General features: G+C 71.1%; 108 protein-coding genes and 3 pseudogenes (2 of these 111 running past the window's edge). 51 read left to right on the top strand and 60 right to left on the bottom strand.

Annotation, left to right across the window (positions count from 1 at the left end; all coding sequences use genetic code 11):
• Positions 1-3,729: the 3' portion of an nSTAND1 domain-containing NTPase gene (locus KALB_RS22745; protein WP_052360480.1), read on the top strand. 111 nt of this gene lie to the left of the window's left edge; the window shows 3,729 of its 3,840 coding nt (coding positions 112-3,840); its start codon lies beyond the left edge, outside the window; the stop codon is at positions 3,727-3,729.
• Positions 3,730-3,877: 148 nt separating this feature from the next.
• A complete protein-coding gene (locus KALB_RS22740; RefSeq protein WP_030108908.1) occupies positions 3,878-5,104 on the top strand; it encodes a family 2 encapsulin nanocompartment cargo protein terpene cyclase in 1,227 nt (408 codons plus the stop codon).
• A 59-nt stretch (positions 5,105-5,163) separates the two neighbouring features.
• Here KALB_RS22740 and KALB_RS22735 read toward each other — a convergent pair whose 3' ends face one another.
• The 5 genes from KALB_RS22735 to KALB_RS22715 form a co-directional block, all read right to left on the bottom strand.
• Positions 5,164-6,015: a geranyl diphosphate 2-C-methyltransferase gene (locus tag KALB_RS22735; protein ID WP_025358013.1), complete on the bottom strand. Its 852-nt coding sequence runs from the start codon at positions 6,013-6,015 to the stop codon at positions 5,164-5,166.
• A gap of 28 nt (positions 6,016-6,043) precedes the next feature.
• Positions 6,044-7,429 (bottom strand): family 2B encapsulin nanocompartment shell protein, encoded by a 1,386-nt coding sequence (locus KALB_RS22730; protein ID WP_025358012.1) that lies wholly within the window; start codon positions 7,427-7,429, stop codon positions 6,044-6,046.
• 16 nt (positions 7,430-7,445) lie between these two features.
• Positions 7,446-8,864 carry a family 2B encapsulin nanocompartment shell protein gene (locus KALB_RS22725; RefSeq protein ID WP_025358011.1) on the bottom strand — a complete coding sequence of 473 codons (1,419 nt, stop codon included), beginning with the start codon at positions 8,862-8,864 and terminating at the stop codon, positions 7,446-7,448.
• A 384-nt stretch (positions 8,865-9,248) separates the two neighbouring features.
• Positions 9,249-11,609, bottom strand: coding sequence for a glycoside hydrolase family 65 protein (locus KALB_RS22720; RefSeq protein WP_025358010.1), 2,361 nt, complete (start codon positions 11,607-11,609; stop codon positions 9,249-9,251).
• Positions 11,606-12,313: an HAD family hydrolase gene (locus KALB_RS22715; RefSeq protein ID WP_030109259.1), complete on the bottom strand. Its 708-nt coding sequence runs from the start codon at positions 12,311-12,313 to the stop codon at positions 11,606-11,608. The genes KALB_RS22720 and KALB_RS22715 overlap by 4 nt, the downstream gene beginning before the upstream one ends.
• 72 nt (positions 12,314-12,385) lie before the next feature.
• Here KALB_RS22715 and KALB_RS22710 point away from each other — a divergent pair, with 72 nt between their 5' ends.
• The gene (locus KALB_RS22710; protein ID WP_025358008.1) at positions 12,386-13,831 is read left to right on the top strand and encodes a CYTH and CHAD domain-containing protein; all 1,446 of its coding nucleotides are present in this window, start codon (positions 12,386-12,388) and stop codon (positions 13,829-13,831) included.
• The gene (locus KALB_RS22705; RefSeq protein ID WP_025358007.1) at positions 13,828-14,109 is read left to right on the top strand and encodes a hypothetical protein; all 282 of its coding nucleotides are present in this window, start codon (positions 13,828-13,830) and stop codon (positions 14,107-14,109) included. Before KALB_RS22710 ends, KALB_RS22705 begins: the two co-directional genes overlap by 4 nt.
• Before the next feature lie 3 nt (positions 14,110-14,112).
• On the opposite strand, the gene KALB_RS22700 is transcribed toward KALB_RS22705, so the two are convergent.
• The 3 genes from KALB_RS22700 to KALB_RS22690 all read right to left on the bottom strand — a co-directional run bounded on the left by KALB_RS22700 (position 14,113) and on the right by KALB_RS22690 (position 16,468).
• On the bottom strand, positions 14,113-14,853 hold the full coding sequence (locus KALB_RS22700) for a dienelactone hydrolase family protein (RefSeq protein ID WP_025358006.1): 741 nt from the start codon (positions 14,851-14,853) through the stop codon (positions 14,113-14,115).
• Positions 14,854-15,312: 459 nt separating this feature from the next.
• Positions 15,313-16,122, bottom strand: coding sequence for a pentapeptide repeat-containing protein (locus KALB_RS22695; protein ID WP_025358005.1), 810 nt, complete (start codon positions 16,120-16,122; stop codon positions 15,313-15,315).
• On the bottom strand, positions 16,115-16,468 hold the full coding sequence (locus KALB_RS22690) for a DUF5313 family protein (RefSeq protein ID WP_025358004.1): 354 nt from the start codon (positions 16,466-16,468) through the stop codon (positions 16,115-16,117). The genes KALB_RS22695 and KALB_RS22690 overlap by 8 nt, the downstream gene beginning before the upstream one ends.
• 53 nt (positions 16,469-16,521) lie before the next feature.
• On the opposite strand from KALB_RS22690, the gene KALB_RS22685 reads away from it, so the two are divergent.
• Positions 16,522-16,992, top strand: coding sequence for a MarR family winged helix-turn-helix transcriptional regulator (locus KALB_RS22685; RefSeq protein ID WP_030109894.1), 471 nt, complete (start codon positions 16,522-16,524; stop codon positions 16,990-16,992).
• Between the two features lie 27 nt (positions 16,993-17,019).
• Here the strand turns inward: KALB_RS22685 and KALB_RS22680 are convergent, their stop codons facing one another.
• Positions 17,020-17,901 carry a MerR family transcriptional regulator gene (locus KALB_RS22680; protein ID WP_025358002.1) on the bottom strand — a complete coding sequence of 294 codons (882 nt, stop codon included), beginning with the start codon at positions 17,899-17,901 and terminating at the stop codon, positions 17,020-17,022.
• 138 nt (positions 17,902-18,039) lie between these two features.
• On the opposite strand from KALB_RS22680, the gene KALB_RS22675 reads away from it, so the two are divergent.
• Both KALB_RS22675 and KALB_RS22670 read left to right on the top strand, forming a co-directional pair.
• Positions 18,040-19,224 (top strand): NAD(P)/FAD-dependent oxidoreductase, encoded by a 1,185-nt coding sequence (locus KALB_RS22675; protein WP_042220682.1) that lies wholly within the window; start codon positions 18,040-18,042, stop codon positions 19,222-19,224.
• A gap of 124 nt (positions 19,225-19,348) precedes the next feature.
• A complete protein-coding gene (locus tag KALB_RS22670) occupies positions 19,349-19,705 on the top strand; it encodes a YciI family protein (RefSeq protein ID WP_025358000.1) in 357 nt (118 codons plus the stop codon).
• Positions 19,706-19,823: 118 nt separating this feature from the next.
• Here KALB_RS22670 and KALB_RS22665 read toward each other — a convergent pair whose 3' ends face one another.
• The 4 genes from KALB_RS22665 to KALB_RS22655 all read right to left on the bottom strand — a co-directional run bounded on the left by KALB_RS22665 (position 19,824) and on the right by KALB_RS22655 (position 22,975).
• Positions 19,824-20,393 (bottom strand): alpha/beta hydrolase, encoded by a 570-nt coding sequence (locus KALB_RS22665; protein WP_236650377.1) that lies wholly within the window; start codon positions 20,391-20,393, stop codon positions 19,824-19,826.
• 14 nt (positions 20,394-20,407) lie between these two features.
• Positions 20,408-20,548, bottom strand: a complete 141-nt coding sequence (locus KALB_RS49300) for a hypothetical protein (RefSeq protein ID WP_236650442.1) — start codon at positions 20,546-20,548, stop codon at positions 20,408-20,410.
• A 41-nt stretch (positions 20,549-20,589) separates the two neighbouring features.
• Positions 20,590-21,033, bottom strand: coding sequence for a MarR family winged helix-turn-helix transcriptional regulator (locus tag KALB_RS22660; RefSeq protein ID WP_025357999.1), 444 nt, complete (start codon positions 21,031-21,033; stop codon positions 20,590-20,592).
• A 106-nt stretch (positions 21,034-21,139) separates the two neighbouring features.
• The gene (locus KALB_RS22655; RefSeq protein ID WP_025357998.1) at positions 21,140-22,975 is read right to left on the bottom strand and encodes a transketolase; all 1,836 of its coding nucleotides are present in this window, start codon (positions 22,973-22,975) and stop codon (positions 21,140-21,142) included.
• A gap of 85 nt (positions 22,976-23,060) precedes the next feature.
• On the opposite strand from KALB_RS22655, the gene KALB_RS22650 reads away from it, so the two are divergent.
• Genes KALB_RS22650 through KALB_RS22635 form a run of 4 tightly spaced genes read left to right on the top strand, consistent with a single transcriptional unit; the run spans position 23,061 to position 27,409 of the window.
• Positions 23,061-23,528 carry a ferritin-like domain-containing protein gene (locus KALB_RS22650; protein WP_025357997.1) on the top strand — a complete coding sequence of 156 codons (468 nt, stop codon included), beginning with the start codon at positions 23,061-23,063 and terminating at the stop codon, positions 23,526-23,528.
• Positions 23,525-25,315, top strand: coding sequence for a thiamine pyrophosphate-requiring protein (locus tag KALB_RS22645; protein ID WP_025357996.1), 1,791 nt, complete (start codon positions 23,525-23,527; stop codon positions 25,313-25,315). Before KALB_RS22650 ends, KALB_RS22645 begins: the two co-directional genes overlap by 4 nt.
• The gene (gene ctaD / locus KALB_RS22640; RefSeq protein ID WP_025357995.1) at positions 25,315-26,964 is read left to right on the top strand and encodes an aa3-type cytochrome oxidase subunit I; all 1,650 of its coding nucleotides are present in this window, start codon (positions 25,315-25,317) and stop codon (positions 26,962-26,964) included. Before KALB_RS22645 ends, ctaD begins: the two co-directional genes overlap by 1 nt.
• A complete protein-coding gene (locus KALB_RS22635) occupies positions 26,957-27,409 on the top strand; it encodes a DUF6328 family protein (protein WP_025357994.1) in 453 nt (150 codons plus the stop codon). The genes ctaD and KALB_RS22635 overlap by 8 nt, the downstream gene beginning before the upstream one ends.
• An 84-nt stretch (positions 27,410-27,493) precedes the next feature.
• Here the strand turns inward: KALB_RS22635 and KALB_RS22630 are convergent, their stop codons facing one another.
• On the bottom strand, positions 27,494-27,679 hold the full coding sequence (locus KALB_RS22630; RefSeq protein ID WP_025357993.1) for a CsbD family protein: 186 nt from the start codon (positions 27,677-27,679) through the stop codon (positions 27,494-27,496).
• A gap of 107 nt (positions 27,680-27,786) precedes the next feature.
• On the opposite strand from KALB_RS22630, the gene KALB_RS49295 reads away from it, so the two are divergent.
• The 9 genes from KALB_RS49295 to KALB_RS47670 all read left to right on the top strand — a co-directional run bounded on the left by KALB_RS49295 (position 27,787) and on the right by KALB_RS47670 (position 37,089).
• Positions 27,787-29,949: a PIG-L family deacetylase gene (locus KALB_RS49295; protein ID WP_236649990.1), complete on the top strand. Its 2,163-nt coding sequence runs from the start codon at positions 27,787-27,789 to the stop codon at positions 29,947-29,949.
• The gene (locus KALB_RS22615) at positions 29,946-30,623 is read left to right on the top strand and encodes a glycosyltransferase family 2 protein (RefSeq protein WP_030111316.1); all 678 of its coding nucleotides are present in this window, start codon (positions 29,946-29,948) and stop codon (positions 30,621-30,623) included. The genes KALB_RS49295 and KALB_RS22615 overlap by 4 nt, the downstream gene beginning before the upstream one ends.
• Before the next feature lie 87 nt (positions 30,624-30,710).
• Entirely contained in the window at positions 30,711-31,568 is an 858-nt protein-coding gene (locus KALB_RS22610; protein WP_030111315.1) for an STAS domain-containing protein, read from the top strand.
• The gene (locus KALB_RS22605; protein ID WP_169743531.1) at positions 31,568-31,981 is read left to right on the top strand and encodes an STAS domain-containing protein; all 414 of its coding nucleotides are present in this window, start codon (positions 31,568-31,570) and stop codon (positions 31,979-31,981) included. Before KALB_RS22610 ends, KALB_RS22605 begins: the two co-directional genes overlap by 1 nt.
• Entirely contained in the window at positions 31,978-32,391 is a 414-nt protein-coding gene (locus tag KALB_RS22600; RefSeq protein ID WP_025357991.1) for an ATP-binding protein, read from the top strand. Before KALB_RS22605 ends, KALB_RS22600 begins: the two co-directional genes overlap by 4 nt.
• A 5-nt stretch (positions 32,392-32,396) precedes the next feature.
• Entirely contained in the window at positions 32,397-33,434 is a 1,038-nt protein-coding gene (locus KALB_RS22595) for an ATP-binding SpoIIE family protein phosphatase (protein ID WP_025357990.1), read from the top strand.
• On the top strand, positions 33,431-35,149 hold the full coding sequence (locus tag KALB_RS22590) for an ATP-binding response regulator (protein WP_025357989.1): 1,719 nt from the start codon (positions 33,431-33,433) through the stop codon (positions 35,147-35,149). The genes KALB_RS22595 and KALB_RS22590 overlap by 4 nt, the downstream gene beginning before the upstream one ends.
• Positions 35,146-36,732, top strand: coding sequence for a fused response regulator/phosphatase (locus KALB_RS22585; RefSeq protein ID WP_025357988.1), 1,587 nt, complete (start codon positions 35,146-35,148; stop codon positions 36,730-36,732). The genes KALB_RS22590 and KALB_RS22585 overlap by 4 nt, the downstream gene beginning before the upstream one ends.
• Before the next feature lie 201 nt (positions 36,733-36,933).
• Positions 36,934-37,089 carry a hypothetical protein gene (locus KALB_RS47670; protein ID WP_158510785.1) on the top strand — a complete coding sequence of 52 codons (156 nt, stop codon included), beginning with the start codon at positions 36,934-36,936 and terminating at the stop codon, positions 37,087-37,089.
• 10 nt (positions 37,090-37,099) lie between these two features.
• Here the strand turns inward: KALB_RS47670 and KALB_RS22575 are convergent, their stop codons facing one another.
• Positions 37,100-37,831, bottom strand: coding sequence for a GAF and ANTAR domain-containing protein (locus tag KALB_RS22575; RefSeq protein ID WP_236649989.1), 732 nt, complete (start codon positions 37,829-37,831; stop codon positions 37,100-37,102).
• Positions 37,832-37,879: 48 nt separating this feature from the next.
• Complete coding sequence (locus KALB_RS22570) at positions 37,880-38,401, bottom strand: ANTAR domain-containing protein (protein ID WP_025357985.1); 522 nt, start codon at positions 38,399-38,401, stop codon at positions 37,880-37,882.
• Positions 38,402-39,072: 671 nt separating this feature from the next.
• Between KALB_RS22570 and KALB_RS22565 the strand changes: the two genes are divergently transcribed.
• Both KALB_RS22565 and KALB_RS22560 read left to right on the top strand, forming a co-directional pair.
• Entirely contained in the window at positions 39,073-39,738 is a 666-nt protein-coding gene (locus KALB_RS22565) for an ATP-binding cassette domain-containing protein (protein WP_025357984.1), read from the top strand.
• The gene (locus KALB_RS22560) at positions 39,735-41,678 is read left to right on the top strand and encodes a YhgE/Pip family protein (RefSeq protein WP_025357983.1); all 1,944 of its coding nucleotides are present in this window, start codon (positions 39,735-39,737) and stop codon (positions 41,676-41,678) included. Before KALB_RS22565 ends, KALB_RS22560 begins: the two co-directional genes overlap by 4 nt.
• Before the next feature lie 359 nt (positions 41,679-42,037).
• Here KALB_RS22560 and KALB_RS49890 read toward each other — a convergent pair whose 3' ends face one another.
• The 3 genes and pseudogenes from KALB_RS49890 to KALB_RS22550 all read right to left on the bottom strand — a co-directional run bounded on the left by KALB_RS49890 (position 42,038) and on the right by KALB_RS22550 (position 43,399).
• Positions 42,038-42,388 carry a family 1 encapsulin nanocompartment shell protein gene (locus tag KALB_RS49890; protein ID WP_268872210.1) on the bottom strand — a complete coding sequence of 117 codons (351 nt, stop codon included), beginning with the start codon at positions 42,386-42,388 and terminating at the stop codon, positions 42,038-42,040.
• A gap of 100 nt (positions 42,389-42,488) precedes the next feature.
• Positions 42,489-42,839 (bottom strand): annotated as a pseudogene (locus tag KALB_RS49885) (family 1 encapsulin nanocompartment shell protein); the annotation flags it as partial.
• Complete coding sequence (locus KALB_RS22550) at positions 42,839-43,399, bottom strand: hemerythrin domain-containing protein (RefSeq protein WP_025357982.1); 561 nt, start codon at positions 43,397-43,399, stop codon at positions 42,839-42,841. The gene KALB_RS22550 and the pseudogene KALB_RS49885, both read right to left, overlap by 1 nt.
• A gap of 73 nt (positions 43,400-43,472) precedes the next feature.
• On the opposite strand from KALB_RS22550, the gene KALB_RS22545 reads away from it, so the two are divergent.
• Genes KALB_RS22545 through KALB_RS22535 form a run of 3 tightly spaced genes read left to right on the top strand, consistent with a single transcriptional unit; the run spans position 43,473 to position 45,906 of the window.
• Complete coding sequence (locus KALB_RS22545) at positions 43,473-44,072, top strand: mechanosensitive ion channel family protein (protein ID WP_025357981.1); 600 nt, start codon at positions 43,473-43,475, stop codon at positions 44,070-44,072.
• A 34-nt stretch (positions 44,073-44,106) separates the two neighbouring features.
• Positions 44,107-44,712, top strand: a complete 606-nt coding sequence (locus KALB_RS22540) for a flavodoxin family protein (protein WP_025357980.1) — start codon at positions 44,107-44,109, stop codon at positions 44,710-44,712.
• Between the two features lie 45 nt (positions 44,713-44,757).
• A complete protein-coding gene (locus KALB_RS22535) occupies positions 44,758-45,906 on the top strand; it encodes an alpha/beta hydrolase (protein WP_201771799.1) in 1,149 nt (382 codons plus the stop codon).
• Positions 45,907-45,946: 40 nt separating this feature from the next.
• Here the strand turns inward: KALB_RS22535 and KALB_RS22530 are convergent, their stop codons facing one another.
• The 3 genes from KALB_RS22530 to KALB_RS22520 form a co-directional block, all read right to left on the bottom strand.
• The gene (locus KALB_RS22530) at positions 45,947-46,414 is read right to left on the bottom strand and encodes a hypothetical protein (RefSeq protein WP_025357978.1); all 468 of its coding nucleotides are present in this window, start codon (positions 46,412-46,414) and stop codon (positions 45,947-45,949) included.
• Between the two features lie 329 nt (positions 46,415-46,743).
• Positions 46,744-47,073, bottom strand: coding sequence for a hypothetical protein (locus KALB_RS44105; RefSeq protein ID WP_025357977.1), 330 nt, complete (start codon positions 47,071-47,073; stop codon positions 46,744-46,746).
• Positions 47,070-47,618: a hypothetical protein gene (locus tag KALB_RS22520; protein WP_025357976.1), complete on the bottom strand. Its 549-nt coding sequence runs from the start codon at positions 47,616-47,618 to the stop codon at positions 47,070-47,072. The genes KALB_RS44105 and KALB_RS22520 overlap by 4 nt, the downstream gene beginning before the upstream one ends.
• A gap of 207 nt (positions 47,619-47,825) precedes the next feature.
• Between KALB_RS22520 and KALB_RS22515 the strand changes: the two genes are divergently transcribed.
• From KALB_RS22515 to KALB_RS22505, 3 genes are all read left to right on the top strand, one after another.
• Complete coding sequence (locus tag KALB_RS22515; protein WP_148309578.1) at positions 47,826-48,878, top strand: glycosyltransferase; 1,053 nt, start codon at positions 47,826-47,828, stop codon at positions 48,876-48,878.
• Between the two features lie 73 nt (positions 48,879-48,951).
• Entirely contained in the window at positions 48,952-49,113 is a 162-nt protein-coding gene (locus KALB_RS48265; protein ID WP_035971228.1) for a hypothetical protein, read from the top strand.
• A gap of 21 nt (positions 49,114-49,134) precedes the next feature.
• Entirely contained in the window at positions 49,135-49,797 is a 663-nt protein-coding gene (locus KALB_RS22505; RefSeq protein WP_025357974.1) for an HAD family hydrolase, read from the top strand.
• Positions 49,798-49,802: 5 nt separating this feature from the next.
• On the opposite strand, the gene KALB_RS46700 is transcribed toward KALB_RS22505, so the two are convergent.
• Both KALB_RS46700 and KALB_RS22495 read right to left on the bottom strand, forming a co-directional pair.
• Entirely contained in the window at positions 49,803-51,053 is a 1,251-nt protein-coding gene (locus KALB_RS46700; protein ID WP_025357973.1) for a serine/threonine-protein kinase, read from the bottom strand.
• 67 nt (positions 51,054-51,120) lie between these two features.
• The gene (locus KALB_RS22495) at positions 51,121-52,197 is read right to left on the bottom strand and encodes a glycosyltransferase family 4 protein (RefSeq protein ID WP_236650376.1); all 1,077 of its coding nucleotides are present in this window, start codon (positions 52,195-52,197) and stop codon (positions 51,121-51,123) included.
• Positions 52,198-52,396: 199 nt separating this feature from the next.
• On the opposite strand from KALB_RS22495, the gene KALB_RS44860 reads away from it, so the two are divergent.
• From KALB_RS44860 to KALB_RS22480, 3 genes are read left to right on the top strand one after another with little or no spacing between them, the layout of a single operon-like run.
• Positions 52,397-52,684 (top strand): hypothetical protein, encoded by a 288-nt coding sequence (locus tag KALB_RS44860; protein WP_025357971.1) that lies wholly within the window; start codon positions 52,397-52,399, stop codon positions 52,682-52,684.
• A 38-nt stretch (positions 52,685-52,722) separates the two neighbouring features.
• Positions 52,723-53,145 (top strand): VOC family protein, encoded by a 423-nt coding sequence (locus tag KALB_RS22485; RefSeq protein WP_025357970.1) that lies wholly within the window; start codon positions 52,723-52,725, stop codon positions 53,143-53,145.
• Positions 53,139-53,408 (top strand): DUF3040 domain-containing protein, encoded by a 270-nt coding sequence (locus KALB_RS22480; protein WP_030109344.1) that lies wholly within the window; start codon positions 53,139-53,141, stop codon positions 53,406-53,408. Before KALB_RS22485 ends, KALB_RS22480 begins: the two co-directional genes overlap by 7 nt.
• A gap of 96 nt (positions 53,409-53,504) precedes the next feature.
• On the opposite strand, the gene KALB_RS22475 is transcribed toward KALB_RS22480, so the two are convergent.
• Positions 53,505-53,780 (bottom strand): hypothetical protein, encoded by a 276-nt coding sequence (locus KALB_RS22475; RefSeq protein ID WP_148309576.1) that lies wholly within the window; start codon positions 53,778-53,780, stop codon positions 53,505-53,507.
• Positions 53,781-53,904: 124 nt separating this feature from the next.
• On the opposite strand from KALB_RS22475, the gene KALB_RS22470 reads away from it, so the two are divergent.
• The 3 genes from KALB_RS22470 to KALB_RS22460 are packed head-to-tail and all read left to right on the top strand — an operon-like array spanning position 53,905 to position 55,858.
• Positions 53,905-54,513 (top strand): helix-turn-helix domain-containing protein, encoded by a 609-nt coding sequence (locus tag KALB_RS22470; protein ID WP_025357967.1) that lies wholly within the window; start codon positions 53,905-53,907, stop codon positions 54,511-54,513.
• The gene (locus KALB_RS22465) at positions 54,489-54,896 is read left to right on the top strand and encodes an ImmA/IrrE family metallo-endopeptidase (protein ID WP_148309575.1); all 408 of its coding nucleotides are present in this window, start codon (positions 54,489-54,491) and stop codon (positions 54,894-54,896) included. The genes KALB_RS22470 and KALB_RS22465 overlap by 25 nt, the downstream gene beginning before the upstream one ends.
• 2 nt (positions 54,897-54,898) lie before the next feature.
• The gene (locus KALB_RS22460) at positions 54,899-55,858 is read left to right on the top strand and encodes a DUF6545 domain-containing protein (protein ID WP_148309574.1); all 960 of its coding nucleotides are present in this window, start codon (positions 54,899-54,901) and stop codon (positions 55,856-55,858) included.
• Between the two features lie 4 nt (positions 55,859-55,862).
• Here KALB_RS22460 and KALB_RS22455 read toward each other — a convergent pair whose 3' ends face one another.
• Positions 55,863-57,164, bottom strand: coding sequence for an NAD(P)/FAD-dependent oxidoreductase (locus tag KALB_RS22455; protein WP_025357964.1), 1,302 nt, complete (start codon positions 57,162-57,164; stop codon positions 55,863-55,865).
• Positions 57,165-57,335: 171 nt separating this feature from the next.
• Between KALB_RS22455 and KALB_RS22450 the strand changes: the two genes are divergently transcribed.
• The 3 genes from KALB_RS22450 to KALB_RS22440 all read left to right on the top strand — a co-directional run bounded on the left by KALB_RS22450 (position 57,336) and on the right by KALB_RS22440 (position 61,040).
• A complete protein-coding gene (locus KALB_RS22450; protein WP_025357963.1) occupies positions 57,336-57,785 on the top strand; it encodes an STAS domain-containing protein in 450 nt (149 codons plus the stop codon).
• A gap of 78 nt (positions 57,786-57,863) precedes the next feature.
• Positions 57,864-59,912: a catalase gene (locus KALB_RS22445; protein ID WP_042220671.1), complete on the top strand. Its 2,049-nt coding sequence runs from the start codon at positions 57,864-57,866 to the stop codon at positions 59,910-59,912.
• A gap of 102 nt (positions 59,913-60,014) precedes the next feature.
• Positions 60,015-61,040 carry a tyrosine-protein phosphatase gene (locus KALB_RS22440; RefSeq protein WP_025357961.1) on the top strand — a complete coding sequence of 342 codons (1,026 nt, stop codon included), beginning with the start codon at positions 60,015-60,017 and terminating at the stop codon, positions 61,038-61,040.
• Between the two features lie 110 nt (positions 61,041-61,150).
• Here the strand turns inward: KALB_RS22440 and KALB_RS22435 are convergent.
• Together KALB_RS22435 and KALB_RS22430 are read right to left on the bottom strand one after the other, a co-directional pair.
• Positions 61,151-61,675, bottom strand: a pseudogene (locus KALB_RS22435) (transposase); the annotation flags it as partial.
• Positions 61,676-61,942: 267 nt separating this feature from the next.
• Positions 61,943-63,094: an FAD-dependent monooxygenase gene (locus tag KALB_RS22430; protein WP_025357960.1), complete on the bottom strand. Its 1,152-nt coding sequence runs from the start codon at positions 63,092-63,094 to the stop codon at positions 61,943-61,945.
• Positions 63,095-63,213: 119 nt separating this feature from the next.
• Between KALB_RS22430 and KALB_RS22425 the strand changes: the two genes are divergently transcribed.
• Positions 63,214-63,549: an ArsR/SmtB family transcription factor gene (locus tag KALB_RS22425; protein WP_025357959.1), complete on the top strand. Its 336-nt coding sequence runs from the start codon at positions 63,214-63,216 to the stop codon at positions 63,547-63,549.
• 493 nt (positions 63,550-64,042) lie between these two features.
• Here KALB_RS22425 and KALB_RS22420 read toward each other — a convergent pair whose 3' ends face one another.
• Together KALB_RS22420 and KALB_RS22415 are read right to left on the bottom strand one after the other, a co-directional pair.
• On the bottom strand, positions 64,043-64,762 hold the full coding sequence (locus tag KALB_RS22420; RefSeq protein WP_025357958.1) for a DinB family protein: 720 nt from the start codon (positions 64,760-64,762) through the stop codon (positions 64,043-64,045).
• Positions 64,763-64,836: 74 nt separating this feature from the next.
• Positions 64,837-65,211 (bottom strand): annotated as a pseudogene (locus tag KALB_RS22415) (IS30 family transposase); the annotation flags it as partial.
• Between the two features lie 321 nt (positions 65,212-65,532).
• On the opposite strand from KALB_RS22415, the gene KALB_RS46690 reads away from it, so the two are divergent.
• Entirely contained in the window at positions 65,533-65,715 is a 183-nt protein-coding gene (locus tag KALB_RS46690; protein WP_148309573.1) for a hypothetical protein, read from the top strand.
• 77 nt (positions 65,716-65,792) lie between these two features.
• Here KALB_RS46690 and KALB_RS22410 read toward each other — a convergent pair whose 3' ends face one another.
• Positions 65,793-66,413 (bottom strand): cysteine hydrolase family protein, encoded by a 621-nt coding sequence (locus KALB_RS22410; RefSeq protein ID WP_025357956.1) that lies wholly within the window; start codon positions 66,411-66,413, stop codon positions 65,793-65,795.
• 73 nt (positions 66,414-66,486) lie between these two features.
• Positions 66,487-67,269, bottom strand: a complete 783-nt coding sequence (locus tag KALB_RS22405) for a S1 family peptidase (RefSeq protein WP_025357955.1) — start codon at positions 67,267-67,269, stop codon at positions 66,487-66,489.
• A 168-nt stretch (positions 67,270-67,437) separates the two neighbouring features.
• Here KALB_RS22405 and KALB_RS22400 point away from each other — a divergent pair, with 168 nt between their 5' ends.
• The 4 genes from KALB_RS22400 (at position 67,438) to KALB_RS22385 (ending at position 73,001) form a co-directional block, all read left to right on the top strand.
• A complete protein-coding gene (locus KALB_RS22400) occupies positions 67,438-68,478 on the top strand; it encodes a PfkB family carbohydrate kinase (protein WP_025357954.1) in 1,041 nt (346 codons plus the stop codon).
• A 40-nt stretch (positions 68,479-68,518) separates the two neighbouring features.
• Positions 68,519-69,481 (top strand): VWA domain-containing protein, encoded by a 963-nt coding sequence (locus KALB_RS22395; protein ID WP_025357953.1) that lies wholly within the window; start codon positions 68,519-68,521, stop codon positions 69,479-69,481.
• 95 nt (positions 69,482-69,576) lie between these two features.
• The gene (locus KALB_RS22390; protein WP_063750764.1) at positions 69,577-70,539 is read left to right on the top strand and encodes an LCP family protein; all 963 of its coding nucleotides are present in this window, start codon (positions 69,577-69,579) and stop codon (positions 70,537-70,539) included.
• A gap of 101 nt (positions 70,540-70,640) precedes the next feature.
• Complete coding sequence (locus KALB_RS22385; RefSeq protein WP_025357951.1) at positions 70,641-73,001, top strand: chitinase C-terminal domain-containing protein; 2,361 nt, start codon at positions 70,641-70,643, stop codon at positions 72,999-73,001.
• A 57-nt stretch (positions 73,002-73,058) separates the two neighbouring features.
• Here the strand turns inward: KALB_RS22385 and KALB_RS44100 are convergent, their stop codons facing one another.
• From KALB_RS44100 to KALB_RS22360, 5 genes are all read right to left on the bottom strand, one after another.
• On the bottom strand, positions 73,059-74,156 hold the full coding sequence (locus KALB_RS44100) for a glycoside hydrolase family 16 protein (RefSeq protein ID WP_051913314.1): 1,098 nt from the start codon (positions 74,154-74,156) through the stop codon (positions 73,059-73,061).
• A 25-nt stretch (positions 74,157-74,181) separates the two neighbouring features.
• Positions 74,182-74,982, bottom strand: a complete 801-nt coding sequence (locus KALB_RS22375) for a hypothetical protein (protein ID WP_025357949.1) — start codon at positions 74,980-74,982, stop codon at positions 74,182-74,184.
• 142 nt (positions 74,983-75,124) lie between these two features.
• Positions 75,125-76,903 carry a serine/threonine-protein kinase gene (locus KALB_RS44095; protein WP_025357948.1) on the bottom strand — a complete coding sequence of 593 codons (1,779 nt, stop codon included), beginning with the start codon at positions 76,901-76,903 and terminating at the stop codon, positions 75,125-75,127.
• Positions 76,904-77,156: 253 nt separating this feature from the next.
• A complete protein-coding gene (locus KALB_RS22365; protein WP_148309572.1) occupies positions 77,157-77,549 on the bottom strand; it encodes a hypothetical protein in 393 nt (130 codons plus the stop codon).
• Positions 77,550-78,006: 457 nt separating this feature from the next.
• On the bottom strand, positions 78,007-78,846 hold the full coding sequence (locus KALB_RS22360; protein ID WP_030108707.1) for a class I SAM-dependent methyltransferase: 840 nt from the start codon (positions 78,844-78,846) through the stop codon (positions 78,007-78,009).
• Between the two features lie 89 nt (positions 78,847-78,935).
• Here KALB_RS22360 and KALB_RS22355 point away from each other — a divergent pair, with 89 nt between their 5' ends.
• A complete protein-coding gene (locus tag KALB_RS22355; RefSeq protein WP_025357945.1) occupies positions 78,936-79,376 on the top strand; it encodes a winged helix-turn-helix transcriptional regulator in 441 nt (146 codons plus the stop codon).
• Between the two features lie 147 nt (positions 79,377-79,523).
• Here the strand turns inward: KALB_RS22355 and KALB_RS22350 are convergent, their stop codons facing one another.
• The 4 genes from KALB_RS22350 to KALB_RS22335 all read right to left on the bottom strand — a co-directional run bounded on the left by KALB_RS22350 (position 79,524) and on the right by KALB_RS22335 (position 82,598).
• Positions 79,524-79,973: a peroxiredoxin gene (locus KALB_RS22350; protein ID WP_025357944.1), complete on the bottom strand. Its 450-nt coding sequence runs from the start codon at positions 79,971-79,973 to the stop codon at positions 79,524-79,526.
• Positions 79,970-80,704: a DUF1295 domain-containing protein gene (locus KALB_RS22345; RefSeq protein WP_081789931.1), complete on the bottom strand. Its 735-nt coding sequence runs from the start codon at positions 80,702-80,704 to the stop codon at positions 79,970-79,972. Before KALB_RS22345 ends, KALB_RS22350 begins: the two co-directional genes overlap by 4 nt.
• A gap of 56 nt (positions 80,705-80,760) precedes the next feature.
• Complete coding sequence (locus KALB_RS22340) at positions 80,761-82,059, bottom strand: SAM-dependent methyltransferase (RefSeq protein WP_030108705.1); 1,299 nt, start codon at positions 82,057-82,059, stop codon at positions 80,761-80,763.
• Between the two features lie 74 nt (positions 82,060-82,133).
• A complete protein-coding gene (locus KALB_RS22335; RefSeq protein WP_025357941.1) occupies positions 82,134-82,598 on the bottom strand; it encodes a MarR family winged helix-turn-helix transcriptional regulator in 465 nt (154 codons plus the stop codon).
• 78 nt (positions 82,599-82,676) lie between these two features.
• On the opposite strand from KALB_RS22335, the gene KALB_RS22330 reads away from it, so the two are divergent.
• Positions 82,677-84,035 (top strand): MFS transporter, encoded by a 1,359-nt coding sequence (locus KALB_RS22330; RefSeq protein WP_025357940.1) that lies wholly within the window; start codon positions 82,677-82,679, stop codon positions 84,033-84,035.
• Between the two features lie 55 nt (positions 84,036-84,090).
• On the opposite strand, the gene KALB_RS22325 is transcribed toward KALB_RS22330, so the two are convergent.
• The 13 genes from KALB_RS22325 to KALB_RS22265 form a co-directional block, all read right to left on the bottom strand.
• Complete coding sequence (locus KALB_RS22325) at positions 84,091-86,151, bottom strand: CHAT domain-containing protein (protein WP_025357939.1); 2,061 nt, start codon at positions 86,149-86,151, stop codon at positions 84,091-84,093.
• A 118-nt stretch (positions 86,152-86,269) separates the two neighbouring features.
• The gene (locus KALB_RS22320) at positions 86,270-86,626 is read right to left on the bottom strand and encodes a hypothetical protein (RefSeq protein ID WP_025357938.1); all 357 of its coding nucleotides are present in this window, start codon (positions 86,624-86,626) and stop codon (positions 86,270-86,272) included.
• 75 nt (positions 86,627-86,701) lie between these two features.
• Positions 86,702-87,358 (bottom strand): caspase family protein, encoded by a 657-nt coding sequence (locus KALB_RS22315; RefSeq protein ID WP_025357937.1) that lies wholly within the window; start codon positions 87,356-87,358, stop codon positions 86,702-86,704.
• Entirely contained in the window at positions 87,359-87,709 is a 351-nt protein-coding gene (locus KALB_RS22310) for an effector-associated constant component EACC1 (protein WP_025357936.1), read from the bottom strand.
• Between the two features lie 5 nt (positions 87,710-87,714).
• Entirely contained in the window at positions 87,715-88,830 is a 1,116-nt protein-coding gene (locus KALB_RS22305) for a hypothetical protein (RefSeq protein ID WP_148309571.1), read from the bottom strand.
• Positions 88,827-89,744 carry an adhesin gene (locus KALB_RS22300; protein WP_148309570.1) on the bottom strand — a complete coding sequence of 306 codons (918 nt, stop codon included), beginning with the start codon at positions 89,742-89,744 and terminating at the stop codon, positions 88,827-88,829. The genes KALB_RS22305 and KALB_RS22300 overlap by 4 nt, the downstream gene beginning before the upstream one ends.
• An 81-nt stretch (positions 89,745-89,825) precedes the next feature.
• Positions 89,826-90,860, bottom strand: a complete 1,035-nt coding sequence (locus KALB_RS22295; RefSeq protein WP_025357933.1) for an XdhC family protein — start codon at positions 90,858-90,860, stop codon at positions 89,826-89,828.
• Complete coding sequence (locus tag KALB_RS22290; protein ID WP_025357932.1) at positions 90,844-92,286, bottom strand: NCS2 family permease; 1,443 nt, start codon at positions 92,284-92,286, stop codon at positions 90,844-90,846. Before KALB_RS22290 ends, KALB_RS22295 begins: the two co-directional genes overlap by 17 nt.
• A gap of 106 nt (positions 92,287-92,392) precedes the next feature.
• Positions 92,393-92,875: a nucleoside deaminase gene (locus KALB_RS22285; protein WP_025357931.1), complete on the bottom strand. Its 483-nt coding sequence runs from the start codon at positions 92,873-92,875 to the stop codon at positions 92,393-92,395.
• Positions 92,872-95,127: a xanthine dehydrogenase subunit D gene (gene pucD / locus KALB_RS22280; RefSeq protein ID WP_025357930.1), complete on the bottom strand. Its 2,256-nt coding sequence runs from the start codon at positions 95,125-95,127 to the stop codon at positions 92,872-92,874. Before pucD ends, KALB_RS22285 begins: the two co-directional genes overlap by 4 nt.
• A complete protein-coding gene (locus KALB_RS22275) occupies positions 95,124-96,482 on the bottom strand; it encodes an 8-oxoguanine deaminase (RefSeq protein WP_025357929.1) in 1,359 nt (452 codons plus the stop codon). The genes pucD and KALB_RS22275 overlap by 4 nt, the downstream gene beginning before the upstream one ends.
• Entirely contained in the window at positions 96,479-96,937 is a 459-nt protein-coding gene (locus KALB_RS22270; RefSeq protein ID WP_025357928.1) for a (2Fe-2S)-binding protein, read from the bottom strand. Before KALB_RS22270 ends, KALB_RS22275 begins: the two co-directional genes overlap by 4 nt.
• Positions 96,928-97,815, bottom strand: a complete 888-nt coding sequence (locus KALB_RS22265) for an FAD binding domain-containing protein (protein WP_025357927.1) — start codon at positions 97,813-97,815, stop codon at positions 96,928-96,930. The genes KALB_RS22270 and KALB_RS22265 overlap by 10 nt, the downstream gene beginning before the upstream one ends.
• A 129-nt stretch (positions 97,816-97,944) precedes the next feature.
• Here KALB_RS22265 and KALB_RS22260 point away from each other — a divergent pair, with 129 nt between their 5' ends.
• Entirely contained in the window at positions 97,945-99,432 is a 1,488-nt protein-coding gene (locus KALB_RS22260; protein ID WP_025357926.1) for a PucR family transcriptional regulator, read from the top strand.
• 31 nt (positions 99,433-99,463) lie between these two features.
• Here KALB_RS22260 and KALB_RS22255 read toward each other — a convergent pair whose 3' ends face one another.
• Positions 99,464-100,837 carry a coenzyme F390 synthetase gene (locus KALB_RS22255; protein ID WP_025357925.1) on the bottom strand — a complete coding sequence of 458 codons (1,374 nt, stop codon included), beginning with the start codon at positions 100,835-100,837 and terminating at the stop codon, positions 99,464-99,466.
• Entirely contained in the window at positions 100,834-101,466 is a 633-nt protein-coding gene (locus tag KALB_RS22250) for a TetR/AcrR family transcriptional regulator (protein WP_025357924.1), read from the bottom strand. Before KALB_RS22250 ends, KALB_RS22255 begins: the two co-directional genes overlap by 4 nt.
• A 155-nt stretch (positions 101,467-101,621) precedes the next feature.
• On the opposite strand from KALB_RS22250, the gene KALB_RS22245 reads away from it, so the two are divergent.
• Complete coding sequence (locus KALB_RS22245) at positions 101,622-104,171, top strand: NACHT domain-containing protein (RefSeq protein ID WP_025357923.1); 2,550 nt, start codon at positions 101,622-101,624, stop codon at positions 104,169-104,171.
• 17 nt (positions 104,172-104,188) lie between these two features.
• On the opposite strand, the gene KALB_RS22240 is transcribed toward KALB_RS22245, so the two are convergent.
• Positions 104,189-104,764: a TetR/AcrR family transcriptional regulator gene (locus tag KALB_RS22240; RefSeq protein WP_025357922.1), complete on the bottom strand. Its 576-nt coding sequence runs from the start codon at positions 104,762-104,764 to the stop codon at positions 104,189-104,191.
• A 209-nt stretch (positions 104,765-104,973) separates the two neighbouring features.
• On the opposite strand from KALB_RS22240, the gene KALB_RS22235 reads away from it, so the two are divergent.
• Complete coding sequence (locus tag KALB_RS22235; protein WP_025357921.1) at positions 104,974-106,140, top strand: agmatine deiminase family protein; 1,167 nt, start codon at positions 104,974-104,976, stop codon at positions 106,138-106,140.
• Positions 106,141-106,152: 12 nt separating this feature from the next.
• On the opposite strand, the gene KALB_RS22230 is transcribed toward KALB_RS22235, so the two are convergent.
• Complete coding sequence (locus tag KALB_RS22230; RefSeq protein ID WP_030108056.1) at positions 106,153-108,849, bottom strand: GH92 family glycosyl hydrolase; 2,697 nt, start codon at positions 108,847-108,849, stop codon at positions 106,153-106,155.
• 35 nt (positions 108,850-108,884) lie between these two features.
• Complete coding sequence (locus tag KALB_RS22225; protein WP_025357920.1) at positions 108,885-109,886, bottom strand: GlxA family transcriptional regulator; 1,002 nt, start codon at positions 109,884-109,886, stop codon at positions 108,885-108,887.
• A gap of 218 nt (positions 109,887-110,104) precedes the next feature.
• On the opposite strand from KALB_RS22225, the gene KALB_RS22220 reads away from it, so the two are divergent.
• A complete protein-coding gene (locus KALB_RS22220) occupies positions 110,105-110,425 on the top strand; it encodes an ArsR/SmtB family transcription factor (RefSeq protein ID WP_025357919.1) in 321 nt (106 codons plus the stop codon).
• Complete coding sequence (locus KALB_RS22215; protein WP_025357918.1) at positions 110,425-111,396, top strand: SRPBCC family protein; 972 nt, start codon at positions 110,425-110,427, stop codon at positions 111,394-111,396. The genes KALB_RS22220 and KALB_RS22215 overlap by 1 nt, the downstream gene beginning before the upstream one ends.
• Before the next feature lie 143 nt (positions 111,397-111,539).
• Here the strand turns inward: KALB_RS22215 and KALB_RS22210 are convergent, their stop codons facing one another.
• The gene (locus tag KALB_RS22210) at positions 111,540-112,301 is read right to left on the bottom strand and encodes an IclR family transcriptional regulator (RefSeq protein WP_025357917.1); all 762 of its coding nucleotides are present in this window, start codon (positions 112,299-112,301) and stop codon (positions 111,540-111,542) included.
• A gap of 108 nt (positions 112,302-112,409) precedes the next feature.
• On the opposite strand from KALB_RS22210, the gene aceB reads away from it, so the two are divergent.
• A protein-coding gene (gene aceB / locus KALB_RS22205; protein WP_025357916.1) for a malate synthase A crosses the window boundary here: on the top strand, positions 112,410-113,810 show its 5' portion. 135 nt of this gene lie beyond the right edge of the window; only the first 1,401 of its 1,536 coding nucleotides appear in the window; it begins with the start codon at positions 112,410-112,412; its stop codon lies off the right edge, out of view.

The following is a 113,810-nucleotide window of genomic DNA, read 5'->3' as shown; positions in this document are numbered from 1 at the left end:
GCCAAGCTGGCGCACTACTCCACGGCGGCGCTGTCGGAGGCCGCCGCGGGGCGGCGGCTGCCCACCCTGCCGGTGACCCTGGCCTACGTGCGGGCCTGCGGCGGGGACGAGCAGGAGTGGGAGGCCCGCTGGCGCGAGCTCAGCGGGGACGTGCCCGCGGCCGCGCTCACCGAGACCGCGCCGTACGTGGGGCTCGCGGCGTTCCGCGCGGAGGAGGCCGACCGGTTCTTCGGGCGGGAGCGGGTGGTCGAGTCCCTGCTGGCCAGGGTGGGGGAGCGGCGGTTCCTGGGCTTGTTCGGGGCCTCGGGCTCGGGCAAGACCTCCGTGCTGCGCGCGGGCCTGATCGCGGAGCTGACCGAGCGGGGCGCGCCGGTGCTGGCGTTCACCCCGGGGGCGCGCCCGCTGGAGGAGTGCGCCGTGCGGCTGGCGGCACTGACCGGGCAGTCCTTCGGCGTGCTGGGCGCCGAGCTGGCCGCCGACCCGGGCAACCTGCACCTGGTGGTCCGGCAGTTCCTGCTCGAGCAGCGGCCGGAGATCGACCTGGTGCTGGTGGTGGACCAGTTCGAGGAGGTCTTCACGCTCTGCCAGGACCCGGCCGAGCGCGCGGGCTTCATCGCCGCACTGGTGCGGGCCGCGGGCGAGCCCACCAGCCGGACACGGGTGGTACTGGGCGCGCGGGCGGACTTCTTCGGCCACTGCGGGCAGTACCCGGAGCTGGTCGAGGCGCTCGCCGACGGCCAGGTGCTGCTGGGCGCGCTGGCCCCCGAGGAGCTGCGCCAGGTCATCACCCGCCCCGCGGTGCGGGTGGGATGCACGGTGGAGACCGCGCTGGTGGCGCGGATCATGGCCGACGCGGCGGGCCAGCCCGCGGTGCTGCCGATGGTCTCGCACGCCCTGCTGGAGACCTGGCGCCGCCGCCAGGGCATCACGCTCACCCTCGCCGGCTACGAGGCGACCGGCGGCATCGCGCACGCCATCGCCCGCACCGCCGAGCAGACCTTCGAGCAGCTCTCGCCCGAGCAGCGCGAGGTGGCGCGGGGGATCTTCCTGCGGCTGGTCGCGCCCGGCGAGGGCACGGAGGACACCGCGCGCCGGATCACCCTGGACGAGCTGGACGAGCAGGCCAGACCGGTGCTGGACCGGCTGGCGGTGGCCCGGTTGATCACGCTGGACGAGAACACCGTGCAGGTGGCGCACGAGGCGCTGATCCGCTGCTGGCCCCGGTTGCGCGGCTGGGTCGGGGACAACCGCCAGGGGCTGCGCACCCATCGGCACCTCACCGAGGCCACCGCGGGCTGGGAGTCGTTGCACCGCGATCCCGGCACGCTCTACCGCGGCGCGCGGCTGGCCATTGCCCGGGCCTGGGCTCAGGCCAACCCGCGGCTGCTCACCGGGCGGGAACGCACCTTCCTGGACGCCAGCATCGCGGCCGAGGACGCCGAGCAGGCCTCGGCCCGCTCGCACACCGCGCGGCTGCGCGTGTTCGTGGCCATGCTGTCCTGCCTGCTGCTGGTGGCCTCCACAGCGGTGTTCGTCGCGATCCGCGCCCAGCAGACCACCGCCGAGCAACGCAACCGCGCCATCGCGCAGAAGGTGCTCGGGCAGGCCGCTCAGCTGCGCCCTGGCAACCCGGCGCTGTCGGCGCAACTGGACCTGGCCGCCTACCGGCTCGACCCCACCCCGGACGCGCGCGACGCCGTGCTGAGTGCCTTCACCGCGCCCTACGCGTCCGGGCTCGTCGGCCACACGGGCATGGTGCGCGCCGTGGCGTACAGCCCGGACGGCCACACCCTGGCCAGCGGGGACGACGTGAAGTCGGTGCGGCTGTGGCGGGTCGCCGACCCGGACCACCCCCAGCAGCTGGCCGTGCTGCCCGAGGCCACGGCCGGGATCGCCGCGCTGGCCTGGAGCGCGGACGGCCACCTGCTCGCGGTGGGCGCCAACGACGGGTCGGTGCGGCTGTGGGAGGTCACCGACCCGGCGCACCCCCGTCAGCTGTCGAGGTTCACCACGAAGACAACTTTGTTGTACGCCTTGGCCTTCAGCCCGAACAGCCACCTGCTGGCCACCGGCGGCAGCGGCACCCAGGACGACGCGGCGCAGTTGTGGGACCTCACCGACCCGACGCACCCCGGCCCGCTGGGGGCGCTGTCCGGCCAAGGCGGGGTGGTCAGGTCCCTGGCCTTCAGCACGGACGGCCGCACGCTGGCCACCGGCACGGACCCGGTCAGCCCCCAGGACGTGCACAACGTGTTCCTCTGGGACGTCGGCGATCCGCGTGTTCCCCGGCTGCAATCCCCGTTGGCCGACCAGGGGTGCGACGCGTACGCGGTGGAGTTCAGCCCGGACGGCAAGTACCTGGCCACGGGCGAGCTGGACAACTCCGTGCGGGTGTGGGCCCTGTCCGGCTCGGGCCGCCCGCGGCAGGTCTACGCCTTCCCCGGGCACACCGACGTGGTGCGCGCGCTGGCCTGGACACCGGACAGCCACACGCTGGCCTCCGGCAGTGACGACGGCAAGGTCCGGTTCTGGCACATCCCCTTCGGCGGCGCGGCGGACACCAGCGCCGAGGTGCCCACCGGCAGCGCGGTGAGTTCGCTGGGGTTCAGCGCCGACGGGCGGATCCTGGCCGTCGCCTCGCACGACCGCACGATCAGGCTGGAGCAGGTCGCCGACCAGGTGCACCCGTGGCGGGCCGACACCCCGATGGGCACGGTGCAGTTCAGCCCGGACGGGCAGTTGCTCGTGGGCCTGACCGGGGGTGGCGGGGTGCAGGTGCGCGACCTCGGCAAGCCGGGCAGCGCACCGGTGATGCTCAAGCCGGACACCGGGCAGTGGACCTTTGACGCGCTGGCGGCCCTGGCCTTCCGCGGCCACACCCTGGACTTCCTCACCGACCAGGGCACGGGCGTGGCGATCAGGAGCTGGCCGGACGGCGACCCGGCGCGGGCCGTGCAGGGCGAGCCGGTCACCCTGGGCCGGGCCGAGGGCGTGCAGCTGTCCGCGTTCAGCGCCAACGGGAAACTGCTCGCCGTGACGAACCGGGAAGCAGGCGCGACCGTCACCCTCGTGGACAGCGCCGATCCCGCGCACCCACGCCGGGTCGGCGCGCTCACCGGGTTGACCAGCCGGTCGCTGTCCGCGGCGTTCAGCCACGACGGCACCCTGCTGGCCGTCGGCGGGGACGACAGCACCGTGAGCCTGTGGGACATCTCGCGCCCGGCCACCCCGCGCAGGCTCGCCACCGTGCCCTCGCACACCGTGGGCACGGTCAACGCGGCCGCCTTCGGCCCCGACGAGCACACGCTGGTGACCTCGGGTCCGGACAACACCATGCTGCTGTGGGACCTCACCAACCCGGCCTCGCCGAAGCGGACCGGCACGCTCGCCGGGCACGCCGACACGGTGTACGGCATCGTGTTCAGCCCGGACGGCCACCTGGCGGCCACCTCCAGTGCCGACCGCTCCGTGCGCTTGTGGGACGTGACCGATCCGCGCGCCCCGGTCGAGGCGGGCACGATCTCCGGTCTCACCGGGGCGGTGTACGGGATCGCGTTCAGCCCCAACGGTCACACGGTGGCCACCGGCGGCGCGGACCACACCACGCGGCTGTGGGAGGCTGACGTGCAGCACGCCGCCGCCCGCATCTGCGCGCTGGCCCGCCCCGGCCTGAGCCGCGCCGAGTGGGACACCTACCTGCCCGGTGTGGACTACTCGCCGCCGTGCTGATCTTTGCTGCGCCGCAAGGACTTCCACGATCGGAGCAACCCGGTCGCGGTGGTCGCACGTCCGGGTGACCTTCGGCCTACGGCCGCACCCGTTGTGGCTTACTGGCTGGACAGGACAACGGAGAGGCGGTCAGTGCAGCATGTCCGTGATGTCTCGTCCACTCACCCCGCTCGCAGCCGACGACCTGGCGCAACGGGCTGCCACCCTGGTGGCGGACATGAGAGCTGCTCCCACGGGCGAGTTGTCCGCCCTGCTCGGCGGGGACCCCGGCCTGGCTCCGCAACAGGCGTCCAGCCTGCTGTTCCTGTCCGAGCAACCCACCACCCTGGGCATGTCCGCGGCCAGGCTGCCGCTGCTGCTCGCGGGCAGGCCGGGGGAGCCGCCGCCGCTTGCCGAGCCCGAGCCCGAGGACTCCGAGGAGGTCCCGGAGCTGTTCTGCCCCGGCCCGGTGCGGGACAACCCCGCGCTGGGTGAGGAGGTCAACGAGCGCATGGTGGAGTGGGCCGCGCAGGTGGGCATCTACGACGGGCGGCTGGAGCACCTGCGGTCCTGCGGGTTCGGGCGGCTGATGATGCTCACGCACCCGGGCACCGAGGACCCGGACCGGTTGCTGGCGGCCACCAAGGTGGTCGTGGCGGAGTGGGCCTCCGACGACTACTACCTGGACGAGGCGGAGATGGGCGCCGACCCGGAGATGACGGCCGCCCGCTTCGGCGTGCTCTACGGGGTGGTGGACCCGGTGGCCCTGCCCCAGCGCTACCGGCACGAGCTCGACCGGTTCATCAAGGAGGAACCGATCGCGCTGGCCTTCCGCAGCGGCATGGAACACCTCGCCCGGTACACGACGGTGCCGCAGATGGCCAGGTTCCAGCACCAGATGGCGATCCTGTTCACCGCACTGGACCAGAACGCGAGTTGGCGGCACACCGGCAGGCGCCCCAGGGTGTGGGAGTACCTGATGCACCGCTCGCACAACAGCTACCTGCCGCCGATGATCCTGGTCGACGTGGTGGCCGGGTACGAGCTGCCCGCCCAGGAGTTCTTCCACCCGCAGGTGCGCAGGGCGTACAGCATGGCGGGCACAGCGGCGGTGCTGCTCAACGACCTGCACTCGATGGACAAGGAGGCCGATGACGACATCAGCCTGCCGATCGCGCTCATGGAGGAGGAGGGCTGCTCGCGGCAGCAGGCCGTCAAGCGCACGGTGGAGATCCACAACGAGCTGATGCGCGGCTTCGTCGCCGAGGCCGCGGCGCTGAGCCTGACGGGTTCCCCGATGCTGCACCGCTTCCTGGCCGACACCTGGGCCTGGTGCGGCGGCAGCCGGGAGTGGCACGCCACCAGCAGGCGCTACCACGCCACCACCGCGGCCTGACCGCGGAAACACATCAGGGGCGGTGCGAGTGATCCTCGCACCGCCCCTGGCGTGTGTGGTCAGACCCGGTCCGCGGCGATGAGCAGGTAGTGGAAGCTGCCCTCACGGTAGGCGGTCAGGAACGGGTCCTCGATGCCGGTGGCCACCGAGGACTTGGCGCGCAGCTCCCAGTACGGGATGGTGGCAGCGGTCAGGTCGGTGACGGCGATGGGCACGAGGTTGTTGGCCTGCATGGCCTTGAAGTACTCGCTGCGCGGGTGGATGTTGCAGATGTAGTGCTGGTCGATCTGGCTGACGGCGCGGGAGCGGCCCCCGGTGAGGTCGTTGTAGCAGCCGGTGATCGTCACATAGCGCCCGCCCTGAACGAGTTGGCGGGCGTGTTCGGCGAACAACTCGTGCAGGTCCACGTACATGGTGCTCTCGTTGTTCCAGATGGCCCTGCGGGAAGCCGACTCGAACCCGGTGTCGAGCATGTTGCGGAAGTGGTACCGGACCCGGTCGTCGACCCCGCGCTTGCGGGCCTGCTCGTTGGCGAAGTCCACCTGTTGCTGGGAGATGGACACCCCGTCGACCTCGCAGCCGAAGCGCAGGTTCGCCATGATGCTGGTGCCGCCGCGCCCGCACCCGGCGTCCAGCAGCGCGTCCTCGGGGCCGACCTGGCCCAGGTGGTCCAGCAGCACCTCGGCCTGCGCGGTCTCCAGCCGGTGCATCTCGGCGATGATCCGTTCGTCCCTGGTGCTCTCCGGACCCTCCAGCACCGAGGGGTCGTAGTCACCGAGCCCGTAGTGGTGGTGGTACAGGCCGTCGACATCGCCCAGGCGCAGGTTGACCGGGTCCTTCTCGTTGTTCCAGTAGGACGCGATCGAGCGCTGGTAGGGGGTGCGCAGGACGGGCTGGTCCGTAGTGGTCATGTGCAGGAACTCCTTCAGTCCGGTGTGGTCACCCGAGCTGGACATCGTCGAGCACGCCGAGCGCGCTGGGCACCAGCACGGCGGCGGAGTAGTAGGTGCTGACCAGGTAGGAGATGATCGCCTTCTCGCTGATCCCCATGAACCGCACGGAAAGACCGGGCTCGCGCTCCTCGGCGAGGCCGACCTGCCGCAGGCCGATCACCCCGTCGTCGTCCACGCCGGTGCGCAGTGCCAGCACCGAGGAGGTGTTGTGCCCGGTGATCGGGATCTTGTCGCAGGGCAGGATCGGCACGCCTCGCCAGGACTGCACCTGGTGGCCCTGGTAGTCGACTGTGGGCGGGTACAGCCGCCGGGCCGTGCACTGCCTGCGGATCGCGGCGATCGTCCTGGGGTGGGCCAGGAAGAACCGCGTCTTGCGGCGGCGGGCCAGCAGCTCGTCCATGTCCTCAGGGGTGGGCGGACCCGTGCGCGGGTGCACGCGCTGCTTGGGGTCCACGTTGTGCAGCAGCCCGAAGTCGCGGTTGTTGACGATCTCGTGTTCCTGGCGCTCGCGCAGGGCCTCGATGGTCAGCCGCAACTGCTGCTCGGTCTGGTTCATCGGCTCGTTGTAGAGATCGGCCACCCGGGAGTGCACCCGCAGCACCGTCTGCGCGAGGCTGAGTTCGTACTCCCGCGGGAACTCCTCGTAGTCCACGAACGTGCCCGGCAGGGTCGGTTCGCCGGTGTGGCCCGCCGACAGCTCGATCGCGGCCTCGCCGTGCTTGTTCTGCGCCTGCGCGCCACGTTCGCGGAACCCTCGCAGGTGCGCGCGCAGCGCGGGGGACTGGTCGACCACCGCGTGGAAGTCCTGTATGGACAAGGTCAGCACGGTGCACCGCGTGCTCGCACGAGCGGTGTACGGCCAGGTGCCCGGCTGGTCGGTCAGCACCTGCTCGCCGAGATGGTCCCCGTCGGCGAGCGTGCCCAGCGCGGTCTGGTCCCCGTACTTGCCCGCGCCGGTTTTGTCCACGCGACCGTGCGCGATCAGCACGAGCTGGTCGGCGGCACGTCCCGACTCCACCACGAGATCCCCGGCCGACAGGTCGTGCTGGGTGAACCGGTTCGCCAGGGTGCTGAGCACCTCGCTGTCGTCGAACCCGCGCAGCGCGGCCACCTCGCCCAGCTCGGCGGGGATCACCCGTACCTGGGCGCCGGTACGGACGAACTCGATGCATCCGTCGCCGACGGTGTAGGTGAGTCGGCGGTTGACCCGGTAGGTACCGCCCTGGATGTCCTCCCAGGGCAGGGCGCGCAGTAGCCAGCGCGGGCTGATGCCCTGCATCTGGGGCGCGGTCTTGGTTGTGGTGGCCAGGTTCCGCGCCGCGGCGGTGCCCAGGCTCTGCGCGGACTGCCGGCTGTCGAGGGTCTCGGTCACGACTCGGAACTCCGTCTCAGTCGGTGCGGCCCAGTTCGACGTCCTCCAGGATCGCCAGCGCGTCGGGCACCAGCACGGCGGCCGAGAAGTAGGCGCTGACCAGGTAGGAGATGATCGCCTTCTCGCTGATTCCCATGAACCGCACGGAAAGCCCCGGCTTGTACTCGTCGGGGATCGCGGTGGGCTGCAGGCCGATCACGCCCTGGCCCTCCTGACCGGTCCGCATCAGGATGATCGAGGAGGTGGCCTGCTCGGTGACCGGGATCTTGTTGCACGGCAACAGGGGAATACCGCGCCAGGCGGGGACCTGGTGGCCGTTGAACTCGGCCGTGTCCGGGTAGATGCCCGCCCTGGTGCAGGCGGTGGCGAACGCGACGATGGTCTTGGGGTGGGCGAGGAAGACCGAGGGGTCCTTCCACACCTTGGACAGCAGCTCGTCCATGTCGTCGGGGGTGGGCGGGCCGGACCGGGTGGGGATGCGCTGGCTGAAGTCGGCGTTGTGCAACAGCCCGAAGTCCCGGCTGTTGACCATCTCGTGCTCCTGGCGCTCGCGCAGGGCCTCGATGGTCAGCCGCAACTGCTGCTCGGTCTGGTTCATCGGCTCGTTGTAGAGATCGGCCACCCTCGAGTGCACCCGCAGCACCGTCTGCGCCACCGACAGCTCGTACTCCCGCGGCGCGGAGTCGTAGTCCACGAAGGTGCCCGGCAGGTCCGGCTCACCGGTGTGGCCCGCCGACATCTCGATCGAGGCCTCGCCGTGCTCGTCGGTGCCCAGCGCGGCGTTGGCCTGGAACATCACCAGCTGCTCACGCAGCGCCTCGGAGGAGGTGGACACCTCCTGGAACGCCGCGCGGGACAGGGTCAGCACGGTGGTGCTGGTCGCCGCCTTCGCGGTGAACTCCCACGCCCCCTCGGTCTCCACCAGGTTGCGGTCGCCGAAGTAGTCCCCGTCGGCCAGGGTGCCCAGCACGGTCTCGTCCCCGTACTTGCCCGCACCGACCTTGCTGACCTTGCCGTGCGCGATCAGCACGACCTGGTCGGCGGCCTGCCCGGCCGCCACGATGGTCTCCCCCGCGCTGAACTCGCGCTGGGTGAACCGCCCGGCCAGCGCGGTCAGCACCGCCATGTCCTCGAAGCCGCGCAGGATCGACAGCTCGCCCAGCTCGGCGGGGATCACCCGCACTTCGGCGCCGGTGGCCACGAACTCGATGCGCCCGTCACCCACCGTGTAGCTCAGCCGCCGGTTCACCCGGTACACGCCACCGTTGACCTGCACCCAGGGCAGCACCCGCAGCAGCCAGCGCGAGGTGATCCCCTGCATCTGGGGGACCGACTTGGTGGTGGTCGACAGGTTCCGCGCGGCGGCGGTCCCCAGGCTCAGCTGGGACTGACTCTCGGTGCCGACACCCGGTTCCAAGGTCTCCGTCACGACCAACAGCTCCTCATGAATTGGGCACAGCGGATGACCGCCGCGAAGAAGGCGAGGTGAATTGCGAAATTGCTGCCGAGAAATTCATGTCAACCATTGCCGGGCAACCACGAAGCTAGCATCGGAATTGTTCGACCGACAGTCGCCCGGAGGAGTGAAGGGATTGTGGCTCGCGATTATCGGCGGAATTCGAGCTGCTTCACCCTTGATGGTGACGGGGTGGTACTCGCAGTGCGTGGGGCCAGCTCTGTGCTGCTCCGAGCGGGTGTACCAGTTTCACGGTGGTGTCCGTCCGGCCCGATCGGCTCAACCGTGCCCCCGCAGGAGAAAACGACAGGTCCTCGCGCCTTTTGATCAATTCGCGGAGTTCGCGTAACTGCTGGTCGCTGACTACTCGCCCCCGCGCGCGGAGCGGGGGCGCGGGGCACGGCCGGGCGGCTGCTCGAGGTGTTCCTGTGGCGGGCAGGGCGGGATGGGCAGTTCGACCTTGCCGCCGGGGTCGAGCAGCACACGCCGCCCGTGGTGGGTGATCGCCAGTGACCGCTCGCCCTCGTACAGGTACTCGGCCCGCTGCGGGCGGATCCGGACACTGAGCCGCCCACCGCCCAGCCGCAGGCAGAACGTGATCCGGGTCAGCGCCGGGGGCAGCCGGGGCGCCAGGCGCGGGCAGCTGCCGTCCTGCCGCAGGCCGCCGAACCCAGCCACCAGCGCGGTCCAGGCCCCGGCCAGCGAGGCGATGTGCAGGCCGTCGGAGGTGTTGTGCTCCAGGTCGGCGATGTCCATCAGCGCGGCCTCGGCCAGGTAGTCGTGGGCCAGTTCCAACTGGCCCACCTCGGCGGCGACCACCGCCTGCACGCAGGCCGACAGCGAGGAGTCGCGCACGGTGATGCGCTCGTAGTAGGCGAAGTCCCTGGCCTTCTGCGCCTGCTCGAACTCCTCGGGGCACTGCATGATCGCCAGCACCAGGTCGGCCTGCTTGCAGACCTGCTTGCGGTACAGGTCGAAGTAGGGGTTGTGCAGCATCAGCGGGTAGCCGTGCTCGGGCGTGGCCGCGAAGTCCCACGCCTGGTGCCGGGTGAAGCCCTCCGCCTGCGGGTGCACGCCCAGCACCTCGTCGTAGGGCACCACCACCGCCAGCGCCGCGTCCCGCCAGGCGGCGGCCTCCTCCTCGTCCACCGACAGCTCGCGCGCCCGGTCCGGGAAGCGGCGCACGTACTCGTAGGCGGCCAGCAGGTTCTTCTTGGCCATGAGGTTGGTGTAGACGTTGTTGTCGGCCAAGGCGCTGTACTCGTCGGGACCGGTGACCCCGTCGATGCTGAAGCCGCCCTCGTTGTCGTGGTGGCCCAGGGAGCGCCACAGCCGGGCGGTCTGCACCAGCAGCTCGATGCCCGTGGTCCGCGCGAACTTCTCGTCCCCGCTGGCCCAGACGTAGCGGGTGACCGCGGCGGCGATGCCCGCGTTGATGTGGAACGCGGCCGTGCCCGCTGGCCAGTAACCGGAGCACTCGGCGCCGGTGATGGTCCGCCACGGGAAGGCCGCCCCGGACATGCCCAGCTGCGCGGCGCGGTCCAACGCCAGCGGTAGCGTGTCGTGCCGCCAGCGCAGCGCGTGCGCCACGGCCTCCGGGAAGGTGTAGGTCAGCACCGGCTGCACGAACATCTCGCTGTCCCAGAACGAGTGCCCGTCGTAGCCGGGACCGGTCAGCCCCTTGGCGGGGATGGCCCTGCGCTCGGCCCGCGCCCCGGCCTGCAACACGTGGTACAGCCCGAACCGGACCGCCTGCTGCACCTCCGCGTCGCCCTCCACCTCCACGTCGGCGTCGGACCAGAACCGGTCCAGGAACGCGCGCTGCTCGGCGAGCAGCCCGTCCCAGCCGGTCTGCACGGCGGTGGTCAGCGCGGCGTCGGCCTGGTCGCGCAGGGCGGGCACGGAGCGGCGGCTGGACCAGCCGTAGGCCACGAACTTCACCAGCCGCAGGGTCCTGCCGGGTTGGAGCAGCGTGGCCCAGGTGACCCGCCCCAGGTCCGGCGAACTCTCCGCGTGCGTCTCGAGCCCCGCGGGCGCGAGCACCACGTGGTCCATGGCGGCGGCCACGCCCAGCCCGCTGCGGTCCACCCGGTGCACCAGCCCCACCCGTGCGCCGAAGGCCGCGTGCTCCTGGGCCACCAGCGGGCGGTCGAGCACCGCGGCCGAGCGCGGGTCGGCGGACTGCGAGGGCATCGCCTCGTTGGCGATCAGTTCGGACTGCACCACGACGCGCGCCGGGTCGTCCACGGCCCGCACCTCGTAGCAGATCGCGGCGATGGCCCGCTGGGTGAACGACACCAGCCGGGTGGAGCGCACCCGCACGGTCTGCCCGGCGGGGGAGACCCAGTCCACCTCGCGGCGCAGCACCCCGGCGCGGAAGTCCAGCACCCGCTCGTGCCGCGTGGTGTCGCCGTAGCGCAGGTCCAGCGGCTCGTCGTCCACCAGCAGCCGGATCACCTTGCCGTTGGTGACGTTGATGACCGTCTGCCCCGACTCGGGATAGCCGTAGGCGCTCTCGGCGTGCGGCAGCGGCCGGATCTCGTGCACCCCGTTGAGGTAGCTGCCCGGCAGCGCGTGCGGCTCGCCCTCGTCCAGGTTGCCGCGCCAGCCGATGTGCCCGTTGGACAACGCGAACAGGGACTCCGCCTGCGCGTGGTGCTCCTCGAGCATGGCGTGCTCGCGCAGGCACCACGGGTCCACCGCGAACGCCTCGTGCGGGATCATGACCGGCTCACCAACTCCGCGAGGTCCCGCACGACCACGTCCGCCCCGTGCCTGCGCAACTGCTCGGCCTCACCGGTGCGGTCGACCCCGACCACGTAGCCGAAGTGCCCGGCCCGGCCCGCCTCGACCCCGGCCAGCGCGTCCTCGAACACCACGGCCCGATCCGCGGGCACCCCGAGTTCCTCGGCCGCTGCCAGGAAAGTGTCCGGTGCGGGCTTGCCCTTCAGGTGGCGCTCCTTGAGCGTGTTCCCGTCCACGCGCACGCTGAAGTAGTCCGCGATGCCCGCGGCGTCCAGCACCGCCTGGCAGTTCGCGTTGGAGGACACGACAGCGCAGGGCAGCCCCGCCTCGCGCGCGGCCTCCAGGTACCGTCGCGAACCCTCGTAGGCCCGCACCCCGTCCTGCTCGATCAGCCGCAGCACCAGGTCGTTCTTGCGGTCGCCGATCTCCCGCACCTGCTCCTCGTCCAGGTGGAACCCGCGCGCTTCGAGGAAGGCCCGCACCCCGTCGGCGCGGGGCTTGCCGTCCACGTACTCCTCGTAGTCGTGCACGGGATCGAAGGGTTCGCCGCGGCCGTCGAGGAACTCGTCGAACACCTGTTGCCACGCCTTGGCGTGCACAACAGCCGTTTTGGTCAGCACACCGTCCAGATCGAACAGCAGCGCGGCCGTGTTCGCGGGGACACCCAGCTCGTTGCGTTCCACCACACCTGGCTACCCGTGCCCGCGCCGTGCCAACCGCAGGTTCAGCCGGGCAGGTTCGGGTACCCGAACGACATGGTTTCCCGAACCCTGGAGATCGAACGCAAGTACGAGATGCCGAAGGCCGCGGAGCTGCCGCAGGTCCCGGGCACCGTCCGGCACGGGCCGGACGAGCTGGTGCTGGACGCGATCTACCACGACACCGCCGACCTGCGGCTGGCCAGGGCGGGCATCACCCTGCGCCGCCGCACCGGTGGCGAGGACGCCGGTTGGCACCTCAAGCTCGGCGTGGACACCGAGCACCGCACCGAACTGCGTGAACCGCTGCGTAAGAAGCTGCCCGAGTCGCTGGCCGAGGCCGTGCGCGGCTACACGCGGGGTGCGGCGCTGGCCCCGGTGGCGCACATCCGCACGCACCGGCAGCGCTGGACCCTCAGCGGGAAGTCAGGCCGCGCGCTGGCCGAGGTCGTGGTGGACGACGTGTCCGCGCAGACCCTGGGTGAGTCGGCCACGCTGATGGGCTGGCGCGAGGTCGAGGTGGAACTGCTCGGGGGCGACCCGGGCCTGCTCGACCGGATCGGCTCCGCGCTGGCCGAGGCGGGCATCGAACGTTCGTCCGCACCGGCGAAGTTGACGCGCGTGCTCGGCGACCGGTTGCCGACCCGCGTCATCCGCAAGCCGAAGACCGCGGGCGAGGTCGTGCTGGCCTACCTGCGCGCCCAGGTGGCGACGATCGCCGCGCAGGACGTGCGCGTGCGACTGTCGGAGGAGGACTCGGTCCACCAGATGCGCGTGGCCACCCGGCGTGCTCGCAGTGCGCTGCAAGCCTTCCGCAAGGTCGTGCCGGGGCAGCGCGTGCTGATCGGCGAACTGCGCTGGCTCGGCGCCGTGCTGGGCGAGTCGCGGGACCGCGAGGTGCTGCTGGAGCGGTTCACCGAGCAGGTCTCCGCACTGCCCGACGAGCTGGTGCTCGGCGGGGTGCGCGGGCGGCTCACCGAGCACTTCACCAGCCGCCCGCCGGAGTTGGCGGGCGACCGGTACTTCGCGCTCCGGGACGCCCTGGACCGGTTGGTGGCCGACCCGCCCACCCCACCGCTGGCCGGCCGCCCCGCGGCCAAGGTGCTGATCCCGTTGGTGCGCAAGGCATGGCGGCGCGTCGAACGGGCCCGTCGCGGAGGGGACAAGTCGCTGCACGACGTGCGCAAGGCCGCCAAGCGGTTCCGGTACGCCGCCGAGACAGTCGTGCCCGCGGTTGGCAAGCCCGCGGAGAAGTCCGTGCGCAGGGCCAAGTCCGTGCAGAAGCTGCTCGGTGAGCACCAGGACACCGTTGCGGCGCGCGGAGAACTGCGGACACTGGGTGTGCAGGCGCACCTGGGTGGGGACAACGGCTTCACCTACGGCCTGCTGCACGCCGCCGAGGCTCAGCGCGCCGAGCAGGTCGAGGCCGAGTTCCCGGCCGTGTGGCGCAAGGCCGCCAAGCCGAAGCGCCTGCGGTGGTTGAAGCGAGGAGAACTCTCATGAGTACCAAGCGAAAGCCGACCCGCGCCGAGTACGAGCGGGGTCTCTACGGCTACCACGACCCGACCGCCGAACTGGGTGGGGCCGCGCCTACCGTGAGCGCGCTGACCCCGCGTATCTGGCTTGCCTCGATCGGCATGGTGCTGTGTGTGGCCGCCGCCGTGTTCGCGCTGTGGCTCGGCGTGGTCTGGGCCGGTGTGCTGCTCGTGGTGCTGGCCGCCACGGCGCTGGTGGACCTGTGCTGGGTCGTGCACCGCAAGCGCCGTGGCGAGCCTGGTTGATCCTCAGCTGTGCAGGTTCGCCCCGTAGAGCTCGGTCAACGCGGTCCAGTGGCGCTCGGCGGCGTCGACGTCATACGTTGGGTTGTCCGCCACGGCGAACCCGTGCGCGGCCGGGTAGGTCGCGATGGTGTGCCGCACCCCGGCGCTGACCAGGGCCTGCTCCAGTCGCTCGAACTGCTCGGCCGGGAACGAGCTGTCGTTCTCGGCCGCGGCCACGTGCAGTGCGGCGCGGATCCGGTCGGCCAGCAGGTGTGGGCTGTCCGGATCCTCGGCGGCGGCGAGGTGGCCACCGTGGAACGAGGCGGCGGCCGCGATCCGCTCCGGGTGGTGCCCGGCCGCGGTCAGCGACATGCGGCCACCCATGCAGTACCCGGTGGTGCCGACCTTCGTCCCGGCCACCTCGGGGCGGTCGGCGAGGAAATCGAGGAACGCCGCGGTGTCGCGCACGACCCGCTCCGTGGTCAAGGTCGCCATGAGCTCACCAAGGCGCTTGCGCTCGTCCGGGTCGCCGAACGCCGTGGCGAGGTCGAACGGGGCGTACTCGGTTCGGTAGTACACGTTGGGCAGCAGCACGGCGTAGCCCAGCCCCGCGAGCCGGTCCGCCATCGCTGAGAAGGTCTCCCGCACGCCGCCCGCGTCCGGGTAGAGAATGACTGCTGGCCAGCTGCCGCTGCTCGACGGCGTGTGCAGTGTCGCGGCGCAGGCGCCGTCCTCGGTGTTGATCGTGACCTGGGTGCTGGGCATGGTGCACACGTTATCGATCACGGTTGGGGTGGGCGCCGGGTATCGCTCATGGCGAAACGAGGTCCGAGCGGGACTCGCGCCGCAGGCGGGGGCGCTTCTCAGGCCGGGAGTCGCGTGCGGGTGGCCGGAACTCGCGCTCCGCTGGGCGGGATTCGTGTGTGGGTCGCCGGGACTCGTGCTTCCGAGCCTGGGACTCGTGCTCCTCAGAGCGGGATTCGCGTGCTGGTGGCCGGGAGTCGCGGTCCCGGGCGCGGGATTCGCGCTTCTCAGGCCGGGACTCGCACGCCCCAGAGCGGGAGTCGTGCTCCTCAGGCTGGGACTCGCGCCCCGCTGGCCGGGATTCGCGCTCGCCAGGCCGGGACTCGCGCTCCTCAGAGCGGGACTCGCGTCCCCGAGCCCGGGGCTCGCGCTCGCCAGCGCGGGACTCGCGCCCCCCAGGCCGGGACTCGCTGGGTGGGGTTACCAGTGGGCGGGGCGGGTCAGGGTGGGCGGCAGGCGGGTCGCCGAGTCCCCGCGGGCGGCGTTGACCTGCGACTGGGTGAGGAAGATCGCCGCGGACAGATCGGCCCCGGGTACGGCGGTGTCCCGCAGGTCCGCGCCGATCAGGTCGGCCAGCCGCAGGTCCGCCCCGCTGAGGTCGGCGCCGATCAGGTAGGCCCCGCGCAGGTTGGCGCCCCGCAGGTCGGCGCCGCGCAGCCGGGCGCCGATCAGGTCGGCGCCCCGCCGGTCCTTGCGCTTGCCGCGCACGCCGGAGCGGACGAGTTCGCTGGTGCGCAGCAGCACGGTGTTGACCTGCTGGCGGTGTGCTGCCACGTCGAGGGCCAGCAGCTGCTCAGGGCTTTGCCTGGTGAGGTCCTCGGTGCGGGTCAGCAGGTCGGCCACCTCGCGGTGCACGGGCTTGGCGGCGGGCAGGGTCAGGGCCTCGGCCAGGTACCAGAGCAGTTCGTGCAGCTGGCGCATGACGGGCAGCACGGCGAACATGCTGGCCGCGGTCTCGGGGGCCTGGCGCCAGTCGCGGGCGCCGAAGGTCACCTGCGAGACCTTCTGGCCCGCGCCGAAGCAGTCGTACACCGTGCAGCCCTGGAAGCCCTTGGGCCGCAACTGCTGGTGGATGCCGCAGCGGAAGTCCTGCCGCAGGTTCGGGCAGGGCGTGCCCACGTCCTTGCTGATGGCGAAGTCGGCGGAGGCGGTGAACGCCAGGCCCACGCAGCACAGGGCGAAGCAGTTCGAACAGTCGGAGGTCAGCCCCAGGTCTTTCCTGTCACGCACCCGCGGAGCCTAGCCGCTGTTCGCGGACGTGCTGGGCGTGCCGGGGCGGGTAGCCGTACTTCTGCAGGCGCACGTCACAGGACTCGGTCATGTACGACAGCGAGTAGTAGACGCTGACGATCACGCCGAGGCCGGTGGCCATCAGCACCACCCACAGCGGGCCGCGCAGCAGCGTGAAGAACACGAACAGCGCCAGCAGCGCGGGCAGGATCTGCACCACCGCGCGCAGCAGGTGCCGCAGCGCCCAGGTCCGGCAGGTGACGTCGTGCAGCACCCACTCCCGGCACCGCTGGGGCAACCGGCCGCCGTAGACGTACCAGATCCACTGCACAGGGTTGGGCCGCATGGGTCGATCGTACACCAATCGTTGGTGCACAAATCATTGGTACGATCTGTGACGTGACTGACGTGGACGCCGACCCCCTGGCGCTGGAACGGCAGGTGTGCTTCGCCCTGTCGGTGGCCTCGCGCAGCGTGCTGGCCGTGTACCGGCCGCTGCTGGAACCGATGGGCCTGACCCACCCGCAGTACCTGGTGATGCTGGCGCTGTGGGAGGACTCCCCGCTGTCGGTGCGCGATCTGAGCGGGCTGCTGCAACTGGACCCGGGCACGCTGTCCCCGCTGCTCAAGCGGCTGGAGGCGGCCGGTTACGTGCGCCGCGAGCGGGACCGCCAGGACGAGCGGCTGCTGGCCGTCACCCTGACCGAGTCCGGTCGTGCGCTGCGGGCCCAGGCCGAGCGCATCCCGCCCGCGATCGTGGCGCGGCTCGGTATGGGGCTGGACGAGTTGATGCGCCTGCACGGGGACCTGATGCGGGTCATCAACGCGGCCACCGAGGCCGTGCGGAACGAGCGCGATCAGCCCCGCTGAAGGGTGCCGATGACCTCGCGGGCTGGCTCACCTCCTGCCAGTCAGCTCCAGCAGGACGCGCACGGCCTGGGGCAGCGAGTCGAGGGTCCGTACGGCCTCGGGAACCGCAACGGACTGCCAGCCGGGACCGGCGACCAGCACGAGCATGCCGTACCCGTCGAGCAGGTCCGCCAGCGGCACCTGCTCGGCTTGCTCGGCGCCGTGCGCCCAGACGACGGTCAACTGCGGGCGCAGCTTGTCGACGGCCTGGAGCAGGGCCTGCGCTGGCACGCGGGCCCCGAGGCTGCGCGTGGGACAGCCCCGCTCGGCCAGCGCCGCAGCCAGCACGTCCAGTGGCAGGGTGTGCAGTTCCTCCGGTGCGCAGGCCAGCAGCGCGGGCAGCCTGCCCCGCTCCGGTGGGTCGGGGACCTGCCGCAGCGCGTGCAGCACGCTCGCGCTGGCCATGTGCTCCACCTCGATGCCCGCGCCCGATTCGCCGACCTTGCGGCCCAGTTCGATCAGCACCGGCATGAAGACCTGCTGCCAGGCGGGCACCACGCCGTGCCGCGCGATCAGGTCCGTGGCCAGCACGCGCATGCGCGGCGCGTCCAGTCGTGCCGCTGCCCTGGCGAACCCGCGCGCCTCGGCCGCGTGCGAGCCCACCGCCACGGCCTGGCCGCCACCGCCGTCGCGCGGGCGTTCGGGCACCGGCTGCCCCAGCGCGCTCGCCGCCGCGGCGGCCGGGGTGAGCCCCTGCGCGGTCAGTTCCACCATGCGTCGTAGGCGATCGGCGTCCACATCGGTGTACCGGCGGTGCTTGCCCTGCTCGCGGGTGCTCGGACCGAGCCCGTAGCGGCGGTCCCAGGTGCGCAGGGTGGTCGGCGAGACGCCCAGCATGCGCGCCAGCGCGCCGGGGCTCCACTCCGCCATCCGACTCCGCCTCCCACCTCGGTCCGGACACGATAGCGGGACACCCGGCGCCGGATGATCAGCTCGCGTTGTCCGGTGTGGCGACCCAGCCTAGAATCGATTCGAAATCGGTTCAACTGGCGGATCGGAGCTGTTCTGGTGACCGACACCGAGGTGGTCGTGGTTGGCGCGGGGCTGGCCGGGCTGGCCGCGGCCATCGGCCTGACCGGCGCGGGGCGGTCGGTGCGGCTGGTCGAGGCCGCCGAGGAGGTGGGCGGCCGGGTGCGCACCGACCTGCTCGACGGCTTCCGGCTGGACCGCGGCTTCCAGGTGCTCAACCCGGCCTACCCCGCCGTGCGCGACCTGGTCGATCTGCCCGCACTGCGCCCGGGCCGGTTCCTGCGCGCGCTGCGTGTCCGCGACGGGGACCACGTCCACCTGCTGCGCCTGCGCTCCGCGCTCCAGTTCCCCGTCCGCGACCTCGCCGCGCTGGCGGCCCTGTCCGCCCGCGACCTCCTGCTGCCCGGTCGGTGGATCGCCACCGCCGAGGACCGCGACACCCTGGGTGAGTTGTACTGCGCCGGTCTGTCCCGGGCCACCACGGAGCGGATCCTGCGGCCGTTCCTCAGCGGAGTGCTGCTCGACGCCGACCTGGCCACGTCCTCGCGGGCGTTCCACCTGATCTGGCGCGCCTTCCTGCGGGCCGCCCCGGTGCTGCCCGACACCGGCATGGCCGCGCTGCCGCGCCAACTCGCCGACCGGCTGCCTCGCGGCACGCTGGTCACCGGCACACCCGTGCGGCACGTGCGACCCGACTCGGTGCACCTCGCCGACGGACGCCGCCTGTCCTGCCGGGCTGTCGTGGTGGCCACCGACGGGTCCACCGCCGCGAGCCTGCTGCCCGGTGTGCGGGAACCGGGCTGGCGCAGCGTCACCACCCTGTACTACCGGGCCGACCAACCGCCTCTGCGCCTGCCGGTGATCACCGTGGACGCCGCGCGCGGGCCCGTGGTCAACACCCTGGTGCCCAGCCAGGTCGCACCGGGTTACGCGCCAGCCGGGTCCAGCCTGATCAGCGCCTCTGTGCTGGGCGGCGCCGACGAGCACGCCGTGCGCGCCCACCTCGCCCAGCTCTACGGCACCGACACCAGCCGCTGGGAGCTGCTCGCCGTCTACCCGGTGCCACGCGCCGTGCCCGCCATGACGCCCACCCACCCGGTGCGGCGGCCCGTTCGCGTGCGGCCCGGGCTGTACGTGTGCGGGGACCACCGGGACACCAGCTCCATCCAGGGCGCGCTGGTGTCCGGGCGGCGCACGGCCCGGCAGGTGCTCGCCGATTTGTGAGGTCCCGGCGCGGCCGGAAAAATCCCGGAAGAAATCTTCGGGGGAGATGTCGATCCCGCGCTCGCCCGTTCGACGCAGTGGTGAGAGGCGGGGAGCGACCCCGCCCCGCGACCGAGGAGTCACCATGCCGCGCTTCATGACGCTGATCCGCATCGACGAGAAGAACGTGCCCGAGGGCGGCCCCAGCCCCGAGCTCCACCAGCGCATGGACGCACTGTTCGAGGAGATCACCAAGGCCGGGGTCATGCTGGAGACCAACGGTCTGCGGCCCACCGCCGAGGGGGTTCGGGTCACCTGGTCGGGCGGCCAGCTCAGCCGCACCGACGGGCCCTTCACCGAGAGCAAGGAGGTCATCGGCGGGTACTCGATCGTCCAGGCCGAGAACATGGCCGAGGCGATCAAGTGGGCCGAGCGTTTCCTGGCCGTGCACGAGGACTACTGGACGATCACCGCCGAGGTCAGGCAGCTCGCCGGGGAGTGACCCACCCACCGGGGTCAGGCGCCGTGGCACGACCCGCGCGCCTGCCCCGGGGGCTGCTGGATCCTTGCTGGGCTCGCGGCGTCCCGTCCCTGATCTGGAAGGATCCACGCGACGGACCTCAGGCGGCCTGCTTGGTGGTACACACCTCATCCAGCAGTTCGACGAGCTTGCTGGGCTGGTCGATCATTGCGTCGTGGCCGCTGTGCAGCTCGAAGGAGCGCCAGCCAGCAGACTCGTCGACTCGGGACATGTCGGCCCACGGTCCGTGGTCCTGTCCGGTGACACAGCGGATGTAGACCTGTTCGACACCGTCGTTCCAGCCGTCCGGCAGGTGCAGTGGCGTGGTGACCGTGGCGTACGGGTGCGGGGTCAGCCGACGCTGCACCCAGGCCAGGTCCTCGCCGTGGACACCCATCGCGGCCGCGTCGCCCGGCATGATCACGCCCACGCCGTCGATCACCGTGCGCATCTCGGGGAGGTGGTCGCCGAAGGGGGTCACGGTGATGATGCTGTCGCCGTCGACTGGCACCGGGCTGTCCAGACAGATCAGTCGGCGCACGGCCGGGTGCCGCAGCCGGGCGGTGACGCCGGCCGCGACCATGCCACCGAAGCTGTGCCCGACCAGCGTCACGCCGGTCAGTTCCTCCGACTCGATCATCGCCAGGACGTCGGTGATGTGCGTGTTCAGGTCGACGTCCGGGGTCAGTAGATGCGCTCGCCGAGGCCGGTGAGCGTGACCGCGTGCACGTCGTGGCCCCGGGCCCGCAGCGGTCCGAGCGTCCTGCGCCAGCACCAGCCGCCGTGCTGCGCGCCGGGAATGAGAATCAGGGAGCTGTCATTCATGAGGTGACCTCTGTTGCGCGGCGGGACGTGTCGATCTGGGGCTATGACCGGGTTGGTTTCGGTAGTTCAGCGGTGATCTTCTCGAGCAGGGTGTGCAGGGCGGTCCGTTCGAGGGGGTCCAGCGGGGCGAGGATCGCCTCATCCACGTCAGCCATCGCGCTGTCGATCCCGGCGATCAGCTCCATGCCGACCGGCGTCGCGTAGACGCGCTTACTGCGTTCGTCGCCGCCTTCCATGCGGCGCTCGACAAGACCGCGGCGCTCGAGCCCCTGCAACAAACTCGAGACGCTCGCAGCGCCCCGGCGCGTTTTCTGCGCGATGTCGCGCTGGATCGCCCCGGGTTGCTGGATCACGTATCCGAGCACAAAGCCCTGCTCGAAGCTGAGCTCTCGGCTCCGGAACCAGTCCTCGCCGCCCTTGTGCTTGGCCCATGCGATCCAGCGGATGAGCTCAAGGGTGGCCAACGTGCTGTCCCGACCGTCCATAGTCGCAACGCTAACTGTTCGATCTCATACAATCAAGGACCGGAGAGTCTGTGATCGAACTGATTGCGGTGTCCGGCTGATCGCACTGCTGACGCGCGGGGGCGGTCTACCTGCCCAGCAGCGAACCCACTGCCTTGGCGATCGCCGGGGCGTCGATCTCGGCGGCGGCGAGCAGCTCGGCGGGCGTGCCGGAGGTGGGCATGATCCGCACGGCCAGCTTGTGCACTCTGGGCGGCCGGGCCAGGTCCGAGACGGCGGCCAGCACGGCGTCGCCCAGACCGCCCTCGGGCCAGTGGTCCTCCACGGTGACGAGCAACCCGGTGTCCCGCGCGGCGGCCCGCACGGTGTCCTCGTCCAGCGGCTTGATCGAGTAGCAGTCGATCACCCTCGCGGTGGTGCCCTGACTGGCCAGCAGATCGGCGGCGGCCTCGGCTTCGCCCACGGTGATGCCGCAGGCCAGCAGGGCCACCTCGTCCGCGTCGCTGGAGCGCAGCACCCTGCTCCCTCCAATGTGGACGTCCTCAGTGGACGGAGTGCGCACCACCGTCTTGCCGCGCAGGGTCCGCAGGTACGAGATGCCCTTGCGGTCGGCCATCTGCGCCACGAGCTGGGCCGTCTGGTTGGCGTCCGACGGGTGCAACACGGTACTGCCGTGCACCGCCCGCAGTGCCGCCATGTCCTCCAGGGCCATCTGCGAGGGCCCGTCCTCACCGATGGACACACCGGCGTGCGAGCCGACCAGGCGCAGGTCGGCACGGGAGATCGCGGCCATGCGGACGAAATCGTAGGCGCGGGACAGGAAGGCCGCGAACGTGGAGGCGTAGGGCACCCAGTCGCGCACCTGAAGGCCCACCGCCGCGGCGATCATCTGCTGCTCGGCGATGAACATCTCGAAGTAGCGGTCCGGGAGCTGCTTGGCGAACAGGTCGCTGTGCGTGGAGTTGGACACCTCGCCGTCCAGCGCGACCACCTCCCCGCGCTGCTCGCCCACCGCCAGCAGGGCGTCACCGTACGCCTGGCGGGTGGCCACCTGCTCGCCGAGCGCCCAGGTGGGCAGTTCCGCGCCGGTGACGGCGAACGCGTACGGCTTCGCCCTGACCTCGGGCCTGGTCACCCGCACGGTCAGGTTCCTGACCCCGCCCAGTTCCGCGATCGCGGCCTCCGGGTCGTCCAGCGGCTTGCCGTGCTTGCCAGGCAGGTCCTCCACGGCCTTGACCCCGCGACCCTTGCGCGTCTTGGCCAGCACCACGGTCGGCTTGCCGGTGGTCGCCTCCGCACCCTGGTAGGCCTCCTCGATCGCGTCCACGTCGTGGCCGTCAACCGTGATCGCGTGCCAGCCGAAGGCCCTCGCCCGTTCCGCGTAGCGCTCCAGGTGCCAGCCGGTCATCGTCTCCCTGGTCTGGCCCAGCCGGTTCACGTCCACGATCGCGATGAGGTTGTCCAGTCCGGCGTGCGCCGCGTGCTCGAACGCCTCCCAGATCGAGCCCTCGGCCATCTCCGAGTCCCCGCACAGGACCCACACCCGGTACGGCAGCCGGTCCAGTTTGCTGCCCGCCAGCGCGATGCCCACCCCGATCGGCAGCCCCTGGCCCAGTGAGCCGGTGGCTACGTCGGTCGGCGGGATGCGCGGGGTCGGGTGGCCCTCCAGCCTGCTGTCCAGCCGCCGGAAGGTGAGCAGCTCCTCATCGGTGATCGCGCCCGCCGCCTTGAGCACGCTGTAGTACAGCGGAGAGGCATGCCCCTTCGAGAAGATCAGGTGGTCGTTGCGAGGGTCGTCCGGGGCCTGGTAGTCCAGTCGCAGGTGGCCGTCGAGCAGCACCGCCAGCAGGTCGGCCGCCGACATCGAGGACGTCGGGTGCCCGGACCCGGCCTTGGCACTGCACCGGATGGAGTCCACTCGCAGTTGCTGTGCCAGTTCACGGCGGAAATCGCTGTCGGCCATCTGTCCTCCCAGTCGTGTCGAGCCTCCTTGCTGAGCTACCCGCGAGGTGGTGAGTGAAACCGTTCCGGCTGGGTATCCGGGCCTCATGACCGCCGCCGAGTTCGAGGCCAAGGTGCACGAGCACTGGACTCGTGCGCACGCCGCCGCGATGCAGGGCCAACTCGCCGAGGTGCTCGACACCGTCCTGGCGATCCAGGCTGCCTGCTTCCTGCGCTACAACCGGCAAGCCATGGCCTTGACCGGTATCGGACGGCCGGAGTTCGCCGCGCGACTGCGCGAGCACGCCCGCCGGGAGATCGAGTACGCGCTGCGGGTCGCTCGGCGGCTGAACGACCTCGGCGGGCACAGCGAGTTCGACGCCAACGCGCTGGTGGCCGAGGAGGGCCCGGACGGGGCGGACCGGTTGGACCCGGACCGCGTGGTGGAGGAGAACCGGGTCGCCCGGCGCGTGGTCGTCACGACCTACCAGGACATCCTCGGCTGGATCGGGCAGGGCGACCCGGTGACCCGCCACCTGATCGAGTCGATACTGGACGAGGAGCGGAGCACATGAGCGAGACCGTGGGCGACTACCTGCTGCGACGGCTGCGCGACTGGGGCGTCGAACAGGTCTTCGGCTACCCCGGTGACGGCATCAACGGCATCGTCGCCGCCTTCGGCAAGGCCGGGGACCAGCCCCGGTTCATCCAGGCCAGGCACGAGGAGATGGCGGCGTTCCAGGCGGTGGGCTACGCCAAGTTCAGCGGCGAGGTGGGGGTCTGCATGGCGACCTCCGGGCCGGGGGCCATCCACCTGCTCAACGGCCTGTACGACGCCAAGCTCGACCACGTGCCGGTGGTGGCGATCGTGGGACAGACCGCCCGCAGCGCCATGGGCGGCAGCTACCAGCAGGAAGTGGACCTACAGAGCCTGTTCAAGGACGTGGCCAGCGAGTACCTCGTCGAGGTCAACGTGTCCGAGCAGTTGCCCAACGCACTGGACCGGGCGATCCGCGTCGCACAGGCCGAGCGCGCGCCCACCGCCCTGATCATCCCCAACGACTTGCAGGAGGAGCCCTACAACCCGCCGCGGCACGTGTTCAAGCACGTGCCCTCCAGCCCGCCGAGCACGGTTCACTCGGTGACCACGGCCGACCCCGCCGAGATCGAGCGCGCCGCCGAGGTGCTCAACGCGGGGGAGCGGGTCGCCATCCTGGTCGGGCAGGGCGCCCGGCGGGCAGCCGACCAGGTGGTCCAGGTGGCCGAGCTGACCGGTGCCGGGGTGGCCAAGGCCTTGCTGGGCAAGGACGTGCTGCCCGACGACCTGCCCTTCGTCACCGGCTCCATCGGGCTGCTGGGCAGCCGGCCCAGCTACGAGCTGATGGAGGGCTGCGACACCCTGCTCATCGTGGGCTCCAACTTCCCGTACTCGCAGTTCCTGCCTTCCTTCGGCAAGGCCCGTGGGGTCCAGATCGACATCGACGGCAAGTTCATCGGGATGCGCTACCCGACCGAGGTCAATCTGGTCGGCGACGCAGCGTCCACTTTGGATGCACTGATCCCCTTGCTGGAGAGGAAGTCCGACAGGTCCTGGCGGGAGCGCGTGGAGAGGGGCGTGCGGCGCTGGTGGGAGGTCATGGAACGGGAGGCCATGGTGCCCGCCGATCCGATCAACCCGATGCGCATCACCTGGGAGCTGTCCGCGCGCATCCCGGACAACGCCATCGTCACCGCCGACTCCGGCTCGGCCGCCAACTGGTACGCGCGCACACTCAGGATGCGCGGGAACATGCGAGGATCCCTCTCGGGCACGCTGGCGACGATGGGGCCCGGTGTGCCCTACGCGATCGGCGCCAAGTTCGCCCACCCGGACCGCCCCGCGATCGCGCTGGTTGGCGACGGGGCGATGCAGATGAACGGGCTGGCCGAGCTGATCACGCTCAAGCGGTACTACCCGCGGTTCAGCGATCCGCGGTGCGTGATCTGCGTGCTGCACAACAACGACCTCAACCAGGTCACCTGGGAGCTGCGGGCGATGGGCGGTGCGCCCAAGTTCGAGGAGTCCCAGGTGCTGCCCGACATCTCCTACGCCGACTTCGCCCGCTCGCTCGGGCTCGGCGGCGTCACCGTCACCGATCCCGAGCGGATGGGCGCCGCCTGGGACGAGGCGCTGGCCGCCGACCGGCCGGTGCTGCTGGACGTGCACTGCGACCCGAACATCCCGCCGATCCCACCGCACGCCACCTTCGAGCAGATCAAGTCCGCCGCCGAATCCGTGCTCAAGGGCGATCCCGACGCGTGGAACCTGCTCACCAAGGGCGTACGCACCAAGGTCCAGGAGTTCCTGCCCGGGCGGGGCTGATGGCCACCTCCACCGCGCCGACGGTCCTGGGGTTCGGGCGGCCCCCGCGCGGATCCGCGCTGGGGGAGTACTTCCGCACCACCGACCACAAGCGCATCGGCATGCTGTACCTGGCCACCACGTTCGGGTTCTTCCTCGTCGGTGGGGTGCTGGCCCTGCTGATGCGCACCGAACTGGCCGCACCGGGTCTCCAGTTCCTCTCCCAGGAGCAGTACAACCAGCTGTTCACCATGCACGGCACGATCATGCTGCTGCTCTACGCGACCCCGAACGTGTTCGGCTTCGCCAACCTGGTGCTGCCCATCCAGATCGGCTCGCCCGACGTGGCCTTCCCGCGCCTGAACGCCCTGTCCTACTGGCTGTACCTGCTCGGCGGGCTGATCGTGCTCGCCGGGTTCGCCACACCGGGCGGGGCGGCGGACTTCGGCTGGTTCGCCTACGCCCCGCTCAACGACCTCGCCCACTCGCCGGGGGTGGGCGGGGACCTGTGGGCCGCGGGGCTGATCGTCAGCGGCCTGAGCAGCATTCTCGGCGCGGTCAACATGATCACGACCGTGGTGTGCCTGCGCGCGCCCGGCATGACCATGTTCCGGATGCCGATCTTCACCTGGAACATCCTGTTCACCTCGTTCCTGGTACTGATGGCCTTCCCGATCCTGACCTCCGCGCTGTTCGGTCTGGAGGCCGACCGGCACCTGGGCGCGCACGTGTTCGACCCCGCCAACGGGGGCGCCATCCTGTGGCAGCACCTGTTCTGGTTCTTCGGCCACCCCGAGGTCTACATCGTTGCCCTGCCCTACTTCGGCATCGTGTCGGAGATATTCCCGGTGTTCAGCCGAAAACCGCAGTTCGGCTACCGGGGGCTGGTCTTCGCCACCATCGCCATCGCGTTCCTGTCGGTGACCGTGTGGGCGCACCACATGTTCGCCACGGGGGCGGTGCTGCTGCCGTTCTTCTCCTTGACCAGCTACCTGATCGCCGTGCCCACCGGCATCAAGTTCTTCAACTGGATCGGCACCATGTGGCAGGGGCAGCTGACCTTCGAGTCCCCGATGCTGTGGTCGATCGGCTTCCTGCTGACCTTCCTGTTCGGCGGCCTGTCGGGGGTGCTGCTGGCCTCCCCGGTGCTGAACTTCCACGTGACCGACAGCTACTTCGTCATCGCACACCTGCACTACGTGCTGTTCGGCACCATCGTGTTCTCCACCTTCGCCGGGGTCTACTTCTGGTTCCCGAAGTTCACCGGCCGGATGCTGGACGAGCGGCTAGGCAGGCTGCACTTCTGGCTGACCTTCGTCGGGTTCCACACCACGTTCCTGGTGCAGCACTGGCTCGGCGCCGAGGGCATGCCCCGCCGCTACGGCGACTACCTGCCCACCGACGGCTTCACCACGCTGAACACGATCTCCACGATCGGCTCGTACGTGCTGGGCCTGTCCATGCTGCCGTTCATCTGGAACGTGATGCGCAGCTACCGGTTCGGGGAGCGCGTCACCGTGGACGACCCCTGGGGCTACGGCAATGCCCTGGAGTGGGCGACCAGTTGCCCGCCACCGCGGCACAATTTCCAAGCCCTGCCGCGGATCCGCTCCGAGCGGCCCGCGTTTGATCTGCACTACCCGCACGTGAGGTCCGCCGCACGTGAGTGAACCCGAGGCCTCCGAGCAACGGCGATTGGCCCGCAACCTCAACGAGTTGTTGCAGGAGTTGCGGGTCGCCCAGACCGGAGTGCAGGTGCTGTTCGGTTTCCTGTTGTCGTTGGCTTTCACCGAGCGCTACGCGCACGCCGACGGCTTCCTGCACATCGTGCACATCACCACCGTCATGCTGGCCGCGGTGGCGGTGTGCCTGCTGATCGCCCCGGTCGCCTGGCACCGTGTGCTGTTCCGCCGTGGCCGCCGCGAAGCCGTGGTCAACCGGGGCTCCGTGCTGACCGTTCTCGGCCTGACGGCACTGGCGCTGGCGATGGCCGGTGCCGTGCTGCTGATCGGCTACACTATTTTCGGCGGCCTGGTCGGCGGACTGCTCTCCGCCGCCATCGCGCTGCTCTACCTGTTGCTGTGGTTCGGCGTTCCGCTGTGGGCGCGGCGCTGATCGGCGCGGCCAACCCGCACACGAAAAAAGCCGGTGCGTCCTCCGCCGGAAGCGGAGGACGCACCGGTACCGCGGCGCCGAGCGCTACTTGTTGAACACGTTCTTGACCGCATCCTTGACCTTCTCGCCGGCCTGCTTGAGGCCGCCCGCGGCCTGGTCGGCCTTGCCCTCGGCCTGGAGCTGCTCGTTGCCGGTCGCGTTGCCCGCGGCTTCCTTGGCCTTGCCCTTGAGCTCCTCGGCCTTGTTCTCGAACTTGTCGCCAGTGCTCATGTCCGTGTTTTCCCTTCCCTAGGATCGCGGGACCTACTGGGGAATACCCGGATGAGTGGTGCTCAAACACCACGATTGGAAGTATCTGGCGCGGGTATTTCGAGTCCATGCTGGACTATCCGGAGACCCTCCGCGCGAAGCTCGCCGAGGGAGCGCTCGACCTGCCCCTGCCCGGATCCGGTGCGACCAGGCGCAGGTGGTCGGAACTGGCTCGCCTCGGCAGAACCGACCTGCCCCTGGCGCGGGTGGCCGAGGGGCACTGCGATGCCGTGGCGATCCTGGCCGAGGCCGACCGCAAATCCGTTCCGGGCGCGCTCTACGGGGTGTGGGCCGCGCGCTCCGGCGGTACCGGCGCGGTGCTGCGCGGCGACCGGCTGACCGGCACGGTACGGTTCTGCTCCGGGGCGCACGGCATCGACCGGGCGCTGGTCGTGGCCCTGGATGAGCAGCGGCGCAGCGTGCTGGTCGAGGTGGACCTTCGCGAGGACCGGGTGCGGCCGGTGGAGGGCACCTGGCAGGCGTTGGGCATGGCGGACTCGGACAGCCCCGACGTGGTGCTCGACGAGGTGCCCGTGCACGCCGACCAGATCGTGGGCGAACCGGGTTTCTACCTGGAGCGTCCCGGGTTCTGGCTCGGCGGCGGGGGCGTGGCCGCGGTGTGGCTGGGCGGCGCGGCGGGTGTCGTCGACTCAGTGCTGGCCGGGTTGCGCGCCCCGGACGAGCACCAGTTGGCGCACCTGGGCGCCTTGCACACGGCGTTGCGGTCGACCCAGGCCCTGCTCGACCAGGCCGCCGAGATCGTGGACGACGATCCGCGCGGTGACCACAGAGTCCTGGTGTGGACGTGCCGGGCCGCTGCCGAGCGGGCCGCGTGGGAGGTGCTCGACCGGGTACCGCGCATCACCGGGCCGACACCGTTGTGCCGGGACGCGGGCTTCGCACAGCGGCTGGCGGACCTCCAGGTCTACGTGCGGCAGCACCACGCGGAGCGGGACCTGGCGGCGCTGGGCGGCGCGGTCGTGCGGGGCGAGGACCGCCGTGTCCTGCCGGTGTTCGACCCCACCGGGTACCGGCGCGTGACCGCGGTCGCGGCCCATCCCGATGACGAAACCCTTGGTGCCGGCGGTGTTCTGCGGCAACTGCACGAACTCGGCGCCTCGATCCGGCTGGTGGTCGCCAGCGACGGCGAGGCGGCGTTCCCCGAGCTTGAGGCGGAGGACCGCGCGGAGCTGGGACGTCGGCGACGCCGTGAACTGGCCGAGGCGTTGGCCGAACTGGGGGTGCACGACGCGGAGGTGCACTGGCTCGGGTTGCCGGATTCCGGCCTGGCACACCACGAAGCGGAACTGACCGAACGGCTGCGTGAGCTGCTGGCGGACGCGGACTGCTGCCTGCTGCCCTGGCCGGGTGACCCGCACCCGGACCACCGGGCCGTGGCCGGGGCCGCACTGGCAGCCGCCCCGGTGACGGCACACCGCTGGTCGTACCCGATCTGGATGTGGCACTGGATGTCCACCACCGATCCGGCCATCCCCTGGCAGCGTGCCCATCGTGTGCCGCTCACGGACCCGGTGCGGCAGGGCAAGTCCGCCGCGCTGCGGGCGTTCGACTCCCAGTTGGTGCGCGGCCCCAACGGTGAGCCGCCCATCCTGCCGCCAGAGGTCCTGGCCCACTTCGAGCGGGACGAGGAGGTGCTGTTCCGCGAGCCGCGACGGGAGAGCGCGCCGCTGGCCCGGTTCAGCGCCCTGTACGCCGCCGACCCGGACCCGTGGCGCACGGCGACCAGCCCGTACGAACAGCGCAAGCGGGCACTCGTGCTGGCCGCACTGCCAAGGCAGCACTACGAGTTCGCCGTCGAACCGGCGTGTGGCGCCGGCGCGCTCACCCGCGAGCTGGCGGCCCGCTGCACCCGTGTGGACGCCTTCGACCCCGTTGCCGAGGCGGTGGCCGCGGCACGTCGGCACAGCGGGGTCGCTGTCCGCCAAGCCACCCTGCCCGAGGGGTTCGGCCCCGAGCGGGCGGATCTCGTCGTGCTGAGCGAGATCCTGTACTACCTGTCCGACGATGAGCTGGACCGCACGCTGGACGCGGTGACCGAGGTGCTGGAACCGGGCGGTGATCTGCTCCTCGTGCACTGGCGGCCGTGGGCGCCGGAGGCCGTGCGGGATGGCGCCGCCGCACACGAGCGGGTGGCCGCACGCCCCGGGCTCGTCAAGGTCGTGTCCCATGTGGACGATCAGTTCCTGCTGGACGTGTTGAGGCGCCGGTGATCCGCGGGGTCGCCGTCGTCGTGCCCGCGCGGGACGAACAGGACACGATCGCGGCCTGCCTGGACGCGATCCGGGTCGCACTGCCGGGTGAGGTGCGGTCGGCGGTGTGCGTGGTGCTGGACCGCTGCACCGACGACACCGAGCGGATCGCCCGCCGCAGCGCCCCGTGGGCCAGGCTGCTGGTCAACCGGGCCGATCTCCCGCTGGGGACGCTCCGCGACCTCGGTGCACGCGCCGCGCTGGCGGCCCTCGGTGTGCCCGCGCGGCGGAGTTGGCTGCTCAGCACGGATGCCGACTCCGTGGTGCGGCCGGGCTGGGTGCGTGATCACCTGGCCCAGGCCGCGCGCGGGGTGTGCGGCTACGCCGGGGCGACCGAGATCACCGACTGGGCGGGCCACACCGAGCGGACCCGCCTGCGGTACCTGGCGGTCGCGGGTGATCCGAGCCGTGAGCACGTCTACGGCGCGAACCTGGGCGTGCGGGCCGACGCCTACCTGGCGGTCGGCGGGTTCGCGGCCCTGGCCACCGGTGAGGACCAGGACCTCTGGGACCGCCTGCGGCTGGCCGGGCACATACTCGTCACCGGCGTCGCGGCGCCAGTGCTGACCAGTTCCCGGCGGCACGGGCGGGCCACCGGTGGGGTTGCCGACCTGCTGGCCGGTCTGATCTCGTGATACCCCAGCCGGTCGGCGGCTCGTTCGTACGGCCGGTGCGGTGCGCAAGTAGGGTTCACCGCGAGTCAGCAGCTTCGAGGAGGCAGGATGTCAGTCGACGCAGGCGATACCGACAGCTTGGCAGTTTTGCTGAGCAAGGACGCCGACGTCCTGATCGCCCGGTGGGTCGCCCTGACCAGCGCGCCGCTGCGCGGCAAGGTCAGCGAGGCTGAGCTCACCAGGGAGTGCCGCGAGCTGTTCGACACGCTGGTGGCCGCGGTGTCCACCGGCAGCCGCGACTTCCAGGACCCGGCCTTCGTCGAGGTCAGGGCCGCGCTGGAGGAACTGTCCCGGAACAGGGCGCGGCTGGGGTTCACCCCCTCGGAGACCGTGGTCGGGGTGTTCGCCCTCAAGCGCGCCATGTTGGAGACAAGTGGCCAGCGCACCGGGGACACCGGCTTGCGCGAGGTCATCGAGTTCACCCTGCTGTTGGACACCCTCGGCCTGTGGACCTTCGAGTGCTACGCCCGCGCCCGCGAGGAGGTCATCGCCCAGCAGGCCGAGCAGCTGCTGGAGCTGACCACCCCGGTGGTGCGGCTCTGGGACGGCGTGCTGGCCGTGCCCCTGGTGGGCACCCTGGACTCGGCGCGCACCCAGGTCGTCATGGAGAAGTTGCTGGAGGCGCTGGTCGAGACCGGTGCCGAGCAGGCGATCGTGGACATCACCGGTGTGCTCGCGGTGGACACCCAGGTGGCCCAGCACCTGCTCAAAACGGTGATGGCCGCCCGGCTGATGGGTGCGGAGTGCACGATCTCCGGCATCCGGCCGCAGATCGCGCAGACCATCGTGGAACTGGGCATCGAGTTCGGCGACATCACCACCAAGGCGAGCCTGGCCGACGCGCTGCTGTACGCGATGCGCCGCTCCGGGGTCGACGTGGTGCGCAAGCGGGCGCAGGTGGGCTGATGGACCGCATCCCCATCCTCAAGATCGGCCAGGTGCTGCTGGTCTCCATCCAGATCGACCTGCAGGACCAGAGCGTGCTCGCGCTGCAGGAGGACCTGGCCGAGCAGATCAGCGCCACCGGGGCGCACGGCGTGATCATCGACATCTCCGCCGTGGAGATCGTGGACTCCTTCATCGGCCGCATGTTCGCGACCATCGCCGCCACCTCGCGGCTGTTCGACGCCGACACCGTGGTGGTCGGCATGCGGCCCGCGGTGGCGATCACCCTGGTGGAGCTGGGCCTGACCCTGGGCCAGGTGCGCACCGCGCTGAACCTGGAGAAGGGGCTGGCGATCCTGGGCAAGCTGGCCGCTGAGCGGGAGCTGGCCGAGGGGCTGGACGACCTCGACGAGCCCGTTCAGGCGAACTCGTGACCGCACCCACCGGTGAGCGGGACGAACTGGTGATCGCCGGTGACGAGGACGTGGTGCGGGTGCGGCAGGTGGTCCGCGGCTTCGCGCTGCGGGCCAAGCTCTCGCTGGTGGACCAGACCAAGCTGGTCACGGCGGCCAGCGAACTGGCCCGCAACGCCGTCAACTACGGGGGCGGCGGTCAAGCGGTGGTCGAACTGGTCGGCAACGGCAGGCGGGTGGGCGTGCGGGCCCGTTTCGCCGACGACGGACCGGGCATCTCCGACGTCGAACTGGCGTTGACCGACGGGTGGACCAGCGGCAGCGGGCTGGGGCTCGGGCTCAGCGGGGCACGCCGCCTGGTGGACGAGTTCGAGTTGGAGACCGAAGTGGGCCGCGGCACGGCGGTCACCATCACCAAATGGGCGCGGTAACCCGGATGACCGAGCCCACGCGCGCCACGGGGTGCCTGCCCACAGTGCAGGACGAGGCGTGGCTGCCGGTGGAGGACCCCGCTGCGGTGGGTGCGGTGCGCCGCAGGGTCAGCGCGTTGGCCCAGCGGCTGGGGTTCCCGCCCTCCCGGGTCGCTGAGATCGGGATCGTGGCCACTGAGCTGGCTACCAACCTGTGCAAGCACGCCGTGCGCGGTGTCGTGCTGCTGCGCTCGGTGCAGGCGGATCAGCCCCTGGTCGAGTTGCTCGCCGTGGACAGCGGACCGGGCATGATCGACCCGGAGACGTGCCTGCGCGACGGCCAGTCCACCACGGGCACGCTGGGCATCGGCCTTGGCGCGGTGACCCGGCTGGCGGACTCGTTCGCGGTGCTGTCCGAGGTGGGCCTGGGCACCGGTTTCGCCACGAGGTTCCACGCCACCCGGCACCCCGTCGACCCGGGCACCACGGCAGCCGGCCTGACCCGTGCGCTGGCGCACGAGCCGGTCTGCGGGGACGCCTACGCCGTGCGCCAGGACGGCGACCAGCTCACGCTGATGCTGTGCGACGGCTCGGGGCACGGACCGATGGCGGCCACCGCCTCGCAGCGAGCTGTCGCCGTGTTCTGCGAGGGTGACCCGTGCGCCCCCGAGGTGGCCGTGCAGCGCATCCACACCGCGCTGGTTGGCACCCGGGGCGGCGCCGTCTCGGTCGCCCGGATCGACCAGGCCGCGGGCACCGTGCGGTTCGCGGGCATCGGCAACGTCGTGGGCAGCGTGCTCTCCGAGCAGGGCCGTCGCGGCATGGTGTCCCTACCGGGCATCGCCGGTTACCAGGCGCGCACGTTCCGCGGCTTCGACTACGAGGCCCCACCGGGGTCACTGGTGGTGCTGCACTCCGACGGGCTCACCGACCGGTGGTCTGTCGACGGCCGCGAGCGACTGCTGGCCGCGCCACCGCTGCTGGTCGCCGGGGCGCTGCTGCGCGAGGCGGGAGTGCGCCGCGACGACGCGTGCGTGCTCGTGGCACGAGTGGGGCAGCCGTGACCGGACAGACCTTGCTCGCCCTGCAACTGCACGAGGACTCCGACGTGTTCCTGCTCCGCCAGCGGGGCAGGGAGGTCGCCCGCGCGGCCGGACTGGACGCCCAGGACCAGATCCGGGTCGCCACCGCCCTGTCCGACCTGGGCCGCATCCTGCTCGGCGGCAGCAGCGAGGTCACCGCCACCTTCCGACTCAGCGCGGACCGGCCCGCCGCACTGGACGTCGAGCTGGTCTGGCCGGGCGAGCGGGTGTGCCCGGAACTGCCCGGCTGGGCCGCCGCGACCCGGCTGCTGGACGAGGTGGTGCCCTCGGCCCGCGCTGAGTTCCAGGTGCTGACCCTGCGCAAGAAGCTGCCCATGGACAGCTTGCCGCCCACGGTGCCCCAGCTGGAGCGGCTGCGCGCCGAGCTGTCCGAGCTGCGCCCCGCCTCCGCACTGGACGAGCTGCGGGCCCAGAACCAGGACCTGCTGGTCACCCTGGACAACCTGGAGCGCAAGCAGCGTGAGCTGGTCCGGCTCAACGAGGAGCTGGAGGAGACCAACCGGGGCGTGCTGGCGCTGTACTCGGAGCTGTCCAGCGAACTGGACCAGACCAACCAGGGCGTGCTGGCGCTCTACGCGGAACTGGACCAGAAGTCCCGCGAGCTGACCCAGGCCAGCGAGGCCAAGACCCGGTTCTGGTCCAGCGTGAGCCACGAGCTGCGCACCCCGGTCAACTCGGTGGTGGGCCTGGCCAGGCTGCTGCTCGGCCCCGGCGGCGACCCGCTCGGCCCCGAGCAGCACCGGCAGTTGAGCCTGATCAACCGCTCCGCGGAGAACCTGCTCGCCCTGATCGGCCAACTGCTGGACGTGGCCAAGGCCGAGTCCGGACGGCTGGAGGTGAAGGCGGCCCCGGTCGACCTGCGGTTGGTCTTCGCCGGGCTGCACGACACGCTGCGGCCCACCTCGGCGCACTCGGCGGTGGCGCTGCGCGTGGAACCGCCCGCTGACCCGGCGTGCCTGGTCACCGACGAGACCATGCTCGTGCACGTGCTGCGCAACCTGCTGTCCAACGGGTTGAAGTTCACCGAGCGCGGTGAGGTCCGGCTGACCGCCGAGCCCGAGCCGGACACCGGCTGGTGGCGGTTCACCGTCAGCGACACCGGCATCGGCATCCCCAGCGACCAGGAGCACCTGGTGTTCGAGGAGTTCCACCAGGTGCCCAACCCGTTGCAGGCCCGCAGCGCGGGCACCGGGCTCGGCCTGCCCTACGCGCGCAGGCTCGCCGAGGTGCTCGGCGGGGAGCTCACCCTGTCCAGCACGGTCGGCGCGGGCACCGAGGTCGTGCTCCGGCTGCCCGCCGAGGTGTCGCCGGAGCCCGGTGTGGGTACCGTCCTGCTCGTGGTCGACGACGACACCCTGCGCACCCGGTTGCGCCACCTGATCGTGCCGCTGGCGCAGCGGGTGCTGGAGGCGGGAGACGTGGAGTCCGCGCTGGTCGCCACACGGCAGGCGCACCCGGACGTGGTGGTGTTCGAGGAGGCCGAGGGCTGGCAGCGGCTGTCCGCGTGGCGGGAGGGCGAGCTGGCCGTGGTCCCGGCCGTGGTGCTCACCGCCGCCGACGCCGTGGAGGCGCCCACCGCCCCACTGGTGACGGTGCTGCACAAGTCGAGGCTGTCCCCGGACACGGTGGGCGAGGCTCTGCGCCGGGCGTTGGGCCTGCTCGTGGACCGGTCGTGAGCCCGCACCTGCGCCACATCTCCGCGGACCTGCCCGCGCGGATCCTGGTCGTGGACGACAACGAGGCCAGCCGCTACATCACCGCCAGTTGGCTGCGCCGCGACCGGCACGAGGTCGTGGAGGCCGCGGACGGCACCAGCGCGCTGGCAGTGCTGCGCGAGCAGGCGGTCGACCTGGTCGTGCTGGACGTGAACCTGCCCGACATCAGCGGGTTCGAGGTCTGCGAGCGGATCAAGGAGGACCCGGCCACCGCGGTGCTGCCGGTCATCCACGTCTCGGCCACGCTGGTGGACCCCGCCGAACGCGCGCAGGGGCTGACGCGCGGCGCTGACGCGTTCATGAGTGAACCGGTGGATCCCACCGAACTGCTCGCCACGGTGACCGCCGCCCTGCGCTACTACCGGGCCCGCTCCGCCGCCGAACGGCTGGCCCGCAGGCTCAACCAGCTCACCCGCTCCAGCTTGCTGGTCAACGCGGCGACCACCTTCTCCGCGCTGATCACGGCGGCGGTACGCGGTGCCGCGACGATCTTCGACAGTGGGACCTCGGTGCTGCTGGCCCTCTCCGACGGCCGGGAGTGGCAGGCCACCACCGAGGGACCGGACCAGCGGGTGAGCACCCACGAGGAGCAGTCCGGTCTGCTGGAACGCCTGGCGGAGCAGGCTTTCGACGGTCAGGTCGGCGCGGCACTGGTCACGCTCGCCGCCGCCGACAGCCCCACCGGTGACCAGGCGGTGGCCGTGGTGGTGCGCACCAAGCTGGACCAGCCGCCCTGCTGCATCGCGCTGCCCGCCGAGGCTGCGGCACTGCCTGAGGACCACGACCTGCTGCTGCAACTGGGGCAGGCCACCGCGGTCGCGGCCCAGGGGCTGCGTGCCTACGCCGCCGAGCACACCCTCGCGCTGACCCTCCAGCGCAGCCTGCTGCCCAGAGGCCTGCCGCACCGCGAGGACCTGCTGATGGCCGCCCGCTACGTGCCCGCATCCGACGCCGCCGAGATCGGCGGGGACTTCTACGAGGTCACCGAGCTGGGGGACCGCCTGCTCGTGGCGATCGGCGACGTCACCGGCCACTCCATCGAGGCGGCCACGGTGATGGGCGAGGTCCGGCACGCACTGCGGGCCTACGCCGTGGACGGGCACGGTCCCGCGGAGATCCTGCTCCGGCTGGACGCCATGCTGCGGCGGTTCCACCCCACTGGGTTCACCACGGTCTGCCTGATGGTGGTCGACCCCGGTGCGGGAACCGTGGAGATCGCCAACGCGGGACACATCCCGCCGCTGTTCGTGGACGCCGACGGGGCTCGGTACGTGCCCCTGCCCGGAGCACTGCTCGGCATCGGTGTGCCCAGGCCGCCCTCGACCGTGCTGCCGCTGCCACCGGGCACCTCGGTCGTGCTGATGACCGACGGACTGGTCGAGCGGCGCGGGGTGCCGCTGGACGAGGACCTGGAGGTCCTGCGGGCGGGCATGCTCGGTGACGAGAGTCCGGACGCCTTGTGCGGCAGGCTGTTGGCCCAGTTCGGCCAGGGCAAGGACGATGACATCGCCGTGCTCGTGCTGCAGCGGCCCGGCAGCCCCTGACCCGCGCCCGCGCGGCCGCTGGCGTCGACTGGCCAACCTCGCACTTCTGCCACTGGGGTTGTCAGCGGAGGCTGGTACTCACCTGGTTCGTGGGGGAGGGTGGTCGGTGTGCCCCTCACACCTGAATTCGGACCACGCCAAGAGGCAGCGGCACGACGCCTCCTGCTCCTGGTCGCGCTGCGGACAGCTCGTAGCGAGGGGTTGGGAATCCTGCAGGTCTGGCAATCCTGCGGGCAGCAGCAGGCCCGGGCGGACATGCACGCGCTGCACAGCCAGGGCACCGAGGCGATCCGCATGATCGGCGCCGTCGACGCCGCGGCGGAAGGGCTGAGCGACCCCGACGCGGGCTGGGAGTGACTTCCAGCGGTCAGCCGTCCTGCGCGACCAGGTCGGCGGGAGCAAGGGAGCCGTCGGTCAGCGCCTGGGCGAGTTCGCGCGGTGAGCGACCGGTTCGCGAGCTGTACTCGTACAGCCAGTGGCGGGCGACCTCGGGCGTCAGCCCGAGGTCGCCGGCGAGCACCCCGATGGCCTGCCCGATGTGCACGCGGTCGTTGAGCGCGGTCATGGTCTGCTCGGCCAGCCGTTCCACCCGGCGCGGGTCGCGTTCCTGCGTCAGGCCGAGGGTCGCGAGGTTCGCCAGCGACTGCCCGAGACGCAGCTGCCAGCCGACCAGCTCCGTGCGGCGGGTGAAGAACAGGTTGATGCCGCCGACCGCCCGGCCGTCCAGGCTCAGCGGGAACGCGTAGGCGGACCGGATGCCCTCGTTCGCGGCGGCCTTGGCGAAGCGCGGCCACCGTACGCGGTCAGCTTCGAGGTCGAGGCTGTCGACCAGGGTGTTGCCGGTGATGCTGTCCAGGCAGGGGCCCTGGTCGAACTGGATCTGCGGCAACTCGATGAACCGCACCCGATCGTCGGAGGCGGAGAGCAGCGCGTACCCGCCGCGGGGATCGGCGATCAGGGTCCCCGAGACGGCCGGGGCGAGCAGGTCCCCGTACGCGGTGATGACCGCGTCGAGCACGCTCAGCCTGTCGTGACGGGCGGCGAGTCGCGCGGTGATGGCGGCGACGCAGTCGCTGAACACTTCCGGCGCGGTCCTCACCAAGTCAGCATGCGGCGCCGCGCGTGGTTCACGCAGAGCGGTCATTCCTCACTCCTGTGGCGTTTCGAAGTGCAGGCTGCGGTTCAGCACGTCCTGTGCGACCTCGAGCAGCGGGCGGTTGTGGCTGAACGCGTGCGCGCGCAGCCGCAGGAACGCGTCCTCCATGCTGATGTGCAACTGGGCCGCGAGCATGCCGGTGGCGATGTTCACCGCGTCGTAGTGGCCCGGGTTGTCCTGCTTGATCCACTCGGCCTGGTCCGCGGCCTCCTCCGCGGCGTCGGTCAGCAGCGCGGTGGTCGCCAACTCCGCCAGCACCGCGGCGTCGGCGAGTTCGTCCTGCGCCAGCGGTCCCGGCAGCCTGCGGTACAGGCTGAGCGTGCCCAGCTGGATCGCGCCGCCCCGCAGGGGAAAGGCGAACGCCGCTGCCAGCCCGGTGCCGATCGCCACGGCGTCCACCGAGATCTGATCAGCGCGACAGCGCACACCGCCCCCCGCCCAGCCGGAGAAGTCGCGGTCACCCGCACGCTCGGCTACGCGCTGCCACAGCCGGTCCCGGCGCTGTCCGTCCACCGCCTGTTACCTCCGCGCTCGACCGACTACAACCCTCGGTCGGGCCGCCCTGGCGGGAGTCCATCATCCCGCGGTCGGTGCCGAGGTGCCGCGCAGCCGTGGCTGTGCGGCTTCAACCGGTGGTCGACGAGGTCCTCGATCTCGGTGAAACGGGAGGTCACCGTCTCGGCGAGGTAGCGCGGTTTGAGGTTGATCGCCTGACCCCTTCGCGCTGATCCCGCTCCGGGCCATCAGGATGCCGTTGGCTTGGCCGGTGGCGTCCCGGCTGTCCAGTGCCCGGAACAACCGCTCGGCGGCGGTGAAAGCCGCGTGCAGTCGGGAGTGGACGGTGAGCGCCCCGGACTGTCAGGGGTTGATCGAGTCCGGCGGCAGTGCGGTGGACACCAGGGACCGGATGCCCAGCGTCGCGGAGGCCAGGTCCTCGCTGTGGGCCACCGGGGGTCCGCTCGGGCGGCCCGGTTCCCGGCCGCGAGAGCAAGCCCGCTCGTCTGTCCTCGACCCCGGTCACCGTGCTGCCCCCGTTCACGTTCTGTGCGCCGAGAGTCCCGCGCGCCCGCCTCGCGTATCAGTAGCTCGTACTTCGAACCGCAGTCCACCAGGTCAACCCGGGCCCGGCGGGCCAAGCACCTGGACGGCGCGCGGGGCGCGGTCAGCCCGGTTACCGTTCAGTAATGCGGGTGACGGGAGTGGCGCTGCACGCGCGGGGACTGGCCGTGGCCGGATCACGGGGCTCGGTGTTCGACGGAGTGGACCTGGACCTGCCTGCCGGTGGCCTGCTCGCCGTGCACGGACCTGGTGGGTCGGGGCGGACCTCGCTGTTGTTGGCACTGTCCGGGCGCATGCGGCTGGCGGCGGGCGCGATCGCGGTGGGGAAGCACCGGCTCCCGGGTGACGAACGCGCGGTGCGGGAACTGGTTGGCGTGGCCCGCGCGGAACCGGCCGTGGCACTGGAGGAACGCCTGCGCGTAGACGAACTGGTCCGGGAGCGTTGCTGGACCGGCCGGGAGGTCACCCCGGCGCGGGTGCACGAGGCGATGGACCTCGTTGGCGTGCGAGCACCCGGCCGCGACCTGGTCGAGGACCTGCCGCCGTGGACGGCGACCTTGTTCGCCGTGGCGCTGGCCCTGGCCGAGCGGCCCCGCGCGCTGGTGATCGACGACGTGGACCGGGACTGTCCACGTGAGCAGGTCACCGAGGTCTGGCAGGCGCTGGACCGCTTGCGGCACAACGGGTGCACGGTGCTTGCCGGGTGCTGCGATCCGCCCGGTCCCGGTGGTGAGCCGGTGCTGGTCGAGCTGCCGAGGCGCAGTGTCGACCGGCTGGAGGTTCGGCGGTGACCGCGATCAGGTTGGCGCTGCTGGAACTGCGCCGGTTCCGCGGCCCGCTGCGTCGGCTCGTGCCGGTGGCGCTGTGCCTGATCCCGTTGCTGTACGGGGCGATGTACCTGTGGGCCAACTGGGACCCGTACGGTAAGCTCAAGCAGATCCCGGTCGCCGTGGTCAACCACGACCGGGTGGCGCACAGCAAGCAGGGGCAGCGCGTGGACGCGGGCAACCAGTTCGTGCAGCAGCTCAAGGTCGCGGGCACCTTCGACTGGCACTTCGTGGACGACCACGAAGCGCGCGACGGGCTGGAGCACGGCCGCTACTACTTCACGATCACCGTGCCCGAGGACCTCAGCGGCAAGCTCGCCACCGCCGCCAACACCCAACCCGAGCAGGCCTCCATCACGATCCAGCTCAACGACGCCAACAACTACGTCATCGGGGTGATGAGCGAGGCCGTGCAGCCCGAGTTGCAGGACCAGGTCAACTCCGCGGCGCACGCCGCCTACGTGCGGGCGATCTACGGTGAGCTGTCCCAGGTCCGCGACAAGCTCGGCGTGGCCTCGGACGGGGCGCACCGGCTGGTCGACGCCACGGCCACGGCCCAGCAGGGCACGCGGGCGCTGAGTTCCGGGACCTCCGCGCTGCGGTCGGGCACGGCCCAACTGGCCGAGGGCGCACGGCAGATCAGCCAGGCCACCAGCACCCTGGACAACGCCGTCAGCAAGGCGGCGACCGCCGTGGCCGACAAGCTGCCCGGCGCGGCGGCCACCCTCGTCACGGCGGCGAACCTGACGGCACAGGGACTTTCGGCGCTGCACACCGGGACGAGCCAGGTCAAACAGGGCACGGCACGGGCCGTCACCGATCTCAACCAGCTCGGGGACGCAGCCCCGCAACTGCGTGGCAACCCCGTCTACCAGCGGGCGGTGCACGACGCCGAGCAGGTGGACGCCGTGGCAGGGCAGATCGACGGGCAGGCGGCTGCCGCCGACGCGAACGCCCAGCAAGTCCTGAGCGAGGCCAGGCAGTTGCAGGCCAACGTCGGCGACGCGCGCCAGGGCGTGCTCGCCGCCACCGCCCCGGTCCGGTTGATCGACGCGGGCGCACGGGACGTCAGCGGGGGAGCGGCCACCCTGTCGCAGGCCACCGATGCCGCCGACCAGGGGGCGCAGAGCCTGAAGTCGGCCGCCGACCAGGCGCACAGCGGGGCCGCGGAGATCGCGGGCACCGTCGACGACGGGCTCAGGCAGATCCCCGCAACCAGCCCGGACGAGGTCTCGCACGCCGCCGAGGTGCTGGGCACGCCGGTGCGCATCTACCGCGACAACCTGAACCCCGCTGGGGTGTACGGGCGCGGGTTCGCCCCGTTCTTCTTCGGCATCGCGCTGTGGGTGTTCGGGTTGTTCGCCTACCTGTTGCTGCGCCCGGTGAACCCGCGCGCCCTCGCCAGCCGGATCAGCCCGCTGACCGTGGCCGTCGCGGGCTGGCTGCCCGCAGCCGTGCTCGGCGTCGCCGGGGCGCTGCTGCTGTTCACCGTGGTGGACCTCGGCCTGGGCCTGGATCCGGTGAACCCGGTGCTGACCGTCGCCCTGCTCGCGCTCGGTGCCGCCACTTTCGTTGCCGTGGACCACTTCCTGCGCACCACCCTGGGCGCTCCCGGTGACGTGCTCTCGCTGGTGCTGCTGATCCTGCAACTCACCTCCTCCGGCGGGTTGTACCCGATGCCCACCACGCCGGGGCTGTTCCAGGTGCTCAACCCGGTGCTGCCCATGACCTACCTGATCGACGGGCTGCGCATCACCACCTCCGGCGGGCTGACCGCCAACCTGGTGCGCGACTTCCTCGTGCTGGCCGGTGTCCTCGTGCTGTTCCTCGGCCTGACCTCGCTCACCGTGCGGCGCCAACGCATGTGGACACCGGCTCGGCTGCACCCCGACGTGGAGCTGTGAGGGGTGGCGGCCCGCCAGCCGGTGTCCTCAGGGCCCGCCGACCACGCGGGCACACCGGCAGCGGGCCGCCGGGAACCTGGACGGTATCGGGATCTTCCTGTCCGGGGAGCTGGTGAGGATTACTCACACGGGGAGCACGGCGGAGCGCTGGTGCTCCCGGCCACGCTGCTGGACCGGGTTGTGCTGAGGGTAGCGCAGCCGAGCCTTGCCCGGTTCCGGTGAGGTGCGGACCGGCGCTAGCCGCTCGCCTCGGAACCTTGACCGTGTCTCGCCGGTGACCACCCAGCAACGCCCGCCGCCGCGGGCAGTGTCAGCCTCGGCCTGGACCGGATACCAGGTCAACAATGTGCGACGCGCCATTAGTCGGTCAGCACCACAGCGGCGTCCGGTTCGGTGACGCGGAAGCTGAAGCTCTCCTCCACGTACAGCGACACCGACTCGCGGTCGTGGTGGCTGTAGCCGACCGAGAGGTCCTGGCCCAGCTCCAGCACGAAGTTGTCCCCACTGAGGCTGGCCACCACCGCGCCGCGCACGCCCAACGCGCGCACAACCTTGCCGCCGTCCAAGATGCGGCGCAGGTGGTCCAGCACCAGCAGGCCGCCGTGTTCGGTGCTCTCCACGATCCGGGTGTAGCCCTCCGGGCCGATGGCCAGGGCGTATGGGCCCTTCATGCCCGCCTGCCGCAGGGTGTCCACCGCCCGGGCGACCACACCCGGATAGCTCCCGGCCTCCGCCCCCGGCCGGGCGGGGGCCGTGCGGTGACCGGTCGGCGATGCCGGAGATCCCGGCCTCCGCGCTGCCGTGGAACACCGCCTGGTTCTCGATCAGCGCGGCCTGCCTGGCGGCCCGGTCCAGGTCGTCGAACTCCAGGTCCTCGGCTCCGCGGTCGGCGTCCTCCAGCACCTGGCGGTCGATCGTGAACGGCACGCGGACCTCCACCAGCGGCAGCACCTGTCGTTGGCGAAGCACGGCGTCACCGCCGGTGCCGATCGACCGCACCCGGCCGAGGTTGGTCGCCGAGTGCTGCCAGCCGTGCGGTCCGGCCACGTCCACCACCCGCCGCGCGGCCAGGTGCACGGTGAGCCGCTCGCGGACCTCCTCGTCGATCCGCTGCCACCCGGTGGTGGAGATCGGCGCGAGTTCGCGTGTCAGGTGGTCCATCACCGCTCCTTCAAGCCGCCGATGCGCAGGGACGGGTCCGGTTCCGGGTCTCGCTTCCGCGCCCGCGCGAGCTGCTCGACGTACTGCTCGGGGTCGACGTCGCTGACGTCCAGACCCCGGGTACCCGCGTGTTCCTGTTTGAACTCCAGGAACCTGCGGCCCAGTTCCTCACGCAGTCCTGGATCGGCGTGCCTGCGGAAGTCCGCCAGCGCCCCGTCCTCCTCCTCGGCCATGTGCTCGCTGTTGGCCATGCGCGCCCGGTGCACCGCCGCGCGCCACGCCGTGCTGCCCACCGGGTGCAGCGCCGCGTCGTGCACCCCGTCCCGGATGTCGTTGTGGTCGCCGACCGCGTCCAGCGTCTCGTCCTCGGCCTCGGACCCGCGCCGCATCCGCTGCGGGTAGAAGATCGCTTCCTCGGCAGCCGCGTGCACGTCGAGCAGATCACCCAGCGCGCGCCAGATCCGCCCCAGTTCCTCGTTGTCCACCACGTCGTCCATGCGCGCGAACTCACGCCGGAATCTGTCGTGGTCGTCCAGGATCAGGCTCGTGATGTCCGCCATGGGACGAAGGTAGGCCCTCGCCGATCGGGGCGCAGCGCGTTTGTCCTCCGCGAACTGGTGGTAGGCCAGCAGCATGACCAGAACGGAGGACCTGAAGGCGAAGTTGCCGCTGCGACTGGTGTGCTGGCTGCTCGTTGCCGTCGCCGGGGTGGTGGTGGCCAACACCGTGCTCGAGGACAAGCTGCTGACCAAGGGGTTGTCGCTGGGCGGCACCGCGCTGTTCGCCATCGGCGGCATCGCGGCCACCCGCTCGGCCGCCACCGAGGTGGCGACCCGCTTGCGTGGCAAGGGGTTTGGGGCCGCAGGTTCTGTGTTGAGCACAGTGCTGACCGCCACCGGGTACTGCGTGGTGGTGCTGACGGTGCTCAGCCTGATCGCCGTTCCCCTGCAACAACTGGTCGTCGGTGGCGCCGTCACCGGTGTCATCCTCGGCATCGCCGCCCAGCAGACCCTCGGCAACGTATTCGCGGGCATGATGATCCTGCTCGTGCGGCCGTTCCGCATCGGCGACACCATCGAGGTCCGCTCCGGTGCGCTCAACGGCCCCTTCACCGGCCGGGTCCGCGCGCTGGGCCTGACCTACGTCACCCTCGCCGCCGAGAACGGCACCCTGTTGCTGCCCAACGCCGGGGTGCTCGCCGCGGGCGTCACCGTGGGCTTGGAACCGGAGTGAGTGTGGGCGGCCGCGCCCTGGGTAACCGTGCCGCATGACCACACTCAAGGCGTTGGCACTGGTATGCACGCTCACCCCCTCCCCGGCCGTGTCGAGCAGCCACGTGCTCGCCGAGCAGGTGCTGTCCGAACTGGACGGACACGGGGTGCGCGGCGAGGCGATCCGGCTGGTCGATCTGGACGTGAAACCCGGTGTGCAGGCGGACATGGGCTCGGGTGACGCGTGGCCGGAGGTGCGGCGGCGCGTCCTGGGCGCGGACATCCTGCTGCTGGCGACCCCGATCTGGCTCGGCCACCCCAGCAGTGTGGCGCAGCGCGCGCTGGAGCGGCTGGACGCGGAGCTGTCGGAGACCGACGAGAACGGCAAGCCGCTGACCTACGGCAAGGTGGCGACGGTGGCGATCGTGGGCAACGAGGACGGGGCGCACAAGGTCAGCGCGGACCTGTTCCAGGCGCTCAACGACTGCGGGTTCACCATCCCGGCCGGTGGGGCCACCTACTGGGTCGGCGAGGCGATGGGCAGTACCGACTACAAGGACCTGGACGGCGCACCGGACTCGGTGGCCTCGACCACCAAGACCCTGGCCAGCAACGCGGTGCACCTGGCCAACCTGCTCCGGGACGCGCCCTACCCCGCTTGAGCTGTCCTGCGGTTGACCGCGTCCACCTGTGGGTAGGTTGATCACGTGCGGATTGTCGTTCGTCGAGTCCTGCTCGTGGTCACCGTGTTGTGGGCGGTCCTGCTGAGCGTGGCGGTGCTGGTGTACGTGCTGCCGCTGGTGCCGTGGCAGCCCTGGCTGCTCGTCTCGTTGCTGATCAACCCGTACGGGCCCTACCTGGTCCTGGCCGCGGTCTTCGGCGTGCTGCTCGCGGTGCTGGCCGGCAGGCACGGGGCACGGCACAGCGCTGTCGGCTCGGGTCTGGCCAGCGCGATCTGCGTGGTGCTGGCGGTCGTACCGATCGCCGCGGTGCTAGGGGCTGCGGAGAGCCGCGGCGTGACGATCTCGCCGTGGGACTACTCCGCCGTCAAGGACAACGAGACCTTCCCGGATTCCCGGCGCAGCACCACCTACGCCACTGTGGACGGTCAGCAGCTGCGACTGGACGTGTGGCAGCCACAGGGGGAGGGCTCGCACCCGGCGGTGGTGTGGGTGCACGGCGGGGGATTCGCCACCGGCCAGCGCGGCGAGGCCGCCAAGTGGTACCAGTGGCTCAACCAGCGCGGGTTCGCCGTGTTCTCCATCGACTACCGGCTCACCCCGCCCGCTCGCTGGCGGCAGGCCCCCGGCGACGTCAAATGTGCCGTGGGCTGGGTGCGGTCCAACGCCGAGCGGCTGCACGTGGACCCGAACCGGCTCGTGCTGGCCGGTGGGTCAGCGGGCGGCAACCTCGCGCTGGTGGCGGCCTACTCGGCCGGGGACGACCGGTTACCGCCGAGTTGTCCCGCGCGGGACACCTCGGTGCGGGCCGTGCTGGCGCTGTACCCGGGCACCGACCCCACCGACCTGTCCGGCTCGCTGACCGAGAACGCCGGCGACTCGCTGGCCTACACCGGGGGAGACCCGAACGCGGAGCCGCTGGTCAAGCCGATGACCTTCGTGAGCCCAACCTCCCCGCCCACCTACCTCGCCGCGGGCACGCACGACGTGGTGGTGCGCTACGAGCAGTCGCTGAAGCTGGACCGGGTGCTGACCAGCAGCGGCGTGCCGCACACGCTGGTGGGCATCCCGTACGCGGACCACATCTTCGACTTCCGCTGGGGCACCTACGCCAGCCAGCTGGCCCGCGCGACCATGGGCGAGTTCCTGGACAGCGTGCCGGGCCTGCGGCGGTGAGGCCGGGCGCGCGGCCCCACCGCCTCCACCGACCTCTCGGTCAGTGACCCGTCCTGCTGTTCCAGGCCGCCTGGTTGGCCAAGTCGTAGATCACCAGGTTGCCATCGGTCTGGAACACCAGGGTGTTTCCGCGGCCAGTCGTGCCCGCGTCCCAGACGGCGGTGCCGAAGCCGTCGTAGACCACGAAGTTGCCGTCGCCCTGGAACACGGCGGTCTTGCCGCGGTGGTAGGTGCCCGCGTTCCACAGGGCTCTGCCGTACTCGTTGTAGACCACCAGGTTGCCGTCGGACTGGAAGACCAGCGTGCCGTGGCTGTTCGAGTAGGCCTTGTTCACCTCCAGGTAGCTGCCGCGCTGGAAGTAGTAGGTGTCGTCGGCGAACTTGGGCGCGTTGTGCGCGGCCGCGGTCGCCGCACTGGGCAGGTGTGCGGCCTGCGCCGGTGCGATCAGGAGCGTGCCGAGTGCCGCGCCTGCGGCACCTGCTACGGCCAGGCGCGTGAGGAAGTTCATCTGGAGTACCACCCCGGTCCTCGTTCTTGCCCGATTACCGGCGGTTGCCGGTTTGATCATCGTGCAAGCCGGCTGAGCGGCACCGCCATCGTCTGACCGGGTGTGCGGGTGTGAGCAGGGCTCAACGTCGGTAGTCCTGGGTACCGAATCCTCTTGCGCCGGGAGGGCGAGCGCGGTTGCGCTGGTCCGTGCGGGCTCAGTGCTCCCGGCGCAGCGCCTGGGACTGGGCGGATCATCCCGAGCTGTCGGTGTTCGTCGCTGTTGTCCGCCTTCGTCTGGAGTTGTCAGCCGCGCCGCGCGAGGTCGCAGTGATTGAGAACACGGACAGTTCAGTCCAATGGATCTACCGTGTCCGTCGCGGAGAATTCGTCCCGGGAACGATTGTGCTGGTGAGCGGTCCTCGGTTCCTCCTCCTCGACCGGCAGCAGGGCGTCGACCATGCGCTGGTAGTCGCGCAGCACCTGCCGCAGTTGCTCGGTCTGCGGTTCGCTCCCGGTGGTGAGCCGGTCGCTGAGCCTGCGCTTGCGTTCGTTCCACGCCCTGAGCAGGTCCTCCACCAGCTGGTCGGCCTCACGCACCGCCAGCGTCGGGTCGTCGACGAAAGTTGCCTTGACCTCGTGCCACCGCTGCGCGATGTGGTCGACCTCCACCGCGGTCACCTCCGTTCCTGATTGGGCTGGCCGATCAGGTCCTCGACGAGCACCCGGTAGTGCACCATCGCCTCGCGAAGCTCCTCCGTAGACGGCGTGCGCCCGTCGCCGCGGCTGGCGATGCCGTGCGCTGTCCGATAGTGGCCAAGGACCTGTCCATGCCGCACGGACAGGTCGACTGCCTGCTGCTCGAAGCCCTCGGTGGGGTAGCCGCGTTCGGCCATCACCATGATGATCAGTTGGTCGGCACGGCGCACCGCGCCGGACGGGTCGTCCACGAACTGCTCCTGCGCCCAGGACCAGTCCCGCAGGTACGCCTGCCTGTGGTCCTCCGACAGTGGACGAACCTCCAGCCGCTTGTGCCTGCTTTCGCGCTCGCCCAGCTCCCGCTCGGCCTCGCGCCGGTCGCCCTTCTCCCGCACCACCCGGTCGTACTCGGGGCCGAACCGCTGCCTGAGCCGTCTGCCGCGCAGGTAGGCCCTCGCCAGCAGCGCGACCAGCACCAGCACGATGACGACCAGCACAACCACGATCACGATGCTCGTGGTCGACATGGCCTCCTCCTCTCTGCCTGGCCTGACGGCGGCGGAGTGCCCGGTCGGGCCAGGGCGAAACACGTTCGTGTGCACTTGGCGCAGTTGGCGCAGGTACCGCTGCTCCAAGACGCGTAGGTACCGCTGTGACCAGGCGTAGTCGCCACCACAGGTGGGTTTTGCGCCGCTCAACAGGGGAAAGCCTTCAGCGCAGAGGAGGTGTCGCTGGTGAAGGTCATCATGGTGTCCGAGCGCGGGACCGAACAGGACGAGCAGGTCGCGGACCTGACCGCCGCGCTGGACAGGCGGGGGCACCGGGTGTGCTCGCATCGCTGGACCCCCGGCGAGGACCTGAGCGGGTTCACCACCGAGCTGGCGCGACTCCTGCGGCACCAGCGTCCCGAGGTGGTGCACGCCCACCACTGGACGACCGGGCTGGCCGCCGTGCTCGCCGCCGAGGGCACGCGGGTTCCCGTGGTGCAGACCTTCCACGGCTTGGGGGTGCTGGACCGGTCCGGTCCGCGCGATCGCGCCACGCTGGAGCGGCTGGTGGGCAGGCACGCCACCCGGGTGCTGGCCACCAGCACCGCGCAGGCGCAGCGGCTGGTCGACATGGGCGTGCCGCGCAGGCACACCAGTGTCGTCCCCTACGGGGTGGACGTGCAGCGGTTCGCCCTGGAAGGCCCGAGGGCACCGGTGGGGCAGGCGCACCGGCTGCTGGCCGCGGGAAGGCTGGTGCCGCACAAGGGTTTCGACCTGGTGATCAGCGCGCTGCGCGGCCTGGCCGACACCGAGCTGGTGATCGTCGGTGGACCCAGTTCGGGCAACGCCGAGGTGTCCCGGCTGCGGCGCTGCGCGCGTCACTACGGCGTGGCCGACCGGGTCTGCCTGCTCGACTGGGTGCCGCACGAACGGGTGCCCGAGCTCGTGCGTTCGGCCGACCTCGTGCTGTGCACCCCGTGGCGGGAGTCCTTCGGCCTGCTGGCGCTGGAGGCGATGGGCTGCGGAGTGCCGGTGGTCGCCACCCCGGTCGGCGGGCTGGTGGACACGGTGGTGCACGGGGTCACCGGTGTGCACGTGCCGCCGCGCAAACCCGCCGAGCTGCTGCACGTGCTGCGCGGGCTGCTCGCCGACCCGGCGCTGCGCGAGGCGTACGGCACCGCCGGGCGCGACCGGGCGGTGGTCCGTTACTCCTGGGACCGGGTGGCCGCCGACACCGCGCGGGTCTACGCCCGCTGCCGCGCGGCACCGGCCCCCACGCAGGAGTTGGCACACACCTGACCGTCCTGGTTTGCGCACGGGGTGGTTCGGGAATCCCCTTGTCCGGTAAGCGGTTTCGAGGTGGAGGTGTGCTGTGCTCGGTTTGGTCGTGTTGCTGCTGGTCGTCTGGCTGGTGTGCGCGGTCGTGGGCGCGTTGGTGAAGGGCATGGTCTGGCTGCTGGTGGTCGGTGCCGTGCTGTTCGTCGTGACCGCGGTCGTCGGCTGGGTCAAGCGCGATGTGCTTGGCAAGCGCTGATGTGGTGAGAGGCGATTCCCGATGACCGGGGACGTGGTCGTGACGGACGTGGACGGCACGCTGGTGGACACCAACTACCACCACGCGCTGTCCTGGGTGCGGGCGTTCCGCGCGTGCGGCGTGACAGTGCCCGCGTGGCGGGTGCACCGCGCCATCGGTATGGGCGGTGACCTGCTGGTGGCCGCCGTGGCGGGGGAGCAGGTCGAGGCCGAGCACGGGGAACGGGTCCGCGCGCTGTGGGGCGAGCTGTTCGCCCCGATGCTGGCGGAGATCGCCCCGCTGGAGGGCGCCGCCGACCTGCTCGTGGAGGTCAAGCGCCGCGGCTACCGGCTCGTGCTGGCCAGTTCCGGCAAGCCCGAGCACGTGGAGCACTACGTGGACCTGTTGGGGGCCAGGGAGATCGCCGACGCCTGGACCTCCTCCGCCGATGTGGCGCGGACCAAACCGGCTCCCGATCTGGTCGAGGTCGCCGCCCGCAGGGTCGACGGCGATCGTGCCGTGGCCGTGGGCGACTCGGTGTGGGACTGCCGGGCGGCCCAGCGGCTGGGCATTCCCAGTATCGGCGTGCACACGGGCGGGTTCAGCGCCGACGAGTTGTCCGGGGCCGGGGCCGTGCGCGTCTACGACGACCTCGCCGCGCTGCGCGCCGACCTGGACCGCCTGCCGCTGGCCACTTTGTACTGACGGCGCTACGGCGTCACGGTAGTTGTGGTTGTGAGGTCAGGTGTGACCTCAGGCGTGGTGGCGGGGTCGGTGCTGGTGCTGCTCGACGGCTTGGGGCTCGAAGTCGTTTCCGGCACAACGGAAGAAGTTGTCGTGCTGGGGGTGCTCCTGGTCGTGGACGTGCTCGTCGATGCGGTGTCACGACTGGATCGGCGAGTCGTCGCAGTCGTGGTGGTCGTCGTGCTCGCCGGGGGCTGCACGACCGGGGGCTGGTTGACCACCGCGGGCTTGGGCGCTTCGACCTCGGAGGGGGCCACGCTGGTCGCCGCGGGGTGGTCGCCCTGCTGCTGCGGCACCGGGCCCGGCGCCGGGGGTTGGTGTGACAGCACAACCAGGCCCGCCACCAAAGCCACCGCCATCGAGGCCACACCCATCAGCGCGGCAGGTGCGCGCCGGGATCTGGCCCTGGACAGCTGAACCGTGGCCGTGCTCATCCCCGCGACGGCCCGTAACTCGGTCTCGACCTGGTCCTCGTCGGGGCGCCGCGCGGGGTCCTTGCCCAGCATCGCCAGCACCAGCGGGGTCAGCGGGGTCGAGTGCCGAGGCGGGGTGGGCTCGTCCACCAGCACCGCGGTCATCGTGCTCAGCGGGTCGCTGCGGTCGAACGGGGCGCGGCCCTCCAGCGCGAAGTACAGCGTGGCGCCCAGCGACCACAGGTCGGAGGCCGGTTCGGTGGAGTGCGCCCGAACCCGCTCCGGCGCGATGTAGGAGGGGGCGCCCACGATCGTCCCCGAGGCCGCCAGCGAGTTGTCCCCCTCGAACGTGGCGATGCCGAAGTCGGTCAGGCAGGCCGAACCGGTGCCGTCGATCAGCACGTTGCCCGGCTTGACGTCACGGTGCAGCACACCCTGTTCGTGTACCGCGCGCAGGCCGTGGAGCACGTCCAGCCCGATCGCGGCCGCCCGCTCGGCGTCCAGCGGGCCGTCGGCGGCCACCACCTGTGCCAGGCTGCGCGCCTGCACCAGCTGCATGACGATCCACAGCCGGTGGTCCTCCTCGACCACGTCGAAGACCGTCACCACGTTCGGATGGCTGATCCTGGCCGCCGCCCTGGCTTCGCGTAGCGCTCGCTCCGCGTGCGGAACGGTCAGCTCCTTGACCGCGACCTCGCGGGCCAGCAACTCGTCCCAGGCGTGCCAGACCCGGCCCATGCCGCCGCTGCCCAGCACCCGGGTAAGCCGGTAGCGACCGGACAGCCATAGCTCGTCCTCGCCCATGGCCCCGGGTACCCGGCGACATCGCGACTAACCGATCGTGGCTGCCGAGTGCCGATGTGCGCCCGGCTCACCTTCGCAGGATCTGCTCGTACAGCTCGACATGCGACCGCGCGACCCGCTGCCAGCTGTGCCGGGCCGCCACCTCGCGCCCGCCCGCCGAAAGCCGCGCGCGCAACCGGTCGTCCGCGAGAACCCCGTTGATCGTGCACGCGATGGCCGCCGCGTCGCCTCGCACCGGGATCACCGACACGGTGCTGCCGTCCACCAGTTCCGGATCGGGCGGGTCCGCGGCGGTGACCAGGGTGGGCAGCCCGTGGGCGAGCACCGACAGCAGGGCCCCGCTCCTCGTGGTGACCCCGTGAGCCAGCGGCAGCACGGCAAGGTCCGCCCCGTGCAGCAGCCGGGACACCTCGGCCGCGGGCAGGTACCCGGTGAACTGCACCCGGTCGGCGACACCCAGGTCCTCGGCCAACCGGGTCAGCCCGCGCAGGTGTTCCCTGGCCGCCCGCTCGGGCATGGCCAGCGAGGTGAAGCCGCCGACCACCCGCAGGCGCAGGTCCCGGCGCGCCAGCGGCAGGGCCTCCAGCAGGCGGCGGGTGCCCTTGCCCGGGTGGACGAAGCCGAAGAACACGGCGGTCGGCGGTCCTGGCCGCGCGGCACCCGGCACGTCCCCGGCCTCGGACACGGTGGGGGCCAACGGGATCACCCGGCACGTCGTGCGCGACCGCGAGCGCAGCAACTCGGCGTGCGCTTGGTTCGTCACCACCACCACGTCGCTGGCGGGCACCAGGCGCCCCGTCTCGCGGTCCCACAAGTTCAGGCGCTCCAACGCATCCCACAGGCGGGGCGGCACCCACGCGGGCCACTGCTGGCCGCCGTACTCGTGCAAGGTCGTCACGATCCGCGGCCGCTGGTGCAGGTGCAGCGGTAACAGGCCTACCCGCCCGCTGAAGCCGTATGCCGCGGGCGCCCACTGCACGTGCACCACGTCGGCCCGCATCGCGCGGACCGCCCGCGTGGTGGCGCGAGCGGTGTCGTGCTCGAACTGGACCACGTCCACCGCCTGCTCGCGCAGCGCCCAGGCCAGCTGGCGGCAGTAGTCGGCCACCCCGTCGCGACGCGCGTCGGTGCACCCCTGGACCATCGCCACCCTGATCACTCCTGACGGGTGCCCTGCCGGGGCGCCGCGAAACTCCGCATGTTTCGGCCTGGCTCCGAGCGGTACCCGTGGGTACGTGGTGAGCATCAGGTACGGCGTGTCCAGCGAGGGGTTCGGTGCACGCGAACTGGTGCGGCAGGCCCCGGCTGCCCGAACGGGCGGCCGCGGGCGGGAAGGGGCAGCGATGAGCGATCCGCGGATGGAGCAGCCGTACCTGGAGACCCCGGCCGAGGAACTGGACGAGGACCGGTTGGGCGTGGACCCGCTGGAGCGTGGGGTGGAACCGCCCGAGCGCTGGGCGGAGGCCGACAGGTACGGCATGACCGCCCGCGAGCAGGCCGAGGGCGAGACCCTGGACCAGCGGCTGGCCGAGGAGGAACCCGAGGAGCTGCCCGGTCAGGCCGTGCGGGACGGGCGTTGGGCCGAGGTGGCGGAGGACTCGGTGGCCGAGGACCCGCGCAGCGACCGTTGAGGTGGTTTGACCTGCTCCGGAGGCGGTAACCCAGCAACATGGCCACGACCATCGCCGCTGTCACGATCGACTGTGCACACCCCGAGACACTGGCCGAGTTCTGGTCCGCTGTGCTGGCGCTGCGGGTCACCGACTCCGGCATCAACTCCGATGGCACCCGTTACGTGGAGATCGGTCCTTCCGGCACCGAGCGCGGCCATCGCGACACGCTGCTGTTCGAGCAGATCGCGGACGGGGCGCCGAAGACCGCCAAGAACCGGCTGCACATCGACCTGGACCCGGGAGGGGCCGACCCCGCGGCGGAGGTGCGCCGGGTGATCGCACTGGGGGCGCGACGGGTGGCGGTGGGTCAGAGCGGGGAGGAGCCGTGGACGGTCCTGGCCGACCCGGAGGGCAACGAGTTCTGCGTGCTGCACCGCGATCCCGACCCGGCGCGAGAAGTGGAGAACCCCTCATGCTGAGCCAGTACGAACGCAGGCAGTTGGAGGCCATCGAGCAGGCGCTCACGGAGGAGGACCCCAAACTGGCCTCGGCCCTGCGCCGCGGCGTGCTGCACAGGTACCGCTGGCTGATCCTCGTGTCCGGGGTGTGCGGGGTGTGCATGCTGGTGCTGGGCATCATCACCGGCAGCGCCACCTTGGGTTTCGCGGGCTTCGGGATCGCCGTGGCGGGCTTCGGCCTGTACTGCTGGCGTGCGGTCTGCGAGTGGATCAAGGCGTCCTGATCCTCGATCACCGCCTTCCCGGTGACGTGACCGCGGTGGAGGGCGCGGCACTCGGGCTGGGCACCGGCACCTGACCTGAGGGCAGGTCGGCCGTCATCACGGCGACAACCCCGGCGAGGGCGAGGGCGGAGAGGGCCGCGGACACCGCAAGGGGCCCCTCGAGGTGCAGTCGCCACCAGGGCGTTCGGAACGGGAGGCCGCAGGCGGGCTGGTCGTGACCGCCGGGTCGCCACCTCCTTCCTCGGCCACGAAGGTGCACACCGCGGCGAGCAGGGGGACGACGGTGGAGGCCGCCACGGCCAGCACGAGCCGCCGGTTCGACAGGTCCGGGGTGCCCGCCAGCTGGTGCCACCGGTGGTGTCGGCCGGGCATGCAGACCACCTCGCATCGGTGCTCCTTGTACTCGTGTGGCCACCTGTTCTCACAGCAGTGCAATCGACGCTAGCACCGAGTCAACTGTTGTGGAAGCGCTGTCTCACAGCAGTACAATCCCTCGGTGAGCTTCGCTGAGGTCCTCGACGAGCTGTGCGGGGACTGGACCAACGTCGCCCTCGCCGCCGAGGTCAACCGCAGGGGCGGGGAGATCGGCCACGGCTACATCGCCCAGCTGCGCAGGGGGCGCAAGGACAACCCGACCCGCAGGACCATCGAGGACCTGGCCGGGGCGCTGGGCGTGCACCCGGCGTGTTTTGTGGGCGGCCGCCGCGAGCTGCGGCCCGGCGAACGGCCCGGCTGGCGCCCGGCGGCGCTGCGGAGCCTGTTCGAGGGTTCTCCGGAGGACGTGGCCGAGGCGATCGGGTCGATCTCCGGCAGCTACATTCGGGAGCTGCTCACCGGGGTCAGCGACAACCCCCGGCTCCGGCACATCCTCGGGCTGGCCGAGTACTTCGGCGTGCCGCCCGCCTACTTCTTCGACGAGGAACTGGAAGTCGACCAGGGCGAGCTGGCGGCGCTGCGGGAACTGGGGGTCATCGAGTTCGCCACCCGGCTCGCCGAACGGGCCCCGCACCTGACCCCGAAGACCCGCTCGGCGGCGATCCGCGCGGTGACCGAGGCGCTGCGGACGAAGGAGGGCGAGCGGTGGGACTTCGGCGCTCCCGAGTGATCGCGGACCTACTCGCCGACCTGGACGTGCGGCCGGGCACCTCGCACCGCGCCATCGCCCTGCGGGTGTGCCAGGTCATGCGCGACCGGCTGGGCGCCCCACTGGAGGTGCGGTTCGTGCCGATGGCCGACACCCGGCTCAGCGGGGTGACCACCGCCCTGGCCGACGGCAGCTACCTGGTGGTCTGCGCCGACTCACCGCGCTGGTACCACCGGCTGCACGTCCTGGTGCACGAACTGGCGCACGTCGTGCTGGGACATGACTGGATTTCCTTCAGCCGCAGCGGTTTCACCGACCCGCAGGAGCGCGAGGCCGAGGAGTTCGCGGACGCGGTGCTCGCGGAGCTGCTGGGGCCGGAGCACTCCCGTGAGCCGGGGTGGTGAACGTGTTCTACCTGGCGTCCTGCCTGCTCGGCATGCTGACCCTGCTGTTCCGGTTCCCCGCGTTCGGGGCCCGCCGCCGACAGCCCTGGGCGTGGACGGTCTACGCCTCGATCAATGCCGTGACCCTGCTGGTGATGCTGAACGGGCGGATGCCGCTCGCGCCTGCCGCCGCCCAGGTCCTGATCTGGTCGGTGGTCGTGTCCGCGGTGGTCGCGCTGGCCACGCCGTACTACTGGCGGCCCAGGCCGTCCTGGGACCGGGCGCTGCGGGTGCTCGGCTGCTTCGACATCGCCAACGTGCTGGCCGCCGCCCTCATGACCAGGCTGGCCGCGGTCAACCCGGCCGGGGCGTACTGGGTGCTGCTCTACCTGCTGCCCACCCTGCTCGGCACGGCCGTGTTCGTGCACCGCTGCTGGCGGGTGTCGCGGTCGTGGCTGGCCTGCCTGGTCGGGGCGTTCGCCCTGGCCGCGCTGGGCTACCGGCTGGCCGAGGCGTTCGTGCCCACCACACCGCTGATCGCTCTGCTGGGACGCGTCCCGTGGTCCTGGTTCGACCAGTGGTGGGCGTACCTGCGGCTGCGCCCGCTGCACCGGGCGTTGCGGCAGGTCAACCCCGAGGCCGTGCTGGTGTCGCGCCGCAAGTGGTTCGACCCGCACCACCGGGTCCGGCGCGCGGTGCTGGAACTGGACGAGTGGCGCTGGGCCCTCACCTCCCGGTTCGACCCCGCGGTGCGGGACGCGGCCGACAGCCTCGGGCGGCAGGCTGGCCTGGGCGGGCAGGAACTGGCCGTGGTGGTGGAGGCCGCGCAGTTGAAGGCCGCCCTGTCCAGTACCGCCACCCGGGAGCGGGAACCTGACGGCGCCGCCGCCGACGGCACGGGCCTGGCCGAGGAGTGCGCCTGGTGGCTCGCCGTGGCCCGCGCCTACCGCCGCTCACCGGTCGTCGTTGCGGCGCAGCCGTGACCGCTCACTCGGCCTCGGCAGCGTCCCTGAAGGCGGCGTGGGGGTGTTCGCGCGAACCCAGGTCCACCACGTCGTGGCCGAAGGGCATGCCCACCGTCCAGTCGGCGAGGATGCGCAGCTTGCGGTTCAGCGTGGGGATCTGCGTGACGTAGTAGGTGCGGCGCGCCAGCCACGCGGGCAGGCCGTGCAGCTTGACGCCCATCACCTCGGCCACGGCCTTGTGCCGTCCCAGGGTGACGAACTCGCCCTGGCCGCGGTAGTGGAACGGCTCGGGACGTCGCCCGTTCAGCGTGGCGATGAGGTTGTCCGCCAGGTGTTTCGCCTCCCGCACGGCATACTGCGCCGTCGGCGGGCAGAGTCCGCCGCGGTCCAGGTCGGGCACCGCCGCGTTGTCCCCGGCGGCCCACAGGCCCGGCATGCCGCTCACGGCGAGAGTCTCGGCCACCTTGATGCGGCCCTTGTCGTCGGTGGGCACGCCCAGCTTCGAGACCGCGCGGCTGGGCTTGGTGCCGGTGATCCAGACCAGCGTGTCCGCGGCGAAGTCCGGGCCCTCCGACAGGTGCAGCACGCCGTTCTCGGCCGATTTCAGTTGCGTGCCAAGGCGGACCTCGATGCCACGTCGGCGCAGCTCGTCGGTGGCCCGGTCGGCCAGGTCCTTCGGCACCGAGGCCAGGATGCGGTCCGTCGCCTCCACGAGCACCCAGCGCATCTCGGTGCGGTGCAGGTCCCGGTAGCCGTCGACCACGTGGCAGGCCATGTCCTGCAACTCCGCCAGCGCCTCGACCCCGGTGTAGCCGCCGCCGACGAACACGAAGGTCAGCGCCCGCCTGCGCAGCTCGCGGTCGGTCGTGGCGGCGGCGATCTCCAGTTGGCGCAGCACGTGGTCGCGCAGGTACATCGCCTCGGCCACGGAGTTGAAGCCGATGCCGCGCTCGGTCAGCCCGGGCACGGGCAGCAGCTTCGCCATGCTGCCGAAGCCCAGCACGGCGTGGTCGTAGGCCAGGTGCAGTTGCTCGCCAGCCCTGGACAGCACGGTGGCCGAGCGCGCCTGGTGGTCCAGCGAGGTGACCCGGCCGGTGACCACGCGGGTGCGGCGCAGGGCCGCGCGCAGTGGCACCACCGCGTGACGCGGCTCCAGCGTGCCGGAGGCCACCTCGGGCAGCAGCGGGCGGTAGACCATGTAGTTCTCCGGGTCCACCAGGGTGATCTCGGCCTGCCCGCGGCCCAGCCGCCGCTCCAGGCGCAACGCGGTGTACAGGCCGACGTAGCCGCCGCCCGCAACCAGGATCCGTGGGGGAGTGGTCATGTCCTGCGGCTACCCCCGAGGTGTCCCGGCAAACACTGTGTCCACAGTGGACATTCAGGTCCGGTCATCCGATCAGGTGTAGAGCATGCCGCCGCGGGTAACCGTGATCTACGATGGGAGTCCGCGCCAGCTCGTGCGCGCACTCCCTACTTTTGTTGCCAGGAAAGGCGTATGACCCTCGCACACCACAACGCGTCCAGCGGATCCCCCCTCTTCGACAGCACGGTCGTGGTCACCGCTCCGGCCGAGGTCGACATGCTCACCGTGCACGAACTGGGCCAGCGACTGGCCGAGGCGATGCTCCTCGCGGGGCGCGGCGGGACCGTGGTGCTGGACCTGAGTCCGGTGTGCTTCCTGGGCACCTGCGGCCTGGAGCTGCTGTCCACCCTGCGCGACTGGCCGTGCCGGGTGCTGCTGGTGGCCTCGACCAGGGCGGTGCTGCGCCCGCTGCGGCTGACCTGCCTGGACCGGTCCCTGCCCGTGCTGGCGGACCTCGGCGCGGCGCTCGCGGCGGCGGCCAGGCCCGCGCCGCCCCCGAGCCGCGGCTGGCGCCCACTGCGTGCGGCCAGCAGCAGGCCCAGGGCCTGGCGCGCCGGGTCGACCCGTCCTCGGGGCCGGTGAGTCCGGCTCGGATCCGTTTGGTGTGGGTCGTTGGGGGTAGCCGCCCGTGCGGTTGCCCCCACCACACCTGGAGGTCCGATGACCGCCACGAACGTGCCCGAGCCGACCGGGGACCAGCGCGACCGGTTCCTGACCACCGCGCAGGGCGTGCGCCTGCCCGACACCGACCACTCGCTCAAGGCGGGGGAGCGGGGCCCGTCCCTGCTGGAGGACTTCCACCTTCGCGAGAAGATCACCCACTTCGACCACGAGCGCATACCGGAGCGCGTGGTGCACGCCCGTGGTGCCGCGGCCCACGGGGTGTTCACCGCCTACGGCAGCGCCGCGTCCGTCACGCGGGCGCACTTCCTCGCCGAGAAGGGCCGGGAGACCCCCGTGTTCGTGCGCTTCTCCACGGTGCTCGGCTCACGTGGTTCGGCCGACACCGTGCGCGACACCCGCGGCTTCGCGGTGAAGTTCTACACCGAACAGGGCAACTTCGACCTGGTCGGCAACAACATCCCGGTGTTCTTCATCCAGGACGGCATCAAGTTCCCCGACGTCATCCACGCGGGCAAGCCGCAGCCGGACCTGGAGATCCCGCAGGCCCAGTCCGCGCACGACACGTTCTGGGACTTCGTCTCCCTGCACACCGAGGCCACCCACCACGTCATGTGGGCCATGAGCGACCGGGGCATCCCGCGCTCGTACCGCACGATGGAGGGCTTCGGGGTGCACGCCTTCCGGCTGGTCGACGCCGAGGGCGGGACCGCGCTGGTGAAGTTCCACTGGAAGCCGGTCGCGGGCGTGCACTCGCTGGTCTGGGAGGAGGCGCAGATCGCCGCCGGGGTGGACCCCGACTTCCACCGCCGTGACCTGGCTGAGGCCATCGAGGCGGGAGCGTTCCCGGAGTGGGAACTGGGCATCCAGGTGATGCTCGACGACGGCACCGACAGCTGTGAGGGCATCGACCTGCTCGATCCGACCAAGATCGTGCCCGAGGAACTCGTCCCCGTGCAGCCGATCGGCAGGCTGCGGCTGGACCGCAACCCCACCAGCTACTTCGCCGAGACCGAGCAGGTCGCCTTCCACACCGGCAACCTGGTGCCCGGTATCGAGGTGACCAACGACCCGCTCATGCAGGCCAGGCTCTTCTCCTACCTGGACACGCAGTTGACCCGGCTGGGCGGCCCGAACTTCCCGCAGCTGCCGATCAACCGTCCGCACTGCCCGGTCAACGACATGCTGCGCGACGGCATGCACCAGACCGTCGTGCACACCGGGATCGCCCCGTACCGGCCCAACAGCCTCGACGGGGGCGCACCGGTGTTGGCCGGTGCCCAGGACGGCGGCTACGTGCAGACCCCACGCCGGATCGAGGGCAACGCCGTGCGGGCCAACCCCGCCTCGTTCGAGGACCACTTCTCCCAGCCCGCGATGTTCTACCGCAGCCTCACGCCGATCGAGCGGGCCCACCTGGTCGAGGCGTTCACCTTCGAGCTGGGCAAGTGCTGCGTGCAGGCCGTCAAGGAGCGTGAACTGGCGGTGCTGGCCCAGGTGGACGCCGAGCTCTGCGCCCAGGTGGCCGACGGGCTCGGCCTGCCCGCGCCGACGGGCCAGCCCGTGCGGGCCGTGCCGATCTCCCCGGCGCTGTCCCAGGTGGTGACCGAACCGGGACCTGTCGCGGGCCGCAGGATCGGTGTGGTCGCCGACGCCGCCGCCGACCTGTCGGGGATCACCAAGCTGCGCAAGGCGGTGCAGAAGCTGGGCGCCGAGGTGCTGGTCATCGCCCCCGCAGGAGGCATGCTCAAGCACGGCCGCAGCGAGCAGGTCGTCGAGCGGACCCTGCTGACCGCCCGCTCGATCGAGTTCGACGCCGTCCTGGTCGCCGGCGGCACCGTGCCCACCCGGGACATCAAGCTCGTCCTGCTGTTGCAGGAGGCATTCCGGCACCTCAAGCCGATCGGCACCTGGGGAGACGGCGAGATCCTGCTCGAGGCCGGGATCGACCTGGACGCCCCTGGGGTGCTGGTCGCCGGGGCGGTGGACAGGGCGTTCACCGACGCACTGGTCACCGCGCTCGGCCTGCACCGGGTGTGGGACCGAGCCGAGCTCGTGACCAGTTCCGCGGTGCCGCCCGCCAGGTGATCGCCGAGCCGGACGGTGGGGCAGTGATCGCGCGCGGTCACGGGAACGGGCGTTTCGGACCGCCCCGACCTGTGCTTGGCTGGCCGGATGCTTATCAAGTCGGTGACAGCCCTGATCCTGCTCGCCGTCGGAACCACCACCGCCCAGGCGGCCCCGGTGAGCTGTCCGCGCACGATCCCGTTCACCACCGCGTCGGTGACCCAGCACGAGGGCGGCTCGTTCGCCCTCAACTGGACCGCGCCGGGGGTGCGCCGCGTGTCGGTGTACACCGGCGCCACCCAGGACGGTATCGACTACAGCCACCCCGTGGCCCGTGGCGAGGGCAGCGCCGCGATCACCGTCAGTGGACTCGGCGCGGCCGACCGCCGCTGGTTCAGGCTCGTGCCCGACCGCGGCGAGGGCCTGACCGTTGCCGACCGGGACCTGCACCTGGCCAGCGTGCCGAACCTGCGGGACGCGGGCGGCTACCGGACTGCGGACGGGCACTGGGTGCGGATGGGCGCGGTCTACCGCTCCAGCAACCTCGGCGGGGCGACCGAGTCCGACCTGGCCACGCTGACCCGGCTGGGCGTGCGGGTGATCGAGGACCTGCGCACCGACGCCGAGTTGGTCAAGACGCCCGACCGCGTGCCGCGGGGCGCGACCGTGACCCAGCAGAACGTGCTCGGCGCGGGTATCCCCGGCCCGCTGCCGAAGACCCCTGAGCAGTCCGTGCGCTACATGATCGACGCCGAGGCGTACCTGGTCAGCGCCCCGAGCGCGCTGGTGGCCTACCGCGGCACGCTTGGCGCGATGACCGGCACCGGGGTGCTCCAGCACTGCTCGGCGGGCAAGGACCGCACCGGCTGGGCCAGCGCCGTGCTGCTCACCGCACTCGGCGTGCCCCGCGCGACCGTGTACCAGGACTACCTGGACAGCAACACCTACCTCGCTGCGCGCAACGCCGCCATCCTGGCCCAGGCCCCCGCCGACCAGCGCGAGGTGATCCGCCCGCAGCTGGACTCCCGCGCCGAGTACCTGGACAACGGGTTCGCCGAGGCCGACAAGCGGTACGGGTCCTTCACCGGCTACCTGGACCAGGGCCTGCACCTGGACACCGCCGCCCTGCGAGCCGCCCTGCTGATCTGAGCAGGATTGTGTTTTCCCTGGTCAAACCCACGTTAGCCCCCAGTAAGAGGCCACCAGGGAGCAGTGTGAGGGTCTGTCAAACGTTCGGTGTAACTCAGGGTTGAAGGAACCTACCTACGCCCAGCGGCAAGCCGGCCGTCGAACGCGATCTCGAACGCGTTGAGGGCCGGCTTCCACCGCATCATCCACCGTTTGCGCCCGGTCCCGGTCGGGTCCAGGCTCATCACCGCCATGTAGACACACTTGAGCGCGGCCTGCTCGTTGGGGAAGTGCCCCCGGGCCTTGACGGCACGGCGGATGCGGGCGTTGACGCTCTCGATCGCATTGGTCGAGCAGATCACCCGCCGGCCCTCCGGGTTAAACGCCAAAAACGGCACGAACTCCGCCCAGGCGTTGTCCCACAACCGCATGATCGCCGGATACCGGGCGCCCCACTCCTGGGTGAACTCGGCGAACCGCTCCCGGGCGGCGGCCTCGGTCGGCGCGGTGTAGACCGGCTTGAGCGCCTTGGCTATCGCGTCCCAGTGCTGCCGGCCCGCGTAGCGGAAGCTGGTGCGCAGCAAGTGCACGATGCAGGTCTGGGTGATCGTCGCCGGCCAGACCGCGGTGATCGCGTCCGGCTGGCCGAAGCGACCGAGCTGACACGCCGGCTGAAGTTGCCGCACCTGCGGCACGCTCTGACCGATCTGGTCCCCACCGCCAAGGCCCAACGCTGGGACCCCGCCGAAGTAGTGCGGGTGCTGCCAGCCGAAGAAACCGCCGGTCGGGACGCAGCCAACCTGCGCGCCCGCCGCAAACGCGCCGCGTTTCCCAGATGAGCCTGCAAACACATACATTGGCACGTAGTAGCGCCGCTCGACCACTTGCGATGCGCCGCCGTCATCCGTCATGGGTTCCAGCTGCTACACGGTCTTTCCGTTTGCGGTTTCGCGAGAGGTGATCCGGTTCGTGCGACCGACCGCGCGGGCCACCGTGTTGCGTACCACGAGGCCTGGTCGGGTGCTGGGCACCATGAGTCTGGAGAGCAGGCCGACGCGTCGCTGCCGCGGTCGCACTTCGCGGCGGAGCCGCGACTCGTAGGTGGCGAAGGCGCGGGCGTGATCGCCGTGGTGGGAGGCGAGTTCTTCCGCGAGGGCATACGCTCCTGCCATCGCCATGCTGGACCCGTCGCCGAGCAGGGCTGTGGCCGCCGCCGCGTCCCCGAGCAGTACGACCCGTCCGCGGGACCACGAGGGCATCCGGACGGTCGTCAGGGGGTCGAAGAACGGGGCTGGGTGGTCGAGGTACGCCGCCACGAGTTCCGGCGCCCGCCACCGCACGTCGGCGTACGTGTCGGCCACGGTTTGCTTGTGGAGAGCGATGTTTTTGCGGTCGTGGGGCGCCGGCCGTGCGGCCCGGAAGGTGAAGATCGCGAGCGGCGTGGTGCGCGAGGGGTGGACGACCAGCATCCGGTTCGGCACGGTCAGCATCGTCAGCTCGCTCGGGTCGTCGATGGCGTCGGGTTCCAGCGGGACGGTCGCGCCGTATAGACCCAGGTCGCTCACGAACTGCCGCTCGGGCCCGAACACCAGACGCCGTATGGTGGAGTGCATCCCATCGGTACCGACCACCAAGTCGAAACGCCGTGGCGCGGACCGTCGAAAGGTGACGTCGGCCCCGCCTTCGTCCTGATCGAGTGCGGTGACCGTGTCGTCGAACACGAACTCAGCATCGCCCCGCGCCGACCGGTGGAGTACCTCGGACAGGTCGGCCCGGGTCACCTCGACCGTCGGCGACCCTCCCGAGGAGGAGGGAAGTCGCAGGACTCGTTTGCCGGCCGGGTCGAGCAGGGTCAGCGACCGATTGCGGGTGGCGAGCTCGCGCAGCTGCGGAAGGATGCCCATACGCTCGGCGACCGGTATCGCGGGCCCCTTCACGACGATCGCGCTGCCACCGGAGCGCAGCTGCCGGGCATGCTCGACGACGGTCGGCCGGTATCCATTCCGGGCGAGCCAGTACGCGAGCGCGGGCCCGGCGATTCCGGCACCGACTATCAGCACCTCGGGCTTCTTCATGACAAGACCTCTCGGAGCGTCGACGACCACATTCCCGGCCGTCTAGGTACGATTGATTTCGTACTCGAGTGGAACACGCCACTGAGGTACGATGCAAGACGTACCTGAAGGAGGTGTCCGTGGCCGGAACGAACCTGGTCGGTCCAGAGGTCGATGCGCTCGAGCTGGGCGTGGTGCTTCGCGCTCTCGCTGACGGGCACCGTCGTTCGGTGATGACGGAGTTGGCCGCCGACCGCACCGACAGCGAGCGAGGCTGTAACTCGTTCGATCTCCCGATCTCGAAGCAGACCCAGACCCACCACTTCCGGGTCCTGCGCGAAGCAGGCCTCATCGACGAGATCGACTACGGCAACCGCAAGGGCATCCGTCTACGACGCACGGACGTCGAGAGCAGGTTTCCCGGACTGCTCGCACTCCTGGAAGCCGAACACCAGGACGGTACTGCTCCTCGCTGAACAGAGCCCCTCGTCTCGCGGCCGGTGCTGGCTGAGCTGAGCTCGGTCGTTCCACCACGAGCGTTGTTGCCAGTGGGCTGTGAAGGCGTGGCCAAGCCCTGCGGGGCGATACAGCTGGAACGTCTACGACGCCGCGGGATTCTCGGTCCTCAATGGACGCCACGCCGGGGCTGTGCCGAGCGTTACCCATGGCCGGGACAGAACAGTGGCCTCCCACATGAGATCAGCCTTCCCGGCGCGCACCGGTGCCGGCACGTCCGGGCTGTTCACCAAGCCCCGCAACTCAGCCCGCTGATCCATTGCCAACTCCACCCCGCCAGCCAACACCAGTCCCCATCAAACCTGCGTAAACCAAAGAGAATTACGAGACACTGAGGTGATCTCAGCAAGATCGTCTTGATGTAAGCGGTTCTGCCTGTGTCTGCGGCAGCTCGGCACCGCGCAGACGGTCAGCGATGCCCGCATCCGTAAGATGCTGAGTCCGTAGCCGGCCCTACTCAGCGTCCTGTGCCTCGATCAGGTCGAGGTCGCGGACGCAGAAGCCATGGTGCTCGAAGGTCTCGTTGAGCACCGTGCCGAGGCACTGCCGCACCAAGCGGCCCCGGGCGTACGGCGGCCAGACATCGTCGTCGGGCACCGGCGCTCGCGCTGCGAGCTGCATAGCGGTGACCTCGTCGAGCCAGGCCTCGAGCTCGGCGGTCTGTGCGTCACGCACGCTCACGATCTCGTCGAGGGCCGGATCGAGCGAGAGGTCAAGCCCGTGCGCTCCACGGTAGGGCTCGACGGTCGTCCCGATGCCCATCGGCGTGAACAGCTCCGTCGAGCCCAGGCAGCAGCGGCGGAACCACGAGTCGTGGACGAAGACCAAGTGGCGCATCGTCTGCACCGCCGACCACTCGTCGTTCACGCTGCGGCGCTCGATGCCGGGCGTACGACGGATTCGCTCGATCGTGGCGGCCCAGCCAGCATGGAGCTGACGCGATGCCTCGCGCAGATCGGCAGGGTCCTCGGAGCGGATCAGCACCCGCACCGGATGACGCCGGTCGAGCTCTGCCTCGACGTACTCGGTGACCTCGACACCGTTCACCACGAGGTTGGTGATGAGCCCGTCGATCACGGCATCCTGCATGACGACGCCGATCAGGCGTGCCCCGGTCAGATCGCACTCGCGGAACTCCGCACCGTGCAGATCCTCGTCGACATACCGCGTCATGCTCCGCATACTAGGCCGAGCACCGACAAGCCAGCCTCCCCGGCTTGATTTGGCCTCTTCCGGGCCGGGCGGATTCAGGCGATGATCGCAACGTTCGGGGGTACGAGTGTTGCGATGAGGTTATCGAACTCGCGTGCTGGTGTCGCCCAGCCGAGGGTCTTGCGAGGGCGCGCGTTGAGTTCGGCGGCGACGGCGGCCAGGTCGGCCGCAGTGTGGACGGACAAGTCGGTGCCCTTCGGGAAGTACTGGCGCAGCAGGCCGTTCGTGTTCTCGTTCGAGCCGCGTTGCCAGGGTTTGGCTGGCTCGCAGAAGTAGACCGGCACGCCGGTGGCCGCGGTGAATTCGTTGTGGCGGCTCATCTCGCAGCCTTGATCCCAGGTCAGGGACTTGGTCAGCGAGTTCGGCAGCGCAGAGAATCGGCGGACGAGGGCACCGAGTACACCAACCGCTGCGCCAACGCCCAGGCCAATGAGGCGCGTCTGGCCGGGGTCGCCGCACGGGGCTACCACTTCGCCGGCCGGGTGACATCACCGGCCAAGTCACGCACTTCGCCGCCGAACTGGAGTTCCGGGGCCTGCTCGGCGCGGGCAGCCTACTGCCGATGCTGGGCATCGAAGACCCGGACCTCGGTGACGGCGGCCCGGACGGGTTCGTGGACGCGTTCCTGGAAGTGTTCCGCGCTCGTACCGGGGTCGGGCTGCTCGTCTACGCCTCCCTGGACTGGTTCCGCACCCGCGCCTGCACCCCGTCCGCTGGGCCAACCCCTCAACGTGGCTGTGGGTGGCGAACTGGAACGGGGCCCCGGCAACGCCGAATACTCCGATCCCGCGGTGGCGATCCACCAGCACACCGACCGCGGCTCGGTCCCCGGCTTCGGTGGTCTGATCGACCGCGACGCCACCGTGCTCGGCGTCGCCGCCCTCGGTGCGCTGTTCGCACTCGCCCAGGTGTAGGAAGCAGCCGTGGTACTCGTCGACGAGCGCGCCGGGCAGAGTGTCTTCGAGCACGGGTAGGTCACGACGTGTTGGCGTTACGAGGACAGGGCGGCGACGACCTGCTCGGAGGTCACGGGCACGGAGAACATCGGGTAGTCGTAGGTGAGAGCGTTCTCGTGCTCGGCCTGCGAGGTGGCGGCCACGCAGTCGGTCAGGGTGATCACCCGGTAGCCGTTCTCGTAGCCGGTGCGCATGGTGGACTCCACGCAGCAGTTGGTGAGGAAGCCGCCGAGCACGATGGTGGTGATGCCCTTGCTGCGCAGGATGAAGTCGAGGTTGGTGCTGGCGAAGGTGTCCAGCCCGCGCTTGCCCTCCACGAGGATGTCCCCGTCCTGCGGGGCGAGTTCGTCCACGATGGCTGCGCCCCAGCTGCCCTTGACGAAGGCGTTGCCCTCGACGACCCCCTTGAGGATGCCGTACGGGTGCGCGGAGATCTCGTTGTAGCCCTCGGTGAAGGTGATCGGCGCGTGCATCACGGTGGCCCCGGACGCACGGGCGGCCCGCACGACCGCGGCGGTGTTGGCCAGCATCCCGGTGCTGTCCATCACCTCGGACACCGCACCGTGCAGCACGCCGCCCTCGCTGGTGAAGTCGTTCTGGTACTCGATCAGCACGACCGCGGTGGTGGCCGGGTCCAGGGTCAGCGCGTCAGTCATGGACTCATCCAAGTCCGGGGCGGGGGAGCCGACAAGCACCGGCCCGGGTGACGCCGGGCCGGTGCCGCACGCCTCAGCGGAGCTGGGCGTTGATCACGTCGAGGTAGTTGATCACACGGGTGTAGACGCCCGGGGTCTTGGCCCTGGCACAGCCGTCACCCCAGGACACGATGCCGACCAGCTTGCCGCCCGTGGTCAGCGGGCCGCCGGAGTCGCCCTGGCAGGAGTCCTTGCCCCCGGCGTCAAGCCCGGCGCAGACCATCTTGTCGGCGACGTAGCGGCTGTTGTAGGCCGCCGAGCAGACCTGGTCGGTGGTGACCGGCACGGTGACCTTGCGCAGGGTGTCCGAGTCGGGGCCGCCCTCCTTGACATCGCCCCAGCCCAGGGTGGTGACCTGGGTGCCGGGGGCGTACAGCGCGGTGTCGCCCGCGCTGGGCAGCGGCAGGGTCTTGTACGGCAGTGCCTTGTCCAGGGTCAGCACGGACACGTCGTCCCCGGCATCGGCGCCGCGGTAGTCCGGGTGCTGCCACAGCTTGGTCACCGAGGCCGTGGTGCCCTCGCTGGTGCGCAGGTCGGTGCGCCCGGCGATCACGCCGAAGTCCGAGGCGCCGTAGCCCTCGGTGCAGTGCGCGGCGGTGACCACCTTGGTCGGGGCGACCAGGGTGCCGCCGCACCACTTGCCGCCCTGGAGGGTGAGCGACACGGTCCAGGGGTGGTCGGCGGTGCTGGCGGCGGTGCCGCCGACGATGGTGGGTGAGGCGGGGGCCGCCGAGACGGTGGTGGTCGCGGTCAGCACGCAGGTGGAAGCCAGTAGCCCGATGGCGGCCAGACGGGTGACGCGGTGCAGGGGGTTCACCAGACTGTTCCTTTCACAGGGGGAACGGTGTGCACCGAAGATCACACGGCGTGCGGTTGTGAGCCATCCTCCAGACGTAGGGGCCAAACCGGACGAAAGTAGTGTCGCGATCTGTGTTGATCTTGGTCACGGCATACTGTCTGGGTCTGCCCCGGCGGAAGGAGCACTGTGGGGACCGAGCAACAGCCTGCGGGCTTCGACGTGCTGCTGTCCGGCACGGTCTTCCTGGACATCATCTTCACCGGGCTGGCACACCAGCCCGCCGCGGGCACGGAGGTGTGGTCCACCGGGCTGGGCTCCAGCCCCGGCGGCATCGCCAACCTCGCGGTGGCACTGAGCAGGCTGCACCTGAGCACGGCACTGGCCGCGGCCTTCGGTGAGGACGTCTACGGGGACTTCTGCTGGGACGTGCTGGCCAACCAGGAGGGCGTGGACCTGTCGTGCAGCCGCCGGTTCTACGGCTGGCACTCCCCGCTGACCGTCTCCATGGCGGTGGACCGCGACCGCAGCATGGTCACCCACGGGCACCCCTCCCCGGTGACCGCCGACGAGCTGCTCGCCCCGCCGCCGGTCACCCGCGCCTGCTTCGTGCACGTGGACCTGACAGAGGAGGAGTGGGTCGCCAAGGCCAAGGCCCAGGGTGCGCTGCTGTTCGCCGACGTCGGCTGGGACCCCACCGAGCAGTGGGCGCCCTCCATGCTGCGCAAGCTCGACGGCTACGACGTGTTCCTGCCCAACTCCGTGGAGGCCGTGCGCTACAGCCGCGAGGACACCCCCGAGGCCGCCGCGGTCAAGCTGGCCGAGCTGGTCCCGGTGGTCGTGGTGACCCGCGGCGGCAACGGGGCCTTCGCCGTGGACTCCGCCACGGGTGAGACGGTGGACGTGCGCGGGCTGAACATGGCCGCACTGGACCCCACCGGGGCCGGGGACGTGTTCGGCGCGGGCTTCGTGTTCGGCACGCTCGCCGGGTGGCCGCTGGCCGACCGGGTGCACTTCGCCAACCTGTGCGCGGCCCTGTCCGTGCAGCACTTCGGCGGCTCGCTCTCGGCGCCGGGCTGGCACGACATCGCCAGCTGGTGGCGCCACCTGGGCCGCCGCGACGCGGGTGAGCTGGCCGACTACGGGTTCCTCGGCGATGTGCTGCCCAGCGACCAGGCCGCCATGGTGCGCCGGGCCAGCGCCACGATCGGTCTGCGAGGTCTGTCCTGACTTCACCCTGTGTGAACGCGGTGTGCGGTTGACTGGGCTCGTGGGCATCGACGGGTTCTCGACGCCGCTGTGGTTCGCGCTGCTGGCCGTCATCCTGGCCGTGTTCGGCACGTACTTCTGGCGTGCGCGGCGCAGGCGCAGGCACGTGGTGCGGTTCGCGAACCTGCCGCTGCTGGAGCAGGTGGCGCCCACCGGGTCCTACCGCTGGCGGCACGTGCCCCCGGTGCTGTTCCTGGTCGCGTTCGTGCTGCTCACGGTGGCCCTGGCCGGTCCGCAGGCGCAGGCCAAGGTGCCGCGCAACCGGGCCACGGTGATGCTGGTGATCGACGTCTCCCCGTCGATGGAGGCCACCGACATCCGGCCGAGCCGGATCAAGGCCGCGCAGGGGGCCGCCAAGGACTTCGTGCAGAACATGACCGAGGGCATCAACCTGGGCCTGGTCACCTTCGGCGGCTCGGCGACCGTGGACGTCAGCCCGACCACCGCGCGCAAGCCGGTCACCGACGCCATCGACAACATCAAGCTCCAGCCCGCCACGGCCACCGGTGAGGCCATCGCCGCCGCGTTGCAGGCGATCCAGCAGTTCGAGAAGGGCCTCGGCGGACCCAGCGGGGCGCCGCCCGCCCGCATCGTGCTGATGAGCGACGGCAAGCAGACCGCGGGCCGTGACGAGTTCGCCATGGCCAAGCAGTGCAAGGAGGGCGGCATCCCGATCAGCACCATCTCCTACGGCACCAGCGACGGGGTGGTGGACCTGGAGGGCCAGCAGGTGCCGGTGCCCGTGGACGACGAGTCCCTGCACGAGCTGGCCGACATGTCCGGCGGCGAGTTCTACAAGGCCGACACCAGCGACAAGCTGCGCGAGATCTACCAGTCCCTCGGCGAACAGATCGGTTACGAGACCCAGCAGACCGACGTGAGCAAGCCTTTCGTGGCGCTGGGTGCGCTGGCCACGATCACGGCGGCGGGCGCTGCCCTGCTCGTGTCGCAGCGGCTGCCCTAGTCACCACGGCGCGACCTACCGGTGGGGCAACCGGCGCCCGCCGCGGCACGTCTCTATTGTGTGGTTCGGTCTCGATCCAGCTGTGGAGGTAACGAGTGACTAGGGCAGGTGCCCGCAGGGGTGGCCTCGGCCGGACGATCGGGATCATCATCGTGATCCTGCTCCTGCTGGTCGTCGGCATGTTCGTCTATGCCGACTTCTCGCTCAAGCGCACCAACGCGCTGCCCGACTACTCCGGACGGCCAGCGGCCGGGTCGGGGACGAACTGGCTGCTGATCGGCTCGGACAGCCGTGAGGGCCTGACACAGGCCCAGAAGGACCAGTTGGCCACCGGCGACAGCGAGGGTGCGCGCACCGACACGATCCTGTTGCTGCACCTGCCCAGCTCGGGCAAGCCGACCCTGGTCAGCCTGCTGCGGGACTCCTATGTGGACATCCCGGGCAACGGCAAGAACAAGCTCAACGCCGCCTTCGCCTTCGGCGGTGCCCCGCTGTTGCAGCAGACCGTGGAGGGCGCGACGGGGCTGCACATCGACCACTTCATGGAGATCGGCTTCGCCGGGTTCGCCAACGTGGTGGACTCCATCGGCGGGGTGAACATGTGCATCGACAAGCCGATGGTCGACCCGAAGGCGGGACTTGACCTCAAGCCGGGCTGCCAGGACCTGACCGGGGCGCAGGCCCTGGGCTACGTGCGCACCAGGGCCACGCCCGCGGCCGACCTGGACCGCGTGGTGCACCAGCGGCAGTTCCTGGCCGCCGTGCTGTCCAAGGTCACCAGCGCCTCGGTGCTGGCCAACCCGTTCCGCTCCGTGCCGCTGGTCTCCAGCGTGCCCTCGGCGCTGACGGTGAACAACGGCGACCACCTGTGGCACCTGATGAGCATGGCCTTCGCCCTGAGCAGCAAGGACCTGGTCACCACCACGGTGCCGATCTCCGGCTCGCGCGGCACCAACGTGGGCTCGGTGGTCATCTGGGACAAGGACAAGACCACCCGGTTGTTCGGGGCGCTCAAGACCGACGCCGCGGTGCCCCAGGACGTGCTCAGCGGACAGTGAGCCGCGGACAACTGTGAAAAGGTCCAGACCTGTTGACGACAGGTCTGGACCAACTTTACGTTGTGTTGACCCCCTGTGGCCGCCACGCCAAGGAGGTCGACTTGTCACGAAGAACAGTCCCTCTCCTGCTTGCCGCGGCCACTGTCGCCGGCCTGCTGGTCACCGCCGGGTCCCTGCCCGGCGCGGTGCCCACGGCCAGTGCCGCGAGCAACGAGGACTGCCGCCCAGACGGCCTGGCCCGCACCGCGGGCGCCGAGGTCCCGTACTGCCAGAACTACGACACCGCGGGCCGGGAGAAGCTCGGCGCTGAGCACTCCCGCCGGGTGATCGGCTACTTCACCAGCTGGCGCACCGGCAAGAACGGCGCCCCCTCCTACCTGGTGAACAACATCCCGTGGGACAAGGTCACGCACCTGAACTACGCCTTCGCCCACGTGGACAAGGACAGCAAGGTCTCGGTGGGCCCGGACGGTCCGGACAACCCCGCCACCGGCATGGACTGGCCGGGGGTGCCCGGGGCCGAACTGGACCCGAAGCTGCCCTACAAGGGCCACTTCAACCTGCTCACCAAGTACAAGGCGCAGCACCCGGACGTCAAGACGCTGATCTCCATCGGCGGCTGGGCGGAGACCGGCGGCGTGCTCAACCCGGACGGCAAGCGGGACGCCACCGGGGGCTACTACAAGCTGACCCAGAGCCAGGCCGACATCAACACCTTCGCCGACTCGGTGGTGGCGTTCCTGCGCAAGTACGGGTTCAACGGGGCCGACATCGACTACGAGTACGCCACCTCGGCGAACTTCGCTGGCAACCCGGACGACTACACGATCTCCCAGGCCCACCGCGGTGATCTGGTCAAGGGCTACGTCGCGCTGATGAAGACCCTGCGGGAGAAGCTGGACGCGGCCAGCGCCGCGGACGGCAAGTACTACATGCTCACCGCCGCGGTCTCGGCCTCGGGCTGGCTGCTGCGCGGGGTGGAGACCTACCAGGTGACCCAGTACCTGGACTACGCCAACATGATGAGCTACGACCTGCACGGGTCGTGGAACGAGTACGTGGGGCCGAACGCGGCGCTGTACGACGACGGCAAGGACGCGGAGCTGGCGTTCTGGAGCGTCTACACGACCCCGCAGTACGAGGGCATGGGCTACCTCAACTCCGACTGGGCCTACCACTACTTCCGCGGCGCCATGCAGGCCGGGCGGATCAACCTCGGCGTGGGGTTCTACACCCGTGGCTGGCAGGGCGTGACCGGTGGCACGAACGGGTTGTGGGGTACCGCCGCCTTACCCGACCAGAGCAAGTGCCCGCCGGGTACGGGCGGCACCGTCAACTCCAAGGTGCCGTGCGGCAACGGCGCGGTGGGCATCGACAACCTCTGGCACGACAGCTCCGCCGCCGGTGACGAGGTGCCCTCGGGCGTGAACCCCATGTGGCACGCCAAGAACCTGGAGAAGGGGGTCACCCCGGACTACCTGGCCGCCTACGGCCTTGACCCGAAGGACCCGAAGAACCAGATCAGCGGCACCTACGCGGCGAACTACAGCTCCACGCTGGCCGCGCCCTGGCTGTGGAACGACCAGAAGAAGGTGTTCCTGTCCACGGAGGACGAGAACTCCCTGGCGACCAAGTCCAAGTACGTTGCGGACAAGGGCCTCGGCGGCATCATGATCTGGGAGCTGGCCGGCGACTACGGCTGGAGCGCCACGGCCAACGGGGGCAAGGGGGAGTACACCTTCGGCACCACGCTGATCGACAAGATCAACGACGGGCTGCGGGGCTCCGCGCCCTACGGTGCGACCAAGTCCAACGACACGACCCCGTCCGACGTGCTCAACGTGGACGTGTCGTACACCGGGTTCGCCTTGGGCGACAACAACTACCCGATCACGCCGAAGCTGCACCTGGCCAACAACTCAGGGCAGGCGATCCCCGGCGGGGCGAAGCTGGAGTTCGACTACGGCACCAGCGCGCCCGGCAGCATGAGCGACCAGTCCGGCTTCGGGCTGTCGGTGACCAGCAAGGGCCACAGTGGTCCGAACGTGGGCGGCCTGAAGGGCGACTTCCAGCACGTGTCGGTGACGATCCCGAGCTGGCAGTCCATCCCGTCCGGCAGCAGCGTGGACGTGACGGTGCGGTACTACATGCCGATCGCCACGCCCAGCAACTACAAGCTGACCTTCGGCGGCAAGTCCTACGCGCTGTCCACGGACAACCCGCGTGGCTCGGGCGGCACCCAGCCGACCTCGACCACCACCGGGCCGACCACCACCACGACCACCACGACGACGACCAGCAACCCGTGCGGGGCCCCGGAATGGGCCAGCGCAACGGTCTACACCGGCGGGCAGACGGTCTCGCACAACGGCCACCAGTGGAAGGCCAGGTGGTGGACCCAGGGCGACGAGCCCGGCAGCACCGGCCAATGGGGTGTCTGGCAGGACCTGGGCGCCTGCTGACGTGACAGGAAAGTGCCGTTCGAGACATCTAGTGTCTCGAACGGCACTTTCATGACGTCAGGGGCCGTACACCGTGGACGGGCTGGGGTACATGTGGATCCAGTCCACGTCCTCGCGTGCCGGGCGCATCAGGGTCCCGGTGTCGGGGAACATGTCCAGCTGCGCCCCGCCGTTGGACTTGTCGAAGTAGTCGATGGACGCCTCGACCCTGCACACCTGCTCGGCGTCTACGTACCAGGTGACCGAGTCCGGTTCCCAGTCCACGGCGTAGTTGTGGAACTGGGTCGAGTCCACGGTGGCCGAGCAGTGCTCCTGCGTGCCGTCGTGGTGTACGAACAGGTCCACGCCGGGGTCGGCCACGTCGCGCTCGGCGAAGTCGATCTCGGCCTGGGTGTAGTCCGCGGTCACCGGGAACAGCAGCGGGACCGCGTGGTAGGCCGCGCCTCCGTTGTCCTCCAACGGCATTGCTCGTTCCCGCACCTCGACGCGACCGTACTTGAACCCGTTGTGGTTGCTGTACAGCCCGCCGGTCACCCCGTCGGCGGTGCCCACCACCGACAGCAGGCCACCGCCCTCGGTGGTCTGGCTCGCGCAGCGCTGCCCGTGCCCGTTGAACCCGGGCGAGCAGCCGGTCGACTGCCCCTCGCTCGCGCCGAACAGCCCCCACTTGGCCAGGTCCACCGAGCCCGCGTTGAACTCGTCGGACTCCTCGGGGTTCGCCGCACCCCAGTGGTACCGGTCCGAGGCCCGGCTGTCCGTGGGCGGAGTTGTCGTGCTGGTCCCGCCGCCGAGCCGGTAGCCGCACGCCGTCCGCGTCCACGACTCGCCGGTCGCCGTGGACGCGGGCAGTGGCACCGCCGGTCCCTCGGACTGGCCGAGGTAGTTGCCCGAGGCTCCGTACCAGTCGGCCGCGACCCGTGCCGTGCCCGCGCCGTGCAGGTTGGCCACGGGGTGGTCGCCCACCGTGTCCCGGCTGACCACGGGACCGTCGAACGGCCCCCAGCCGCCCAGGTCCTGTGCCAGCACCGGGTTGGCGCAGGCGTTGTCGGTCGGCACCTCACCCGGCGCTCCCACCGCGTTGACGGCGCCCAGGGCGAGTACCGCCACGGCGACCACGGCCCCGACGGCCGCGTGTCTGTGAGTGATCCTCGTCATCGTGTTCCTCCCGTGCTCGGCTGTCTCACTCCTCGTAGCCGATCAGCCGGAGGTCCGGCGGTACCAAGGTGGTCGTCTCCAGGAGTTCCCGGATCAGGTTGTGGTTCAGCGTGTTGCCAACCGGTTCGCCGACCTCCTCCCGGGTCAGCCCGGTGACACCACCTCGGCTCATCCTGGTACGGACGCCCAGTACGAGGTGCTCGACCTTCTTGTGCGTCCACTCCTCGTCCGGCCGGATCTCGTTGAGGTGCAAGGCGGCCTGCCGCCAGGACAGCGGGTTCGGGTAGACCTCGTGCAGGAGGTACCGCTGGCCCAGCACGATCAGGGCAAGCCGTTCGGCGGGGGAGAGCGCCCAGGTGTTCGGCGGCTGGGTCGCGGCCTCGTGCGCGGTCGGTGGCCGCTCGGCCTCACCGGACTGCACGTGCACCTCGATCAGGTGCTCGCGTCCGCTGGAGCCCCGCACGAACATCGGGGTGTAGCCGGTGGCCAGCGGGATCGGCTCGTCCTGGTGGAACAGCAACCTGGACCCGGGCAGCCGCAGCGGCAGGCGGCCAGTCGTGCTGACCCACCACCGGTCGGCGCTGTGCGTCAGCCTGCCCTGGAGCCTGCTGATCCGCCGGTCGTTCTCCCCGACGCACACGTGCACGTCCGGGCGGTTGCGGCCGAACAGGATGGCACGCCCCTCCTGTGGGCTCACGGTGATGCCACCGGTCACCGCCAGTACGTGCAGCGTGCCCGGTACGACCCCGGCGGGCACTCCCCAGGCCAGGCTGTGGTGGGTGGGGGAGAGCACCTGGCTCCCCGGGGCCGTCAGACGCTCCCTCATCTCCGCCTCCTGGCACCTCAGCTGATTGGCATCGCAAGTTTGTGCCCGGTGGCCCGGGAATGTTCCCGAGCGGCAGGAGTAGAACGGGTCGGGTTCCGGTCGGCCTGCCCGGAGGAGGGGGCCGGGCAGGCCGACCGGGGCGTCACCGGGGCGTCACCGCCGCTGTGGCCAGGTCCTTCGCCAGCGCGCAGCGCTCGGCTTGGGACTTGTCCCTGTCGGTGGCGTAGGCGTACCAGACCTCGCTGCGCGTGCTCTTGTCGGCAGCGGTGTAGTTGAGGTTGAGGACCTCCACCTCGCAGGTGTTCGGGTCCTCGGTGCTGATCTCGTCCACGACCGCGGGCTGACCGGCGATCTGGGTCCGCGCGCCTTGGGCGCTCTCGAGCAGCCCCTCGCGTCGGGCGAACTCCACTTTCAACTCCCTGGAGTCGGTGGCGCTCTTCCAGGTGCAACGCCAGTCCCCGAACCCGATCACGGGAGTCCTCGGGTCGATTCCGGGCAGCGCGGGGAAGTTCGGGGAGTTGGCCGTCTCGCAGGCACTCTTGTTGATCAGGGACTGCGGCAGGATCCTGGACTCGTCGCGCGGGGGAATCGGGCCGCTGTCCAGCACGGCCACCGCCGAGTCGGTGACCACGTCGGCCATGCCGCAGAAGTCGGCTTCCGGCACGGAGACGCGGTGTGCGTGGATCAGGATCTCGTAGTGGTCCGGCAACAACAGGTGCCGGGCGCACACGCCGTCTCCCGGCGCGTCCCGGACAATGCTGAAGGTGCGCTTGTTGTCCGCGGGCGGCAGCGGGCTCGCGCTGGCGGTCTGGCTGATGAACTGGATCGTGACGTCGGACTGCCGCTTGTTGTCCTCCACCTTCACGAGCACGTTGCACTGGTCGAAACCGTACTCGTCGGAGACCACGTTGACCGTGCCGAACCGGTCCAGGCCGCCGATGCTGGCGGCCAGCGAGCAGGGATCGGCGGTCCTGGCCTTGCCCATGAGGGAGCCGGTCCGTGCGGCCGGTTGCTGACCGCCGAGCACCAGCCAGGCGGCCAGCCCCGCCACCACGGCCAGCGCCCCGGCCGCGAGCAGCCAGCGGCGGGTGGCGTTGCGCGGCCGACGGGAGTGCGCCACGCCCTCGGCGACCTCCGTGAGCAGGCGCTGCGCCTGGGCCGCGGTGGGGCGCTTCGCGGGATCGACCCGCAACAACTCGGACAGCACCGGCGCCAGCGGACCGCCCTTGCGGCAGGGGGCGATCTGCCCCTGGGCCGCGCGCCGCAGCCGGAGGAAGGCGTTGTCGGTGGTGCTGCCGACCGGCGACACGCCCTCGACCGCCGCGAACAGCGTGGAGCCCAGCGAGAACACGTCGGAGGCCGCCGTCGGGTCGCTGCCGTTGGCCACCTCCGGGGCCACGTAGCCGGGGGTCCCGGCCAGCACGGAGGAACCGGTCACCGTCTCCTCACCGGCCAGGATCCGCGAGATCCCGAAGTCGCCGAGCTTCGCCTCGTGCTCGGAGATCATGAGCACGTTGGCGGGCTTCACGTCACGGTGCAGGATGCCCTTGGCGTGCACGGCCGCGAGCGCCCCGGCCACCTGGGCACCCAACTCGGCCACGCGCTCGGCGGGCAGCACACCCCGCTCGGCCAGGCTCTGTGCGGGCACGTACTCCATCACCAGCCAGCACTCGTCCCCGTCGTTGAGGACGTCGTACAGCGTGACGATGTTGCGGTGGTTCAACTGCGCCAACAACTTCGCCTCGCGCCGCAACTGCTGGAGCTGTTCGGCGTACTGGCTGGGCTCGCCCGGGATCGCCCGCTTGAGCGCCACCTGCCGGTCCAGCTGTTCGTCGGTGGCGCGCCACACAACCCCGTTTCCCCCGGAGCCAGCCTGTTCCTCGAGCCGATATCTGCCAGCGATCACCTGTCCGGCCAACACGGTCAGTACTGTCCCGCGAGCACCCCGTGGCCACAAGCGGATCGGGAGAACTACTCCCGCTGGCGGCGGTGGCCCGCGGTTCGTGATCGACTCCACCAGGGACCTGGAGAAGATCGAGGACCAGCACGCGCGGCCAACCGTACGAACGGCACGCGCGTCGATGTCCCGCGACCGGTTCGGGTCGCGGGACATCAGCGCGCGTCGCCCCAGAGCGCGCCTCGGACGCTCTTACCTGGGGTCGATCACCGGCGAGTTACCTGAGAAACGCCTTGAAATAGAAAACCGGCTCCGGGAATTCCGCGGCCGGGTTGCTGGGCGACAGTTCGATGACCGGAGTCGCCTCGCACGGGGCCTTTCCGGCGGGCGGCTTTGCGAACAGTGCGATGTACTGGCGGGTGTCGTTGAATGCGGAGTGTGCGCCATCCGGCAGGATGTTGGGATCCACGGGCGTACACCGGAACGGCACCGGAGCGACCACCCGCTGCGGGCTCCCCGAGAAGTTGGGTTCCGGGAGCAGGAACAGGGTGGAGCGCATAACAGGCCCGTCAATGGGCTTGATGGTCGGGCTGGCGGCACTCGCGGGTCCACCGGCCAATCCGCAGACAGCCAGCACCGTGGTAGCGGCAACGATGATGCGCTTCATCATGAGTTTATTCCTTCGCGCTAACGAAACTGGTTGGTGTGTCAATCCAAGCCCCCGCGTGTGTCGGGGTGTCGGTTGCGGCGACGGAAGAACCATCGAAACGCCTGGTCAATGGCTTCGTGACAACCAGTCCGTCAGTCGGCCTCGGTAAAGCCAATGGCCTGCATGTGCGCCGTTTCCTTCGCGTTCACGAGTAGTGTCGTCGCCATGACATCGAGTGCCGTCTCGGGAGGCGAAATTGACGGCCAGGGAATGAACGTGATCAGGGAAAACGGAATAGATGTTCAACTTTCGCCACTGGTGGTGGTCTAGTGCCAGCATCCGCTTGCGCACTCTTCCTCGACAAGGGGTCACTCAACTGGCCCCGCGCCCAGCAAGGCCGATACCAGCGACATTGCACAAGATGAGGTGGCTTTCACTGCGTTCAACGCAGTGAAAGCCACCTTCACGCTATGCCGTGCTAGCGCTGGACGTCCCAGACCAGCGCGCCGGGCAGCCCGAGGTAGGCGGCCAGCGCGGCCTCGGGCACCGCCCGGTAGGCGCGCCGCTTCGCGCGCACCTGGTCCACATCGAGCCTCGGCTCCAGGCAAGCCCGCACCTGGAGCCCGGCGGCGGTGAACGCGGCGAAGTAGTCGGCGTGGCTGTGCGCGTGCTCGCGGACGAAACCCCGGTTGCCCGCCGCGTCCTGGAACGGCGCGTGCCAGCCGAGGTGTGCCTGGAACGGGTGCAGCGCGGAGATCACCAGCCGCCCGCCGGGGCGCAGCACGCGGGCCAGTTCGCTGATGGCCTTGTCCAGCTCGGCCACGTGTGCCACGGCCAGGCCGCTCACCACCAGGTCGAAGCTGTCCTCGCCGAACGGCAGCTCGCACAGGTCGCCCTCGGTGAACTGGGCCTGCGGCACCGACTCGCGCGCCACGTCGAGCATCTCCGGGGTCAGGTCCACACCGGTCACCCGGTGGCCCAGTTCGACCAGGTGGCGGGCGTGCCGCCCGGTGCCGCAGGCCGCGTCCAGGGCCTCGCCCGGCGGGATGTCGGCCAGCAGGCCCCAGACCGCGGGCTGCTCCATGTCGATCATCGGGTTGCCCGGCTCGTCGTAGCGCGCCGACCAGGCCCGGTAGCCCACGCGGGCGTCCTGCTCGCTGGTCAGCTCCCCGCTGGCGAACTCCGGCTCGTCCAGGATGCGCCGCACCTCGGCCAGCCGCTGGTCGGCCTGCTCCACCGGCCCGTCGTACAGGCCGCGCAGCAGGGCGAGCCCCTCCACGCCGATGAGCAGTTCCCTCAGTCGTACTTCACGATCCACGTCCGCAGACCCTAGGCAGCGCGGCGGGGCTCGGCTACCGGGTTTTGGGGTTCGTTGGAATTCCGGATGCACCGGCGTAGGCTCGTGACATGGGCAGACAGGCTCGCGAGTGCTCCATCGCCAACGCGCTCGAGGTGGTCGGCGAGCGGTGGAGCCTGCTCGCGTTGCGCGAGGTCTTCTTCGGGGTGCGGCGCTTCGACCAGATCGTGCAGAACACCGGCGCCAGCAGGGACATCCTCACCACGAGGCTGCGCAAGCTGGTGGACGCCGGGGTGCTGGAGCGCCAGCTCTACGAGGAGCGCCCGCCACGCTACGAGTACGTGCTGACCGAGGCCGGCCGTGCGCTGCACACCGTGCTGCTGACGCTGATGGACTGGGGGGACCGGTACGTCACACAGGGCCCGCCGCCCACGGTGTGGCGGCACGAGTGCGGTGAGGTGCTGGCGCCGAAGACCGTGTGCGCCGGCTGCGGGGAACCGGTCCGCTCCGGCAGCGCCACCGTGGTCCGCGCCGACCGCTGGCCGACCTGACCCGCGGTGCCGAGGACCCGGCGCGTGTCGGCGCTTCGCGTGCGGCGTGTCGGCGCTGGGCGGGCAGTTTCCCAACTCGTGGGAATTCGGGCTGCAAGCGCGAACACGCGGTACCGGAAGCGCCGACACGCGCTGTTCCGGGGTGGGTCAGGACTTGCGGAGGGCGGCGAGGGCCCGGTCGGCGTGCACGGCCATGCGCAGCTCGCTCTTGACCACCTCGACGACCTTGCCGTCCTCGCCGATGACGAAGGTCTGCCTGCGGGTCAGCAGCGGGCCGAACCGCCTGCGCACCCCGAACTGGGTGGCCACCGCACCGTCCACATCGGACAGCAGCGGGTAGTCGAAGGAGTGCATCTGGGAGAACTGCGCCTGCTTGTCCACGGGGTCGGGGCTGATGCCGATGCGCTGGGCGCCGACCTCCCCGAACTCCGCGGCCAGGTCGCGGAAGTGGCAGCTCTCCGCGGTGCAGCCCCCGGTCATCGCGGCCGGGTAGAAGAACAGCACGACCGGGCCCTTGGCCAGGAACTCCGAGAGCTTGCGCGGGGTGCCGGTGTCGTCCGGCAGCTCGAAGTCAGTGACCTGGTCGCCGACGTTCATCGGGAACCTCCCGTTCGGGGTGGCAGCGGGAAGAACCCACTGGTGCGCTTGACGTACTCGGCGAAACCGGGGCGGTTCGCCATGTTCTTCTCGGTGAGCGCCTTGCCGGTGCCCTTGGTCAGGAACGCGGTCATGACCACGGGGGAGAGCACCGTGAGCGCCCCGATCCAGTGCTGGCAGGCCACCAGGTACAGGCCCCACCAGACGCAGGCGTCACCGAAGTAGTTGGGGTGGCGGGTGTAGCGCCACAGACCCCGGTCCATGATCTTGCCACGGTTGCCGGGGTCGGCCTTGAACCGGGCCAGCTGCTGGTCGCCGACGGCCTCGAAACCCAGGCCCACCAGCCACACCAGCACGCCGAGCCAGCCCAGCAGGCCGAAGGCGCCCGTCTCGTACTGCGCGGCCTGCACCGGCATGGAGACGAACCACATGATCACGCCCTGGATCAGGTAGATCTTGCGGAACGCGTACCAGACCGGGTTGCCGGTGGCCCGGCCCATCAGCGCCACGTAGCGCGGATCCTCGGGCCTGCCGTGGTTGCGGCGGTGGATGTGCACGGCCAACCGCACGCCCCACACCACCGTCAGCCCGGTGACGACCAGCCGCGTGACCAGGTCCCCGTCGGACACGGCCAGCGTCACCAGCGCGATCACCGCGAAACCCAGGCCCCACACCGCATCGATGCCGTCGTGACGGCCACGGCGCACGGCAAGGCCCAACGCGATGAGCATGACCACCAGCACCGCGCCCGCGCTGATCAACAGGTTGAGCAGGAAACCGCTCAGGTTCACGCCACGACCTCCCAGGTCCGCCTCGTGCGGGGCATACCGCTGGCGCCGTTGAGGGTGGGCCGCACGGCGAGGATCTGGTCCACGCCCATCCGGTTCTCCTTGAACGCCAGCGCACCACCGGCCAGGTACAGCCGCCACACCCGGAGCTGCCCCTCGCCGACCAGCTTGGTCAGCTCCTCGGCCCGCTCCTCCAGGGTCTGCGCCCAGGCGTCCACGGTCCACACGTAGTGCTCCCGCAGCGCCTCGACGTCACGCACCTCCAGCCCGGCCTGCTCCAGCATGGCGATGGTCTCGCCAACCGGGCGCATGTGCATGTCGGGGGCCACGTAGCGCTCGATGAACGAGCCGCCGCCCGGGGCCTTGGGCGCGCTGGCCACCCGCGACATCTGCTGTAGCAGCAACCTGCCTTGGGGTTTGAGCAGCCGGAACAGCTGGGCGGCGTAGGTCGGGTAGTTGCCCAGCCCGACGTGCTCGCCCATCTCCACGGTCCCGATGGCGTCGTAGCCCTCCTCGGGGATCTCACGGTAGTCCTGCAACCGGACCTGCACGCGGTCGCCCAGCCCGCGCTCGGCGATGCGCGCGGTGATGAACTCGCGCTGCTCGGCGGCCAGGGTCACGCCGGTGGCGTGCACCCCGTAGTGCGTGGCGGCGTGCAGGATCAGCGAGCCCCAGCCGCAGCCCACGTCCAGCAGCCGCATGTCCGGCTGGAGGTCCAGCTTGCGGCAGATCAGGTCCAGCTTGTCCCGCTGGGAGTCCTCGACGGTGTAGTCCGGGGCGTCAGAGGTCCAGTACCCGCAGGAGTACGCCATGTTGGGGTCGAGCAGGGTGCGGTAGAACTCGTTGGACAGGTCGTAGTGGTGCGAGATCGCGTCCCGGTCACGGGACTTGGTGTGCTCGGCCCCGGACAGCCGGGCCTCCTCCGGCGGGGGAGCGGGCCGCTTGCCGAGCACGCCGAGCCTGAGCGCGGCTCGCACGATGTCCACGCGGTCCTTCGCGGTCAGCCTGACCTTGCCCAGGCCCTCCCTGCGGACCAGCTGCCAGAACCGGGACAGGCCCTCCTTGAGGTCACCCTCCACGTCGATGTCCCCGGAGACGTAGGCGCGGGCCAGCCCCAGCTCGTTGGGGTCCCACAGCAGCCTGCGCAGCGCCCGTTGCGAGCGCACGACCACGACAGGGGCGTCGACCGGACCGGTGACGCTGCCGTCCCAGGCGCGTAGCCGCACGGGCAGCTCGGCGCCGAGGAACCGCTCCACGAGTCCGGCCAGGGTTTGCGCGATACCAGTCGAACCAGCCACTCCAGGCCCCTTCTGCCGCACGTACGGGTCTGCTGACCCATACCGGGTTCGCAGCGGGGGCGCCAGCGGTTCGATCAGGGGGTGAACAAGTGGTCGACCAGCAGGTTCAGCGCGGGCAGGGCCGCGACCACGGCCTCGCGGGACTCCGCGGGCAGCTTGTCCAGGGCGGTGGAGATCCGCCGTTCGTGTGCCTGCTGCCACTCGGCGAGCTGGCGGTGACCGGCCGCGGTGAGCGTGACCCTGGCGACCCGCCGGTCGCTGGGATCGCTCTCCCGGATGGCCAGCCCGGACTCGACCAGCTGCTGGACCAGGCCGCTGACCGTGTTCGGGGCGAGGCGTTGCAGGGCGGCCAGCTGCCCGATGCGGGCGGGGGCGTGGTCGGCCAGCGCCATCAGCAGCTCGACCTGGGCCATGGGCAGGGCTTCCCACGGGTAGTCGGTGCGGATGCTGGTGCGCAGGGCGCGGCGCAGTCTGGTCACCACTTCGGTGAGGGTCCGCGCGTCGGTGGCGGGGCTGGACGGGGCTGCCTCGTGCGACATCCGACCAGCGTAGTAGGTGGTCACCGCCACAGGTTCGTCGTATATCGAGTATGTCGGTGTCCGAGGTAATCTGGGGCCGTGCTGATCCAGTCGCTGCGCGCCGAGCCCGCCCGGCCCAGGTGGATCGCGAACTGGCCGCACGCGCACTGGCTCGCGGTCGGCTCGGTCTGCCTGGGCGCGTTCATGGGCCAGCTCGACGCGAGCATCGTCACGCTCACCTTCCCGGCGCTCGGCACGGAGTTCGGCAGCACCCTGGCAGCCGTGCAGTGGGTCTCGCTGAGCTACCTGCTCACCCTGGTCGCCCTGCTGGCGCCGGTCGGCCGCCTCGCCGACACGGCCGGGCGCAAGCTGGTCTACCTGTACGGGTTCGGGGTGTTCACGCTGGCCTCGGCGGCCTGCGGGCTGGCCGACTCGCTGCCCGCGCTGATCGCGTTCCGGGTGGTCCAGGCCATCGGCGCCGCCATGTTGCAGGCCAACAGCGTCGCGCTGGTCACCACGAGCGCGCCTCGCGAACGGATGCGCCTGGCGCTGGGCGTGCAGGCGGCGGCACAGGCCCTGGGCCTCGCGCTGGGACCGACCGTCGGCGGCCTGCTGGTGGCCGGGGTCGGCTGGCGCTGGGTGTTCGGCGTCAACGTGCCGATCGGGATCGTGGCGATCATCGCCGGGCGCTACCTGCTGCCCAGGACCCGCCAGCGCACCCCGGCCGGTGCCCCGGACTGGTGGGGCGTCGCGCTGCTGGCGACCTCGGCCAGCGCGCTGCTGCTCGCCCTGTCCTCCGCCTCGGGGCTGCCGCTGCCGCCCACCGCGGTAGGCGCCCTGTTCGTGCTCGGTGTGCTCACCGCGGTGGGCTTCGTGTGGCGGCAGCGCCGTGCCCGCTCACCGCTGATCGACCTGGACCTGTTGCGACACAAGGCGACCCGGTACGGGCTGGTCGCCGCCACCCTCGGCTACCTCGTGCTGTTCGGGCCGCTCGTGCTCGTGCCCGCGATGATCAGCTCACCGCTGCGGGCGGGCCTGGCGCTGACCAGCCTGCCCGCCGGGTTCGCCCTGGCCGCCACCCTCGGCGGGCGGTTCGTGCCCGCCACGTGGTCCGAGCGGCGCCGCTGCCTGCTCGGCTCGCTGCTGTGTTGCGCGGCCCTGGCCACGTTGTGCGCCGGTGGCCCGCTCGTCGGCGCACTGGCCCTGCTCGGTGTGGGCCTGGGCCTGGTCACGCCCGCCAACAACGCGTTGGTCATGGCGGCGATCCCCGCCCGCTGCTCGGGCCTGGGCGGCGGCCTGGTCAACATGGCCCGTGGCCTGGGCACCACACTCGGCGTGTCGGTCACGACCCTGGCGCTGCACCTCACCGGTGAGTCGTGGCCCGCCTTCGCCGCGCTGCTGGTCGCCGCGGCGGCCATGGCGGTCGTGTTCTTGACGGATTCACACCGCAGTAGGTGAAGTACCGCGTGGAGTGAAGGGGACCGAGCTGTGCACGGGCTCACCGCCGCCGTCGTCAGCTCGGAGTCCCGTCCCCGGTCGGCGGCGCGCCGATGAGAGCCACCCCCGCGGCCTCCGCGCGGTGTTCAGCCGAAAGGTGTTGGTAGGCCGTCCGGAACGCCTGGGCGAAGGGCGTACCGCTGGCACAGCGCCGGTAGACCTCGGCGAGCAGGTGTCCTGACACCTTGTCGTCGATGGCCCAGAGCCCGCCGACCATGAGTTCGGCGCCAGCGGCGAGGCAGCCAACGGAGGTGGCGACCATGTCGGGGTGCTCGGTGCTCTGACCCGACCAGCAGCACCCGAGCACGACGACCGGCGGCAGGCGGAGCTGGAAGAGCGCCGCGGGGGACGTCCTGCCGCTGGGGAACAGCAGGCGGTACTCGTAGCCGTCGTTCGAGGTGCCGTGCACCGCGACGGTGAGCAGGTCGTAGTCGTTGGTCGCGAGCTCATCTGCCAGTTCCGCGTACGAGTGGACCTCGCGGAACTCGATGAGGTCCGCACTCGCCAGGTCGAGCAGCGCTGCCCGTTCCAGTACCGCACCGGGCAGATCGTGGTCGAACAGGCCGATGATGCGCCGAGGCGAGCCGAACGAGGCAGCACGCGTCCGGTCGACCGCGGTGGCCGAAGGCGCTGTGCTGACTTCGAGCGCGGTCGCGGGGGCGAGCCTGTTCCACGGCATGATCCACGCCACCGCGTCGGGGACCACCACGAGCTTGACCGGTCCGGTGTCCGGCATGCCCGCGAAGAGCAGTCGGGACAGCGAAGCCGCCTGGTCCTCGGTGAGGTCGATCGAGGTCTCACCCAGCGCGTCCACCATGATGGCCGCCAACTCCCCGGTGAGCACGTGCTTCGCGGCCCAGGTGCGGCCGGTGGCGCAGTCGAGGCCGCAGAGGAGAAGACCGTTGTGGTCGTCCTCGGTGGTGAAGGTGTTCACCCAGAGGAAGACGAGATCCGCGTGGCGCGCGGCGAGCCCGGACGGGCTGAAGGCCGCGGCGTCGTGGTTGAGCAGGTCCACCAGCGCCACCGCCTCGTCCTCGCTCGTGCGGATCGCGCGGGTTCCCCGCTGTACGGCGACACCGGCCCGGCACTCCGCGGCCAGTTCCGCCGCCCGAAGCGCGGGTTCGGCCGTCGCGCTGTTCTCGTGGATGGCCATCGACTGGGCTATCAGCAAGGTCAGGAACAACGGGAGGTCCACGATCGACCTGGCCTGTAGCACCCTGTTCTCGACCAGCCGCTGGACCAGTCGGTTCATCGAGTCCTCGTCGGTGACCGCATCCGCGTTGAGCCTGGCCGCGTCGGCGTAGACCAGCATCGCCGCGCGCATGGCCGGTGAGAACTCGCGAATCCGGGCGAACTCCTCGTAGTAGTGTGCGGCCTTCAGCCAATCACCGCGCTGTGCGGCCTCAATACCTGCCTGGAAGAGGTTCGGCCCTTCGCCGGAGTTCCTGAGCGCGGCGTTGGCTGCGAGTTCGGTCTGCTGTGCCTCCTGCCAAGTTGCTTCGTAGCTGGGATCGAACTCGGCGATCACCTGCGCGATGTTGGTCAACCGGGTGGCCTGGGTCAGTGCGTCCTCGGCGGTCCTCGTCTCGGTGATCCGGTGCCTCAACTGTTCCAGCACACCGTCGAGGACAGCCGTTGATCCCGCGCGTCTCACGATCGTGGCGAGCAGGGCGATGTTGCCCGCTCCGTTCGCGGCTTCCAGGGCCGTCACCACCGGCTTCACGCGCCGCACCGCTGGCGCGCGGTCCAAGTCCGACAACATGGCCCTGATCACGGCTTCAACGACCTTGGCGTTCACCTGGCCATAGCTCGAATTGTGCAGGCACGACACGAGATCGAGCACCCGCAGGTCAGGCCTGCGCGCACCGCCCAGCGACTGCTCGAGGCTGCTGGCCCGGTCGGCCCCTTCGTCGAACCCCATGCGCCGGTATTCGGCCGCGACGTCACCGAGCAGAGCCCCGAGGACCACCTGGGTGATCTCGGCGGGATTGGCGAGTTGGGACACCACGTCGAGGCAGTGGTCCAGGGTCGCGGTGTAGACCGGTCGCTTGCCGAGCAACTGGAACAGCGTCGTCACCGACCTCAGGTCACCACTGTCGCGATCGGACAGTCGCGCCAGGTCGACCGCTGCCGCCCGGCTCAGCGCCCACCGGCCGAGGGCTCGGCGAGCCCGCTCGAAATGGGGCACCGGAGGGCTACCGCTTGTCCCGGTCCGCGGGGAACAGCGTCGCGGTCAGCAGGCGCTCGATGTCCTCGACCGAGGTGGACTCGGTGATGGGGATGCGCAGTTCGCCCGCCTCACCCTTGGCCGTGAGGTACTGGGTCGAGGCTCGCGGATTGTCCTTCTTGCGCTTGAACAACGCCTTGGCCAGCCAACCGATGGTCTCCGGCCCCTGCAGGAGGCTGATCACGGTGCCCGCTCCGGTGAGCCAGCTCGCGACCACCTCCCAGTTGCCGCTGCGCCGGGTCGTGGCCTGCTCGGCAAGACCGGCGGCGACGAGTTCGGGCACCAGGTCGTCGGGGACTCGAACCAGGATCTTGGGTGTGCTCATGGGCTGACCGCTCTCCTCAACCGGGTCGTCTCAGGGCAGTGCATCGCGTCGAGTTCGGACGGCGTTAGCGACCGGCTACGGCCGCAGCACGATCTCGGCGCTGTGGTCCACGCAGCGCTGCCGGGGACGGGGCAGGCCGCGGGCGAGCAGCGCTCGGTCGAGGTGGCGGTACACCCCGCCGAGGTCGACCGGCCCGGGACCGTCGACCAGGAGCCGCACGAGTTCGCCGGTGAACTCGGTGTTGCGGTCGTCCACCCGGTAGGCGGCCTTGGCCGTGCGGTTGGTGGCGGTCAACAGGTGCAGGTCGGCGGCGGCGGGGGAGTCCATGGCCAGACCGGAGTAGCAGCAGTCCAGGATGACGACCCGGTGCCGGGCAGGGGCGCGCTTCATGATCTCCAGTACGGAGTCAACGGGCAGGGAGGTGCGGCGGGCGTCGCGCGGGGTGTCCACCGAACCGGGCAGGGCCAGGCACAGGCGGTCGTCCTGGTCGCGCAGGCCGTGACCGGCGTAGTAGAACAGCAGCAGGTCCGCTGGGGACGAGGCGCACCGGTCGAGCGGGTCGAGCACGAGCTGGGCGGTGGTCGGGTCGGTGACCGCGTGCATGCCGCTGGGGTCGACGACCTCGACGAGGGCGTCGAACAGGTCGGTGAGGTTGGCGGCGGCCTGGTCCAACTGGGGCAGGCCCTGGGTGTAGGTGCAGGTGCCGACCAGCACGGCACGGGAGTCGAGCACTCAGTCCTCGTCCAGCAGCCGCACGATCCGCTCCAGCAGCGCCTCGGCGTCCTGCGGGGCCTCGACGTCGATCTTGAGCTGTTCTCCCTTGTGGCTGGCGGAGATCCGCAGACTGATCTTGCGTGCCTTGACCCGCTCGGTCAGCCAGGTGAAGAACGGCCGGGCCAGCGGGGCGGTGGCGGCCAGCACGACCGCGGCGTCGGCGGCACCGCCCAGCTCGCCCTCGGCGGGGCCGACCATGCGGAGGCTGACGCTGCCCCGCAGGTCCTCCTCCAGCCAGGCGGCCAGGTCGCGGGCGTCGCGGTCGCGGTCGGCGGGGGTGCCCTCGAACTCGAAGAGGACCTCGTGCACTGCGGTCACCTTTCGGCGGCGGTGGTACCGGGACGGCGGCGCCGCCCCGCGGTCTCGAACAACGGCAGGTGGCCAGGCACCTCGTAGGGCAGCCGGAACGTGGCGGCGGCCTCGTCCAGGTCGCACAGGTCGCACAGGATGCGCTCGGTGTCCCGCAGGCTGCCGGGCGGACAACCCTGGCGGTAGCTGTGGTCGAGCCAGTCCCGGTTGAGCGCGGCGAGGTTGCGCCAGGCGGCGTCGAGCTCGGCGGAGGGCGTCTGGCGGACCACCCCGCCGCCCACGGTGTCGGCGAGCAGGTCGGCGAAGCCGTAGGGCACAGGTCCTTGGGAGGCAATGGAAATGCGGGTGCGGAAGCAGAGCCCGGCGGTGTAGCGGGCGGCGGCCTGGACGTAGAGCGGGGCCGCGCGCACGGCGAACCGGTCGGGTGGTGGGGGCACGGGCCAGATCGGGTTGGCGAAGCCGGGCCGGGCGAGGTGGTCGTACTCCTCGACCAGCCGCCGCAGCCCGCCGACCAGGCCGGGGGAGGGGGCGTACGGTTCCAGGTACACGCTGAGCACGGTGGGCTGGGGCATCCGTGCCAGCTCGTGCCACAGCGGTTCCCAGGACCGGTCCTCGGGCAGTAGCGGGGACACGGCGAAGCAGACCTGCCGTCCCGTGTCGCGCCGCGAGCACGGCGCCCAGCTCAGCCGCTTGCGCACCTCGAAGCTGCCCCGGCCGTCCAATGGGCTGGGCGCGAGCCGGTGGCTGATCTCGTGCTCGTCGAGCAGCGGCTCGGTCAGCACGTGCGCGGGCGCGGCGGCGAGCCGGTCCCGCAGCCGCACCGCTGCCTGCTCGGCCATCCGGGGGTCGGGGTCCTGCACCCGGCCCAGCAGGGTGCAGGACACCAGCCGGGTCACCGGGTCGTTGCTGAACCGCAGTTCCCAGCGGGCGTGCGACTCGGTGTTCCACTGGCCCGCGAGCCAGGCACGCTCGCGGGCGGTGGTCTGCGCGCGCCGCTGGGGTTCGGCCACGTCGGCGTACGCGCGGGTGTCGGCCAGCTTCGGGGCGGGGCCCACCCGCAGGCCGATCCACGCCCAACTCATCTGCGCCGAACTCTCCAGCAGCACGCCAGGAGCGGTCACGGCGCCTGCGGCCCAGGCGTGGTGTGCCGTCCGGAGTCCGGCGGCGGCACCGGCTGCGGCGCCTGCTGCGGGTAGACCCCGGGCACCGGCGCGCTGGCGAACTGCCCGTCCTCCACGGGCGGCATGCCGTAGGGGAAGCCGTACTGGTCAGGCACCTCGAGGCCGTCCACGGCCACGATCAGGCCCTCACGGCAGGCGGCGTGCACGGCCTCGCGCATGGCCCGCGCCCGCTCGGCGCGCAGCATGGCGACCTCCGGGTCGTTGTGGCCGGCCAGGCCGCGCACGATGCCGACCAGGAACTGGCCGATCAGCGTGGCCCCGCGCCGCGAGCGCCACATCAGCCAGCCCAGGTAGAGGCTGGTGCCGTAGCTGAACACCGAGACGTACACCCGGAAATCACCCTCGGTGAGGACCAGCCGGTTGCTGTGATGCGTCGGCCCGAACCCGGTGCGGATACGCCGCGCGCCGCCGCCGAGGGGCAGCTGGCGCTCCCGCAGGGTGCCCGCGATCTGGCTGTACACGGCGGGCGCGAACTCGGCGCGGTCGGCCAGCAGCACCCGCCACTCGGCGACCGGCTCGGGCAGCTTGGTCAGCAGCACCACCACGAAGAAGGCCACGATGGCCAGCAGGGTGCCGATCGAGTAGAGCACCGCGGAGGCGCCCAGCCCGGAGCTGCTGAGCCGGCTGGAGGACACGCTGCCCAGGCCGACCAGGAAGGCGATCAGCGCGAACACCAGCCAGACCGCGACCGAGACCACTGCCGCGCGCGACCAGAGCTGGAACACCACCCGCCAGCTCACGGTGTCGTCCAGGGACAGGTCCATCGGCCGGTGCCGCAGGTTCTTGTCCAGGTAGGCGGCGTTGCCGTCGCCCCCTCGCCAGCCCGGCATGGGCTGGGCTTGCTCCTCGATCACGATGGGTCCCTCCCAGTGGCGGCGTACAACCACCGGGAAAGTAGCGATCACCCTCCGTCCTGTTATCAAACTCGCACGCGTTCACCCTGATGTCGTAACGAGATCCCGATGAATGGGACCTTGCGTGATCGACAGGGCCGCCCCGCTGCCGCCCCGGCGCAGGGCCACCACCTCGGCCGCGATGGACACGGCGGTCTCCTCCGGGGTGGCCGCGCCCAGGTCCAGCCCGATCGGGGCACGCAGCCGCCCAATCTCGGCCCCGGACAGGCCCGCCGCGCGCAACCGCTCCAGCCGGCGTTCGTGCGTGCGGCGCGAGCCCAGCGCACCCACGTACGCCAGCGGGCGGCGCAGCGCGTCGACCAGCACCGGCACGTCGAACTTCTCGTCGTGGGTCAACACGCACACCACTGTCCGCTCGTCGGTGTCGGTCGCGGCGAGGTAGCGGTGCGGCCAGTCCACCACGACCTCGTCGGCCTCGGGGAAGCGTTGCGCCGTAGCGAAAACCGGGCGCGCGTCGCAGACCGTGACCCGGTAACCGAGGAACTTGCCGATCCTGGTCAGCGCCGCCGCGTAGTCCACCGCACCGAACACGATCATCCGTGCGGGCGGGTCCCAGCGCTGCACGAACACCTCCAGACCGTCCAGCCACAGCGTGCCGGTCGGGGCCTGTGCCAGGTCTGCCGGGTCGAGCAGGTCGCCGACCACCCGGTCGCCGAGCACGGTGATGCCCTTGCCCAGCAAGGCATCCGGGCCGCCGACCACCCGCGCCAGCAGCACGGGGCGGCCGGGCGGCTCGGCCAGCGCGGCCTCGATCTCGGCGCTACCGGGCTGCACGAACACCTCCACCTCCCCGCCACAGGTCAGCCCGACCGCGAACGCGTCCTGCTCGGAGTAGCCGAACCGCTCGCGCACCGGCCGCCCGCTGGCCAGCACCTGGTGGGCCAGCTCGTACACCGCGCCCTCCACGCAGCCCCCGGACACGCTGCCGAACACGGCGCCCGCCTCGGTGACGGCCAGCGCCGAGCCCAGCCCGCGCGGTGCGCTGCCCCGCAGGCCGACCACGCTGGCCACCGCGTACCGCCCGGCCCCCGCCAGGTCCTCAGCCAGTTCCCGCACGACCCACCTCCAGACCGCCGACCACGAAGTAGGCCACGAACACCACGGCGATCAACGCCACCAGCCAGTGCACCTGCCGCCACTGGCCCTTGCCCAGCTTGACCACCACGTAGCTGACGATGCCCGCGCCGACCCCGTTGGTGATCGAGTAGGTGAAGGGCACCACCGCCAGGGTCAGGAAGGCCGGGATGGTGAAGTCGCTGTCCTGCCAGGGAATGTGGCGGCACTGAGCCATCATCAGCCCGCCGATCAGCACCAGCGCCGGGGCGGCGGCCTGCGCGGGCACCACGGCCGCCAGCGGGGTGAACAGCAGGGTGGCCGCCAGCAGCAGCCCGCTGACCACGCTGGCCAGCCCAGTGCGCGCGCCCTCACCGACCCCGGCCGCCGACTCCAGGAACACCGTGTTCGGCGCCGACCCACTGACCCCGCCCGCGACCGCACCCAGCCCGTCCACCAGCAGGATCCGCCCGAGACCAAGGACCTTGCCCTCGCGGGTCAGCCCGGCTTCGGCGCAGACACTGGTGATCGTGCCCATGGCGTCGAAGAAACCCGACAGCACCAAGGTGAACAGGAACACCGTGGCACCGATCGCGCCCGCCGAGACGAACCCGCCGAACAGGTCCACCCGCCCGAACAGCCCGAAGTCCGGTGCGGCGATGAGCCGCGCGGGCAGGCTCGGGCTGACCAGTCCCCAGTCCTGGCCCGGCCACACGGAGTTGAGGGCCATCGCCAGCGCCGTGGCCGCCACGATGCTGATCAGCACCGCCCCCGGCACACCTCGTGCCATCAGCACCGCCATGAGCAGCAGCCCGGCGCAGAACACCAGCGCGGGCCAGCCCACCAGGTGGCCGTCCACGCCAAGGCGCAGCGGCACCGTGGAGTGCGCGGCGTCCGGGGTCCTGGTCACGAAGCCCGCGCTGACCAGGCCGACCAGCGCGATGTAGAGGCCGATGCCCACCGAGATCGCGGTCTTGAGCGCGGCCGGGATCGCGTTCATGATCCGCTCGCGGACCCCGGACAGGGCCATCGCCACGATGCACAGCCCCTCCAGCACGACCAGCCCGAACGCCTGGGCCCAGGTCATCTGCGGGGCCATCTGGAAGGCCACCACCCCGTTCACGCCAAGACCGGCGGCCATGGCCAGCGGGGCGTTGCCGATCAGTCCCATGAGGACGGTCATCACGCCCGCGGTCAGCGCGGTGGCCGTGGTGAGCTCGGCGGCCGACAGGCGGGCCCCGGTGATGTCGGCGGAGGCACCGAGGATCAGCGGGTTGAGCAGCACGATGTAGCCCATGGACACGAACGTGGTCAGCCCGCCGCGCAGCTCGCGGCCCACCGTGCTGCCGCGGGCGGTGATCCGGAAGAGGCGGTCGACGGGGGAGGTGCGGGGTAACCGGGTCGGACTGGGGTCGCGCAACTGGGTCATGACGTACTCCCATGCCGGTGGGCGTACGCGAGCAGGCCCCTCCCCAGCGGGGGCCTGATCGCGGACGTTTCAGGGACTCGGCGCTCCGGTCAGCACCACGCGAGGGTCAGTACTCGACGCGGTCCGCTCGGTTCAGCCACGCGGAGAACGGGGTGTTGTGCTCCGTGGTGGCCACCTGTAGCACGGGCACCGTCCAGGTGGAACGGGGCCGCTCGAACAACTCGTAGAACGCCCTGTCGTCGAAGCCCGCCGCGGCCGCGTCCTCGCGGTCGGCGGTGTAGACCACGCGGTCCAGTCGCGCCCACAGGGAGGCGGACAGGCACAGCGGGCAGGGCTCGCAGGAGGAGTACAGCACGCAGCCGGTGAGCCGGAAGTCGCCCAGGGCCTGGCAGGCGGCCCGGATCGCGGTCACCTCGGCGTGCGCGGTGGGGTCGTTGGTCGGCACCACCTGGTTGACCCCGGTGGCCAGGACCTCGTCCCCGCGCACCACCAGCGCGCCGAACGGGCCGCCGCCCGCCGCGACGTTCTCGGTGGCCAGCCGGACGGCCTCGGCCAGCCACTCCTGGTCCGAAGTCACGGTCCTGGTCATCGGGGTTCCTCCAAGGTCAGGTGTTCGGGCCGGACCGGCACGCGGGTCAGCGCCAGTCCGGTGGCGGCGCGGATCGCGGCCACCACGGCCGGGGTGGAGGAGATCGTGGGCGGCTCCCCGACCCCGCGCAGCCCGTACGGGGCGTGCGGATCGGCCAGCTCCAGCACGTCCACCGGCATCGGGGGAGTGTCCAGGATGGTCGGGATCAGGTAGTCGGTGAAGGACGGGTTGCGGACCTTTCCTTCGGTGACCTGGATTTCCTCCATCACGGCCAGGCCGAGGCCCTGCACGCTGCCGCCGTGGATCTGGCCCACCACGGCCTGCGGGTTCAACGCCTTGCCCACGTCCTGGGCGCAGGCCAGTTCGACCACCTTGACCAGGCCCAACTCCACGTCCACGTCCACCACCGCGCGGTGCGCGGCGAACCCGTACTGCACGTGCGCGAAGCCCTGGCCCGTCTCGGGATCCAGCGCCGTGGTCGGCCGGTGCCGCCACTCCACCGTCTCCTCGATCACCTCCTTACCCAGCACCGAGACGATCTCCGCGGGCGTCAGGTTCGCGCGCGGCTCGCCGAACCTGGTCACGGCCAGCTTCAGCAGCTTCTCGCGGACCGCCTCGCAGGCGGCCTTGACCGCGCCGCCGGTGACGTAGGTCTGGCGCGAGGCCGAGGTCGAACCCCCGTTGCCGACCGTGGTGTCGGCCGGGTGCACGGTCACCTGCTGGATGCCCAGTTCGGTGCGCACGATCTGCTGCTCGATCGTGACCAGGCCCTGGCCCACCTCGGCCGCCGCGGTGTGGATCGTGGCCGCGGGCTCCCCGCCGAGGACCTCCAGCCGGAGCCGGGCCGTGGAGTAGTCGTCGAACCCCTCGGAGAAGCAGATGTTCTTGACGCCCACGGCGTAGCCCACGCCCCGCACCACGCCTTCGCCGTGCGTGGTGTTGGACACCCCGCCAGGCATGGCGCGCAGGTCCAGTTCACCGCGCTCGGCGGGCATCGGCCTGTCCCGCACCAGCCTCAGCAGTTCGGCCACGGGGGCGGCGGAGTCCAGGACCTGGCCGGTGGGCATGGTGCTGCCCTCGCTCATCGCGTTGCGGACCCGCACCTCGACCGGGTCCATGCCCAGCGCGGCGGCGAGTTTGTCCATTTGCGACTCATAGGCGAAACCTGCCTGCACGGCACCGAATCCGCGCATGGCCCCGCACGGCGGGTTGTTGGTGTAGACGCCCCAGCAGTCCATCGTGACGTTGTCCACATTGTACGGACCGAACCCCAGCGTGGCGGCGTTGGCCACCACCGCGGGCGTGCTCGAGGCGTACGCGCCGCCGTCGAGGTAGATCCGGGAGCGGACGTAGACCAGCCTGCCGTCCTCGGTGGCGCCGTGCTCGTAGTACAGCTTCGCCGGGTGCCGGTGCACGTGGCCGTAGAAGGACTCCTCGCGGTTGTAGACCATCTTCACCGGCTTGCCGGTGTGCCGGGCCAACAGGCAGGCGTGCACCTGGATGGACAGGTCCTCGCGACCGCCGAACGCGCCGCCGACCCCGGCCAGGGTCAGCCGCACCTTGTCGGCGGGAAGGCCCAGGGCGTAACAGATCTGGCGCTGGTCCACGTGCAGCCACTGGGTGGCCACGAACAGGTCCACCCCGCCGTCCTCGGCGGGCACCGCCAGCCCCGACTCGGGTCCGAGGAAGGCCTGGTCCTGCATGCCGACCTCGTAGACCCCTTGCACCACAACGGGTGCCGTGGCGTTCTGATCCCCGCGCCGGATCGGCACGTGCCGCACGACGTTGCCGTCCCTGTGCAGCCTCGGGCCGTCCCCGTGCACGGCGTGCTCCGCGTCGCTGACCGGGGTCAGCACCTCGTAGTCCACCTTGATCCGCTTCATCGCGCGGCGGGCGGTCTCCGGGTGGTCGGCGGCCACCAGCGCGACCGGTTCCCCGTGGTAGCGCACGAGGTCCACGGCCAGCACCGGCTGGTCGGCGTGCTCCAGCCCGTACCGGTTGGTGCCCGGCACGTCCTGGTGCGTCAGCACGGCGTGCACCCCGGGCACCCGCAGCGCCTCGGTCAGGTCCACCGAGCGGATCCGCGCGTGCGGGTGCGGGCTGCGCAGGGTGACGCCCCACACCATGTCCTCGTGCCACAGGTCGGAGGAGTACGCGAACTCGCCGCGGACCTTCAGCGCACCGTCCGGGCGCAGCGGGCTCTCACCGATACCGCCCGTCGTGGACCTGGTGACCTCCGCGGGCTTGGTCATCGCGACACCTCCACGATCCTGCGGCACGCCGCGCGCAGGTCAGCCGCCACGGCGCCGACCTCCGCCGTCCGCAATTCGCCTTGGGACACCACGGTTTTCCCGCCGACCAGCAGCGTGTCCACCCGTGGCGCCGGTCCGAGCACGAGCGCACCCACCGGGTCGGTGATGCCCGTGTGGTCCAGGCCGTCCAGCCGCCACACGGCCAGGTCGGCGACCTTGCCCGGCTCGATCGAGCCGATCTCCTCGGCACGGCCGAGGCAGTGCGCGCCGCCCATCGTGCCCAGCCACAGGGCCTCGCGCACGGTCAGCGCCTTCGGGCCACCGTGCAGCCGGGCCACCAGCAACGCCTGGCGCAGCTCCTCACCCAGTCCGCCGGACTCGTTGGAGGCCACCCCGTCCACGCCCAGCCCCACCGGTGCCCCGGCCTCGAGCAGTTGGCGCACCGGGGCCGTGCCCGCGCCGAGCCGCCCATTGGAACTGGGGCAGTGCGCGGAACCGGTGCGGGTCGCACCGAACCGCTTGATCGCCTCCTCGGACAGGTGCACGGTGTGCGCCAGCCACACGTCCTCGCCGAGCCAGCCGAGCTGTTCGGCGTACTGCGCGGGCGTGCACCCGTTCTCGGCCAGGCACTGCTCTTCCTCGTCCAGGGTCTCGGCCAGGTGCGTGTGCAGCCGGACCCCGTGGCGCCGGGCCAGGACGGCCGCCTGCTCCATCAGCTCGCGGCTGACCGAGAACGGCGAGCACGGCCCCACGGCGATGCGGACGAGCCCGAGCGGATCCGGGTCGTGGTGCTCGGCGATGGCCTGCTCGGTGCCGATCAGCGCCTGCTCGGTGTCCTCGACGATCTCGTCCGGCGGCAGCCCGCCGTGCGAGCGCCCGCGGTCCATCGAGCCGCGCACGGCGTGCAGCCGCACCCCGATCCGGCGCGCGCTGCCCACCAGCGCGGCGATCTGGTCCCCGCCGGTGCGCGGGAACACGTAGTGGTGGTCGGCCACCGTGGTGCACCCGGTCAGCGCCAGCCGCGCCATGCCCGCCGCCGAGGCCGCCGCGGTGATCTCCGCGTCCAGCCCGCCCCACACCGGGTACAGGGCGGTGAGCCACTCGAACAGGGTGGCGTCCTGGGCGAACCCGCGGGTGGCCCACTGGTACAGGTGGTGGTGGGTGTTGACCAGCCCCGGGGTGACCAGGCAGCCGCCGGCGTCCAGGTAGCTGTGCGGCTCGGCGGGACGGCTCGCCGGGCCGGGGCCCACGGCGGTGATCAGTCCGTTGTGGACGACCACGTGCCCGCTCGCGTGCTCGGTACCGGCCGCGTCCACGGTGGCGATCGCGGCGTTGTCGATGACGAGCCGGCTCATCGCCTGGCCGCCAGCCGGACCGCGTCGAGGATCTTCTCGTACCCCGTGCAGCGGCACAGGTTGCCCGCCAGCGCCTCGCGGATCTCCGGATCGGTCGGCTCCGGCACGCGGGCCAGCAGGTCGTGCGCGGCGACGACCAGCCCTGGGGTGCAGAACCCGCACTGCACCGCCCCGGCGTCCACAAAGGACTGCTGCACCCGGTCCAGCGCCTCGCCCTCGGCCAGGCCCTCCACGGTGCGCACCTCGCGGCCCTCCGCCTGCCCGGCCGCGACCAGGCAGGCACAGACCGGCGTGCCGTCCAGGTACACCGTGCAGGACCCGCACTCGCCCTGTTCGCAGGCGTTCTTCGAGCCCGGCAGGCCCAGCCGCTCGCGCAGCACGTACAGCAGGCTCTCCCCGGGCCACACGTCCTCGGCCTGCCGCGGCTCGCCGTTGACCGTCACGTTCAGGCGCATCGCTGGTCACCTCCGGTGCGGTAGTCCTGCCACGCCCACCCCAGTGTGCGCCGGGCCAGCACGGACAGCGCGTGTCGCCGGTACGCGGCGCTGCCACGCACGTCGTCGATCGGTGCGGCGGCCTCGGCCACCAGTTCGCCGAAGCGCCGTCGCACGGAGTCGGTCAGCGGCTTCGGAGATTCCCACAAATCGCCGTCGGCCAGCTCCCCGGTGAGGAACCACTCGGCCTCGGTGGCGCGCAGCGGGGTGGGGCCCGCCGAGCCGATACCGGTGCCCACGGTGCCGTCCCCGGGGTGCAGCGCGAGCCCGAACGAGCAGACCGCGATGACCATGGCGTTGCGCGTGCCGACCTTGCTGAACTGCTGCGGGCCGCCCGCCCTTGGCAGCAGCACGGCGGTGATCAGCTCGTCGGAGGCGAGCACGCTGCGCTTGACCCCGGTGTAGAACTCGCGCACCGGCACGACCCGTGTCCCGCGCACCGAGCGCAGCTCCACCGCGGCGTCCACGGAGAGCAGCACCGGGTGGGTGTCCCCGGCGGGCGAGGCCGCGCCCAGGTTGCCGCCCACGGTGCCGCGGTTGCGGATCTGCGGTGAGCCCACGGTGCGCGCGGCCATCGCCAGCCCCGGCAGCCGCGCGCCGAGTTCGGTGATGATCCGGGTGTAGGGCACGCCCGCGCCCAGCCGGGTGCCGCCGTCCGCGGTGGGTTCCCAGGTCGCCAGCTCGGGCACGCGGGTCAGGTCCAGCAGGGCGCTGGGCCGCCGGTGGTCGAAGTTCAGCTCCACCATCACGTCGGTGCCCCCGGCGATCGGCACCGCTTCGGGCTGGTCCGCCTTGGCCGACAGGGCGTCGGCCAGGCTCGTTGGCCGCAGGAAGTCCACTGCGCAGGGCTCCTCGGGGTCGGCTGCTCGTGGTTGTGAGGTAGTAGACACGCGGCCGTGCCGGGGTCGCTAGCGGCGCGGACCACGAAACGCGTCCCCTTTCGTGGGCAGTTTTCGTAGGATCCTCCAATGCGGCTGGCCGAGCTGATGGCCGACCCCGGTCTGCGGCTGCGCCCGCTCGCCGGGGACTTCAGCGCGGACCCGCAGGTCAGCTGGGTGCACACCACCGATCTGCGCGACCCGCGCCGCTACCTCAGCGGCGGCGAGGTCGTGCTCACCGGCATGCTCTGGTACCACGAGCCCGCCGACGCCACGGCCTTCGTCGCGGCCCTGGCCCAGGCCGGGGTGGTGGCGGTCGGCCTTGGCACGGCCGAACTGGCCACGCCCGAGGCCCTGCGGGCGGTCACCGAGGCCTGCCGCGAACACGGGGTCCGGGCCTTCGAGGTGCCCTTGGACGTCTCGTTCATGACCATCGCGCAGCGGGTGTCCGCGGAGGACGCACGCCGCTCCAGCGCACTGCTGGACCACCACCGGCGACTGGTCGCCGCGGTGGCCGTCGGCGGCGGGCTCGACGGGCTGCTCGCCGCGGGCGCCGCCGAGCTGGGCGCCGACTGCTGGGTGATCACCCCGACCGGGCGGGTGGTCGCCGGCCCGGCCACCCCGCACGCCGCCCGCCTGGCCGCACGCTTCCTCACCGCGCCCCGGCTGCCCGCCCGGCACGCCGAACCCCGGTGCACCCTGCTGGCGGCCGGCTCCGGTCCGAGGCTGGCCGCGTGGATCCTCGTCGTCGCCGGGGACCACGAGGACTGGCCCGCGGAACTGCACGAGGTCGCCGCCGAGCTGGCCACGCTGGTCGGCCTGGAGCGGTCCGCGCTCGCGGCGGGCCGGGTCACCGAACGGCGCACCGCGGGCCAGCTGCTGCGGCTGGCCACCGGTGAGGCGGCACCGGCGGCGGAGATCGCCGCCCGGCTGGTGGCCGCGGGCTTCGGTGCGCGGGAGCAGGTCCGCGCGGTGTCGGCGGTGCTCACCGGTGAGGGCGCACCCGCCGTGCCCGTGCTGGAGGAGGTGCTGCCGGGCCGGTGCGTGGTGACCGAGGTGGACGGCGAGGCGTTCGGGCTCGTCGCCGACCGGGAGGGCCTGCTCGAGGAGGTCCGGGACGCGGTCGGCCTGCTGGCGGCCGGGCTGGGCACGAGCCGGTTCGAGCTCGGCGTGAGCGGGCCGGTGGACGCCACGCGGCTGCGCGCCGCCGTGGAGGAGGCCCGGTACGCGCGGGGTGTCGCCGGGCACCGCGGCACCCAGGCCGCCGTCGTGGCGGGCAGTGAGCTGGCCTCCCACGAGGTGTTGTTCGGCGCTCTGCCCGACGAACTGCGCCGCTCGTTCAGCGCGCGCCTGCTCGGTCCCGTACTCGACTACGACCGCACGCACCAGTCCGCGCTGCTCGACACGCTGCGGGTGTTCCTGGACTGCTCCGGCTCCTGGACCCAGGCGGCCAACCAGCTGCACCTGCACGTCAACACGCTGCGGTACCGGATCGGCCGGGTCGAGGAGCTGACCGGCCGCGACCTGACCCGCTTCGCCGACCGGGTGGACCTGTACCTGGCGCTGCGACTGGCCTGAGCGGGTTGGCCCGCGCTGGTGGGTTTCGCGGTCAGGGCTTGACCAGGGGAATGATCCGGCGGACCTTGCCGCTGCTCGCCTGTTCGGGCGCCTCTTCGCCCCGTTCGAGCCGGACACCACCTACCCGGTGCTCGGCGAGCAGCCGGCTCAGTTCCTCCTGCACGGTCCGCCAGACCTGATCGCCGTCGGCGCCGATCTTGGGCCGCAGCCGGACCCGGAGCCGGTCCGGCGCCGTCTGGACCAGCTGGTACCGCTCGACGCCGGGCACCCGGTCGAGCAGGGTGCCGAACAGCATCGGCGACAGGCCGACGGTGTCGCCGCTCGCGGCGGGCAGGGTGACCAGGTCGGCGGCCCGGCCCTGCACCCGGATCGCCGGCAACGGGCTGCCGCAAGGACAGGGATCGGGGCGGACGAGCATGCCGTCGCCGAGGTCGTACCGCAGGATCGGCTGAACCCGGTTGGCCAGGTTGCTGATCAGCGCGGTGTGCGAGGGCTGCCCGGGCGGAACCGGGCGGTGGTCGGCGTCAACCGGCTCGACCACAACCCAGTCGGCATTGACGTGGTACCAGCCGTGTCCGCAACTGAAGGCGAGCAGCGCGCATTCGGTTGCCATGTAGGCGGGTCGCACCATGGCGCCAAAGGCAGTGGCGATCCGCTGGCGGGCTTGGTCGCTGACCGTCTCACCCCCGGGCAGGACCATCGCCGGACGGATGTGCAGTCGGCCGGCCTCCTGTTCCCCGGCCAGCGCCGTGAGCAGGCTCAGGAACCCGGCGATGCTGGCGGGGTTGTAGTCGTTGAGCTCGGCGACGAGCTCCGGCAGCGGTTGGTTGATCGAGAAGACCCGCAGTATCCGGCCGAGCCACGGGTGGTCGAGGCGAAATCGTGCCGTCGAAGCGACGGAGTAGAAGTGGCCACCGGTCGCCGCGACGACGGCGGTGCGCCCAGCGTGAGTCAGCACCCTCAGTGTGGCGCGCGGCCCCAGTCCGCTGTTGGCCCGTGATCCGAGGGCGAGGTGCACGGCCGCGTACCGGTCGTCGCTGAGGAACAGACCGCGGACACCCGTGGTGCCCGAGGTGGTGGCGACCATGTACTTGCCCTGGAACCGATGTCCGACGAGGCCGGGATCGGCCAGGAACTCGTCGACCTTCGCCCGCGTCACGGCGAGGTCGGTGAGCCAGTCGTCGAAATGGGCCATCAGGAGCTTCTTGTCCGTCACCGGGAGCAGGGTCGGATCATCGACCCGGTCCGGCAGGTCCCGGTACAGGTCGCGGTAGAACGGCGAGTTGGCACGGGCGTGTGCCACCGCCTCGGTCAGCCTCGTGCGCTGTCGCCGCGCGATGCCCGCTGGACCCTCCCGCAGGGCTTGCCGCGCGTCGCGACCTAGCCCTCGCACGGTGTCGGTCATGATCGCTCCTTTCGCTGAGCGGCCTGCGGCACGGACCGCAGGCCGTGCAGGGCGATGTCGCGCGCCCGCCGAATCGACTGCTGTGCCTGTTGCCGGGATTGGCCGCGTTCGATGCTCACCAAGGCGGCCTGGTACAACGCGCCGATGAGGGATCCGGTCATCGCGGCCGCGGCCACCTCGTCGAGTTCGTCGGGAAACTCCTCCACCAGCACGTCGGCGATCCTGCGTTGCAGTTCGTGCAGCAGGGACTGCAACCTGGCCTGAAGGGCGGGGGTTGTCAGGATCAGCCGGGAAAGCGCCGCCTGCTCGGCGGGATCGCGCGAGGATCGAGTGGGCACGACACGCGCGTCGTAGCCGTCGACGAGTCGGGCAAGTGCCTGCCCCGGCCCCTCGTCCTGGCGGCGATCCCTGATCGCCGCCAGGACCTCCTCGTACCGGTCGTCCTCGAACACCACTTCGTCCTTGCTGCCGAAGTAGTTGAAGAACGTCTTGGGGTCGACGTCGGCAGCCGCGGCGATCTGCGCCACCGTCGTCTGGTCGTAACCCTGTTGAAGGAACAGTGCGATCGCCGCGTCGGCGATCCTGCGCCTGGTCAGCAGCTTCTTGCGCTCCCGCCGTGACTCCTGCACGCCTCACCCGCATCCTCGGCCGAACTTCTAGACAGTAGAATAATCCAGTGAAGGGAAAATTGCACGAGGTGTGGTCGGTGACTCACGTGGCTCAGGGCAACGAACAGCTCCCCTGACCGGGTGATCTCCCGGGACCGGTGGGTGATACTGGGGGCATGGGGGCTGACACACCGGGGGACCGGGTGGTCAACGAGGCGGGGGAGTCCTCGGGGATCGTCATCCAGGCGGGGACCATCCAGGGCGGGGTGCACGTGCACCGTCCCGCGGGGCGCTCGGTGGAGGCGTTCACCGCCGGGTACCGGGACTTCCTCGGCCGGGCGCTGGACGGGTTCGAGTTCTTCGGTGTGGACCCGCGTGGTGTGCCGCGCAGGCACCGGTTCGGCGCGGGCTACGTGCCGTTGACGCTGAACCAGCGCGACCTGGGCGATGACGTGCTGGTGACGGTCGGGGCCAGGGCGGACCAGGCGCTGGGCAGGTGCCGCCGCGCGCTGGTGCGGGGCGTGGCGGGCTCGGGCAAGAGCACGCTGCTGCGCTGGATCGGGGTGGACGCCGCGCGGGGTGCCGGTGCGGACGGGGTGCAGGCGGTGCCGTTCATCCTGGAGCTGGGGCGCCTGGACGGTGGGCGCCCGCCCGCGCTGGAGGAGCTGGTGGCGCAGACCCTGCGCAGGTCGATGCCCGAGGACTGGGTCGGCCAGGTGCTGGCCGAGGACCGGGTGCTGCTGCTGCTCGACGGGCTGGACGAGATCCGGCCCAGGGAGCGGGTGCACCTGGAGGAGTGGATCGAGGAGCACCTGGAGGCCTATCCGGGTACCCGCTGCTTCGTCACGACCCGGCCGTCCATCGTGGCCGAGCAGTGGTGGGTGGACCGCGGCTTCGAGCGGTTCGACCTGCTGCCGATGAGCCGCAACAGCGTGGAGCAGTACGTGCGCGGCTGGCACGACACGGCCCGCGACGACCAGCCGGACACCGCCGACGGGGAGGCGGTCCGCGCGGAGCTGACCCGGTGCGAGCAGGGCTTGCTCAGCACGCTGTCCAACCGGCCCGCCCTGCGCGGCATGAGCGCGAACCCCCTGCTGTGCGGGCTGCTCTGCGCCCTGCACCTGGAACGCGGCGAGCACCTGCCGGAGAGCCGCAAGCAGGTCTACGACGCGGCGCTGGACCTGCTCCTGCTGCGCTGGCGGCACCTGCGCCGCCGGCGCCGCGCCACCGGCCAGCACGAGCCCGCCGAGCCGGAGCCGGGGCTGGACTCCCCGCTCAACGACGAGGAACTGCTCAAGCTGTTCCAGCGCATCGCCTACTGGCTGGTGACCAACCGCCAGCTGGTGCTGGCCCCCGAGGTCGCGGTCCGCCGGGTCCGCTCGTACATGCAGGGCCTGCGCAACAGCGCGGAGGACCCGGTCCGGGTGGTGCACTACCTGGCGCACACCAGCGGTCTGCTCCGGGAGCTGGCCGACGGCTCGCTGGAGTTCGTGCACCGCACGTTCCGCGACCACCTCGCGGCCAAGGAGGTCGTGGAGGAGGAGAACCTGAGCCTGATGCTGGACAACGCGGACAAGCCGCACTGGCACGACGTGGTGGTGATGGCCGGGGCGCACGCCCGCCCTGCCGAGCGGTCCAGGATCCTGGTGGAACTGCTGGAACGGGGCCGGGGCGACGAGGAGCACCGCGACGCGCTGTACCTGCTGGCGGCGGCGATCCTGGAGCAGACGGCGGTGCTGCCCCGCAGGGATCCCGGCACCCCGGACGTGCGGGAACTGGTCGCCGAGGCGATGGCCGAGCTGATGCCGCCGCGCACCGCGGCCGCCGCCGACCAGCTCGCCGCGGCGGGCCCGTTCGTGCTGGACCTGATGCCGGGGCCCAAGGACCTCAGCCCGAGGCAGGCGGCGCTGGTGGTGCGGGCGGCGGCCAGGATCGCCGCGCAGTGGAACCCGCCCGGGGCCCTGGACAAGATCCTCCAGTTCACCGGGGACTCCTCCACGGGGACGATCAGCCAGCTGCTGGAGGCGTGGGGCCGTCCCGGTGACTACGAGGCCTACGCCCGCGACGTGCTCAGCGAGATCGACTTCAGCCGGTTCACGGTGGACCTGCAGAACGGCCGCCGCATCGAGCACATCGGGTACCTGCGCACGATCACCACGCTGGTGCTGCGCAACAACGTGTTCAACCTCGCCCCGCTGGCGCAGCTGCCCCGGCTGCGCCGACTCACCTTGCGGGACAACACGACCACGGCCCTGGCCCCGCTGGCGGCGGCCGAGTCGCTGCGGGTGGTGCTGCTGGAGCGCTGCTCCTCGCGGTCCGGGGTCGCGCCGATCGACCTGTCCCCGTTGCGGCGGCTCGGTTTGCACAGGCTGGTCGTGTCCGGGCTGACCACGAAGGTGCACCTGGACAGCCTCGACGGGGTGGAGCTGACCAGCCTGCGGTTGAGCGTCCGGCTGCCCGGCTCGCCCCGGCTGCCGACCGACCTGCGCGTGCGGCACCTCACCCTGGCCGCGGGTGGACGCCGCATCGGTTTCGCCGGGCTGCGTAGCCTGCACTCGGTGCTGCTCGACTGGGTCCCCGACGAGGCCGAGCTCGCCGCGCTGTCAGCACTGCCACGCCTGCGCAGGCTCGTGTTGTGGCAGGTCCCCGCGGACACGCCCACGCCGATGCTGCCGGGTGTGGCGGTCTGGGTGGTCCGTGTGTCAGGCGGGCGACCCACGCCCTGACCATGCCGTCGGCCGACTCACCGTTCGGCCAACTCCGCCGCGATCGCGCCGCGCAGCAACTTCCGCGCGCGGGCGATCGTCATCGACCCGCTGAGCCAGCGTTCGCTGAGCCCCTCAACCAGGCAGGTGAGGCGTTCGGCGGCGTCGAGGGGGTCAGCCAGAGGTGAGGCCGAGCCGGACGCCTGGGCCCGCCGGATGACCTCAGCGACCTCGTCCACCCACACGCGGGTCGACTCCGCCAGCGGCTCGCGCAGGTCCTCGTTGAAGACCGCGCTGGCGCGGAGTTCGCCCCACGCGGTGCTGTTCGTGCGCACCGACTCGGTGTCCTGCAATTCCAGCAGCAACAGCAGTTCGAGTTCACCGCGCGCGTCGGTGGCCTTGGCCGCCGCCTGCTGGGTGTAACCGGCCGCGTCCTCGTTGATGTGCTCCAGGGTCCGTCGCAGCAGCCCGGCGCGGTCGCCGAAGTGGTAGTAGATCAGAGCGGTGGAGATGCCCGCCTCGGCGGCGAGTTGTTCCACGCGCAGCCCGCGCACGCCGGCGCGGGCGATCACCCGAACGGCGGCATCTAAGATCGACTTCTGGCGTTCCGACACGGTGTCTCATCCCCGGATTCGCTGACTGACTGATGTTTCAGTCAGCGGAATGTTACTGACCAGCCTGGCCATCGGCGCACTGCCCGTTTCCCGTTTCCCAGCCGGTACGGCAGCGCGCTCAGTTTGACTGAAATTTCAGTCAGCGTCATGATGGGTGCCGTGGGGCCACCCCCACGGCCCAAGGCCCACCCCCACCCACGGAGTGTGTTGTGTCTGATTCCCCGCTGTCCCGTCGAACCGCGCTCCGGACCTTGGCCGGAATCGGTGCGGCAGCTCTCGCGGGCGCGGCGTGCTCCCGACCGGACGCGCCCGCGACCTCGTCTGCCGTGCCCTCTCCCGCGGCAGCGCTGACCTCCTCGGGTGGGACCCGTCGGCTGGGTGCTGAATGGGAGAGCCACGCGCGGACGTTCATGTCCTGGCCGACGGCGAGGATCTGGGAGGAGGACCTGCCAGCCGTTCGCCGGGACATCGCGGGCCTGGTTCGCGCGGTCGCGGATCACGAGCCGGTGGCGCTGCTCGCCCGCCCCGAGGACGCCGATGACGCGCAGCGTGCCTGCGGAAGCGGTGTCGAGGTCGTGGCGATCCCGGTGGATGACCTGTGGGCTCGCGACACCGTGCCGGTGTTCGTGGAAGAGGCCGGCAAGATCATGGGCGTCGACTTCAACTTCAACGGCTGGGGCAACAAGCAGCCGCACGGCAACGACGCCGGTGTCGCCCGCGCGGTCCTGGCCAAGTACGGGATCGAGCGGGTGCGGACCTCGATCGTCGCCGAGGGTGGCTCGTTCGAGACCGACGGCAAGGGCACACTGCTGGCCACCGAAAGCTCATTGGTCAACGACAACCGCAACAGCGGGAAGACGCGTCAGCAGATCGAGGACGAACTCAGGCAGATCCTGGGCGTCAAGAAGGTGATCTGGTTCGCCGGTGTGCGCGGTAAGGACATCACCGACGCCCACGTCGACTGCCTGGTGCGATTCGTCGCCCCGGGGGTCGTGCTGCTGGACAAGGCGGCCCCCGGCACGCCCGCGGACATCTGGTCCCAGGCTGCCGAGCAGGCCAGGACCGTGCTCAAGGAGGCTACCGACGCGAGCGGCAACCCCCTCCAGGTCATCGATCTTCCCCAGCCGGATCCGGACAAGGTCACCGTCCACGGCAGCAAGAGCGTCATCTCCTACGTGAACTTCTACATCGGCAACAAGGCCGTGTTCCTGCCGAAGTTCGGCGACGCCGCGGCCGACGACCGCGCACAGCAGATCCTGCGCGATCACTTCCCCGGCCGGGAGGTCGTTCCCGTCAGGATCGACACCATCGCGTCCGGCGGCGGTGGGATCCACTGCTCGACCCACGACCAGCCCGGCACGCCGACGGCCGGGTGACAGCAAGCACTTTCACGACACCGTCACGGTTCCCGTCCGCGCCACCGAGTTCGCACCCACCCCGTCGGCGGTGATCCGCACCGGGTACTGGCCCGCTGGCGTTCCCACTGGCACGGTCACCGTCACCGTGACGGTCTGCTGCACGGGCAGCCGCTGCGAGTGGATCACCAGCAGTGGCGCGCTGACCTTGCTGCCCCACCCGGTCGGCACCTCGGCCGACACGTGCACGGGCAGCGCGCCGGGGGACTGGCCGAGCACGTCCAGGGTGAGCGTGGCCTGCCGTCCCGGGCCAGTGGCCACAGTGGACGGTCGCAGCGCGGAGTCGACGTGCCTGCGCGAGTCGGCCGCGGCCTCGTTCACCGAGGGCGGCTCCGCCTCGTGGCCGGTGGCCCAGGCCGAGGGCGTGCTGCCGACGGTCTGCGCCAGCGTGCCGCCGTGCGCCAGCGCCGACCAGTCCAGCCAGCTGCGCCGAACCTCGTGCCCGCCCAGCGTGATCCGCTGCACATAGCGGTTGCTGTCGCTCACGCCGGGGGCGGTGATCCTCAGCGTGCCGCCCTGCGTGCCGTACCGTCCGATGTGGACTGTGGCGGACTCGAACTGCGGGCTGGACAGCGCGAGGAAGTTCGACCCGCTCATGGTCGGGTAGAGCCCCAGCGAGGAGAACACGTACCAGGCCGACATCGTGCCCAGGTCGTCGTTGCCGGTCATGCCGTCCGGGCCGGTGGTGAACAGGGTCATCGCGGCCCGCACCACGGTGGCGGTCTTGGCCGGTGCGCCCACCCACAGGTACAGGTAGGGCGCGAGCAGATCCGGTTCGTTGTTCGGGTTGTAGGTCGGCTTGGAGTAGTAGTCGTACGGGCTGGCGATCCAGTCCCTGCGCACGGTCGCGGCCGGGTCGGTCAGCAGGCTCGGGTAGGCGAAGAAGGAGTCCAGCCGCTTCTCCGTCTCCCGCCTGCCGCCCATCAGGTCCACCAGCCCGGCCGGGTCCTGCGGCACCAGCCACTGGTACTGGTACGCGCCGCCCTCGTGGAACTGGTGGTCGGCGCCGACCGGGTCGTAGGGCGTGAGCCAGGTGCCGTCCACGGTGCGCGGCCGGAACTGGCCGGTCGAGCTGTCCCACAGGTTGCGGTACCACTGCCCGCGCGCGGCGAAGGTGCGCGCGTCCTCGCGGTGCCCGAGGCCCTCGGCCATCAGCGCCAGCGCCGCGTCGGCCGCCGCGTACTCCTGGGTGGCCGAGGCGGGGTGCTCGCAGTCGTTGTCCCCGCCCTTGTGCGCACAGTCCTTGCCCAGCACCAGGCCGGAGGGAAGGTAGCCGCGATCGGCGTAGTACCGCTGCCCGGAACGCCCGTTGTACGGGGAGTTCGCGGGCGGAGTGCTCGTGGCGTTCTCGCGCAGCAGGGCGTACGCCTCCTGCTCGTGCCCGGCCAGCAGCCCCTTGGACCACGCCTCCACCAGGAACGGGGTCACCGGGTCGCCGGTCATGATGTTGGTCTCGCTGTTGGCCAGCGCCCAGCGCGGCAGCCAGCCCCCGTCGCGGCCCGCCGCCACCAGGGACAGCGCCACGTCGCGCGCCACGGCCGGTTCGAGGATCTCCAGCAGCTGGTTCTGCGGCCGGTAGGTGTCCCAGAGCGAGAAGTTCTGGTACGGCGTGTAGTCCTTGGCCACGTGCACCTTGTTGTCGAACCCGGCGTACGAGCCGTCCACGTCACCGGCCAGGTTGGGGTGCAACAGTGAGTGGTACAGCGCGGTGTAGAAGGCGGTCTGCCGCTCGGTGCTGCCCCCGGTGATGCCGATCGAGCCGAGTCGGCTGACCCAGGTGTTGTGCGACTTCGCCCGGGTGGCCTCGAAGTCGTAGGAGTCGCCGGTTTCCTGGGTCAGGTTGCGGCGAGCCCCGTCCAGGCTCGTGTACGACAGGCCGACCTTGGCCGTGACCGAGCGCTGGGTGGTGGCGTCGAAGGTGACCCACGCGCCGTTGGCCCCGGTACCGGATGCGTCGCGGGTGCCCGGTGTGGTGGCGGTCCCGCGCCAGGCGCCGAAGCTGGTGAACGGGTGGTCGAAGGTGGCGGTGAAGTACACCGTGTGCTCGTCGTGCCCGGCGCAGAAGTGCCCGGCGTGCACCCGGCCCTCCACCGTGCGGTCCCCGACCACGTGCACCTCGGAGTCCAGCACCGTCTGGTTGGAGCGGCCGGTGTTGAACAGCACGTTCGCCTGGCCGGTGGCCGGGAAGGTGTAGCGCTGCCACCCGGTCCGCTCGGTGGCGGTCAGCTCCGCGTTGATCCCGTACCGGGACAGCCCCACCCGGTAGTAGCCCGGCTCGGCGTGCTCGTCGGTGTGCGAGTAGGCCGACTTGTAGCCGTCCGCGTCCACTGTGGTGATCGCGCCGGTGGTCGGCATGACCGGCAGCTCACCGCCCACCCCGCAGCCCACCCCGGACAGGTGGGTCTGGCTGAAGCCGTACATCGTGCCCTGCTGGTAGTCGTAGCCGCCCTGGCCACCGGTGTCCGGGCTGACCTGCACCATGCCGAACGGGGCGCTCGCGCCGGGGAAGGTGTTGCCGGAGTTCTGGGTGCCCACGAAGGGGTTGACCAGCGTGGTCGGATCGGCGGCCGGGGTCCGCGCCGCGGCCTGCCCGGTCAGGCCGCACAGCAGCCCACCGATCAGCGCGCCCGTGCCCAGCACCGCCGTGACCCGCCTGATGGATGCCCGCATGAGCGTTCCTCCCCCGTGGTCGGCAAGCCAGAGGACTAGACCAAGACGGGCTTTTCGCTGTCAATGCCCGCGCCGATCCTGTCCGGTGCTTGTCCGCCTCGCTGGAGGAAGGTCCTGCGGTAGGCCGAGGGCGTGGTGCCCACGAGTCGGCGGAAGTGGTTGCGCAGGTTGGTAGCCGTGCCCATGCCGACCCGTTCGGCCAGCTCCTCCACCCCGCAGTCCTGCCGCTCCAGGATCTCCCGGGCCAGCGCCACCCTGGTCGCGGTGAGCCAGCGCAGCGGGGTGATGCCCAGCTCGGCGACGAACCGCCGCGCGAGCGTGCGCTCGGACATGCCCGCGTGCCTGGCCAGCTGGCGGACCGTCAACTGCTCGGCGAGGTTGGCCCTGGCCCAGTCCAGGGTGGCGGTGAAGTTCGAGCCCTGCTCCTGCGGCACGGGCCGGGCCACGTACTGGGCCTGCCCGCCCTCGCGGTGCGGGGCGGCGACCGCGATCCGGGACACCTGGTTGGCCACCGCCACCCCGTGGTCCTGGCGGATCAGGTGCAGGCACAGGTCGATGCCCGAGGCCACCCCGGCCGAGGTCATCACCTGGCCCTGGTCCACGTAGAGCACGTCCTGCTCCACCTGGACCGCCGGGTGCCATCGCGCGAGGTCCCCGGTGAGCGTCCAGTGCGTGGTCGCCCGCAGGCCGTCCAGCAGCCCAGCCGCCGCCAGGGTGAACGCGCCGGTGCAGATCGACACCACCCGGGCGCCCCGCCCGTGCGCCTGCCGCAGCGCGGCGAGCACCTCGGGGGACTGCTCCTGGTCGTGTGGCGCGTAGCCGGGCACGACGATCGTGTCCGCCTCGGCCAGTGCGGACAGACCGTGCTCGACCTGCACCGTGAACCCGCACGCGGTCCACACCGGGCCGGGCCGCTCCGCGCACAGCACGACCGTGTACCGGTTGTCGCGCAGGCAGGTGAACAGCTGGCCCGGCATGCCCAGCTCCATCGCCCGCACCCCGGGAAGCACCAGCACGAGGACCCGGTGTTCGATCATGTGGCGGAATACTATCGATCTTCGTCGGTCCTGCCACTCGTGCCCGGTTCTGCCCGACTGCCAGTCTTGCTCCCATGTCACTTCGTTCTGTCCCAACGGGTTTGACTCTGGCGGGCGCGCTGGCCGCGCCCGCGCGGGCCGCCCGAACGCATTCGCGCTGCGCAACGGCTGAGTGAAGCCCTTGCCAGCGTATATACCGGTAGGGGTATATTCCTCACATGGTATCTACCTTTGAGGTGCTGGCCGAGCCGCGCCGCCGGGAGATCCTCGACCTGCTGTACGCAGGGGAGCGGCACGTCGGGGAGTTGGTGGAGCGGCTCGGCATGCCGCAGCCCGGGGTGTCCAAGCACCTGAAGGTGCTGCGCGCGGCCGGATTGGTGGAGGTCCGGCAGGAGGCGCAGCGTCGCTGGTACCGGCTGCGGTTGCAGCCACTGGTCGAGGTGGACCAGTGGCTGCGCCCCTACCGGGACCTGTGGGAACGGCACCTGGACGCCCTGGAACGGCACCTGGACGCCATGCCCGAGGAAGGGGGCCGGTAGTGGACGCGAGGCTGGAGACGATCAACGGCAACCCCGTGCTGCGCTTCGAGCGGCGGCTGTCGCACCCGGTGGCGAAGGTCTGGCGGGCGGTCACCGACCCGGCCGAGATGGCCAACTGGTTCCCCGCCGCGATCCAGACCGAGCTGGCGGTCGGGGCGCGCATGCGGTTCACCTTTCCCGAGCAGGCCCCGGTGGACGGCACGGGCGAGGGCGAGGTGCTGGAGTACGACCCGCCCAGGGTGTACGCCTTCCGCTGGAACAACGACGTGCTCCGGTTCGAGCTCGTGCCCGAGGGCGATGGCTGCGTGCTGCACTTCTCCCAGGTGCTCGGCGGCGGCCCGCTCGGCAGGCTCGGCGCGGGCCGCAACGCGGCGGGCTGGGACCACTGCCTGGACGCCCTGCTCACGCAACTCGACGGTGGCTCCGTGGGGACCTTCGAGTGGCTGCCGAAGATGGAGCGCTACATCGAGGTGTTCGGCCTCGGCGCCGGTGAGGTCGTGCCCACCGATTCGGGCTGCGAACTCCGCTTCGCCCGAGATCTAGTCTGGAAGTCAACTAAAGAACTTTGGAACTTCATCACTGAGGAACAGTCGGTACAGCCAGGGGGCGGCGCCCCGCTGCGCGCCACCAACGAGTACGTGACCGCGGGCGAGGTCGTCACCGCCGAGGCGCCGACCCTGCTGGAGTACCGCTGGCTGCACGAGGGCGAACCGGTCGGCCTCGTCCGCTGGCGGTTCGCCTTCGACGCGCAGCTCGGCTCACGGGTGGAACTGACCCAGACCGTGCCCGCCCGGCTGGCCGACCGGGCGCCGACCGCACTCGCCGCGTGGCACACGCAGTTGGAGCTGTTCTTCGCCGGGGTGCACGGCGACATCCGCTGCCCGTGGCCCACCGGCCGCACCGAGCAACTGGCCGATCACTACGCAGGGTTGTTCAGGGAGGTCTGTTCAGGTCAGGCCGACCGACCGTGAACAACCCGATCGGCGTAGACAGGAAGCCCGCCAGGCCCCGCGTTGCCAGGGAACCCCAGACCCTGGGCGGTACATCCTGGTGGTGAGTGGCCGGGCGCTCGCACCCCCCAGAAGCGGGCGCCCGGCTCATCAGCCCGGGTCGCTCAGCCCGGGTCCAGCTCGTGGGCCAGTGACTGGGCCACGCGGTGCAACAGCGGCACCACCTCGTCCACCGAGATCAGGCCCATTCGCGCCTCCGGCCCGCTGATGGAGATCGCCGCGTTGGCGTGCGCACCGGGCACGGCCACCGCCAGGCAGCGCACCCCGACCTCCTGCTCGCCGTCGTCCACGGCGTAACCCCGCGCGCGGATCGTGTCCAGTTCGGCGCGCATGGCCGCCACGGTGGTGATGCTGCGATCGGTCTGCGGGCGCATCGTGGCCCTGGCCAGCACCTGGCCCACCGCCTCCTCGGGCAGCTGCGCCAGCACCGCCTTGCCCACCGCCGTGCAGTGCGCGTCCACCCGGCGGCCCACCTCGGTGAACATGCGCATCGAGTGCCGTGACGGGGCCTGCGCCACGTAGACCACCTGGTCCCCGTCGAGCACCGCCATGTTGGAGGTCTCCCCGGTGGCCTCGGTCAGCTCCGCCAGGTAGGGCCGCGCCCAGGAACCCAGCGCCCTGCTGGCCGTCTCGCCCAACCGGATCAGCCGGGGCCCCAGCGCGTAGCGGCGGGAGGGCTGCTGGCGCACGTAACCGCCCGCGAGCAGGGTGCGCATGAGCCGGTGGATGGTCGGCAGCGGCAGTCCGGACCCGGCCGCGAGCTGGCTCAGCGCCACCTCGCCGCCCGCGTCGGCCATCAGTTCCAGCAGCTCGAAGGTGCGGTCCACGGACTGCACCCCGCCGGAGCCGCGCTCGGCAGGAGTCATCTCACCCAGCCGTCCTTCTGTACTCGGGGGACCGGGTGAGGGTAGCGTGACAACCGTCAGATTTGGAAGCAAAACTCCACGATGTGGAAATGCCTGGGAGGACTCGCCGTGCCGCAGGAGATCCTGACCCCGGAGGCGGTGGCCTTCGTCGCCGACCTGAACCGGACCTTCGCCGCCCGCCGTGACGAGCTGCTCGCACTGCGGGCGAGCCGTCGCGCGGCCGCCGCGGCCTCGGGCGGACTGGACTTCCTGCCGGAGACCGCGCAGGTGCGGGCCGGTGACTGGCGGGTGGCGCAGGCCCCGCCCGCGCTGACCGACCGCCGGGTGGAGATCACCGGGCCCACCGAGCGCAAGATGGCCATCAACGCGCTGAACTCCGGGGCCAAGGTGTGGCTGGCCGACCTGGAGGACGCCAACACCCCGCACTGGGACAACGTCATCTCCGGTCAGGTCAACCTGTACGACGCGGTGCGCGGCACGATCGTGCACACCTCGCCCGAGGGCAAGCACTACGCGCTGCGCTCGGACGTGCGGCCCGCGACCATCGTGGTCCGTCCGCGCGGCTGGCACCTGGACGAGCGGCACCTGGAGTTCGACGGCAGGCCCGCCGTGGCCGCGCTGGTGGACTTCGGCCTGTACTTCTTCCACAACGCCCGCGAACTGCTCGCCCGCGGCGCGGGGCCGTACTTCTACCTGCCGAAGATGGAGAGCCACCTGGAGGCGCGGCTGTGGAACGAGGTGTTCACCCGCGCCCAGGAGCGGCTGGGCATCCCGCACGGCACGATCCGCGCCACCGTGCTGATCGAGACCGTGCCCGCCGCCTTCGAGATGGACGAGATCCTCTACGAGCTGCGCGAGCACGCCTCCGGGCTCAACGCGGGCCGCTGGGACTACCTGTTCAGCCTGATCAAGACCTTCCGGGACGCCGGTCCGGAGTTCGTGCTGCCCGACCGCAACAGCGTCACGATGACCGCCCCGTTCATGCGCGCCTACACCGAGCTGCTGGTCCGCACCTGCCATCGGCGCGGGGCGTTCGCGATGGGCGGCATGGCCGCGTTCATCCCCAACCGGCGCGATCCCGAGGTGACGGCCGCCGCGCTGGAGAAGGTCCGCGCGGACAAGAGCCGGGAGGCCGGTGACGGGTTCGACGGCTCGTGGGTGGCCCACCCCGACCTGGTCCCGGTCTGCCAGGAGGTGTTCGACTCGGTGCTGGGGGAGCGGCCCAACCAGCTGGACCGCACCAGGGACGAGGTGTCGGTGACCGCCGCGCAGCTGCTGGACGTGAAGTCCACCCCGGGCGCGGCCACCGCGGCGGGGCTGCGCGCGGCCGTGGACGTGGGTGTGCGGTACCTGGTGTCCTGGCTGTCGGGCAACGGGGCCGCCGCGATCCACAACCTGATGGAGGACGCGGCCACGGCGGAGATCTCCCGCTCGCAGCTGTGGCAGTGGGTGCACAACGAGGTGGTGCTCGACGACGGGCGGACCGTCACCGCCGACCTGGTGCGCGCC

The sequence above is a fragment of the Kutzneria viridogrisea DSM 43870 genome (assembly GCF_000525635.1).
GTDB lineage: Bacteria > Actinomycetota > Actinomycetes > Mycobacteriales > Pseudonocardiaceae > Kutzneria > Kutzneria viridogrisea.
Note: the sequence above shows the minus strand (reverse complement) of the source record. Positions and strands in the feature narration are given on the sequence as shown.

Coding starts and splice junctions, on each gene's coding strand:
- KALB_RS22740 (WP_030108908.1), top strand. CDS start 3,878: ATGTCTCGTCCACTCACCCCGCTCGCAGCCGACGACCTGGCGCAACGG.
- KALB_RS22735 (WP_025358013.1), bottom strand. CDS start 6,015: ATGACCACTACGGACCAGCCCGTCCTGCGCACCCCCTACCAGCGCTCG.
- KALB_RS22720 (WP_025358010.1), bottom strand. CDS start 11,609: ATGATCCCGCACGAGGCGTTCGCGGTGGACCCGTGGTGCCTGCGCGAG.
- KALB_RS22710 (WP_025358008.1), top strand. CDS start 12,386: ATGGTTTCCCGAACCCTGGAGATCGAACGCAAGTACGAGATGCCGAAG.
- KALB_RS22705 (WP_025358007.1), top strand. CDS start 13,828: ATGAGTACCAAGCGAAAGCCGACCCGCGCCGAGTACGAGCGGGGTCTC.
- KALB_RS22700 (WP_025358006.1), bottom strand. CDS start 14,853: ATGCCCAGCACCCAGGTCACGATCAACACCGAGGACGGCGCCTGCGCC.
- KALB_RS22690 (WP_025358004.1), bottom strand. CDS start 16,468: ATGCGGCCCAACCCTGTGCAGTGGATCTGGTACGTCTACGGCGGCCGG.
- KALB_RS22680 (WP_025358002.1), bottom strand. CDS start 17,901: ATGGCGGAGTGGAGCCCCGGCGCGCTGGCGCGCATGCTGGGCGTCTCG.
- KALB_RS22670 (WP_025358000.1), top strand. CDS start 19,349: ATGCCGCGCTTCATGACGCTGATCCGCATCGACGAGAAGAACGTGCCC.
- KALB_RS49300 (WP_236650442.1), bottom strand. CDS start 20,548: ATGAATGACAGCTCCCTGATTCTCATTCCCGGCGCGCAGCACGGCGGC.
- KALB_RS22660 (WP_025357999.1), bottom strand. CDS start 21,033: ATGGACGGTCGGGACAGCACGTTGGCCACCCTTGAGCTCATCCGCTGG.
- KALB_RS22655 (WP_025357998.1), bottom strand. CDS start 22,975: ATGGCCGACAGCGATTTCCGCCGTGAACTGGCACAGCAACTGCGAGTG.
- KALB_RS22650 (WP_025357997.1), top strand. CDS start 23,061: ATGACCGCCGCCGAGTTCGAGGCCAAGGTGCACGAGCACTGGACTCGT.
- KALB_RS22645 (WP_025357996.1), top strand. CDS start 23,525: ATGAGCGAGACCGTGGGCGACTACCTGCTGCGACGGCTGCGCGACTGG.
- ctaD (WP_025357995.1), top strand. CDS start 25,315: ATGGCCACCTCCACCGCGCCGACGGTCCTGGGGTTCGGGCGGCCCCCG.
- KALB_RS22630 (WP_025357993.1), bottom strand. CDS start 27,679: ATGAGCACTGGCGACAAGTTCGAGAACAAGGCCGAGGAGCTCAAGGGC.
- KALB_RS49295 (WP_236649990.1), top strand. CDS start 27,787: ATGCTGGACTATCCGGAGACCCTCCGCGCGAAGCTCGCCGAGGGAGCG.
- KALB_RS22610 (WP_030111315.1), top strand. CDS start 30,711: ATGTCAGTCGACGCAGGCGATACCGACAGCTTGGCAGTTTTGCTGAGC.
- KALB_RS22605 (WP_169743531.1), top strand. CDS start 31,568: ATGGACCGCATCCCCATCCTCAAGATCGGCCAGGTGCTGCTGGTCTCC.
- KALB_RS22595 (WP_025357990.1), top strand. CDS start 32,397: ATGACCGAGCCCACGCGCGCCACGGGGTGCCTGCCCACAGTGCAGGAC.
- KALB_RS22565 (WP_025357984.1), top strand. CDS start 39,073: ATGCGGGTGACGGGAGTGGCGCTGCACGCGCGGGGACTGGCCGTGGCC.
- KALB_RS22550 (WP_025357982.1), bottom strand. CDS start 43,399: ATGGCGGACATCACGAGCCTGATCCTGGACGACCACGACAGATTCCGG.
- KALB_RS22545 (WP_025357981.1), top strand. CDS start 43,473: ATGACCAGAACGGAGGACCTGAAGGCGAAGTTGCCGCTGCGACTGGTG.
- KALB_RS22540 (WP_025357980.1), top strand. CDS start 44,107: ATGACCACACTCAAGGCGTTGGCACTGGTATGCACGCTCACCCCCTCC.
- KALB_RS22530 (WP_025357978.1), bottom strand. CDS start 46,414: ATGAACTTCCTCACGCGCCTGGCCGTAGCAGGTGCCGCAGGCGCGGCA.
- KALB_RS22520 (WP_025357976.1), bottom strand. CDS start 47,618: ATGTCGACCACGAGCATCGTGATCGTGGTTGTGCTGGTCGTCATCGTG.
- KALB_RS22505 (WP_025357974.1), top strand. CDS start 49,135: ATGACCGGGGACGTGGTCGTGACGGACGTGGACGGCACGCTGGTGGAC.
- KALB_RS46700 (WP_025357973.1), bottom strand. CDS start 51,053: ATGGGCGAGGACGAGCTATGGCTGTCCGGTCGCTACCGGCTTACCCGG.
- KALB_RS22495 (WP_236650376.1), bottom strand. CDS start 52,197: ATGGTCCAGGGGTGCACCGACGCGCGTCGCGACGGGGTGGCCGACTAC.
- KALB_RS44860 (WP_025357971.1), top strand. CDS start 52,397: ATGAGCGATCCGCGGATGGAGCAGCCGTACCTGGAGACCCCGGCCGAG.
- KALB_RS22485 (WP_025357970.1), top strand. CDS start 52,723: ATGGCCACGACCATCGCCGCTGTCACGATCGACTGTGCACACCCCGAG.
- KALB_RS22480 (WP_030109344.1), top strand. CDS start 53,139: ATGCTGAGCCAGTACGAACGCAGGCAGTTGGAGGCCATCGAGCAGGCG.
- KALB_RS22475 (WP_148309576.1), bottom strand. CDS start 53,780: ATGCCCGGCCGACACCACCGGTGGCACCAGCTGGCGGGCACCCCGGAC.
- KALB_RS22455 (WP_025357964.1), bottom strand. CDS start 57,164: ATGACCACTCCCCCACGGATCCTGGTTGCGGGCGGCGGCTACGTCGGC.
- KALB_RS22450 (WP_025357963.1), top strand. CDS start 57,336: ATGACCCTCGCACACCACAACGCGTCCAGCGGATCCCCCCTCTTCGAC.
- KALB_RS22445 (WP_042220671.1), top strand. CDS start 57,864: ATGACCGCCACGAACGTGCCCGAGCCGACCGGGGACCAGCGCGACCGG.
- KALB_RS22430 (WP_025357960.1), bottom strand. CDS start 63,094: ATGAAGAAGCCCGAGGTGCTGATAGTCGGTGCCGGAATCGCCGGGCCC.
- KALB_RS22420 (WP_025357958.1), bottom strand. CDS start 64,762: ATGACGCGGTATGTCGACGAGGATCTGCACGGTGCGGAGTTCCGCGAG.
- KALB_RS22410 (WP_025357956.1), bottom strand. CDS start 66,413: ATGACTGACGCGCTGACCCTGGACCCGGCCACCACCGCGGTCGTGCTG.
- KALB_RS44100 (WP_051913314.1), bottom strand. CDS start 74,156: ATGACGAGGATCACTCACAGACACGCGGCCGTCGGGGCCGTGGTCGCC.
- KALB_RS22375 (WP_025357949.1), bottom strand. CDS start 74,982: ATGAGGGAGCGTCTGACGGCCCCGGGGAGCCAGGTGCTCTCCCCCACC.
- KALB_RS22365 (WP_148309572.1), bottom strand. CDS start 77,549: ATGATGAAGCGCATCATCGTTGCCGCTACCACGGTGCTGGCTGTCTGC.
- KALB_RS22355 (WP_025357945.1), top strand. CDS start 78,936: ATGGGCAGACAGGCTCGCGAGTGCTCCATCGCCAACGCGCTCGAGGTG.
- KALB_RS22350 (WP_025357944.1), bottom strand. CDS start 79,973: ATGAACGTCGGCGACCAGGTCACTGACTTCGAGCTGCCGGACGACACC.
- KALB_RS22345 (WP_081789931.1), bottom strand. CDS start 80,704: ATGCTCATCGCGTTGGGCCTTGCCGTGCGCCGTGGCCGTCACGACGGC.
- KALB_RS22335 (WP_025357941.1), bottom strand. CDS start 82,598: ATGTCGCACGAGGCAGCCCCGTCCAGCCCCGCCACCGACGCGCGGACC.
- KALB_RS22320 (WP_025357938.1), bottom strand. CDS start 86,626: ATGAGCACACCCAAGATCCTGGTTCGAGTCCCCGACGACCTGGTGCCC.
- KALB_RS22290 (WP_025357932.1), bottom strand. CDS start 92,286: ATGACCCAGTTGCGCGACCCCAGTCCGACCCGGTTACCCCGCACCTCC.
- KALB_RS22285 (WP_025357931.1), bottom strand. CDS start 92,875: ATGACCAGGACCGTGACTTCGGACCAGGAGTGGCTGGCCGAGGCCGTC.
- pucD (WP_025357930.1), bottom strand. CDS start 95,127: ATGACCAAGCCCGCGGAGGTCACCAGGTCCACGACGGGCGGTATCGGT.
- KALB_RS22275 (WP_025357929.1), bottom strand. CDS start 96,482: ATGAGCCGGCTCGTCATCGACAACGCCGCGATCGCCACCGTGGACGCG.
- KALB_RS22270 (WP_025357928.1), bottom strand. CDS start 96,937: ATGCGCCTGAACGTGACGGTCAACGGCGAGCCGCGGCAGGCCGAGGAC.
- KALB_RS22260 (WP_025357926.1), top strand. CDS start 97,945: ATGCGGCTGGCCGAGCTGATGGCCGACCCCGGTCTGCGGCTGCGCCCG.
- KALB_RS22255 (WP_025357925.1), bottom strand. CDS start 100,837: ATGACCGACACCGTGCGAGGGCTAGGTCGCGACGCGCGGCAAGCCCTG.
- KALB_RS22245 (WP_025357923.1), top strand. CDS start 101,622: ATGGGGGCTGACACACCGGGGGACCGGGTGGTCAACGAGGCGGGGGAG.
- KALB_RS22230 (WP_030108056.1), bottom strand. CDS start 108,849: ATGCGGGCATCCATCAGGCGGGTCACGGCGGTGCTGGGCACGGGCGCG.
- KALB_RS22225 (WP_025357920.1), bottom strand. CDS start 109,886: ATGATCGAACACCGGGTCCTCGTGCTGGTGCTTCCCGGGGTGCGGGCG.
- KALB_RS22220 (WP_025357919.1), top strand. CDS start 110,105: ATGGTATCTACCTTTGAGGTGCTGGCCGAGCCGCGCCGCCGGGAGATC.
- KALB_RS22210 (WP_025357917.1), bottom strand. CDS start 112,301: ATGACTCCTGCCGAGCGCGGCTCCGGCGGGGTGCAGTCCGTGGACCGC.